The 103,293-nt window shown below is 62.4% G+C and carries 95 protein-coding genes, 3 tRNA genes and 2 pseudogenes (1 of these 100 cut by a window edge); 47 read left to right on the top strand and 53 right to left on the bottom strand.

Translation table 11 applies throughout. The features are described 5' to 3' along the window. Window positions 1-292: hypothetical protein (locus tag IVB12_RS36500; protein WP_247307573.1), on the bottom strand; the 292-nt coding region annotated here is incomplete at its 3' end. An 11-nt stretch (window positions 293-303) separates the two neighbouring features. Here IVB12_RS36500 and IVB12_RS36495 point away from each other — a divergent pair. Both IVB12_RS36495 and IVB12_RS36490 read left to right on the top strand, forming a co-directional pair. Further along, complete coding sequence (locus IVB12_RS36495; protein ID WP_247307570.1) at window positions 304-1,476, top strand: acetyl-CoA C-acyltransferase; 1,173 nt, start codon at window positions 304-306, stop codon at window positions 1,474-1,476. Window positions 1,477-1,894: 418 nt separating this feature from the next. Then, window positions 1,895-2,077 (top strand): annotated as a pseudogene (locus tag IVB12_RS36490) (hypothetical protein); the annotation flags it as partial. A gap of 55 nt (window positions 2,078-2,132) precedes the next feature. Here the strand turns inward: IVB12_RS36490 and IVB12_RS36485 are convergent. Next, a complete protein-coding gene (locus tag IVB12_RS36485) occupies window positions 2,133-5,498 on the bottom strand; it encodes a PAS domain S-box protein (RefSeq protein WP_247307567.1) in 3,366 nt (1,121 codons plus the stop codon). A 686-nt stretch (window positions 5,499-6,184) separates the two neighbouring features. Between IVB12_RS36485 and IVB12_RS36480 the strand changes: the two genes are divergently transcribed. From IVB12_RS36480 to IVB12_RS36465, 4 genes are all read left to right on the top strand, one after another. Then, window positions 6,185-6,619: a phasin gene (locus IVB12_RS36480; RefSeq protein WP_247307564.1), complete on the top strand. Its 435-nt coding sequence runs from the start codon at window positions 6,185-6,187 to the stop codon at window positions 6,617-6,619. A gap of 304 nt (window positions 6,620-6,923) precedes the next feature. Beyond that, a tRNA-His gene (locus IVB12_RS36475) sits at window positions 6,924-7,000 on the top strand. A gap of 181 nt (window positions 7,001-7,181) precedes the next feature. After that, the gene (locus IVB12_RS36470; RefSeq protein WP_247307560.1) at window positions 7,182-8,864 is read left to right on the top strand and encodes a DUF262 domain-containing protein; all 1,683 of its coding nucleotides are present in this window, start codon (window positions 7,182-7,184) and stop codon (window positions 8,862-8,864) included. 340 nt (window positions 8,865-9,204) lie between these two features. Then, on the top strand, window positions 9,205-9,588 hold the full coding sequence (locus IVB12_RS36465; RefSeq protein ID WP_247307558.1) for a hypothetical protein: 384 nt from the start codon (window positions 9,205-9,207) through the stop codon (window positions 9,586-9,588). Window positions 9,589-10,301: 713 nt separating this feature from the next. On the opposite strand, the gene IVB12_RS36460 is transcribed toward IVB12_RS36465, so the two are convergent. Genes IVB12_RS36460 through IVB12_RS36450 form a run of 3 tightly spaced genes read right to left on the bottom strand, consistent with a single transcriptional unit; the run spans window position 10,302 to window position 13,084 of the window. Next, window positions 10,302-11,138: a hypothetical protein gene (locus IVB12_RS36460; RefSeq protein ID WP_247307556.1), complete on the bottom strand. Its 837-nt coding sequence runs from the start codon at window positions 11,136-11,138 to the stop codon at window positions 10,302-10,304. Window positions 11,139-11,189: 51 nt separating this feature from the next. Further along, complete coding sequence (locus IVB12_RS36455; protein WP_247307554.1) at window positions 11,190-11,522, bottom strand: hypothetical protein; 333 nt, start codon at window positions 11,520-11,522, stop codon at window positions 11,190-11,192. Continuing rightward, on the bottom strand, window positions 11,519-13,084 hold the full coding sequence (locus IVB12_RS36450; RefSeq protein ID WP_247307552.1) for a hypothetical protein: 1,566 nt from the start codon (window positions 13,082-13,084) through the stop codon (window positions 11,519-11,521). The genes IVB12_RS36455 and IVB12_RS36450 overlap by 4 nt, the downstream gene beginning before the upstream one ends. Before the next feature lie 59 nt (window positions 13,085-13,143). On the opposite strand from IVB12_RS36450, the gene IVB12_RS36445 reads away from it, so the two are divergent. Next, complete coding sequence (locus tag IVB12_RS36445) at window positions 13,144-13,443, top strand: hypothetical protein (RefSeq protein ID WP_247307550.1); 300 nt, start codon at window positions 13,144-13,146, stop codon at window positions 13,441-13,443. A 382-nt stretch (window positions 13,444-13,825) separates the two neighbouring features. On the opposite strand, the gene IVB12_RS36440 is transcribed toward IVB12_RS36445, so the two are convergent. Next, window positions 13,826-14,194 carry a hypothetical protein gene (locus tag IVB12_RS36440; RefSeq protein ID WP_247307548.1) on the bottom strand — a complete coding sequence of 123 codons (369 nt, stop codon included), beginning with the start codon at window positions 14,192-14,194 and terminating at the stop codon, window positions 13,826-13,828. A gap of 344 nt (window positions 14,195-14,538) precedes the next feature. Here IVB12_RS36440 and IVB12_RS36435 point away from each other — a divergent pair, with 344 nt between their 5' ends. Then, the gene (locus IVB12_RS36435) at window positions 14,539-15,204 is read left to right on the top strand and encodes an HD domain-containing protein (protein WP_247307608.1); all 666 of its coding nucleotides are present in this window, start codon (window positions 14,539-14,541) and stop codon (window positions 15,202-15,204) included. 618 nt (window positions 15,205-15,822) lie between these two features. Here the strand turns inward: IVB12_RS36435 and IVB12_RS36430 are convergent. From IVB12_RS36430 to IVB12_RS36410, 5 genes are all read right to left on the bottom strand, one after another. Next, the gene (locus IVB12_RS36430; protein WP_247307547.1) at window positions 15,823-16,233 is read right to left on the bottom strand and encodes a hypothetical protein; all 411 of its coding nucleotides are present in this window, start codon (window positions 16,231-16,233) and stop codon (window positions 15,823-15,825) included. Window positions 16,234-16,507: 274 nt separating this feature from the next. Beyond that, window positions 16,508-17,335 (bottom strand): hypothetical protein, encoded by an 828-nt coding sequence (locus IVB12_RS36425; protein ID WP_247307545.1) that lies wholly within the window; start codon window positions 17,333-17,335, stop codon window positions 16,508-16,510. Further along, window positions 17,332-17,574, bottom strand: a complete 243-nt coding sequence (locus tag IVB12_RS36420; protein ID WP_247307543.1) for a helix-turn-helix domain-containing protein — start codon at window positions 17,572-17,574, stop codon at window positions 17,332-17,334. Before IVB12_RS36420 ends, IVB12_RS36425 begins: the two co-directional genes overlap by 4 nt. Window positions 17,575-17,942: 368 nt before the next feature. Then, window positions 17,943-19,253 (bottom strand): integrase family protein, encoded by a 1,311-nt coding sequence (locus IVB12_RS36415; protein ID WP_247307541.1) that lies wholly within the window; start codon window positions 19,251-19,253, stop codon window positions 17,943-17,945. Window positions 19,254-19,619: 366 nt separating this feature from the next. Continuing rightward, the gene (locus IVB12_RS36410; RefSeq protein ID WP_247307539.1) at window positions 19,620-19,931 is read right to left on the bottom strand and encodes a hypothetical protein; all 312 of its coding nucleotides are present in this window, start codon (window positions 19,929-19,931) and stop codon (window positions 19,620-19,622) included. A gap of 263 nt (window positions 19,932-20,194) precedes the next feature. Here IVB12_RS36410 and IVB12_RS36405 point away from each other — a divergent pair, with 263 nt between their 5' ends. The 4 genes from IVB12_RS36405 to IVB12_RS36390 all read left to right on the top strand — a co-directional run bounded on the left by IVB12_RS36405 (window position 20,195) and on the right by IVB12_RS36390 (window position 22,554). Next, entirely contained in the window at window positions 20,195-20,653 is a 459-nt protein-coding gene (locus IVB12_RS36405) for a hypothetical protein (protein ID WP_247307537.1), read from the top strand. Window positions 20,654-21,148: 495 nt separating this feature from the next. Then, the gene (locus tag IVB12_RS36400) at window positions 21,149-21,337 is read left to right on the top strand and encodes a helix-turn-helix domain-containing protein (RefSeq protein ID WP_247307534.1); all 189 of its coding nucleotides are present in this window, start codon (window positions 21,149-21,151) and stop codon (window positions 21,335-21,337) included. Between the two features lies 1 nt (window position 21,338). After that, window positions 21,339-21,512, top strand: a complete 174-nt coding sequence (locus tag IVB12_RS36395; protein ID WP_247307530.1) for a helix-turn-helix domain-containing protein — start codon at window positions 21,339-21,341, stop codon at window positions 21,510-21,512. A gap of 4 nt (window positions 21,513-21,516) precedes the next feature. Further along, window positions 21,517-22,554: a CHAT domain-containing protein gene (locus IVB12_RS36390; protein ID WP_247307527.1), complete on the top strand. Its 1,038-nt coding sequence runs from the start codon at window positions 21,517-21,519 to the stop codon at window positions 22,552-22,554. Here the strand turns inward: IVB12_RS36390 and IVB12_RS36385 are convergent. Further along, complete coding sequence (locus IVB12_RS36385; protein WP_247307526.1) at window positions 22,551-22,925, bottom strand: hypothetical protein; 375 nt, start codon at window positions 22,923-22,925, stop codon at window positions 22,551-22,553. The two genes, IVB12_RS36390 and IVB12_RS36385, sit on opposite strands and share 4 nt — an antisense overlap. Before the next feature lie 721 nt (window positions 22,926-23,646). Between IVB12_RS36385 and IVB12_RS36380 the strand changes: the two genes are divergently transcribed. Next, a complete protein-coding gene (locus tag IVB12_RS36380) occupies window positions 23,647-23,841 on the top strand; it encodes a hypothetical protein (RefSeq protein WP_247307524.1) in 195 nt (64 codons plus the stop codon). A 354-nt stretch (window positions 23,842-24,195) separates the two neighbouring features. Here IVB12_RS36380 and IVB12_RS36375 read toward each other — a convergent pair whose 3' ends face one another. From IVB12_RS36375 to IVB12_RS36340, 8 genes are all read right to left on the bottom strand, one after another. Further along, the gene (locus IVB12_RS36375; protein WP_247307521.1) at window positions 24,196-25,035 is read right to left on the bottom strand and encodes a hypothetical protein; all 840 of its coding nucleotides are present in this window, start codon (window positions 25,033-25,035) and stop codon (window positions 24,196-24,198) included. Window positions 25,036-25,386: 351 nt separating this feature from the next. Continuing rightward, window positions 25,387-26,757: a hypothetical protein gene (locus tag IVB12_RS36370; RefSeq protein WP_249817435.1), complete on the bottom strand. Its 1,371-nt coding sequence runs from the start codon at window positions 26,755-26,757 to the stop codon at window positions 25,387-25,389. A 179-nt stretch (window positions 26,758-26,936) separates the two neighbouring features. Beyond that, window positions 26,937-27,389, bottom strand: coding sequence for a hypothetical protein (locus IVB12_RS36365; RefSeq protein WP_247307519.1), 453 nt, complete (start codon window positions 27,387-27,389; stop codon window positions 26,937-26,939). A gap of 232 nt (window positions 27,390-27,621) precedes the next feature. Beyond that, window positions 27,622-28,485, bottom strand: a complete 864-nt coding sequence (locus tag IVB12_RS36360; protein WP_247307517.1) for a hypothetical protein — start codon at window positions 28,483-28,485, stop codon at window positions 27,622-27,624. Window positions 28,486-28,504: 19 nt separating this feature from the next. Further along, window positions 28,505-29,635: a hypothetical protein gene (locus tag IVB12_RS36355; RefSeq protein WP_247307516.1), complete on the bottom strand. Its 1,131-nt coding sequence runs from the start codon at window positions 29,633-29,635 to the stop codon at window positions 28,505-28,507. A 37-nt stretch (window positions 29,636-29,672) separates the two neighbouring features. After that, window positions 29,673-29,816: a hypothetical protein gene (locus IVB12_RS36350; protein ID WP_247307514.1), complete on the bottom strand. Its 144-nt coding sequence runs from the start codon at window positions 29,814-29,816 to the stop codon at window positions 29,673-29,675. A gap of 459 nt (window positions 29,817-30,275) precedes the next feature. Next, the gene (locus IVB12_RS36345) at window positions 30,276-31,553 is read right to left on the bottom strand and encodes a site-specific integrase (RefSeq protein ID WP_247307512.1); all 1,278 of its coding nucleotides are present in this window, start codon (window positions 31,551-31,553) and stop codon (window positions 30,276-30,278) included. Window positions 31,554-32,170: 617 nt separating this feature from the next. Then, the gene (locus tag IVB12_RS36340) at window positions 32,171-32,320 is read right to left on the bottom strand and encodes a hypothetical protein (protein WP_247307510.1); all 150 of its coding nucleotides are present in this window, start codon (window positions 32,318-32,320) and stop codon (window positions 32,171-32,173) included. A 216-nt stretch (window positions 32,321-32,536) separates the two neighbouring features. Here IVB12_RS36340 and IVB12_RS36335 point away from each other — a divergent pair, with 216 nt between their 5' ends. Then, the gene (locus IVB12_RS36335) at window positions 32,537-33,439 is read left to right on the top strand and encodes a hypothetical protein (RefSeq protein WP_247307508.1); all 903 of its coding nucleotides are present in this window, start codon (window positions 32,537-32,539) and stop codon (window positions 33,437-33,439) included. Window positions 33,440-33,498: 59 nt separating this feature from the next. Next, window positions 33,499-34,740 carry a pentapeptide repeat-containing protein gene (locus tag IVB12_RS36330; RefSeq protein WP_247307506.1) on the top strand — a complete coding sequence of 414 codons (1,242 nt, stop codon included), beginning with the start codon at window positions 33,499-33,501 and terminating at the stop codon, window positions 34,738-34,740. A gap of 208 nt (window positions 34,741-34,948) precedes the next feature. Here IVB12_RS36330 and IVB12_RS36325 read toward each other — a convergent pair whose 3' ends face one another. From IVB12_RS36325 to IVB12_RS36315, 3 genes are all read right to left on the bottom strand, one after another. Beyond that, window positions 34,949-35,146 carry a hypothetical protein gene (locus tag IVB12_RS36325; protein WP_247307504.1) on the bottom strand — a complete coding sequence of 66 codons (198 nt, stop codon included), beginning with the start codon at window positions 35,144-35,146 and terminating at the stop codon, window positions 34,949-34,951. A gap of 257 nt (window positions 35,147-35,403) precedes the next feature. Then, window positions 35,404-36,327 carry a CoA ester lyase gene (locus IVB12_RS36320; RefSeq protein ID WP_247307501.1) on the bottom strand — a complete coding sequence of 308 codons (924 nt, stop codon included), beginning with the start codon at window positions 36,325-36,327 and terminating at the stop codon, window positions 35,404-35,406. Window positions 36,328-36,329: 2 nt separating this feature from the next. Beyond that, a complete protein-coding gene (locus IVB12_RS36315) occupies window positions 36,330-37,496 on the bottom strand; it encodes a CaiB/BaiF CoA-transferase family protein (RefSeq protein WP_247307498.1) in 1,167 nt (388 codons plus the stop codon). 368 nt (window positions 37,497-37,864) lie between these two features. Here IVB12_RS36315 and IVB12_RS36310 point away from each other — a divergent pair, with 368 nt between their 5' ends. After that, window positions 37,865-38,227, top strand: coding sequence for a hypothetical protein (locus IVB12_RS36310; RefSeq protein WP_247307495.1), 363 nt, complete (start codon window positions 37,865-37,867; stop codon window positions 38,225-38,227). A 371-nt stretch (window positions 38,228-38,598) separates the two neighbouring features. After that, window positions 38,599-39,276, top strand: a complete 678-nt coding sequence (locus IVB12_RS36305; RefSeq protein WP_247277487.1) for a ParA family protein — start codon at window positions 38,599-38,601, stop codon at window positions 39,274-39,276. A gap of 158 nt (window positions 39,277-39,434) precedes the next feature. Here the strand turns inward: IVB12_RS36305 and IVB12_RS36300 are convergent, their stop codons facing one another. From IVB12_RS36300 to trxB, 5 genes are all read right to left on the bottom strand, one after another. Continuing rightward, a complete protein-coding gene (locus IVB12_RS36300; protein ID WP_247307603.1) occupies window positions 39,435-39,617 on the bottom strand; it encodes a hypothetical protein in 183 nt (60 codons plus the stop codon). A gap of 92 nt (window positions 39,618-39,709) precedes the next feature. Continuing rightward, window positions 39,710-39,859: a hypothetical protein gene (locus IVB12_RS36295; protein WP_164934661.1), complete on the bottom strand. Its 150-nt coding sequence runs from the start codon at window positions 39,857-39,859 to the stop codon at window positions 39,710-39,712. 151 nt (window positions 39,860-40,010) lie between these two features. Further along, the gene (locus tag IVB12_RS36290) at window positions 40,011-40,919 is read right to left on the bottom strand and encodes a 4-hydroxy-tetrahydrodipicolinate synthase (protein WP_247307492.1); all 909 of its coding nucleotides are present in this window, start codon (window positions 40,917-40,919) and stop codon (window positions 40,011-40,013) included. Window positions 40,920-41,365: 446 nt separating this feature from the next. Then, window positions 41,366-42,289: a LysR family transcriptional regulator gene (locus IVB12_RS36285; protein WP_247277484.1), complete on the bottom strand. Its 924-nt coding sequence runs from the start codon at window positions 42,287-42,289 to the stop codon at window positions 41,366-41,368. A 4-nt stretch (window positions 42,290-42,293) separates the two neighbouring features. Further along, a complete protein-coding gene (gene trxB, locus IVB12_RS36280; protein ID WP_247307488.1) occupies window positions 42,294-43,259 on the bottom strand; it encodes a thioredoxin-disulfide reductase in 966 nt (321 codons plus the stop codon). A 265-nt stretch (window positions 43,260-43,524) separates the two neighbouring features. On the opposite strand from trxB, the gene IVB12_RS36275 reads away from it, so the two are divergent. Next, window positions 43,525-44,004 carry an Lrp/AsnC family transcriptional regulator gene (locus IVB12_RS36275; RefSeq protein WP_026312113.1) on the top strand — a complete coding sequence of 160 codons (480 nt, stop codon included), beginning with the start codon at window positions 43,525-43,527 and terminating at the stop codon, window positions 44,002-44,004. A gap of 146 nt (window positions 44,005-44,150) precedes the next feature. Here the strand turns inward: IVB12_RS36275 and greA are convergent, their stop codons facing one another. From greA to IVB12_RS36260, 3 genes are all read right to left on the bottom strand, one after another. Next, window positions 44,151-44,624, bottom strand: coding sequence for a transcription elongation factor GreA (gene greA / locus IVB12_RS36270; RefSeq protein WP_247277482.1), 474 nt, complete (start codon window positions 44,622-44,624; stop codon window positions 44,151-44,153). A 220-nt stretch (window positions 44,625-44,844) separates the two neighbouring features. Then, entirely contained in the window at window positions 44,845-48,309 is a 3,465-nt protein-coding gene (gene carB / locus IVB12_RS36265; RefSeq protein ID WP_247307485.1) for a carbamoyl-phosphate synthase large subunit, read from the bottom strand. A gap of 141 nt (window positions 48,310-48,450) precedes the next feature. Next, the gene (locus IVB12_RS36260) at window positions 48,451-49,620 is read right to left on the bottom strand and encodes an MFS transporter (RefSeq protein WP_247307474.1); all 1,170 of its coding nucleotides are present in this window, start codon (window positions 49,618-49,620) and stop codon (window positions 48,451-48,453) included. A 109-nt stretch (window positions 49,621-49,729) separates the two neighbouring features. Here IVB12_RS36260 and IVB12_RS36255 point away from each other — a divergent pair, with 109 nt between their 5' ends. Next, window positions 49,730-50,107: a helix-turn-helix transcriptional regulator gene (locus IVB12_RS36255; RefSeq protein WP_247307471.1), complete on the top strand. Its 378-nt coding sequence runs from the start codon at window positions 49,730-49,732 to the stop codon at window positions 50,105-50,107. A 124-nt stretch (window positions 50,108-50,231) separates the two neighbouring features. Here IVB12_RS36255 and IVB12_RS36250 read toward each other — a convergent pair. Further along, window positions 50,232-50,307, bottom strand: a tRNA-OTHER gene (locus IVB12_RS36250). 76 nt (window positions 50,308-50,383) lie between these two features. Beyond that, window positions 50,384-51,085, bottom strand: coding sequence for a class I SAM-dependent methyltransferase (locus IVB12_RS36245; RefSeq protein ID WP_247307470.1), 702 nt, complete (start codon window positions 51,083-51,085; stop codon window positions 50,384-50,386). 114 nt (window positions 51,086-51,199) lie between these two features. Here IVB12_RS36245 and IVB12_RS36240 point away from each other — a divergent pair, with 114 nt between their 5' ends. Next, a complete protein-coding gene (locus tag IVB12_RS36240) occupies window positions 51,200-51,724 on the top strand; it encodes a DNA starvation/stationary phase protection protein (RefSeq protein ID WP_247307467.1) in 525 nt (174 codons plus the stop codon). A 145-nt stretch (window positions 51,725-51,869) separates the two neighbouring features. Here IVB12_RS36240 and IVB12_RS36235 read toward each other — a convergent pair whose 3' ends face one another. Both IVB12_RS36235 and carA read right to left on the bottom strand, forming a co-directional pair. Continuing rightward, complete coding sequence (locus IVB12_RS36235; protein WP_247307464.1) at window positions 51,870-52,394, bottom strand: cupin domain-containing protein; 525 nt, start codon at window positions 52,392-52,394, stop codon at window positions 51,870-51,872. Between the two features lie 169 nt (window positions 52,395-52,563). Continuing rightward, window positions 52,564-53,754, bottom strand: a complete 1,191-nt coding sequence (carA, locus tag IVB12_RS36230; RefSeq protein ID WP_247277475.1) for a glutamine-hydrolyzing carbamoyl-phosphate synthase small subunit — start codon at window positions 53,752-53,754, stop codon at window positions 52,564-52,566. A 228-nt stretch (window positions 53,755-53,982) separates the two neighbouring features. Between carA and IVB12_RS36225 the strand changes: the two genes are divergently transcribed. The 3 genes from IVB12_RS36225 to IVB12_RS36215 all read left to right on the top strand — a co-directional run bounded on the left by IVB12_RS36225 (window position 53,983) and on the right by IVB12_RS36215 (window position 57,491). Further along, entirely contained in the window at window positions 53,983-54,438 is a 456-nt protein-coding gene (locus tag IVB12_RS36225; protein WP_247307451.1) for a GatB/YqeY domain-containing protein, read from the top strand. Between the two features lie 90 nt (window positions 54,439-54,528). Continuing rightward, entirely contained in the window at window positions 54,529-55,668 is a 1,140-nt protein-coding gene (locus tag IVB12_RS36220) for an epoxide hydrolase family protein (protein ID WP_247307448.1), read from the top strand. 212 nt (window positions 55,669-55,880) lie between these two features. Then, window positions 55,881-57,491, top strand: a complete 1,611-nt coding sequence (locus tag IVB12_RS36215) for an acyl-CoA synthetase (protein WP_247307445.1) — start codon at window positions 55,881-55,883, stop codon at window positions 57,489-57,491. A 173-nt stretch (window positions 57,492-57,664) separates the two neighbouring features. On the opposite strand, the gene IVB12_RS36210 is transcribed toward IVB12_RS36215, so the two are convergent. From IVB12_RS36210 to IVB12_RS36200, 3 genes are read right to left on the bottom strand one after another with little or no spacing between them, the layout of a single operon-like run. After that, a complete protein-coding gene (locus IVB12_RS36210) occupies window positions 57,665-58,177 on the bottom strand; it encodes an SRPBCC family protein (protein ID WP_247307442.1) in 513 nt (170 codons plus the stop codon). Beyond that, on the bottom strand, window positions 58,174-58,644 hold the full coding sequence (locus tag IVB12_RS36205; protein ID WP_247277471.1) for an SRPBCC family protein: 471 nt from the start codon (window positions 58,642-58,644) through the stop codon (window positions 58,174-58,176). The genes IVB12_RS36210 and IVB12_RS36205 overlap by 4 nt, the downstream gene beginning before the upstream one ends. After that, complete coding sequence (locus IVB12_RS36200; protein WP_247307438.1) at window positions 58,637-58,951, bottom strand: metalloregulator ArsR/SmtB family transcription factor; 315 nt, start codon at window positions 58,949-58,951, stop codon at window positions 58,637-58,639. The genes IVB12_RS36205 and IVB12_RS36200 overlap by 8 nt, the downstream gene beginning before the upstream one ends. Window positions 58,952-59,139: 188 nt before the next feature. Here IVB12_RS36200 and IVB12_RS36195 point away from each other — a divergent pair, with 188 nt between their 5' ends. Beyond that, entirely contained in the window at window positions 59,140-59,760 is a 621-nt protein-coding gene (locus tag IVB12_RS36195; RefSeq protein WP_247307435.1) for a LysE family translocator, read from the top strand. A gap of 3 nt (window positions 59,761-59,763) precedes the next feature. Here IVB12_RS36195 and IVB12_RS36190 read toward each other — a convergent pair whose 3' ends face one another. Continuing rightward, window positions 59,764-60,567 (bottom strand): N-formylglutamate amidohydrolase, encoded by an 804-nt coding sequence (locus IVB12_RS36190; protein ID WP_247307432.1) that lies wholly within the window; start codon window positions 60,565-60,567, stop codon window positions 59,764-59,766. A 197-nt stretch (window positions 60,568-60,764) separates the two neighbouring features. Here IVB12_RS36190 and IVB12_RS36185 point away from each other — a divergent pair, with 197 nt between their 5' ends. Next, window positions 60,765-61,163, top strand: a complete 399-nt coding sequence (locus tag IVB12_RS36185; RefSeq protein WP_247307601.1) for a gamma-glutamylcyclotransferase family protein — start codon at window positions 60,765-60,767, stop codon at window positions 61,161-61,163. Here IVB12_RS36185 and IVB12_RS36180 read toward each other — a convergent pair. After that, entirely contained in the window at window positions 61,160-61,723 is a 564-nt protein-coding gene (locus IVB12_RS36180; protein ID WP_247307430.1) for a chlorite dismutase family protein, read from the bottom strand. The genes IVB12_RS36185 and IVB12_RS36180 overlap by 4 nt on opposite strands. A 261-nt stretch (window positions 61,724-61,984) precedes the next feature. On the opposite strand from IVB12_RS36180, the gene dnaG reads away from it, so the two are divergent. Next, entirely contained in the window at window positions 61,985-63,997 is a 2,013-nt protein-coding gene (gene dnaG, locus IVB12_RS36175; RefSeq protein WP_247307426.1) for a DNA primase, read from the top strand. Window positions 63,998-64,373: 376 nt separating this feature from the next. Next, window positions 64,374-66,506, top strand: coding sequence for an RNA polymerase sigma factor RpoD (rpoD, locus tag IVB12_RS36170; protein ID WP_247307423.1), 2,133 nt, complete (start codon window positions 64,374-64,376; stop codon window positions 66,504-66,506). A gap of 166 nt (window positions 66,507-66,672) precedes the next feature. On the opposite strand, the gene IVB12_RS36165 is transcribed toward rpoD, so the two are convergent. Continuing rightward, window positions 66,673-66,909 carry a hypothetical protein gene (locus IVB12_RS36165; protein ID WP_247277465.1) on the bottom strand — a complete coding sequence of 79 codons (237 nt, stop codon included), beginning with the start codon at window positions 66,907-66,909 and terminating at the stop codon, window positions 66,673-66,675. A gap of 732 nt (window positions 66,910-67,641) precedes the next feature. Here IVB12_RS36165 and IVB12_RS36160 point away from each other — a divergent pair. Continuing rightward, window positions 67,642-68,448, top strand: coding sequence for a lytic murein transglycosylase (locus IVB12_RS36160; RefSeq protein ID WP_247307420.1), 807 nt, complete (start codon window positions 67,642-67,644; stop codon window positions 68,446-68,448). Window positions 68,449-68,506: 58 nt separating this feature from the next. Here the strand turns inward: IVB12_RS36160 and IVB12_RS36155 are convergent. Further along, window positions 68,507-68,638: pseudogene (locus IVB12_RS36155) on the bottom strand (acetoin dehydrogenase); the annotation flags it as partial. A 154-nt stretch (window positions 68,639-68,792) separates the two neighbouring features. Here IVB12_RS36155 and IVB12_RS36150 point away from each other — a divergent pair. The 4 genes from IVB12_RS36150 to IVB12_RS36135 all read left to right on the top strand — a co-directional run bounded on the left by IVB12_RS36150 (window position 68,793) and on the right by IVB12_RS36135 (window position 72,284). Next, the gene (locus IVB12_RS36150; protein WP_247307417.1) at window positions 68,793-69,158 is read left to right on the top strand and encodes a response regulator; all 366 of its coding nucleotides are present in this window, start codon (window positions 68,793-68,795) and stop codon (window positions 69,156-69,158) included. 55 nt (window positions 69,159-69,213) lie between these two features. Continuing rightward, window positions 69,214-69,825, top strand: coding sequence for a LysE family translocator (locus IVB12_RS36145; protein WP_247307415.1), 612 nt, complete (start codon window positions 69,214-69,216; stop codon window positions 69,823-69,825). A 589-nt stretch (window positions 69,826-70,414) separates the two neighbouring features. After that, on the top strand, window positions 70,415-71,623 hold the full coding sequence (locus IVB12_RS36140) for a GGDEF domain-containing protein (protein ID WP_247307595.1): 1,209 nt from the start codon (window positions 70,415-70,417) through the stop codon (window positions 71,621-71,623). Window positions 71,624-71,663: 40 nt separating this feature from the next. Beyond that, window positions 71,664-72,284: a peptidoglycan recognition family protein gene (locus tag IVB12_RS36135; RefSeq protein WP_247307413.1), complete on the top strand. Its 621-nt coding sequence runs from the start codon at window positions 71,664-71,666 to the stop codon at window positions 72,282-72,284. Between the two features lie 200 nt (window positions 72,285-72,484). Here IVB12_RS36135 and rpoH read toward each other — a convergent pair whose 3' ends face one another. Together rpoH and IVB12_RS36125 are read right to left on the bottom strand one after the other, a co-directional pair. Further along, window positions 72,485-73,384, bottom strand: a complete 900-nt coding sequence (gene rpoH, locus IVB12_RS36130) for an RNA polymerase sigma factor RpoH (protein WP_157328162.1) — start codon at window positions 73,382-73,384, stop codon at window positions 72,485-72,487. 220 nt (window positions 73,385-73,604) lie between these two features. Further along, on the bottom strand, window positions 73,605-74,612 hold the full coding sequence (locus IVB12_RS36125) for an RluA family pseudouridine synthase (protein WP_247307410.1): 1,008 nt from the start codon (window positions 74,610-74,612) through the stop codon (window positions 73,605-73,607). Here IVB12_RS36125 and IVB12_RS36120 point away from each other — a divergent pair. Continuing rightward, window positions 74,611-74,952, top strand: coding sequence for a hypothetical protein (locus IVB12_RS36120; RefSeq protein ID WP_247307406.1), 342 nt, complete (start codon window positions 74,611-74,613; stop codon window positions 74,950-74,952). The two genes, IVB12_RS36125 and IVB12_RS36120, sit on opposite strands and share 2 nt — an antisense overlap. Window positions 74,953-75,008: 56 nt before the next feature. Continuing rightward, window positions 75,009-75,083: transfer RNA gene (locus IVB12_RS36115), tRNA-Glu, on the top strand. Between the two features lie 101 nt (window positions 75,084-75,184). On the opposite strand, the gene IVB12_RS36110 is transcribed toward IVB12_RS36115, so the two are convergent. Continuing rightward, window positions 75,185-76,210: an alpha/beta fold hydrolase gene (locus IVB12_RS36110; protein ID WP_247307403.1), complete on the bottom strand. Its 1,026-nt coding sequence runs from the start codon at window positions 76,208-76,210 to the stop codon at window positions 75,185-75,187. Between the two features lie 1,022 nt (window positions 76,211-77,232). On the opposite strand from IVB12_RS36110, the gene IVB12_RS36105 reads away from it, so the two are divergent. Then, window positions 77,233-78,723, top strand: a complete 1,491-nt coding sequence (locus IVB12_RS36105; protein ID WP_247307400.1) for an amidohydrolase family protein — start codon at window positions 77,233-77,235, stop codon at window positions 78,721-78,723. A 3-nt stretch (window positions 78,724-78,726) separates the two neighbouring features. Further along, window positions 78,727-79,653 (top strand): GTP-binding protein, encoded by a 927-nt coding sequence (locus IVB12_RS36100; protein ID WP_247307397.1) that lies wholly within the window; start codon window positions 78,727-78,729, stop codon window positions 79,651-79,653. Between the two features lie 19 nt (window positions 79,654-79,672). On the opposite strand, the gene IVB12_RS36095 is transcribed toward IVB12_RS36100, so the two are convergent. Further along, complete coding sequence (locus tag IVB12_RS36095; RefSeq protein ID WP_247307394.1) at window positions 79,673-80,050, bottom strand: tautomerase family protein; 378 nt, start codon at window positions 80,048-80,050, stop codon at window positions 79,673-79,675. 163 nt (window positions 80,051-80,213) lie between these two features. Between IVB12_RS36095 and IVB12_RS36090 the strand changes: the two genes are divergently transcribed. Beyond that, window positions 80,214-80,813, top strand: coding sequence for a TetR/AcrR family transcriptional regulator (locus IVB12_RS36090; RefSeq protein WP_247307391.1), 600 nt, complete (start codon window positions 80,214-80,216; stop codon window positions 80,811-80,813). Window positions 80,814-80,967: 154 nt separating this feature from the next. Here the strand turns inward: IVB12_RS36090 and IVB12_RS36085 are convergent, their stop codons facing one another. Then, window positions 80,968-81,468, bottom strand: a complete 501-nt coding sequence (locus IVB12_RS36085; protein ID WP_247307387.1) for a hypothetical protein — start codon at window positions 81,466-81,468, stop codon at window positions 80,968-80,970. A 294-nt stretch (window positions 81,469-81,762) separates the two neighbouring features. On the opposite strand from IVB12_RS36085, the gene IVB12_RS36080 reads away from it, so the two are divergent. The 3 genes from IVB12_RS36080 (at window position 81,763) to IVB12_RS36070 (ending at window position 88,921) form a co-directional block, all read left to right on the top strand. Continuing rightward, complete coding sequence (locus tag IVB12_RS36080; protein WP_247307383.1) at window positions 81,763-83,445, top strand: cache domain-containing protein; 1,683 nt, start codon at window positions 81,763-81,765, stop codon at window positions 83,443-83,445. 194 nt (window positions 83,446-83,639) lie between these two features. Further along, window positions 83,640-86,945 (top strand): carboxyl transferase domain-containing protein, encoded by a 3,306-nt coding sequence (locus IVB12_RS36075; protein ID WP_247307381.1) that lies wholly within the window; start codon window positions 83,640-83,642, stop codon window positions 86,943-86,945. A 107-nt stretch (window positions 86,946-87,052) separates the two neighbouring features. Then, complete coding sequence (locus IVB12_RS36070; protein WP_247307379.1) at window positions 87,053-88,921, top strand: sigma-54-dependent Fis family transcriptional regulator; 1,869 nt, start codon at window positions 87,053-87,055, stop codon at window positions 88,919-88,921. 60 nt (window positions 88,922-88,981) lie between these two features. Here IVB12_RS36070 and IVB12_RS36065 read toward each other — a convergent pair whose 3' ends face one another. Continuing rightward, a complete protein-coding gene (locus IVB12_RS36065) occupies window positions 88,982-89,536 on the bottom strand; it encodes a flavin reductase family protein (protein WP_247307377.1) in 555 nt (184 codons plus the stop codon). 56 nt (window positions 89,537-89,592) lie between these two features. Then, window positions 89,593-90,690, bottom strand: coding sequence for an LLM class flavin-dependent oxidoreductase (locus IVB12_RS36060; protein ID WP_247307375.1), 1,098 nt, complete (start codon window positions 90,688-90,690; stop codon window positions 89,593-89,595). A gap of 213 nt (window positions 90,691-90,903) precedes the next feature. Here IVB12_RS36060 and IVB12_RS36055 point away from each other — a divergent pair, with 213 nt between their 5' ends. The 3 genes from IVB12_RS36055 (at window position 90,904) to poxB (ending at window position 94,281) form a co-directional block, all read left to right on the top strand. Then, window positions 90,904-91,818 (top strand): 2-dehydro-3-deoxygalactonokinase, encoded by a 915-nt coding sequence (locus IVB12_RS36055; RefSeq protein ID WP_247307373.1) that lies wholly within the window; start codon window positions 90,904-90,906, stop codon window positions 91,816-91,818. A 13-nt stretch (window positions 91,819-91,831) separates the two neighbouring features. Continuing rightward, window positions 91,832-92,464: a 2-dehydro-3-deoxy-6-phosphogalactonate aldolase gene (locus tag IVB12_RS36050; protein ID WP_247307371.1), complete on the top strand. Its 633-nt coding sequence runs from the start codon at window positions 91,832-91,834 to the stop codon at window positions 92,462-92,464. An 80-nt stretch (window positions 92,465-92,544) separates the two neighbouring features. After that, window positions 92,545-94,281 carry a ubiquinone-dependent pyruvate dehydrogenase gene (gene poxB / locus IVB12_RS36045; RefSeq protein ID WP_247307366.1) on the top strand — a complete coding sequence of 579 codons (1,737 nt, stop codon included), beginning with the start codon at window positions 92,545-92,547 and terminating at the stop codon, window positions 94,279-94,281. On the opposite strand, the gene IVB12_RS36040 is transcribed toward poxB, so the two are convergent. Next, on the bottom strand, window positions 94,278-94,643 hold the full coding sequence (locus tag IVB12_RS36040) for a hypothetical protein (protein WP_247307363.1): 366 nt from the start codon (window positions 94,641-94,643) through the stop codon (window positions 94,278-94,280). The genes poxB and IVB12_RS36040 overlap by 4 nt on opposite strands. A 66-nt stretch (window positions 94,644-94,709) precedes the next feature. Next, window positions 94,710-95,618 (bottom strand): PaaI family thioesterase, encoded by a 909-nt coding sequence (locus IVB12_RS36035; RefSeq protein WP_247307360.1) that lies wholly within the window; start codon window positions 95,616-95,618, stop codon window positions 94,710-94,712. Between the two features lie 148 nt (window positions 95,619-95,766). Here IVB12_RS36035 and IVB12_RS36030 point away from each other — a divergent pair, with 148 nt between their 5' ends. Continuing rightward, window positions 95,767-96,084, top strand: a complete 318-nt coding sequence (locus IVB12_RS36030) for a hypothetical protein (protein WP_247307357.1) — start codon at window positions 95,767-95,769, stop codon at window positions 96,082-96,084. 182 nt (window positions 96,085-96,266) lie between these two features. After that, the gene (locus tag IVB12_RS36025; protein WP_247307355.1) at window positions 96,267-97,481 is read left to right on the top strand and encodes an LON peptidase substrate-binding domain-containing protein; all 1,215 of its coding nucleotides are present in this window, start codon (window positions 96,267-96,269) and stop codon (window positions 97,479-97,481) included. A gap of 47 nt (window positions 97,482-97,528) precedes the next feature. Here the strand turns inward: IVB12_RS36025 and IVB12_RS36020 are convergent, their stop codons facing one another. Both IVB12_RS36020 and IVB12_RS36015 read right to left on the bottom strand, forming a co-directional pair. Next, window positions 97,529-98,998, bottom strand: coding sequence for an amidase (locus IVB12_RS36020; RefSeq protein WP_247307591.1), 1,470 nt, complete (start codon window positions 98,996-98,998; stop codon window positions 97,529-97,531). Window positions 98,999-99,125: 127 nt separating this feature from the next. Then, window positions 99,126-100,238 carry a ring-opening amidohydrolase gene (locus IVB12_RS36015; RefSeq protein ID WP_247307353.1) on the bottom strand — a complete coding sequence of 371 codons (1,113 nt, stop codon included), beginning with the start codon at window positions 100,236-100,238 and terminating at the stop codon, window positions 99,126-99,128. A 386-nt stretch (window positions 100,239-100,624) separates the two neighbouring features. Between IVB12_RS36015 and IVB12_RS36010 the strand changes: the two genes are divergently transcribed. After that, complete coding sequence (locus IVB12_RS36010) at window positions 100,625-102,961, top strand: Tex family protein (RefSeq protein WP_247307351.1); 2,337 nt, start codon at window positions 100,625-100,627, stop codon at window positions 102,959-102,961. Between the two features lie 299 nt (window positions 102,962-103,260). Then, a protein-coding gene (locus tag IVB12_RS36005) for a hypothetical protein (protein ID WP_247307349.1) crosses the window boundary here: on the top strand, window positions 103,261-103,293 show its beginning. The gene runs 474 nt beyond the window's last position; the window shows 33 of its 507 coding nt (coding positions 1-33); the start codon lies at window positions 103,261-103,263; its stop codon lies beyond the right edge, outside the window.

Raw genomic sequence — 103,293 nt, 5'->3', positions numbered from 1 at the left:
AGGCCCAAAGACAATGCGAGACGGCTGGGACCGCCTCGCCGCAATCCTCGAAGGTTATCTGCTTGCAATCCAAAGCATAAAACCGGGAATCCCATAGCCCCGCTGGGGAGAGGTGACTCACACCAGCCATTTGAGTCTGATGAGTCTGATCCTTCGTCGCGCCGCCGACATATTCCGACCCGCGGAACAACGCCGCCTCCGTCACCGGAGGCGGCGTTTTTATTTCTCCCGCCTCGGCCAAACTTTGTGTACCAATGGCGGTAAGGACGCTCCGTTCAAAATCGTTCGACAAGGGAGAAACACATGCGTGAAGCCGTCATCGTTTCCTATGCGCGCACCGGCCTGGCCAAGTCCGGCCGCGGCGGGTTCAACATCACGCCGCCGATGTCGCTCGCCGCCCACGCCATCCAGCACGCGGTGAAGCGCGCCGGCGTCGAAAAGGACTATGTCGAGGACTGCTATCTCGGCAATTGCGCTCATGGCGCGCCGAACATCGGCCGTCAGGCCGCGCTGCTCGCCGGCCTGCCGAAGTCCACCGCCGGCGTGTCGGTGAACCGCTTCTGCTCCTCGGGGCTTCAGACCATCGCGATGGCTGCCAACTCGATCCGCTCCGACGGTGCCGACTGCATCGTTGCCGGCGGCGTTGAGAGCATCTCGATTCCGGGCGGCGGCTCGCCGAAGGAATCGATCGATCCGGAATTGCTCAAGGTCGCCCCTGACATCTTCATGGCGATGATCGATACCGCCGACATCGTCGCGGAACGCTACAAGCTCAGCCGCGAATATCAGGACGAGTTCTCGCTGGAATCGCAGCGCCGCATGGCCGCGGCGCAGCAGGCCGGCAAGTTCAAGGACGAGATCGTCCCGATGAAGACCAAGATGAAGGTCGTCGACAAGCAGACCAAGGCGGAGTCGATCGTCGATTACGTCGTCGATCGCGACGAGTGCAACCGGCCCGACACCACGATGGAGGGCCTTGCCAAGCTCGAGCCGGTGAAGGGCCCCGGCAAATACGTCACCGCCGGCAATGCCAGCCAGCTCTCCGATGGCGCCGCCGCCGTGGTGCTGATGGAAGCCAAGGACGCCGAGAAGCGCGGCCTCAAGCCGCTCGGACGCTTCGTCGCCTGGGCGACCGCGGGCTGCGAGCCCGACGAGATGGGCATCGGCCCCGTGTTCGCGATTCCGAAGCTCTTGAAGCGCACCGGGCTCAAGATCGACGACATCGATCTATGGGAGCTCAACGAGGCCTTCGCCAGCCAGTGCCTGTATTGCCGCGACAAGCTCGGCATCGATCCCGCCAAGTACAACGTCAACGGCGGCTCGATCGCGATCGGGCATCCCTTCGGCATGACCGGCGCGCGGCTCACCGGCCATCTGCTCCAGGAAGGGGCACGCCGCAAGGCCAAGTGGGGCGTGGTGACGATGTGCATCGGCGGCGGCCAGGGCGGCGCCGGCCTGTTCGAGATCTATCACTGAGACTTCGAGATCTATCACTGAGACCAACGCAAGCATTGTGTAGGGCACGGCGCGACAAGCGCCGTGCCCTTTCGTTTGAGCGACAGCATGGCAGACCTGGTTCCTGCAACCGAAGGCTTTATTCCGGCTGGTTTGGAAATCTTCACGGTGTCGGGCGTTTACGCGCGAAGGGGCAAGCGGAGGAGAAACGCTCATGCGAACGACAATGGCAGTCATCCTTATCGCGGCCCCGCTGATGGCGGGGCCGGCAATCGCGCAGCAGGCAACACCTAACCAGAACGTGCAGAGCGAGGCGGACAAAGGCCTCAAGACGCAGAATTCCGGCGCCTCGGGCTACGTTGGAGAGCAGGACAAGCCGGGCTCGGCCGCGACCGCGCCGGGAGATCACACGCGCACGGACAGCAGCAGCGGTGTCGCTACCGCGCCCAGCGCGCAGAACTCGGGGACGGGTATCGCTGGGGCTCCCGGCAACAAGAACGGTCCTCCCGCTCGCACCGGAACGGTTGGCTCAAATTCGCAAAACCCGACCGTCCAGCAGCAGGATACCTCGAACATCAAGGGCTTGCCGGGCAACAAGAGCGGCCCGCCGGCCAAGCGCTGAGAGCGGCGTGAAGGAGGGCCGGTCCGTTGGAACCGACCCTCCGCAGAATGCCCACTCACGCCTTCGCCAGCGCCGGCGCGAACACCACTTCGATCAGCGTGCCGGAATTGCCCGCGCTCTTGATGTTGAACTGGGCGCGGTTGGCTTCGACCAGCGCCTTGGTCAGCGATAGGCTGAGCGCGGAGCTGTCCGCGGCATCGCCAGGCGGCGGAGTGCGGAACGGCTCCATCGCGGCGGCGACTTCGCGTTCGCTGAGGCCATGGCCGGTGTCGCGGATGCGCAGCGCGATCTCGCCGCGATCGGTCAGCGCGGTCGAGACGATGACCTGGCCGCCGGCGCTCGCAAGCCGGATCGAGTTCGAGATCAGGTTCACGGTGATCTGCCGCATTGCGCGCGCATCCACCGTGACCTGCGGCAGCGCATGCGCCAGCGAGGTGCGGATGATGATGCGCTCGCGATTAGCCTGCGGCTGCATCACCACGACGCAGGCCTCGACGAGGTCGTTGAGATTGAGGTTGGCGAAATTGAGGTCGAGCTTGCCGGTCTCGATCCGCGACAGCTCCAAGAGATCGTCGATGATCGCGATGACGCGCTCGCCGGAGGCGCGGATGTCCTTCATGTATTCGCCGTAGCGCTCGTTGCCGAGCGCGCCGAAACGCTCGGAGATCATCACCTCGGCGAAGCCGATGATGGCGTTGAGCGGGGTGCGGATCTCGTGGCTGATCCGCGCCAGCATGTCGGCCTTGGCCGTCGCTGCGCCGTCGGCGAGACGGCGGGCCCGCGTCAGCTCGCTCTCGCCCTTCTTGCTCTGCGAGAGATCGCGGAACACGGCGAAGAAGTTCGGGCCGTCCGGCCGTGTGCGGCCCATGATCATCGCGAGCGGAATGACGCCGCCCTTCTTCTCGCGGCCCAGCACCTCGCGGCCGTGGTCGAGCAGGCTCGCAATGTCCTGGCTCTTCAGGCTTTCGAGATAGTCGGCGACGATCTGCTGGCTCTCAGGGGCGAACAGCGTCGCCAGATTCTGCTCGAGCAGGGCTTCACCGTCATAGCCGAACAGCGCCTCGGCGCTGCGGTTGCAGGCGTGGATGTTGCCTTCCGCATCGAACATCACGATGCCCTCGGCCGTGGTGTCCAGGATCGCGGCGAGATCCTCGGCGTCGGCATCGCCGGCCGTGGGCTCGAGCTCGGGCGCAAAGGGCAAGGATTCGGAGACAATCGTCTCGGCGATATCGGGCGCGGCGACCATTGGCGCAGCCTGCGCCAGCGCGCAGATCAGCGCATGCGCGCTCTCGCCGTCCCAGTCGATCGTGTGCAGATGCGCTTCCGTGGTCGCAAGCGGCGCTTGGCCGTTCGCGATGGCCGCGCTGATCGTCACCGGCGTGCCTGCTTGCGACGTGCTGCTGGCCGCAGACACGCCCGGCTCGACATAGAGCGCGTCCAGCCCGCCGGCATCCTCGAGCGCGCTCAGGTCTTGATAGCCCATGCGCGCGAGGAAGGCAGGGTTGGCGTAGAGCAGGCGGTCGAGGCGATAGATCAGGATGCCGGTCGGCAACAGGTCGAGCAGCGCGCGGTCGCGCGCGGGCTCGCCGCGTGCCGGCGGCGCCGGCTCGGTCAGCCATTCGGCCGCAGCCTGCGGCGCCTCGGGCCCAGGCGCGGGTGGTTCGGGCGCGATCTCGGCGGCCGGCGGCTCGGACGTGTCGGCGGCGATCGTCTCGCGGTCGCGCTCGAGCCGCTCGGATAATTGCCGGGCGAGCTCGTTGAACGCGCTGTTCTCGACCGGCGTCAGCGTCGGCGAGCGTGCATCGCCATGCGGGCGGAACGGCACGACATTCGGAGGCGGCGTTTCCACTGGCGTTTCCGGATCGGTTGGATGTGAATTCGCGTCGGGTGTGGGGTCGGGCAGTTCGGCTTCAGCCTCGGGCGCAGGCGGCGCGATCGGCGGAGGCGGCGTCGCTGCCTCGGCCTCCGGCTCCGGCTCGACGCTTTCGGCGGACAGGCCGTGCTGCGCCGGCGCTTCGGCCAGCCGCTCGAAGCGGCGGAGCGCCTCGAGCCGGTTGAGGCCGTCAAGATCGCGGCAGACGCCAAAGCCTTTGAAGCCGGCGAAATTCCGCTCCCGATCGTAGATCGGCAGGCCCGCGAGCTCGACCGGCAGATGCTCGCCGCCATCGGCGGGCCAGTTCACGGTGATGCCGGCCCAGGTGTCGTGGCTCTCGAGCGCCTCTGCGATGCGCCCGTCGGGATCGAGCGCAAATTCCGCGGCGATCTCGCGCCAGGGGCGGCCGAAGCCGGCGGCGGTGTGCGGACCGATGAGACGGATGAATTCGTCGGAGCGAAGCACAAAGCGTCCCTCGGCATCCATCTGCCAGAGGAAGCGCAGCGGATGCTGACGCGGTGCGGGCGTCTTCTCGTGGCCCGGCGGCGGCTCGACCATGCCGATAGTGATCGGCGCCGGCCGCGGCGACACAATGGCCTGGGCGCAGTTTTCAACCGGAGTTTTGGCCGCGGCCTCCGCGGTCTGCTCGGGCGCCGGTTCTTGCACGGCCTCCACGGCCGCTTCGCTCACGGCCGGTTCGGGCGCGGGCGTCGTCGTCGCGGCTATGTCGGATGTTTCGATCGGCTCAGCGAAGGCGTCGAACAATGCGATCCCGGCCTCCGCATCCAGCGATGACGGCTCGTTCGTCATTGCGGCGTCCTGCGCCGCTTCGACCGGGGTTTCGGCAGCAGCGTCCAATACGCTTTCGGGCGCAGACGCTGCGGACGCCTGTTGCGCGGCGCTGGGCTCGATCAGCGCGACAAGGCCGACATCGGCGCCCGTGCCGACCCGTTGCAGCACCATCTGGCCGATGCCGATCGGCGTCGCGGCGCGGCCGCAGGTCAGCGCTTCGCTGCGGGCCCGGTCGAGGCCCGCTTCGCCGAGATCGCGAAAGCCGAGGAGAGAACGGGCGGCCTCGCTGGCGCCGACGAACAGGCCGTCAGGCGCGAACGCGGCCATCGGCACCTTGGCGCCGTCGACGAGACGAAGCAGCCGCTCGAGCAGCGGCATGCTGCGCAGCGACGGGTCCATCGCGGCGACGAGCACGCCATGGCTGCCATCGGCGAAGTCGAGGCGGGCGCAGGCGCAGGTCATCAGCATGCCGAGCCGGGCGCCGAAGCCGCGCAGCCGTTCGAGCCGCACAGTGCCGGTCGGCGGCAGGCTGCGGGCGAGCCGGGCAACCTGGCGGCGGTGGCTGTCCGCCGGGCCGAACGTCCGCTCCGCGAGGGCTGTGGCATGGGCCGCGCCGAACAGTTTTGCGCCGACCGGATTGGCCCAGAGCACGCGCGTGCCGTCGATCGACCAGAGCCAGGCGGGCAGCGGAGAGGTCGCGTGCACGGCCAGCCGGGGATCGCCCACGCCTCGCAACTGGAAATCCGAACTCTTCATCCGACCGGCTTTAAGTCCCGCTTGTCAGCATCGCGTTAAGGCTGCCGCGAATGACAGCCTTAAGAAAGGGTTAGTATCGCCCGCGCCCGCGCGCAGGTCCACGGCTCCGGCCCTTCGCGCACGGCCCAAAGCCGCGATAACCTTAATCCAGCCGACCCCGCAAGCCGCAGCGCCGTGGCATCCAAGGGATTCGCGGGACGACCCTCATCATCCCGGTTGACGGAAGAGACTCGCTCGTTGCCACGACGAAGGTCCGTTCCCTCCCCCCTTGTGGGGGAGGGCTAGAGAGGGGGGAGCCCAGGAAAAGGTGCCACCTGTTGATGCTGCACCCAAGCCGATGCCCTCCGGAAAGCCCCCGAGTGGGACTCCCCTGCCCCTGCCCAAGGGAGGGAACGATAGAGTGGATCTCTCTGGCTAGCCAACAACGCACCCGGCTACCTCAACCACCGGCTTCCCAATCGGGAACCTCACCCGCAGCGGGATTAAATTATCGCAACGCACCCTCCTGGCACATTGCGATGCACAATGTTGACACGATGCGCTGCCATAGTCTTGGGCGCTGGGCGAGCCATCTCATTTGTTTCGCGTTTCCAGTCTTCGTACCCGCTGAATGCGAGGGCCCAAATTGGGGCCGGCGGGCGCGCCAGAAGGCTCACTCCATTTTTTCATTTAGCGTGAGGGACAACATGACAGGTGCGACTGATCCGTTTTCTGCCTCGATCATTCCGTTCGAGGTTCCCGAGCAGATGCGTGCGTTCGCCGAAAAGGGCGTGTCGCAGGCCCGCGAGAACTACGCCAAGTTCAAGGACGCCGCCGAAACCCACAACGGCACCGTGGAAGCCGTGTTCACCTCCGCCAGCAAGGGCGCGAGCGAGTACACCGCCAAGCTGGTCGAGTTCATGAAGGCCAATACCAGCGCCCAGCTGGACTTTGCCCAGCAGCTGTTCGGCCTCAAGTCGCCGGCCGAAGTGCTGGAGCTGTGGACCGGCCATACCCGCAAGCAGTTCGAGACCTTGCAATCCCAGGCCAAGGAGCTGGTCGAGCTCAGCCAGCGCGTCGCCGCCGAGACCGCCGAGCCGATCAAGGCCAGCGCCGAGAAGTTCTACAAGCCCGCCGCCTGAAGCGGACCAGACTTGAAGTGATTGAGAAACCCGGGCCGAAAGTCCCGGGTTTTCTTTGGAACGACGCTGCGGGCGATGCGGCTTGGGTTAATCGACCTGCGCCAAGAATTCGGACGACCTCTCCCCGCTGGGGAGAGGTGAACAAGGCCCAGCCGATCGATCTCATTTTCTCGCCCTGGAGAGGGGCAAATATCGGGTTTTGCGGCCTTGCCAAAAACGCCGGTTGCACCTAGTTTCCGCCCCGTCCAGCCCCCTCGGCACCGGCCCTTACCTGAGGGCGTCCCAAGGCGCGGCTCGCCAGGATGCAGTTGTAGCTCAGTTGGTTAGAGCGCCTGTCTGTGGAACAGGAGGTCGGTGGTTCGAGCCCACCCAACTGTACCAATCAAATCAACAGTTTTGCTTTGTACCGGCTCTGTTCCCCCTGCGTGGGTACCGAATTTAGGTATCGCCGATCCGACGTTGTGCTCGCTTCAATCTTGTTCGTATTTTTCGACGTCCGCTCGCAACCGCTAGCTGTGATCGGCTATCGTACCGGCGAATACATCGTTGCGAAGGGGGCAGCATGGCTGGAGGCAAAATCGGTTTTGAGTACACAGGTATCGGTGCCCTGTTACGCAGTGGGCGTCTAACTGTGCCTCCCAACCAGCGTTCGTACGCGTGGGAAGAAGATCATGTGCTCGACCTTTTTACGGATCTCTCGGGCGCAATCAAAGACGGCGACACCGATTATTTTCTGGGAACGGTCGTCCTGACGGGCGAGGGAGTGCCGGACGTCTCTGATGGTCAACAGCGTCTGGCTACCACCTCCATTCTACTCGCCACAATACGCGATTATTTTCAGACAGAGGGAAAGCCAAAGAAGGCGCGGCAAATCGATCAAGATTATCTACGCACAATCGACTTAAAGACGGATGAAACCAAACCGCGTCTTGGCCTAAATGCTGATGATCAGCAATTCTTCATCAACAACGTCCTTCTCGACGCGGAGGAAAGGACACAGGTCGCGCCACACGAGAACTTGAGGGAGTCAAATCATCGCATCCTCCGCGCATCTCAACTCGCTCAGCAGCATATCGCAAAAATAGTCGCGCCCTACAATCCCAAGGATGCAGAGGAAATTCTTGTCCGTTGGGTCACTTTTCTGGATGAGAGCGCGAAGGTAGTAGTCGTGCGGGTGACCGACAGTGCTTTGACCTATCGCATGTTCGAGACGCTTAACGATCGTGGGCTTCGGGCTTCTCAAGCAGATTTGCTGAAGAACTATTTTTTCAGCAAGACAACTAAAATTGAGGAAGCCAATGCAAGATGGTCCTCGATTGCAGGCGCCGTAGAGTCGGTGGGCAGCGACGACCTACTCGTTACATATATACGTCATTTTTGGATAACGCAGCACGGCCCTACGAAGGAAAGAGAGCTAGCTGATAGCATCCGCAAAAAAATCTCGGGCGACCAAAAGACCCGAGACTTCCTGCGCCAGCTTGACGAAGCTGCACCCGACTACGTAGCGCTATTCAACCCCGGTCACAGTAAATGGAATAAGTATAAGGGCGTCGTAAGAACATACGTGCAGAACATCGATCAAGATTTGAAGGTCGAGCAAATCCGTCCCCTTCTATTCGCCGTGTCGAGGAAATTTTCTCCTGAGGAAGCTGTCAAAGCACTCAAGATGCTGGTCAGTTGGTCGGTCCGCTTTTTGATTTCGGGAGGAAGAGGGGGTGTTCTGGACCGCAATTACTCGCTACGCGCTCACGAAATTGGAATTGGGAAAATTACCAAAGCCAAGCAATTGCTTGCAGCGATGAAGGACCTTATCCCGAACGATGCGACCTTTGAGGAAGATTTCAAGAAGGCGAGAGTGTCACAAGCGTTTTTGGCGCGCTATTACCTCCGAACTCTCGACCGCAAAATGCGTGGCGAAGATGAGCCGGAGTATATTGCAAATCCCGAGTCCGACGTGATCAACCTCGAGCATGTGATGCCGAAAACGCCCAGCCAAGCTTGGAAGATTGATCCCGAAGTCGCGGCAGCGTGCGAGCGCCGTATTGGAAACATGGTTCTTCTTCAGGCCACCAAGAATGTTGCGGCAGGAAATTCATCCTTCTCCGACAAGAAAAAAACCTATCAGCAATCCAATTTTCTCGTCACCAAGGAGGTTGCCAAAGCTTCTGCCTGGTCTCTAGAGCAGATAAACGCACGACAAAGTAAGCTTGCCAAGATAGCCGTGAAGACTTGGCCGATAGGCTGATTATGGTCCGGTGCCAAATTCGTCGCTCGTATGTTGGTGCATAGCCTATTCCTAGTTACCGGAACGCTATTCCTGCGGCGTCCTGCAAGAGACTTCCGTTCTCCAGACGCCGGCAAAATCAATTGGAGGTTTTAACTGCGGTTAACCCCGCTCAAGTAGGCTGCGCGCCGCGAAGATAGGGCTGGGGCACCGACGCTTCATCGCGTGGCGCAAGCCGCGTTACATTCAGCATCACCAACAAGGCAATCGACGATCATCTCGAAATGGTCGTGGACGAGCTGAAAAAGGCAGAGGTCCTGAGCTTGTAGGTTGACCATTCAGTCCGCAAGTGATGAGCACTATGCGAACGCGCAATAATAGACTGGAACTAGATCGGCGGATTGAGGCGTATCTGCACGAACGCGAGCGGTCTTGGAACAAAGAGCCGTTGCTGGAAGCTCCCGCGAATATCGGCGTGGTGATTGAAGGGACCTGGCAGGAATTCAAAAGGGAGCCTGGCCGTCAAGACGCTTTTCGCAACCGCAACGTTCGGACATTTCAATCGTATCACGCCGCGATGTTGATCTACGAGGAGATGAAATATTACCGGGCCGCATTCGGCGTTGCGCGTGTACCCAAGCCGTTCCGTGACAAGCTCTGGGCCGCAGTGAGCCGCCTTTATCCTGCTGCTGACGAGTCAATCGTTTGGGATCACATCCGACTGAACCGAAGACAGCGCTGGTGATTTTAACCATTCGCGCATGATCCAGATTTACGCCAATACTAACGCGGTGTAATCTCCGCTTCTATGGAGCTCCTACAAACAAAGGAGTTCACATGAACAACCGACATGAGAGATCCGTTTCTTCCGATCACAAGGAGCGCGTAACGGTTTGGACTACGCACTCCGAATTGGGAGAAGTACTTAGAGCGCTCATCATCGCCGGAGCTACCTTCGAGTGGACGCAAACCGACGATAATGACGAGTCCTATGAGATTGTGGCTACCCTGACGGAATGATGTCCGTTCAGAACGAGGCGAAGCTCAGGTCTCGCGCAAAGCGACAGGGATATAAATTGCTTAAGTCTCGGAAAAAGCTTGGCTTGAATAACGCGGGCCAATATCAGCTAATCGATGCAAAGACGAATACCGTGGTGCTCGGCTCTGACTTCGACGCTGATCTTGATGCCATTGCTCGCTTTTTGTTAAGCCAGACAGAGTAACGCCGCCCGCCCTAGAGCGGTGTGTTCTGCAAAGGCCCGCCGTCTCTCCGGGTGCCGGGAAACTTCGGATCAACGGCGGGCCTACCTGTCGCGTCAGTGAAGGTCAATTCTGACCCCAGGCTGTCGGGGTTGTTTCTACGGACACTCGCCGACTTGTCCGTCGCCGCCTGCCGACGGCAATCATCGCAGGCTGCACCATCCCCCTCCCGGAAGCAGCTGACGGGAGGGGAAATTGTCATGCGGCTGTTGCCCTGTTCCGATCGACCACAAGGCAGAGTATTGCTTTGGGATCGGCTGTCGGACGTCGATCGATCATCTGTCCTTGTTCTTCGGCCGAAGAGATCAACGCCTCCTCCTCGGTCTCCAAGTCGTGCAGCAGGTCCTTGATCTCGCGGAGCCGATTGGCTTTCTGCTCTGCCGATAGGGCAAGGGCTGGCTTGGGCATCTGCTCAATGGCTTCGTCAATTCGCTTCATCAGCCTCTCGGGATAGAGAAAGGCCATAATCGCAGCGATATCCGGCACGGGCATTGATGCCTTTTCGTCGTAAATATCAAAGCTGATCGCGACCTCATTGTCCGTTGCCGTGATGCGTGGGCGTGCCTTTTCCGCGCGCTGCATGATCCAGTCCCGCACCTTAGAGCGGACCTCCTCGATCGGCAGCCCTGCGCGTTGGACCTGAAACTTCTCAGCGACCAGTTTGCCGATGTCGCGCCGGATGCGATCAACGGCATCGACGAAGCTCTCGCCTGCCTTAGGCCGCACCTTGGTCCGCTTTGCGTCCGAGAGGATCGCGTTGGCTGGAAGCATTTCGAGGTATCGACGGATTGCCGCGTTCACATCGCAGCATGAGCGATGCCGATCGGTATGCTCCTCTCTCCTCTCGCGGAGCAACGCAATCTCCTCCCGGATAGCATCGACCCTGTCCCCCTCCGGGTTGTTCATGATGATCCGTTCGAGTTCGCCGATCCTGCGAACCGTGGATGAGATCAGCGTCTGTGCCTGCTGCTCTGCGTCCTCCAACCGAAGGATTTTGAGCTGGGCTGCTTTCGGTAGTTTCGATCCGTCAGCCATCTGGCCCCTCCTTTTTTCGGCCCACCGCGCCGAGACGCGGCAGGCTTGGTCCTAGCTCCTCCAAGCGTTTTCTAGACGCCGGTTTCTCTGTTCAATTGCGTCCTCCACGGAGGCGAGCGGAGCTTGCTTCTCCGTGTCCTGCTGATCTGGATGACGCCAAGCGTCCTCCATCCGAGAGCACCGGGCCTGATAGGCTGCGTCCAATTGCTCTTGAGCCGGGGGCGCATCGTCTTCCCCGTCACGCAAGGTGATGATGGACGGTGATGCTGGCGCGGCATCCATCAGCCGCATGCCAACGACGAGCCTATCACCGTCAGCGATTACGCCGTCGAGCCGACGAACGCGTTTGCCGTTCTTGTCGTAAAGAATGGAGTCTTTGGTCATCGTATGCCTCTCAAGGTCAAGATGTTACTGAGCATCTGAGCACTTCGGCTCTGTCCGGGATTGTTGGTATCGATCGGTCCTCCGATCCAGCTCAAGTCCGCGACATACCGATACTTGCGGACGCCCATGGACGTGAGAACGCCAGCAACTGCGTTGGCTACGTCGTCGTGACCGTTGGGGGCGTGGTCGATGCTGTCTTTGCCGGACCTTGCTGTTCGTCTCTCAAGCCCGCAGAGCTGGTTGATCAGGCGCTGGTTATCGAGGAGATCGCACTTCCGGCTCATCATCAGAGGTAAGAATTCAGCATAAATGCTGCTCTTGGGTTTCGCGGCGTAATCGAGGGTGATCCCATGCTCCAGGAATTTCTCGCGAACCCATTCGCCGGCATAACGATCCGCGAGGAGCTTACTGATGCGGTAGGATCTCAGCAGCGTCGAATATTGCTCGACGATCGTCTCCGGAGAGAACGGAGGCTTGGCCTCTCGGATGACGTCGAGAACGGATATGCCCTTTTCCACGTGACCAATGGCCAATGTGAACGAGTCCGAGCCCGATCCGCCAGCCGCATCCGCGAACGCGTGATACTTGAACTCCGCCGTATACGGCCGTTCCCGCTCGTTCGAGGTAACGGCCTCAACGGCTTCACGAGCAATGAAGGCTTCGACGTCGGAACGGAACTGAGCCCCATACTCCGCAGCAGCCGAGACAGGATCGTCCTCGTATGCTTGAGCCAGAAAAGCCGGATCAATCTCCGGGTTCATGACGTCCGTGGAAGCCTGCCAAGACAGGACGCGAGGATCGTCCTTCCCGTGATATTGCCGATGCATGTTGTACAACACGCCGCGCCTCGAATAGGGCGACGAGGCCAGCAAGAGCATACTGCTTGGGATCGTTGCCATTCCGGGCTTGATCGCGTTAATCGTTTCTGAGTCTGGATTTGCGGATGTTTCGTCCGATTGCCAGAACGCGATTTCATCGCAGAGGGCCGCAACAACGGTGCGGCCCCGGACTGCGCGATAGGAGGACGTAGTGATCTCGATTGAAATCGAGTTGGACAATTCAAGCCCAACGTTGGTGTCCCGCTCGATCATCCGCGCGAGCATAGGGACCTTCTTGATGAAGCCCTTCACGTAGCGGAGGATAACGCGGGCCTGCTCTTTATCTGCTGCGAGAACCTGGACGACGCCAAGCTCCCCTTCGTCGAGATACTGACGATAATCGTGGAAGCAGGCCAACCAAACTGCGATCAATGCGAGGATGCGGGACTTGCCTCCACGACGCCCGATCACTAGCACAAGCTCCCGCATCTGCTGCGTCGGAACATCCTTCCGCCCCGTGCAAGCCCGATAGATCGCAAGCTGTTCCTGCGACATCGGCAAGCCAAATGCAGCACATATCCATGCTGTCCAGGCTAGCCACGATGTTGGATTGCGGAAGAAGGGCTTGAAGAGCTTGGGGTCAGCTATCGCGTCTAAGAGTGTGAGACGAGTTGATCTTGGTTGAGGCTTGAGGCGCGGTGCGGGTCTGGCATCCAGACGTTCCCGCACCAACCTCTGCTTCATTCAAGCCGTTCCCTGTGTGGACGCGGGTCCCCGCGTTCAGCATATGCAAGAGGATCGTCGTGCTCGTCGTCATCCCGATCAGGAGACGCGTTGAACAAGCCGATCTTTTTCATCAGGCGAGATTGGGTGTTGCTGAGCCGTTGGTATTCGAGACGTTCATCCAACGTCGTCGAGCCCGTCTTGACGTACTCGGCTTCCGCGTCCTCGAGCACACATTGGAGGAATGCGATGCGTCGGATGTGGTTGCGCGTCGTCTCGGAGATGGACTCGGCTCCTCCGCAATCCTCGGCATATCGATTGACGAGATCGACGAAGCGACGGCCTCGCGGGCTATCGGCAGAAATGCGCTCGGCAAATAATCGTCGGCCCGATGTGACGGCCGATCGATTGCGCCTCGATCTCTGCTTCAACGTCCCGTGCAAAGTATTTGTCCCGTGCTCGCGAATACATTCGCTCAATTTCCTGCACGATTGATACCCATCGGGCTACCTATTGCAATGCTGTCGGTAGCAACGTTGAATTTGTTGCAAAAATCACCGGGAAATTCAGCATTCAAAGCCAGATTGACGCCCTGTTTCGATAACAGGCGTTTGGCAAATCAGGGCGATCGATACGGAGGACAACAAAAGATCACGCAAGATGAGCGTGCGGGGGCCATCAAAATTGAAGTGGTCCGAGCATGTATTGCAGCGTTGCTGATGCGTAGGGCATAAGAGCAACGAAAGACAAGATGGCTCGATTTCACCTCGAGTGATCGCGTCGATATTGCTTCAGCCGTCGCTCGTCCAACAGACCTTCTTCTAGCAGGAGCTTGATCGTCGCGCGCATGTCCGATCGCACTCCCGCGATCGCAAGTCCGCTTGCGCGATAGCCCTTGCGTTCTAGCGCGTTCGAGACGTCCTTGAATGTCTCCGTGCGGAGCGTGAGCAATCGAATAGCTTTCTTCATCTCCGATCCGGACACGTCTCGGAATTCCGGTGCTCGTTTCGAGGTGGCTGCTTTCCTCTGGGAGCTGTCGGGCTTGGGCTCGGTCTGGTGCGCAGCGCGTTCCAGCCGTTCACGTCGCTTACGGCCCGGGCCTGCAAATGTGTATTCGTTGTTGTCGTTCATTGGAGTTCCCTCGGCGTTGATGTTGCGAGGGCATCGAACGATAAGCATTCTTGTCGGGCTTGGATAGATCAGGCACGGCTCTTGATGTCGAGCGGCATCCTGCTTGAGCAGCGATCCTGCTGCATTAGCGGGTCCCGGGGCCGCTATTTTGCCAGCAGCGCTGTTCCCCCAGTCCCGTGTCCGGCTGCCCTGGGACCCAAAAGGATGTCGGCTCTGGTGAGCATTGCCGACATGGACGAGACGTCTCGGGAAGGCAGGGATGGGCCAAGAGCCGACATTCACTCTCTGCGTTTCGATGTCCAAATGCTAAGAAGGCAGAAATTCTGCTGCGGATTTGCAAAGTGATGCTGCACATTCATTTCCCTCACCCCAAGCTCGCCCAGGCTATCCTTCCCTATGCCTTTGACGCCCGGGACGGTGCGCACGACGAGGCTCATCTGTTGCGCGTGTGGCGCAATGTCGCTCAGATTGCTCGATACGAGGGTGGGGACACAGAAATCTTGGTCGCGGCGACCATTCTTCACGATTGCGTTTGGATCGATAAGGCGTCGCCGGAGCGCGGCAGAGCGTCACGCCTCGCGGCAGAGCAAGCCGATAAGATCTTGTCTGTCCTCAGATGGCCGGACGACCGAAGAAGCCAAGTTTGCCATTCCATTGAAGCGCATAGCTTCTCGGCTGGTATCGCTCCGATTAGCCTTGAAGCAAAAATACTACAGGATGCTGACCGGCTGGATGCGATTGGTTGGATAGGCATTGCGCGTTGCATCTATCTTGCTGGAACGCGCAGGGCGGCAATTTATGATCCTGAAGACCCAACGGCCGTTCGACGGAAGCTCGATGACAGTTCCTACGCGCTCGACCACTTCCAAACTAAACTTTTCGGTCTTGCGGATAACTTCTGCACAGCGACGGGACGCGAGCTGGCGGCCCAACGTTCAACCCGACTTCACGAGTTTTATGACGGCCTCTTAGGCGAAGTGGGCTGCGGGGTCCGCAAGAACTCAGATTGAGCAAATCTGGTCGGCTCTATCCTGATGAGCGGACCTCCGACAGACGCGGTTCAACTTCGCAGATGGGCCAGAAGCGGACATGCTGGTGGTCAAATTCCACTAAGAAGGAGCGCAGGCGAGGCTGCGACGAGCGCTCCAACGACTAACCCCACGAAGCCCAGTCCAATGGCACCTATCCATCCATGATAATGCCACCCGTAAGCAGTGCCTATTGACGTGCCCAAGACGATCATGGAGACGGCCCAAATCACTTGGACGACGGTTTTGAGAGTTTTGAGCATTTTGCTTCGAAGGCTTACGACATGACAGAGGGTCAAGTGCTCGTCGGCTAGGTAACTAAATAGAAGGTGGTCGCCAGTGCTGTGGCGAGAACCGTCAAGCGAGTAACCGCTTTCATCATTTTCGTCATGGACGACCTTTCGATGATGAAGTTTAGCCCGCTAACGACCACAACCATGAATGCCACGAGCAACCACATAACGTCTCACCCTCTGGTAGAGTACGCCGCAATCTGTATCGGATCAAGCGTCCCAATCATTCGTTACACTTGCCCTAGCCGGGACAGCACCCAACGTAGGTCTGCTCAGGGTCAAAAGGCGGCATGGGCCGAGATCGCCATTATGTCCGCCGTTTGGTGAGAAGCTGGCTTGGGGTGAGCATCCTGCCGCGAATGGCTCTGACGGCACGCAGGACGTCACTGTGTCGGAAGGGATTATGCTGCCAGTTCGTTAGCTGGTATCCGCTTCGGATCAGCCATGCGATCTTCTGCTTTTCCAAGACGAGGGCCTGAGCCCTGTCGAGGGGCTTCCTGGTGCTGGAAAATTCGATCCGGGCTTTCTTGTCCAGCTCGGCCATGACGCGAACACTAAGGCTCTTCGTTCTCAGCTTCGCTGGGGTAAGTGAGCGGACATAGCGGAGACGATCCGAGGCGCGCCGATCGCGGCCTATCCCAACGTAGAATGGATATCCATCCGCGCGGAAGATGTAGACGAAGAACTCGCGCTTTTTCGGGTTTGCCGGTGCGGGCATATCTCGCGTCCTGCTGATCTCGCGGGTTGGCATGCGCCATGTTAAGAGGACATGTTAAGAGGACATGTTAAGAGGACATGTTAAGAGGACATGTTAAGAGGACATGTTAAGAGGACATGTTAAGAGGACATGTTAAGAGGACATGTTAAGAGGACATGTTAAGAGGACATGTTAAGAGGACATGTTAAGAGGACATGTTAAGAGGACATGTTAAGAGGACATGTTAAGAGGACATGTTAAGAGGACATGTTAAGAGGACATGTTTACGCATTTCTTATCCGATAATGTTGATTTCGTTAGACAAGTCCTTCTTGGCTATACCGCGTCGTATGGCATTCCACGTGAGCGTGCTTTCCAAGAGCACAAGATCGTTGTTTGTGATGAGCAGAAGGCGCGGGGCATAATCATGGACGCGTTGCACGAAATCGAATTGCCCGTGACGCTTCATGTCCCTGATGCGGGCTGTGGCCTGCCGCGGGTCGGCTTCCTCTTCCAGTACGTTGCGGAATATGCGGCGCTCAGACTGTCGTCGATCGAACTCGACGAACCGGATGTTGCGCAGAATGACGAGCGTTGGATTTAGACCGATCAGACCGTGATGATCGATCCCGCATTTTGCGCGCTTTCTTAGACGCAGATCCATTTTCGCAACGTTCGGCCCTTTGGGCTCAAGCTTGGATGGGAAATCGTCGTAGAGAGCTACGTTGCGTGGCGCTTCGTACGGGCAATAGATTGATCCTTCTCCACCTGTCAGATTGTCGAACGTCTCAATGGGCATGGCTTTGCGATGCTTCAACAGGAGGTGCTCCTTGATGAAGATCAGGTTCTCTGATGCAGGCCCGATTGCGTCCGACGATATGTCGTAGCGCGTGAGATTTCCGCGCAGACGATCGCATAGGCTCGCCATCTTTTCGAGGAGGTCAGGCTGAGGGCATTGGAACGCGACGAGCATGCCCATCGCGTTCCTGTTTACGTACGGCGTGTCCCCGTAGATTTTGCGAATTGATGCCCAGTCGGCAGGCGGTAGCCTCTTCATGGGGAAGAAGTAGGCGACCGTGTCAAGATAATGCCGAAATCTGACGGGCGTGATGCCCGTCGTCATTTCGCGGCGCGCTTCGCGTATTTGTCGACCAGGGCTTCTAGATCGGCATACCGGAAATAAAGCTTGCCGGATCGTTGCCGTTTAGTACTGGCGTTGAGAAAGACAGGCTGGAGTTCTCCGGCCTGCATCAATCGCCGGAGATGCGAGACGGAAATCCCTCCCAGCATCTCGCGGGCTTGATCGCGAGAGACAAGCAATGAGCGAGGAGACGGGGATACGTTAGTCGTCGTGACAGACATTCGAGTGATCCATATCGCTATGGACATCGCTTCTCAGCGAAGTCCTTTTGCGATGTGGATCAGAACCGGGCTTGTCTGATCGGACGATGGAGCGCGCCCACGACGAGGCCGCCATGCATTCCCCGGGTGTACATCTGGCCCCGGTTACGCCGCGGTACCCTAACCAACAAGGGCTCGGCCTTGAAGGACGCCGCACGCATATGATGACAAGACGCTCAGGCCTCGTCAATCCAATGGATTCCAGTGACGTCCGGCGAACGTTTGCAATCACAGGGCGATTTTCAGCGGTATCCGTGGCTTTTGGGCATTCCCCGCGTCTTGCGGTGGGGAGAGCGCGCGGACCGCAGGCAGCCGCTTCGCGCGAGCGTCTATGGACGTTTGCCACGGGCGAGGGGGATCACATTCGACGCGATAGGATCGGCGGGAGGAGCCCCCTGATCCGGAGGCAAGCCAACGATCTCAGCGATGTGCTGCGAGAGACGAAGCAAGGCGTCGGCGCGCTTTTCTTTGAATTTCGAGCGGACATAAATGCCCTTCACACCAGGCAATGCGTGGCCGATCGTGACTTCGCCCGTGGTCTCCTCAATGCCAATATCTTCCATGCGAGTTCTGGCCGTGCGCCTTAGGTCGTGCAAAGTCCATCGCGGAAGCTGCCGGGGTAATAGCTCCAACAATTCTTCTTTACGCTGGCCGAAGCTGTTGAACGGCTTGTGCTCGCCGTCGTGGCAGACGCCGAAGACATACGGATTACCCTCGATGCGGGGCAGGCCATTGAGAATTTGAAGGGCGAGGGGAGGAAGCTTCAGGATTTGTCCTGTGCCCTTCGCGCCCTCTTCCTCTCTGACGTACCAGGTGCCATCGATGATTTCGCTCCATCGGGCCGTTGCGAGGCATTGGCGCCGTTGGGCCGTTAAGACGAGGAGCCGGACGAGGCCGCCATAAAGCCCACCCATCTGCTCTGCGGCTCGCCAGACCAGCCTGAGTTCGTCGTCATCGAGCACGCGGTCCCGGCCTCCGCCCTTTTTCCTTTTGCCTCGCCTTTTCGATTGATAGCGGATTGGGCTCTCGTAATCGTCGATGAGGCCTTCGTCTTCGACCCAGAATAGAAGCGTCCGGATTAGGCCAAAAACAATGTCGGCCTGACGATGGCCATTTTCCTTACGCATGGTGACGCGCAACTGGGCCGCGTCGCTCTGCTTGAGGTCGAGGAACAGCTTTTTTCCCAGGGTAGGGACGACGTAGCGGCGATAGATGCGGCTTGTCTCGCGGGCCGTCCGGAAGCCGGACACGACTTCCGATATGTATTTTTCAATGACTTGCTCGAGCGTTGCAGTCAGCCACCAAGCCTGGTCCTGCCCGAGGCCTCTGGTCGATCGCTTGCCTTTCAGTCCCGTTTGAGGATCGAATGCTTTCGCGGCCTTACGCGCTGCATCGACGTTGAACTTGTCGGGGTCCCATCGGCCTATGCTGCTGTAGCGAGTCTTGCCGGTCTCATCCTTGAAGCGAACCCGGAAAGTCCGAGCCCCGCCGTAGCTGATGCGGAGGACGAGGTCGGAGCAGCCCACGTCGAAGATATCGACTTGGGGGAGATCTGGCTTGTGGCGGGCGATCCAACTGTCGCTTAGCCGCTGTCTCCGGCTTTCCTTTGGCCGTCGGCCATTTGTCGTTTCTTCACTCATCACGCTAGCCTGCGTCCCTTGGGTATCCGCTGGGTATCGATCGTGCGCTTGCGATCACATCCCTAATGGACGCAGACGATATCCGCTGAGAGTCGAAAAATCGACCTAAGCATTTGTTTCAGCTAAGAATTTTCGAGTTGACGAAATCGATGGCGCTCAATGATCGCCGATGAATTCAGCGGGAGTACGACTGTGGAACAGGAGGTCGGTGGTTCGAGCCCACCCAACTGTACCAATGTCATCAAGCTCTTAGCTGAACCTCGTAGATCGCTGAATTGCGTTTAGCGGAGGCTATAGCGGAGGTCGCGCGGCGAGTGAACCGCACCGTCGGGTGCGACGGTGCGGTAAGGCGTGCGGATGACCTGCCTAGCGTTCGTAGACGCTCTGGAACGCCGGGTAGTGCTCTTCATGGCGCTCGTAAAACCAGTCTACGATGATATCGGCCACTACTTCAGCGCGCTCGGGTTGCGTGTTTAGTCGTTCCAGAAAATCGTCAAGGCATACGCCCGCATCATCGCCGCCAACAATGAAAGAATGCCACAGCAATTGAGTGCTGACGCAATCAGGATGGGGACTTCCGTTCGCGGTCCTGATGCGGTCAATCGTTGTTCCAAGGCTCTCTTTTAGTTCAATTTTGGCGAGCGCACTGTTCTCGGATTTGGCTGCTTTTTTGGCCATTCGTTGATCCTCTCCTATCGAAGCATGAGAGCCGCCTATTCGACCCTCTAAACTGCCCATACTGATGAGAAACGATTGCGCGACCCGTTGTTCAACGTTAAGTAGCAGTAAACCGATGATTGAACGATCAATCCTTTGATCTAGCTTGCGAAAATAAATTTGAAGCCGCCACAATTCGCGTTATCGAAATTCCTCTACTCCTTTTACTCCTTGACGGAGTAATCGGAGCATGAGAGGATCCCTGCGACCTTGAGGGAAGAGGTATGACACAGTTCAGCCAAATCGCGATCGATTTTGAAATTCACAAAATGATCGAAGCTGAGCGCCGTGGCTTCGATGAGGAGCCCTACGTTGCGCTTCGGCGCCTGTTAGGACTGCCGGAGCCCAAGGCAAAAATTGAGCGGGTCCGAGCAGAAGACGGAGCGCCATGGTCTGAGGATGGGATAATCATCCCTCACGGTTCGCAGGCCAGGATGGAATATCAGCGGGGCGCGCAAGTATTTGAAGGCGCATTTCTGAATGGCCAGTTGGTCGTCAACGGGAAATCCTATGACACCCTCTCTGCGGCTGCGACGGACCTTGCCAGAACCAAGGGCGGCAAGAGAACGTCGCTGAATGGGTGGTCCTATTGGAAGGTGAAAATCAGGGGCGAGGGACCTTGGCGTCTCATGCTCGATCTGAGGCGTGCTAAACAAGAAGAGGATCTAGCCAAGCTCGCGTGACCTGAGGCGTTTGCCCGCGTGTTGAAGCGCCAGACGAGCGGCAACAAACTAATGCACTAATTTCTTTTCTAAAAAAACATTCGAGGTTTCAGCGTTTTACAGAACGTCATTAGTCAAAAAAGGTTAGTTATCGACAGGTTTGGTATAGCTGCGGCCTTGTAAAGCGGTCCTTTTCGCCCAAAATTAAGCGCGCCCCGAGCGAGGTGCTAAGCCTCAGAGGCGGCGCACCGCTCGTTCAAAGGACTGTACTGTGGTCGATGAGATTGCCGAGAAGTTGGATGTGTTGATCAAGCTCCAAGCTGCCGCTCTGACGGCTCAGATGGAGTCTTCAAAGGACAAGATCGTGTTCCTGTCTCGGGCTGGACTTCGCCCCACGCTAATTGCGGAGATAGTTGGCACAACCCCGAATCATGTGAACGTCACATTGTCGACTGCCCGAAAAGCCGCGGGACGTAGAGCAAAGAGTCGCGGCGCAGACTAATAGGAGAAAAATAAGTGACTGACGAAACTCTCAAGGCTTCAGTTCAAAAGACGCAATGGGTGCGCAAACTACTGATGCTTCAGGTCCTCGCGACTGGCTACAAGCAGAAGCATGTCGCATCTGCGCTTGGCGTAAGCGAGGCGACTGTCAGTCGCATGATGCCGAAGGGCATGCCCGCAGTGAAGGCTGAGCGCGGAGTTTGATGTGACTGAAGAGCAAGCTGACGTGATCATCAAAGAACTAGAGATGCTTCGAAAGCTGCGCATCATGGAGCTTTTCGAAAAAGGATATTCGCAAGCGCAACTGGCTCAGGTGTTAGGCGTGAGCCAGCCTACGATCAGTCGAATGGTGCCGAGAGTTTCACCGAGGAAGAGTTGACTTAATGGTCACCCGGCATTCGATCATAAACCTGGCTGGCGATCACGAAGAGACGGTAGAGCGCCTCTCGAAGCATTTAGGCAGGAATAAATTGCGGAGAAAACTGTTTAACGTAATCTATGGGCCAGGGAGCCTTCCAAGATCGAAAAAGCAGATCATGAAGGCCGCAAATGTCCGGGGGCAGGATGCTCAGCAGGCTCAAAATCAAATTGATCACCTGGCTACACATCACTTGATCATCCGAGAAGATAACGATGGATCAGTGAAGGACGGAAGCAGAAATTTATACCGGAAAGACCCAAACGTTCGTGCCATTCGCAAAGAGTTGGTAAAGTTCGCCGACAATCCGAAGGCGAGAGCCAAGCTGCCAACCAAGCGCAGGCCTGCAACCAACGTGGTGGTGCGATCCATAAAGACCATCAATCGCCGAGATCTAAAAAAGAAAGCCCACCTCAACATTCTCTATCTGACCGCTGATCCCGACAAGGCTCATGCGTTACGCGTCGATGCGGAAGTTCGTCGGGTACAGGACGCAATTCGCGGCTCGCAGTTCAGAGACAATATCACCGTGCAATACCGCCCAGCGGCGAATGTCACAACATTGCTGGACGGTCTAAATGACTTCCAACCTCAGATGATCCATTTTTCTGGACACGGTAGCCCGCGGGGGCTTGCAATGGACAATGCGAAAGTGGGCAAGCAAGCCGATGAAGCAGTTTCGTTCAGTTTGCTCGCGAAGGCTCTCGCAGCAACCGATCATCCGCCGCGTCTCGTTTTGTTAAATTCTTGCCATAGCTCTGGAGCACGTAAGCCGTTGCTCAAGCTCGGCCTTATTGTTATCTCTATGAAGACCTCCATATCTGATCTGGGCGCTGTCGCATTTGCTCCGAGCTTTTATGCTGCCCTTGCTGCAGGCCAGTCCGTGCAGGCCGCCTTCAGGCAGGGCGCAGTCGCAGTTGAGCACGTGTCGTTAAGCGAGGCTGACACGCCCGAACTGTTCTATCCGCCAGGTACGAGACCCGCAGATATCAAGCTGGCTTAGGTTGACCAGTTCGGCCAGCAGCCATCCTCTTCGTGCCGGCCGGTCCGGTTGGTGCAGGTCTGGTCCAGCAAGCGCCGGCCGACATTCTTCCAGCTCGCATCAGCCCCGAAGTAGCGAATGGCTTCGGCCTTCTGCATCTCGACGATGCGAGAGCAGCGCGAGCATTCGACGCGCAGCATATGGCGCTGGATATCAGCGAGACGGCATTGATGGATCGGCTGCTTCGGTTTGCCGGCCGCGCGCGGGTCGTCCAGCAGCGATTGCCAGAGCGCATCGGGGATCGGGTCGGAGGGGGCTGGATCGGGCGCCGACGCCCTCCGCTGCTGCTCGGCGATGCCAGCCAGTCTGTCGACCTGCTTCCGCGAGGGCATGCGCCACTCCGCCATTCTTCGATTTCCCATGGGCGACTAGAACATAACGGGAACAAAGAGTCGAGTCCTCGCAGCCGCGAAGCTGTTTCAGAGAGGGAAGCAGAACCTGCCGCTGCGTGACTAATTCTGCGGCTTTTTGGCCCCGAAACCGACGTCGGTGCGCCATCCAGTCACGGTACCGGTTAATTTTGGTTATTGTATTAATTTTAAATCGCGGTAAAATATTTAATATTGCAGCTCAAGCGGCAACCTAGGAGAGGAGCGGATCCATGAAGGTCACCTGGGGCGTTCTTTCCGCAGCGGCTTTTGCTTTGACTCTGGCGATGACGACCGCACCACCTGCCTCGGCTTGTAACGGCAAGGGGAATTGTTCCGACGCGCCCGGCCAAACGAGGGGAGCCCCCGGACCGATTGCCGGTGCAGGCCTTCCTATTCTCGCAATTGGATACGGCGTGTATTGGCTGGTACGACGGCGGCGGGCCCGGTAGGTCCGCGCGATCGCTCTCATCGATGCAGCCTGACTAGCAACCAAAAGGCCGGTGCTAAGTTGACGCTGCCAGATCACGCCTCGACAACGTGACGCCGACACAAGAGCCTCAGCTCGGTGCTAGCCCGAAGCTGAGGCTTTTCGTCCCTTGTGTGCATTTTTGCACAAAGCAGCGGAACAAGATCGGAGTTCGTGACTCTTCCCCGGGGGCCTCTCGATTGGGGATAAAAAGACTTGTCGCGCTACTACTCCTTCGCCCGAGAGGCGGCAGCAACGCTGCTGCGGCTGGCAAAAACAACAAAGGACCCGCAGGTTGCGTCTGGCTTGATCCAGCGCGCAGCCGATCTGAAGGACCGCACGGGCGAGCTTCCCCCTGTTGACATCGAGGCAACGGCAGAAGAACCGAGAAAGCCTCTGACAAAGAACTAGGGCCGCCTATGGGCGGCCTCATTATCTTTGGCATCCTTGCGCCTGGTCGCGGTTTTGATGGTGATGATGCTCGTGATGCTCATGACCACGGACGCCTCCACCTCCGGAAGTGCGAGGCTAAAGCCCATATCGGGGTAAGGCCATCGCTAGAAGAGAAGCGAGCCGCCGCCGGACGCCGGACAAGTGGAGCGGCGGCTCGCTCTGCTTGCCGCGCCCGGAAAGGAGAAGGGGCCGCAAGCTGTGTGCTGTTGTTGGATGGCACGACCTGCACACTGCGCGCCCCGGCTGGAATGAAAGATCTAAGGACCAGCCGGCATGCCCTCCCGAGACGACGGCAATCGGGAGGGATGTTCGCTAAGCTGCTCTGACGCGCACCGGCTTTGGCTTCCTGGCGCCCGCTATGGCGATGCCAAGTACCGCGCGCGGGTCTGCATCCAACCTGCGAGCGATGCCCGTCCCTTGCTCCTCGGCGAGTTCTATCAGCGCTTCCTCGTCGCGCTCACGGGCCAGCAGCTCTGCCTCTAGCTCCAGCAGCTTAGCCGCGCGCTCATCTGACGACATTGCGAGTGCAGGATGAGGTATCCTGTCGATCTCTTCGTGCAGCCGCTTCTCAAAGGCGATCGGGTCCAACCAAGCGAGCGCAGCGCCGATGTCCAGCTTTGCCGTCCACGCTCCGTCGACCTGTGCATTGAATTGCACTTGCAAAGGCTGGTCGTGGCCAAAGACGAGCTTCGGTCGGCCACGCTCGCGCTGAGTCGCGACATATGCCGATGCCTGCTCTTTCAGATCGGCTGACGGCAGCCCCGACTGCAAGACGCGCACGCGCTCCGCAGCCAGCGCTTTGATATGACCGCGCACCCTGGCCACCGCTTGGTCGATCGTCTCGCCCTTCTGCGGACTAGCTTTGGAAGTCCTAGCCATCTCATAGCTGCCATGAGCGACTGCCGTCCAATGCTTGACGGCAGCTACGAGGTTGGCGAAATGCCGATGCCGCTCTTGCAGCTCGCTCAGTCGGGTCTGGAGCCGTGAAATCTCGGCTTCGATGGAGGCGTGCTCGGTCGAGGGAGCCGTCGCCAGCGCTCTGGAAAGATCGGACGCTCGGCGGGCCACGGAGGAGACGGCGTCGTGCACCTCCATGGCGCGTGAGTCGAGCCGATCCAACTTTACGTGTGCTAAAGTTGGTAGCTCCAGCATGTCAGGCCCTCCGATAAGCGCGTTCGAGAGCCGCGCAGCGCTCGGCATATCGAACCTCGGCATCTGAGACGCCCGGCACGGGTGCTGGCAGCGTCGTCTGGGGCGGTCTGGCGGCCGCCGGCGGCTGAGCAAGCGCTGGATGGCGGAAAGCGTCCGACAGCCTGCGCTTGCGTTCGAGGTATGCGGCTTCTCTCGCATCACGGTCGGCGTCAGTGAGCGGCAACGATCCTGGCTGGTGGAGTGGGCCTGTCGGCGCGGCATCCATTACGAGGACGCGCACGCTTGCGCGGTCAGGAACGACCTTCCCAAGGGTTGAGATTGGTTTGCCGTCTTTGTCGAGTACTTGGAAGTTCATCGCAGAAGTCCTCCGCTGAACAGATACCGGGTGATCCGCCCGGCTCGGAAATCCGTGTTGTCGTCGAGATGGCCGGTGCCGACCCAGGCCATTGACGAGTCATAGGCGTACTTGCGCACGCCGACGCTTGTGAGCGCGCCGGCTACGGCATTAGCAATGTCATCGTGAGCGCCGAGACCGTGATCGATGCTGTCCTTGCCGGAGCGCGCGACGCGGCGCTCTAGGCCGACGAGCTGCTGCAAGAGCTTCGGATGGTCGAGCAGATCGACCTTCCGCGAATTCACGAGCGGCAGGAAATCGCGGTAGAGATCAGACTTCGGCTTGGCCGCGCTTTCGTAGGTGATGCCATGGGCACGGAAGGGCTCTTTGACCCACTCCCCGGCATAACGATCCCCGAGCACCTTTGTGACGCCATAGGATTTGAGCAGCGCGGCGAATTCGGAGACGACTTGCTCCGGAGAGAAGGGCGGCTTGCGCTCGCGCAGTGCATCGAGCGTCGCGATGCCGTTCTGCTTGGAAGCGATGGCGAGGGTCATAGAGTCGGCCGTGCCGCCTGATGGGTCGCAGAAGGCCGAGTATTTAACCCTTTCGATCCGGCCGCGCTCATAGACATTCTTCGAGATGCACGCTTCGACCGCTTCGCGGGTGATGAAGGCTTCGATATCAGCGCGGAATTGAGCTAGATATTCAGCGCGAGCCGATGTCGCGTCGCGCTGCATCTCGGCGTCGATGAAGCTTTGCGGCACGCTTGGGTTCATCCGGCGAGTCGCCGCTTGCCAAACTAGGACCGGATCACGCTCGCGGCCAAAATGCGCCCGATGCGCCTCATAGAGCACGCCGCGCCGCGCATAGGGCGAGCTGGCACACAGCAACATGCTATTCGGGATGGTGCTCATCCCCGGACGCAGCGCATTCAGAACCTCATAATCGGGTTCGGTGCTATCCTCGGCGCGCCAGAAGGCGACTTCGTCCAAGAGAGCGGCGACGAGGGTATAGCCGCGCACCGAGCGGAAAGAGCAAGTCGCCACTTCGATTGAGACCGAATTGGCGAGATCGAAACCTTCCGCCGTCTCTCGGGTGATGAGCTGCGCCAGCATCGGCACGCCTTTGAGCAGCGCGGCAATGTAACGAAGGATGACGCGGCTCTGCTTTCGGTCGGCAGCGATGACGAGGATCGTGCCGCGCTCGCCGGGGGCCAGATAAGGTCGATAGTCGAAGAAAGCAGCTAGGAAGACGGCGACGAGCGCGAGAATGAAGCTCTTGCCGGCGCGGCGGCCGCAGACAAGCCATGCCTCTCTGGCGATATCACTCGGCGCATCATTGCGGGACGTACATTCGCGATAGATGCCGAGCTGGTCCGCATCCATCGGCAGGGCGAAGAGGGCGCAGAGGAAAGCGAGCCATGGCTGCCAGCTCTGCCAGTCGTCCTCGAACCATGACGCGAAGAGCTGTGGGTCATGGATGCAGTCGATAATGGAGCCGTCGCGCTTTGATCGGAGACGAGGTATGGGCTTCCTTAGTTCAGCGGAAGCCCGATACCTCTGGATCATGCAGCCCTCACTCGATCGCTGCCATTGAGTCGATGCGGATCGTCGTCATCGATGATGCGGCTGCGCAGATACTCGCGAGGGCTGACCGGCGTGAGGTCGCGCGGCTTCCGCTTGATGCCGAGTTCTTTGAGCAGCCGGCGCAATGAATTCGAGAGTGTCTGGTAAAGCATCAGGTCATCATTCGATGACTTGCCCTCCGCCAGAGCGAACTTCATCTCCAGTTGCTCCAGCGCCGTCATGTGGGTGGACGCAGTCCGCACAAGCGCCATCTCGCTCGTGCTGAGACGATCGGCGCCGCCAAGATCAGCCGAAAGCAAATCGACAAGATCACGAAATCTTCGATAGTAGAGAGTGCGCTGGTCTACTTCCTTCGGAAATAGACTTTTGCCATTCGTGACACGCGATCGGGCTTTAGTCTTTCGCTGAGTGAGTTGCTTGCTTGCAGCCATCTGCATTCCAGATGCTTCGAGATTTTGCGCAAGCTGGGTCTATATCTCCGCTAATTGCAACCCCGTGCTGGAATGCTGCCTTTTTAAGGAGGTCTGCTGCTGTCGACCTTCTGGTCGCAAATCAGAAAATGCCGCTCACCCGCTCATCCGAGCAAAAATATTCGGCTGAGGCGTTTGTCTCTCCGGGGGAGCGCATGGCTTGCGAATACACTGCTTTAATTGAGCATTGCGCTCAAACTGCGCGTGCACGCACCGCCGCCTCGAGCTTATTGATGAAGTCCATAATCAGGTCTGCGGTTGCCTGAACATAATTCTTTGTGAATACGTTCAGCTCGTTTCCATCCTTGTCGAAGCCATTTCTGTGTACGCAATCGTGCCGCAGTCTGATGTCCTTCAATAGTCTGGCTTTGTCGGAGATGAGAGCTAGGATCTTGATCTGGAGCGCGCAGCTATAGAGAAAATCCACCTTTAACAGATTGTGGTAGAGAATAGAGCGAAGGTATCGTTCGATCGTTAGAGCGACGATGTCTGGTTCTGCCGCAATCTCGCCAATCGTAAATTTCTGCTCATTCAGGTCCTTGTCGTCCGACATGAGCCGCGCTTTCGCATCGGCGTCATCGAGTACGGCGTTCAGCAGCGTGTCGGCGAGATAGGCTTCCATGGCCGTGATCTGGTGTGAAAAAATCATCCTGTTGAGCAGCGCGTGACCCTCGTCGCTTCCTTTCTCAACCAGCAAGGCTGATGTCTCATTATAGGAAGCCATGAACACGCTGTACGGATCGTCAGGAACAGCGTAGTCGCTCCAATCGTCCACATCAGGTTCGTGTCTAAGCCCATACTCGAAGTCGTTTATAACTTTGTGTCCTTGAGCGTCGGTCTCGCGGTTATTCTCAATCCCGACCGGGTATTCCCATAGCGACCAGCGAAGCCTCCCCAATGCCTGGTGCTCTATGACGGCTTGGTATTCCGTTTCGGGGCCCATTTGCCTTTCATCGCTGCTCACAGCGTCCCAGTCTAGCTCGTCACTTTCGATCTCGTAGATTTCACCAGTGCTCTTGTGCTGGATTCGGGCGGTGCCCTTGCATTCGACGATCATTTCCTAACCCGCGTTCGCGTTATTGGTGTTGCCTTCGGCCTGCACTACTATAGGGGTACATGATGCTGTAGTCCATCTTGTGGTCCACGCTTTCGGGCAGCTGCATGATAAGAACCGAAGATGGATGCTCAGCCGCAGATGGATGATGAGACTGCTGATCACGCGTTAGCCAGGTGAACGCGTCCTTAGGACCAGACACAGCTCCCCATGTGAGGTGATCTTTGATGGCGAACCGGCTATTCAGTGGCTCCAAGAGCTTGATGAGGTGGGGCTGCCGATCTTTGAAGAGCTGCACCCGTCGCTGATAATTGCGCTTATAGAAGCCGCGAACGCGGCCTGGGTTGGCGCTGCTATTGATGTCATCGGCAATGTGCTGCTGGAAGTCGAGGATCCGGATGTGCTTGTCGAATAGCGCTCTGGGGTTCAGCCGAATTAGCTGCGAAGGTCGGTGGAGGTTTTGGGCCTTAGCCGCATCGGAGGTTTGGAAGCGCAGCTCCAAATGCACAGCCGGCTTGCCAGCATCAATCTTGCTCGGCAGGTCATGGTACTCTGCGAGATTGCGGTCGGGTCTGATTTGACCAAGGTGCCACTCGGTCCAATAGAGAGTGCTCTCGAATTCGAACATGGCCTGCGGGCGGCGCCAGCGCAGGATGGCGCACTCGCGGATGACCTTGGCCATCAGCTCGATTGACATGTCGAATGGGAAGATATCGAAGGCGATATCGAAGCGGCTGAGGCTGCCGCCATATTTGTCGAGTGCGGTAAGCAGTTCTGGCGTCGGCTGATGTAGGTGGAGGCGGACGCCCCATCTATTGCCTTCAGCGTCGCTGATGTCCTTGAACCAAACTGGCCGGCCCAGAATTGCTCTCGCCTCAGCAAGCAGGCCTTTGGGCCGGCGAGGGTAGGTGAGTTCGAGCGTGTCGAGGTAGGCCTCGACTTTCGCGATAAGCGGCTCGTCCAGCGCTTCAGCGGCCGAAGCTGCTAGATCGGCGGGCCGGATCAGCTTTACCGATGCGGACGAGCTTCTAATCGTGTCGAGCGGCGGGGTAGCGCCTTGACGGCGGATAGACTTAATCTTGGTCATGGCATCGCTTTCATGGAGCGGTGTTCGAATGCCGGCGAGGCGCGCCGGCGCGATGGTGGGGCGCATCCTTGTGGTCGGGGTGCGCCCCTTCTGCTTTCGGGAGTCAGGTCTCGACGAGAGCCATGACATCTGCCCGCCGATAGAACGCCTTGCAGGTCTTGCCGGGCTTTAGCTTCACGGGTGGCAACTTGCCGGCTTTCTCGAGCCGGATGACGGTCGGGTATGAGATGCCACCGAGCATCCGCATGACCTGCTTGCGCGAAAAGAGAAGTCGGTCGTCAGGGATTGCATCAGCCCGCACACGAGCGGTTGTTGATCTGGTCGAATTTCCTGCAGACATAGGCACAGTCCTTCTGCGCGCCGAACAGAGTTCGTCGCTTGCTAGAGGATCTGGCCTGCTGGGCTCAGCTCAGCGGCTTCGATCGGCCGTGTCACTTCGATCTTGAGCACAAGCTGCAGAAGCTTGCGGGCTCGACGGCGCCGCCTTGGACTCTCTGGTCTCAGCTCTGCTTTATTCTCTCAACTCAGCTAAGCTTTCAGGGCTAGGCCGGGAAGTGACATTGCCTCCATCATTGGCTGCGCGGATTTTATCTGAAGAAATCAAAGATGAGCAATAGGGCTGGCCGGGCATTAGAAGCTCCGTCATTCGCGAAAATTTCTCCGCTGCTTGCCTGGCGCAATTCCAAAGACGCGATGACGGAGCTGCTTATTGAGCGGAGGCTGCTTCCGCGCTCCGCGCCTTGCGCCGCGCTAGCGTAACCACATTTGCCGGCGCCGGCTCGACGAGTTGCTGGAGATATCCCGCAACACGCGCAAGCGCCTCGGCCTTCTGCTCGAAATAGAGAGACAAATTGTAAACGCCCTCGACGCCCTCAATCGCGTGACCGAGCACTTGCTCTGCAATTCGATCGTCAATGCGCAAATCGGTCATCAGCGTGCGCGCGGTCCGCCGAAGGTCATGAAGAGTCCAACGCGGCATTGTCGCCGGGAGCAGCTTCCGAATTTCTTCCGCACCCTGGCTGAAAGAATTGAGCGGCTTGTCGCCGTACCGGCCAGCGAAGACATACGAGCACTCCGCGACCTTGGGGGTGCCCTCAAGTACCGCCATGGCGAGACGCGGCAGGCGGAGCTTGCCGGCGTTACCTTTCTCTCGCTCTTCGCTGGGGATCGTCCAAACGTCTTCCTCGATATCGGCCCACCGCATGGTGACGACCTTATCGCGGCGCTGGGCTGTCAGGAGAAGGAGCTTGACGAGGCTGCCATAGGGGCCGAGCTGGCCGGCGGCCTTCCAGACGAGCTTGATCTCATCCGGGGTGAGTATCCGCTTGCGGCGGTTCTTAGGGGTAGCCTTCTGCTTCCGGGCTTTGATCGGACAGACATAGTCATCATCGTCGCCCTCGGCCTCGAACCAGCGCATGACCCCGCGCACGATCCCGAAGACCGTATCGGCCATCCGGGCGCCGTGGTTCTCGGCTATGTCCGAGCGGAGCGTAATGACCTCGGATCGCTTGATGCCCTTGAAGGGCTTCTCTCCGAGTTCCGGGTACACATATTTCGTGAGACAGCGCTCTATCTCCGGCTTGGATCGGAAGCCTGCTGCATGGCGCTCAAGGTAGGCTTTGGCCACGACCTTAAATGTAGCGCGGGCCAGACCGTGACATTTTGGACTCAGGAAGGCACATGGCTTTGTGAAGAACTTTCGCGCCGCGTCGCGGGCGCCTGAGAGGGTCAGGTCTCGCGGCCACGCCTCTCCGCTCTCGGGATCGGGGAACGCGTCGGCACCATCCGGATGGTAACGGCCGAGCTTGAAGGTCTTGGTCCGGTGATCGACGTAATAGATGGCGACAAAGGTCTTCGCGCCGCCGTAACTCACGCGGAGCATCAGCCCTGGCAGCACGGCATCGAGATATTCGATCTGCTTTCCAGCTGTCGGCTTCAGGCGATTGCAGGCCTCTTCGGTGAGGCGTTTCTTCGGCATCTCCATCCTCGATTTAGCGGAGGCTCAGCGGAGGCAAATCGGGTGATTAGCCGCGATCAGCCGCGATCAAAGATGGATAGCATGTGGAGGCTAAGTCATTGAACCGCAAACTATAATTAATGCCAAGATGAGTGAGGATGAGTAGCCCTGAGCAAAGATCGGATGTGGCTGTGGAACAGGAGGTCGGTGGTTCGAGCCCACCCAACTGTACCAAGCAAAATAAGATCTTACACTGCTTTTGGTCTTTTCTTCCCATATCTGTAGCTACCACCTAGCTAACGTAATGAGCGCTTACTCGGGTAGTTCGATATCCGGCCAGCGCTGCATGAGATTCGAACGGTACCGCTGGAAATTGTCAATTCTGCCGAGAGTGAGGAACATGCGCAGCATGCGTCTGAGAACGAGAACGAGCAGGAAAAGGCCTGACACCAAGAGCCAGATTGCTGCGGGCTTTTCCTGTCCCGGTGAGCCTAGCGGGCCAACCGCTCTTCCAGTGGCAAATCCTAAGAAACCCGCCATGAGGCCTATGAAAGTGTAGAGGCTAATGAAGCCCCAGTGGTTGATTGCATAAATGTATTTATCTCGCTTGCCCGATTTAAAGTCCCTCACGAGCGCGTAACTAGCTAGTGCCTTGCCTTGTTGCGCTCAATGAAGCCTGACTTAAGTTTGCCAAAAGCGGTGCCGATCGTTGGCATCGCGAATGTAGAAAGTATGTTTGTGACGAACCCTAAAATCGTCCCAGCAACTAAGAGCCAAATGTCTTTCGCTTCCATGTGCGCTTCCCCACTCTCAAGTCGCGATGATGGGGATACTAGCCTCCGAATTGTGCGAGCAACGCAAGCTTGCTGAGATGATCCCCAGATTCGGGGTGCCCAAATTCGGGAATTTTCTACGTCGTGCCGGCGCTAGGCCCCGCTCGCGTCGTTCACGATTCCGGCCGAAAGCCACCTACGATTACAATGTGCCGGGGAAAACTGATTCGGGGCAGTATGGTGCAGACGAAAGCCAAAAGGCCGCGTCGCCTCAAGCGCGAGGCACTTGTTTTTGCGCACCTTGAGCGGGTTTCAAAGAACCTCTTAATCGATCACCCCGACATTGTGCGGGAACTGATCGGCCGGAACGCAGGGGTTTACGCCCTCTATCGCAAAAACAAGCTCTATTACGTCGGTCTCGCCAGCGCCCTGCGCAACCGACTGACCGCACACGGAAAGAACCGACACGGAAATTCCTGGGACCACTTCTCGGTTTACCTGACAATTCGCGATCAGCACCTCAGAGAGATTGAAGCGCTGTTGCTGCGAATTACGCGCCCTCCCGGCGCAAAACAATCAGGCAAGCTAGCGCAATCACGCGATCTAAAGCGCCAGATAAAGCGATCGATACGTTCGAAACAAGCTAAGCAAATGTCGTCGCTCTTTGATTGGGGGCCTATCCGAGATGACGATGAGATACCCGCGAAAGTACGCGGAGAGACTGAGTTAGTACGGCTCCTTCCAACGGGAGCCACACTACGCGCGGACTACAAGGGGAAGATATTCAAGGCCCGCGCACGCCGAGATGGCACCGTCCGCTACAGAGGCAAAACCTACAGCTCTCTGAGCTTAGCCGGCAGAGCCGTCGTACGGCGAGCCATTAACGGCTGGTGGTTCTGGAAAATCGAACGCGGCAAAGGCAATTGGGAGCGGCTCACTAAATCAGGCGCGCCGGTACTCCGATCTATAAGTGAGTTGTGGCGTCGATCCGTCCGTCATGCGACAAAAGAAAAAAAGCAATGTTCATCGATTGAGTGTCACTGTAACTGGCTGCTTCACGAGAACGAGGCAGGCGAATTTTTCCTGACGAAGCTCGGCCGCCAAGAGGTCGAGAAGTGCAACCTTCATAAGGTCGGCTAGCTGATCAGGCTGGTGCTCGGTTTGATTACGACGATGCCTGTAACAATCACGGCAGAAAAATGATCGAAAAGAGTGCTGCGCTCTATCTCGGATGTTTGCGCCGTCGAGGACATGAACTCAGCTCCTTTTTGCAACGCTCGTGGATCGTCCTCACCTTTTTCGCACTGGTGGTGCTTTTCTTCTTTGTCAGCACTGCCACGGACCCAAACTTCTGGGCCGAGCGTACCTTTGACTCCCATGGGTCGATCAAAGAGGTCAAGTTCGACGGCATGAAGATCGCGCAACAAGTCGCGCTCTTCTTGCTTGCCCTCATCGGACTGGCCCTTGCGATCTGGAGATCGATAACGTCACATCGTCAAGCGACGGCATCTCTTGAGCAAGCAAAGACCGCGATTAAACAGGCCGAGATTGCAAGCAAGCAGGCTGAGACTGCCAGCAAGCAAGCCGAGATCGCGGAGAACAATCAGAGGTTCGATAGGTACGCGCGCGCTGCACAGCTGCTAGACAACGAAAAATCAGCCGTCCGCCAAGCCGGCATATACCTCCTTCGCGAGCTTGCTATAGGTGACGAAAAGTACCGGTCTCTCTGCGCAGAGCTGTTGGCTAGTTTCATCCGATCTCACAATACAGATGCGCTTGATGCACTTGTTCCACTTAAGGACATTGAGGCGATGCAGAAACTTGCCGACAAGGCTACGCCAGCAGAAATTGTTGATGCCTTTAAGAGCATCTGCAGGACCCGGCCAGGTGGAATAGATACAGTCAATCTCCAAGGTATTGTGCTCTCCCAATTCCGGCTAGATCACCGCGATCAGCTCGTCAACTTGAACCTAAATCATTCCTATTTAAATCAGCCTCAAATTTATGGGTTGGAGGTACGCTCTTGCGAGCTAGCCAGAGCTACATTTCGGTTCGGCACGTTTCATCAGGTTAACTTTGAGGGGAACGATCTTTACGAGACCAATTTCCATAACATGGACTTTGAGGACGTTCGCTTCAGGGATACGCGATTTTGGAATTGCAGCTTTAACAACTGCACGTTCAAAGATTGCGATATGAGCGGAGCTGCGTTTGTTGATGACTTGGGCGATTTGGCTATGCCTTTTGATGTTGACGCGCTCAAGGACTCGTGGGCGTGGCAAAACAATCTGCCTCGACTAAGTGGGAAATTTGCAGGGGCCGTCTATGACCCTGGCCCTGGTAACAAGTATCGCAATGAGTTTGCTCGAGCACGGGAAAAGCGAAGAGTGTCCGGCAACATCTTCGCTTTTACTCCTGACGAAAGCTGGAAGATTCTCTAGGTAGATGGGTAGATGGTGCCCGAATGCTGTTGCATCAGAGTTGTCGCCCATTCTCAGCGTTAATTGCGGCCGCCGCCGGACGCGAGACAAAGGAGCGGCGGCTCGCAATGCCTACCGCGCCCGGAAATGAGAAGGGCCGCAGGCTGTCGGGGTTTTTCATGAAGATCGGACACTCACCGACTTGTCCGCCCCAGATCGAGGGTATTCGCTAAGCCGCACTGATCCGCTCCGGCTTCTTGGCACCCGCTACGACGATGCCGAGTACGGCGCGCCGGTCCGCGTCCAGCCTGCGAAAGGCTGCGCCTTGCTCTTCGCTGATTTCGATCAGCGCTTCCTCGTCGCGCTCGCGAGCCAGTAGCTCCGCTTCCAGCTCCAGCAGCTTGGCCGCGCGTTCATCTGATGACATCGTGAGCGCTGGGTGCGGTATTCTGCCGATCTCTTCGTGCAGCCGCTTCTCGAAAGCGATAGGGTCGAGCCAAGCGAGCGCAGCGCCAAAATCGAGCTTTGCAGTCCAAGCCCCTCCACCGACGTGTCGAACTGGGCTTGGAAGGGCCGCCCATGATCAAAGGTGCGCTTCGGCCGGCGCCGCTCGCGCTGAGCCGCAACATAAGCTGATGCCTGCTTCTTGAGATCGACGACGATCAATGCGGTGGCCATGCGCCCCTATGACCCCAGCCCGATGATCCTCCGCGCCATGCGCACATTGGCATAGTCGATCATCTTGCCGTCGAGCGTCACCGCGCCCTGGCCTTGCGCCTCGGCGCTCTCCATGGCCTCGACGATCCGCCGTGCCTGCGTCAGTTCCTCGTCCGATGGCATGAACGCACGCAACGTCGGTTCGATCTGGTCGGGATGGATGATTTGTTTGCCGTCAAAGCCCATGGCGGCGGCCTTCTGCGCGCTGCTTTCGGTGAGCCTGGCATCGCGAAAGGCGCCGCACGGGCCGTCGATGGCGCGCAGGCCGAAGGCACGTGCCGCCACCAAGAGGCGCATCATGGGATAGGCGAACAGATCGAGCGGCGCGGACGCGTAGCCGCTTTGCGCCGAGCCGACGTGGCGGTAGCCGTCTGGCGAAATTCCGATGTCGGAGGTGCGGGCCCCGAGCGAGGCCGCGAAGTCGCCGACACCGAGATGAAGCGCGGCGATGCTGTCGTGGCAGGCGGCGAGCGCGTCGACATTGACGAGACCCAGCGCCGTCTCGATCAGCAATTCGAGCGCCACCGGCGCGGGGCGATCCGGCGCAGCCCCGCGCAGCTGGTCGGCAATGGCAACGATGTCGCTGGCGCGCTCCGCCTTCGGCACGATCACCGCATCCAGCCGCGGATGCGCCGCCAGCGCGCGGATCTCCTCTCCGATGAACGAGCTGTCGACGGCGTTGAGCCTGATCGCGATGCGTTTGTTGCCCCAGTCGAGCGATGACAGCGACCGGACAGCTTCCTCCAGCGCAACATCCTTCTCGGATGGCGGCACCGCGTCCTCGAGGTCCATGAACACCGCATCGGCAGCCGAGGCGGCGGCTTTGGCGACAAGGCGGGAGCGATGCGCGGGAACGGCCAGATAGGCCCGCGTCGGCCGCAGTGAGACCATCGTCACGTCTCCCTGGCGAGGCCGAGTTCACCGAGGATGGAATCGTTGTGCTCGCCGACATCAGGCACCGGATCCATCCGCGGCGACAGGCCGGCAATGGTGAGCGCCGGCAGGAAGCTCATCACCGGTCCGCTGGGCGAGCCGACCGTCTGCACCCGCGAGCGCGCGTGGAGTTGCTCATGCTGCAGGAAGGCATCGACCGAGTTCAGATGGGCGTTGGCGATCGAGGCTTCGTCGAGCAGCCGCAGCACCTCTTCGCTGGTCATCGATGCAAAGCGCTGCTCGATATGCGCCTGCAGATCGTCTCGGTTCTGCATGCGCAGCGGATTGGTGCGGAAGCGCAGGTCGTCGGCGAAGCCGGCATCGCCGAGGACGATGCGGCACAGCGACCGCCATTCGCGATCGTTCTGGATGCCGAAGAAGATGGTGTTGCCGTCTCCCACCCGGAACGGGCCGTACGGCGCGATCGTCGCGTGCCGCGCGCCGGTTCGCGGCAGCGGCCGGCCCGTACTGTGCGTGTAGAAGGCGGGATAGCTCATCCAGTCCGTGATGGAATCGAACAACGAAGCCTGGAAGGCGGTGCCCTTGCCGGTCCGCTCACGGCGATACAGCGCCATCAGCACGCCATTGAGGATGTGCATGCCGGTGGCGATATCGACCACGGAAAGCCCGACCTTTGCCGGCTCCGCCTCGGTGCCGTTGACGGCGAGCACGCCGGCCTCGCACTGGACCAGCAGATCGTAGGCCTTCTTGTTGCTGTAGGGGCCTCCGGTCCCATAGCCTGAAACGTCGCAGGCGATGATCCGCGGGAATTTGCGCAAGAGAGATGCGGCGTCGAGGCCCAGCCGCTCCGCCGCGCCGGGCGCGAGGTTTTGGATGAAGACGTCGGCCCGCGGCAGCAGGGCGTCGAGCACCTTGCGGCCATCGGGACTCTTGATGTCGATCGCGAGGCTTTCCTTCGAACGATTGGTCCAGACGAACTGGCTCGACATGCCGTTCATCACATGATCGTAGTCCCGGCAGAAATCGCCGTCGCCCGGCCGCTCGATCTTGATGACCCGCGCACCCCAATCCGCCAGATGCCGGCTGGCAAGCGGCGCCGCAATCGCCTGCTCGAGCGAGACCACCGTCACGCCCGACAGCGGCAGCTCCGTCTCATTCCCATCCATGCGATCGCTCCACTCCCGTGCGCTCTTGATCAGCGCAGGAGACAAGCCGATCCATCCCACGCGCATTCTTTGATGATGACATGATGCCCCTGTTTTGCCCGACGAGTCAAATTCGAATTCGTGAAATCCTAATACTGGAAATGCTGAGGGATTGCCGTGACTTGCCTACTGTGCATGGGGTTGTTTTCGCGGTTTTTGTTTGGGGCCTGCTGAACCAGCACGCTGTAGGCCGCTTTCGCCCGTGGGAACTGCAGGCCCTCACCGCCTGTTGCCGAGACCGCACACGTTGCGCCTTTCGCATCCCCCTCCGGTTGCCAATCAACCGCCGTTCACCCACTATCTCACCTGTTCGACATGTGGGGGGATCGATGCCGGCGTTTCGCTCGAAGAAGTCCTTTGCAAAACCCTTGGCCGTTGCCAGCCTCGGCATTGCCCTGGCCGTCCTGGCCCTGCCGCGCGCCGGCTTCGCCTACACCCAGGAAGAGCAGCAGGCCTGCTCGCCCGACGCGATGCGGCTGTGCGGCGAGTTCGTGCCGAACGTCGATGCCATCACCGCCTGCATGATCGCGAAGAAGTCGCAGCTCTCGCCGCAATGCCGGGTGTTCTTCCGGCCAGGACCCGAGCCGGGCGAGGTCCGTGCCGGCAAGCCGACCAACATCGCGCCCAAGGCCGCGAGGAAGAGCACCAAGCCGGCGCCGAAAGCCAAGAAGAAGAAATCCGAGCAGGGCTGAGCGCGACAGCGCGCTTTCTTCCCTGAAGTTCGGCAGCCGCGTTTCCTCCCCTGGACTCGTTTTGTTCGCGCGACCGGCGCGCCGGCTTGCGGCAATTCCAAGCGCACACGACAAAAGAAGAGTCGCGAATCAGTTTGCGCGGCAAGGTTGCGTTCCGCTTTGTCCCGCTTCGCTGCTCAAAAAGCGCATGATCGCTCGCGCAGGCCGCATTTCATTGCGATTGTATCGGGCGTCGCACCAGGCAGTGTGACTCAAAAGCCAACACGCCTTGTTATTTCGTGGCGGCAACGCAACTCCCGATAAATTTTTCTTTCACGAATCAGCGCGCTGATTCATTTTCGAGCCACGGGGTCAATCTGGAGGCCGAAGGTATGAACGTTATTGTTTTTGCATCACGTAAAGGCGGTTCGGGCAAGAGTACCCTCGCTGCCCATCTCGCCGCGCAGATCAAGGCGAGCAAGCAGGTCATGCTGGTGGACGCCGATCCGCAAGGCTCGCTCACGCTCTGGCACAAGCTGCGCGGCACCAACGAGCCGTCGATCAAGGCGGCCGTGAACTCCGTCAGCGGCATCGTCTCCGCGGCCAGGCGCGACGGTTATGAATGGGTGTTGATCGACACGCCGCCGAACCTGTCGGCCGTCGTCGACGACGCGATCAGGAACGCGACGATGGTGATCATTCCGGCGCGTCCCGGCGTGTTCGACGTCAACGCGGTGCAGGAAACCATCCAGATGTGCCGCGCCGCGCGCAAGCCCTATGCGGTCGTGCTCAACGGTGCGCCGGCGCGCCGCGACGAGACCGAAAGCCCGATCGTCACCATCGCCCGCGAGGCGCTGGCGAAATTCCGCGCCCCGGTGTGGGGCGGCCAGATCACCAACCGTTCGGATCTCCTGATGGCGCTCAGCCACGGCGAAGGCGCGCGCGAGTATCAGGCCGAGAGCCGCGCGGCTCAGGAAATTGCAAGACTGTGGGCGGCGATCGAGCGTTCAGTGAAGGCTATTCGCGGCACGGCGTCGGCTTCCGGCGCAATGCACAAGCAGGCGGCATAATTTCATTATTCATTTCCCCCGACGAAAAAACGCGCGGACGAGCCGCGCGTTTTGCGTTTCTGCCGTCACCTGTCTTTCCGCGATGGCGCGCAAGCGCCAGACCCGGAATCTCGCGAGTCCGGATTCGCCCTTCGGTCGATCCGGAATGACGAGCTGAGCTACGCCACCATCAGCATGTAGAACACGATCACCGGCGACAGGGTGAGGATCACCGACCAGATGCCGACGGCCCAGAGAATGTCCTCCGTGGTAAAGCTCTGCTGTCCGGCGTCGTAATGCGACGCCATTTCATTCTGACTATTCACAAACGCCCCCGCGATTTCTTCGCTTATGGGCGCCAGTGATACGCGGGATGTTTTAAAATTCCGGGTCGCAGCTGGCCGTGCATTTTGAACACAGGTGCTACCACGGGTTAACCATCCGCGTGGCGCTGTCAGCCCGCCAGCCAAACGCGAAACAGCAGCACCGGCATCAGGCCGAGCATCACCGCCCAGAACCCGAACGACGACACCACCAGAATTCCCTGCAAGAGATCGGCCGGCGCGAATTGGCTCGCGGCCGTCGGCCGGGTGCGATGTCCCATGGTCATTCCCCCGTTTGAAAGTCTTGGCGGAAACGATAGGCGCGATTGCGTAAACGAGGCGTGGATGCACCATGCGGCAGACGCGAAGGCGGTTGGCGCGCGGTTAACCATGCAGGCGTTCTTACCCTCCTCCGAAGGCGGAGGGTAAGCGCTAGGCCGCGGCTTTCATCCGTCGCTCGATCTCGCGATCGATCGTGGCGGCGAGCTCGCTGCTCACTTCCACCATCGGCAGGCGCACTTCGGGGCTGTCGATGAGGCCGCTGCGCCACAGCCAGTACTTCGCCGGCGCAGGGCTCGGTTCGGCGAACAGCAGCCGTGTGAGCTCGGCGACCTCCTGCCAGCGCGCCATCGCGGCATCGTGATTGCCGCGCTTGAGTTCCGCATACACCGCCGCAAATGTCGCGGTCTCGACATGGGCTGACAGCACGATGCCGCCGTCGGCGCCGTCGGTGAGCGCCTCGAAATAATTTGCGTCCTCGCCGGTGAGCACGCGAAAATCCTTCGGCCTGTCGCGCAGCAGCGCGATCGATTGTTCGCGGCTCGCGCCGCAATCCTTCAGGCCGACGATGTTCTTGTGTTCGGCAAGCCGCAGCATGGTCTGGTTGGTGACGTTGACCGCGCAGCGGTAGGGAATGTTGTAGAGCGCAATCGGCCAGGCGGCGTGATCGGCGAGCGACTCGAAATGCGCCAGCAGCCCGCGCCGCGACGGCCGCACATAGTATGGACTCGCGATCAGATAACCGTCGATCGGCCAGTCCGTGGTCTCGTCGAGGCGATCCTTCAGCCGCGAGGTGTCCGCGCCCGACAGCCCGAGGCAGATCGGCAAGGTGCGGCGGCCCGCCGCCACCTCGTCGCGGACGACGGCGACGAGGCGCTCGAGTTCAGTGTCGCGCAGCGTCATGCCTTCACCCGAAGTCGCCCCCAGGATGAGGCCGTCGATGGCCTGTGCGCCGTAGTGCCGCGTCAGCCGCCGCAGTGACGTCTCGTCGAGACGGCCGTCGCGAAACGGCGTCACCAGCGGCAGCCACAGCCCGTGCAATTGGTCTCGTAGTTCGGTCATGTTTCCATCTCCTTCTCGGGAAAAAGGCCTGAGACGGAGGGCACATGAAAAAACCCCGTCCAGGCGGCGGGGTTTCGGGATTTGCTGCGATGACGAAGCCGGTATTAGCGCGCGCAAAAATCCGAGGTCCCCGCATGGGGACCTTTTTTCGAGATGACTGCGCACGACTTCGTGATCATCCGCAAATGATGCGGGGTATGCCCAAGCCTGTCAATACACGCGGAAGGCGAAAGGCAATTTTGACGAAAAAAAGCCGGACCCGAAGGCCCGGCTTAGGTATTGGCCACGTGAGGCCGACACAATCACCTTCCAAGAGGGATTACTGAACTCCCGCGCCACTGGAGGAGGGGGACAAATGCGCAACGCGAAGGCTCAGCGTGCAAACAGTATGGGCTTGACGAGCGCCGTCCAGCAACAGCCGAGGCCGCATGTCAGTCATGCGGAAATCAGGACGGCCAGCGCTGCGCCTTGCTGACCACGAAGTCGCGGAACACTTGCACGCGTGCAACCGTCTTCAACTCCTCGGGATAGACGAAATAGGTGTCGAGCTGGATCGAATCCGATTCACCGAACAGCTGCACCAGTTTGTTCTGTTCCTCGACGAGGTAGTCGGGCAGGGCGGCGATGCCGAGGCCCTGCTGACAGGCGCGCACGAGGCCGAGGATGTTGTTGACCTTGAAGTAGGCTTCGCGCGGACCCGAGCCGTTGCGACCGGCTTCGATCAGCCAATTGCGGTTCTGAAGATGCGGGGCGAAGTTGCCGTCCGACAACGTGATGATGCGGTGGGAGTCGAGCTCCTCCAGCGTGCGCGGCGTGCCGAAGCGCTTGATGTATTCCGGCGAGCAATAGGCGTGGAAGCCCATCGCGAACAGCTTGCGCTGGATCAGATCTGGCTGGGTCGGCTTGCGGGTGCGGATCGCGACGTCCGCCTCGCGCATCGACAGGTCGAGCTCCTCGTCGGTGACGATCAAGGAGATCCGGATCTCCGGATAGAGCGCGGTGAACTCGCCGAGCCGCGGGATCAGCCAGTTGATGCCGACGCCAGGCGTGGTGGTGATCTTGAGGTCGCCGCTCGGCCGCTCGCGGCTGTCGGTCAGCTTGGCGCGCGCCGCCTGCAGCTGCATGAACACGTCATGCGCGGTGCGGAACAGCAGGTCGCCCTGCTCGGTCAGGATCAGGCCGCGGGCGTGGCGGTGGAACAGCGAGACCGAGAGCTCCTGCTCCAGCGCCGAGACCTGGCGCGATACCGCCGATTGCGACAGGCCGAGCTGCTCGCCCGCATGCGTGAAGCTGCCCGCTTCCGCCGCCGCGTGAAACACCTTCAGCTTGTCCCAGTCCATATCCGTAAATCCGTCGCGTGTTCGGGGCATGATTCTATTCCGCTGCCGCGCGCTCGCTGGCGCGAAGGGCCAAGAAACGTTCGGCTTCGAGTGCGGCCATGCAGCCGAGGCCGGCGGCCGTCACGGCCTGGCGATAAGTCTCGTCGGCCACATCGCCGGCGGCGAATAGGCCGGGCACCGAGGTCGCGGTCGAGTTCGGGGCAACCTCGACGTAGCCCGACGGCTTGAGCTTGACCTGGCCCTTGACGAGCTCGGTCGCCGGGGCGTGGCCGATGGCGATGAAGATGCCGTCGGTCTTCACGTTCGTGAGCGCGCCGGTCTTGACGTTCTTGAGGCGCACATGGGTGACCTTGTTCGGGTTCTCGGTGCCGCAGATCTCGTCGACGGCTGAGTCCCAGATCACCTTGATTTTGGGGTGCTTGAACAGACGCTCCTGCAGGATGCGCTCGGCGCGGAAGTGATCGCGACGATGCACGATGGTGACCTGGGAGGCATGGTTGGTGAGGTACAGGGCTTCCTCGACCGCGGTATTGCCGCCGCCGACCACCACGACCTCCTTGTTGCGGTAGAAGAAGCCATCGCACGTGGCACAGGCCGACACGCCGCCGCCCTGGAATTTTGCTTCGGACGGCAGCCCGAGCCAGCGCGCCTGCGCGCCTGTGGCGAGGATGACGGTGTCGGCAAGATAGACGTCACCGCTGTCACAGGTGAGGCGGAACGGCCGCTGCGCAGTTTCCAGCTTGGTGACTAGGTCGGAGACGATCTTGGTGCCGACATGGACCGCCTGCTTCTCCATCTGCTCCATCAGCCAGGGGCCCTGGATCACGTCGGCGAAGCCTGGATAGTTCTCGACGTCGGTGGTGATGGTGAGCTGACCGCCCGGCTGGATGCCCTGGATCAGGATCGGCTCGAGCATCGCACGCGCGGCGTAGATCGCCGCCGTGTAACCGGCGGGGCCGGAGCCGATGATGACGACCTTGGCATGAACAGGAGCGGACATTTCGGTGGACGCCTTTCACGGGGGATTTGCAGCGCGGGCGCGGAACGTGCCGGGAGGCCTCGCGGAGGCGCTGAAATATCAGAGCTAATCTAAGCCTTCTGGTGAGCTATGCAAGAATTGCATTCCCTATCGGCGGATTTTTCCAACAAGGAACAAAAGTCGATTGCGCTGCACGCGCAATAAAATTGCGCTGGGCGTGTGGACTGGGTATGAGGATTGCGACAAGCCACCCAATACCGCCGCCGAGGCCAGGAGTTCCAATCACGTGTCGCGGAGCCTAGACGAGATCGACCTGAAAATTCTCACCGAGATTCAGGCCGACGGTCGAATCACGAATGTCGAGCTGGCAAAACGCGTCGGCATCTCGCCGCCACCCTGCCTGCGCCGCGTCCGGGCGCTGGAGGAGGAGGGCTATATCCATGGCTATCGAGGCCTGCTGGACGCCCGCAAGCTCGGCTTCGACGTCACCGTATTTGCCGCCGTGCACCTGTCCAGCCAGGCCGAAGCGGATTTGCGCGCCTTCGAGGAATTCGTCCGCGCCGAGCCCTTGGTGCGGGAATGCTGGATGCTGTCGGGCGAGGTCGATTTCATCCTGAAATGCGTCGCCCCCGACATGGCGACGTTCCAGGATTTCGTCACGCACCTGACCGCTGCGCCCCATGTGCGCAACGTGCGGACGTCGCTGGTGCTGCACAATTCGAAATATGAGGCGGCGGTGCCGCTCGAGGTGAAGGGGCGACGGTAGCTGGGGTGATCGCATGCCCCGGATGAAGCGCAGCGCATCTTCAGCGATGCGCTGCAGCGCCGGGAGATGACCGAGGGCCACAAACGAGAAGGCCGCCGCGCATTGCGCGGCCTTTTCGCAATGGCGTCACGGGCAGCGGCAAATCTCTACCGCCACTCCACCTTGGTGATCTCATATGCCTTGGCGCCGCCCGGCGTGTTGACCTCGACGGAGGCGCCCTTCTTCTTGCCGATCAGGGCGCGGGCGAGCGGCGAGGTGATGGAGATGCGGCCCTTCTTGGCGTCGGCCTCGACCTCGCCGACGATCTGCCACACCGTCTTCTTGTCGGTGTCCTCGTCGACCAGCGTCACGGTGGCGCCGAACTTGATGGTGTCGCCGGAGAGCTTCGAGATGTCGATGATGTCGGCGCGCGCGAGCTTGTCCTCGAGCTCGGCGATGCGGCCCTCATTGTGGGACTGCTCTTCCTTCGCGGCATGATATTCCGCGTTCTCCGACAGGTCTCCGTGCGAGCGCGCCTCCGCGATATGCTCGATGATCCGCGGACGGTCTACAGACTGGCGCTGCTTCAATTCTTCCCCGAGCGCGACAAAGCCGGCCTGGGTCATCGGAACCTTTTCCATCTCTTCTCTCGTCCTCCAGCTGCGCGCCCATAAAGGGTGGGCGCGGCAACCTTGATGCGTCGGTGTTCCCGGGGCTGAACATGCGCCCACCGGGATATTATTTCGGGTCTGGCGCCGGAACAGAACACTCACATGGCCGGACAGTTCCTCCCGCCATTGTGGCTTCCTTGCCAATCACTTAGCGGAAGGCTGAGCCCTCAAGGCCCAGCCCCGCTAGCAATCAGGTTTCCGAAAAGTAGCTCTGCAGGGTCCGAACCTCAAGGTCCCCGCCCAGATAGGCGCGGATGCCCTGCGCGGCCGCCACGGCCCCGGAAAGAGTGGTGTAATACGGCACTTTATGCAAGAGGGCCGCGCGCCGCAGCGAGCGGCTGTCGGCGAGCGCCTGCGGGCCTTCGGTGGTGTTGAAGACGAGCTGGACGTCGCCATTGGTGATGGCATCGACGATATGCGGCCGGCCCTCCAGCACCTTGTTCACCTTCTCGGTCGGGATGCCCTGATCGGTCAGGAAGCGCTGGGTGCCCGAGGTCGCCAGCACCTTGAAGCCGAGCGAATGCAGTTCGCGCACAGCCTCGGCGATGCGTGTCTTGTCGCTCTCGCGCACCGAGACGAACACCGTGCCCTTGCGCGGCACCCGCGTGCCGCCGCCGAGCTGGCTCTTGGCGAACGCCACCGCAAACGAGCGGTCGATGCCCATGACCTCGCCCGTCGAGCGCATCTCCGGGCCGAGCACCGTGTCGACGCCGGGGAAGCGCGCGAACGGGAACACCGATTCCTTGACGCCAACGTGCTTGAGCTCCGCCTTCTTTAGCTTGAAATCGGCGAGCTTCTCGCCGGCCATGATGCGCGCGGCGATCTTCGCGACCGGCGTGCCGATCACCTTGGCGACGAACGGCACCGTGCGCGAGGCGCGCGGATTGACTTCGAGCACGTAGATCTCGCCGTCCTTGATGGCGTATTGCACGTTCATCAGGCCGACCACGTCGAGGCCGAGCGCGAGTTCGCGGGTCTGCCGCTCCAGCTCCTCGATCATCCCGGCATCGAGCGAATGCGGCGGCAGCGAGCAGGCGCTATCGCCGGAATGGATGCCGGCTTCCTCGATGTGCTCCATGATGCCGACGATGAAAGTGTCCTTGCCGTCACAGAGGCAGTCGACGTCGATTTCGGTCGCGTCCGAGAGATAGCGGTCGAACAGCAGCGGGTTCTTGCCGAGCACGGTGTTGATCTGCCCGGTCTTGTCGTTGGGATAGCGCGCCTTGACGTCGGCGGGCACCAGCTCCGGCAGCGTGCCGAGCAGATAGTCGTTGAGCTGGTTCTCCTCGCGGATGATCTGCATGGCGCGGCCGCCGAGCACATAGGACGGACGCACCACCAGCGGCAGGCCGAGATCGGCGGAGACGAGCCTCGCCTGCTCGACCGAATAGGCGATACCGTTCTTCGGCTGCTTGAGCCGCAGCTTGTCGAGCACGCGCTTGAAGCGGTCGCGATCCTCGGCAAGATCGATGGCATCGGGCGAGGTGCCGAGGATCGGCACTTCGGCCGCTTCCAGCGCGCGCGCCAGCTTCAGCGGGGTCTGGCCGCCAAACTGCACGATCACGCCGTGCAGCGTGCCCTTGCTGCGCTCCTTGGCGATGATCTCCAGCACGTCCTCGGCGGTGAGCGGCTCGAAATAGAGCCGGTCGGCAGTGTCGTAATCGGTCGATACGGTCTCCGGATTGCAGTTGACCATGATGGATTCGTAGCCGGCATCGTGCAGCGCGAAGCAGGCGTGACAGCAGCAATAGTCGAACTCGATGCCCTGGCCGATGCGGTTCGGTCCGCCGCCGAGGATGATGACCTTCTTCTTGTCGGACGGAGTGCTCTCGTCCGCAGGCGCACCCGCAAACGGCGCCTCATAGGTCGAATACATATAGGCGGTGGGAGAGGCGAACTCGGCCGCACAGGTGTCGATGCGCTTGTAGACGGGACGAACGCCGAGCGCGTGGCGCTTCGCCGTCACCTCGGCTTCCGTCGTCCCGGCGAGCACTGCGAGGCGCGCATCGGAGAAGCCCATGGACTTGAGCGTGCGCATGCCGAAGGCATTGCCCGGCAGGCCGTTCTTGCGAACCTTCTCCTCCATGTCGACGATGCCGCGCATCTCGCCGAGGAACCACGGATCGATCTTGCAGGAGTTGAAGATGTCCTCGTTGGACCAGCCGAGCCGCATGGCCTGGGCGACCTGGAGCAGCCGGTTCGGCGTCGGCGTGCCGAGCGCGGCGCGGATCGCATTCTTGTCGTCGTCGCGGCCGAGACCCTCGATCTCGATCTCATCGAGGCCGGTCAATCCGGTTTCGAGCCCGCGCAAGGCCTTCTGAAGACTTTCCTGGAAGGTGCGGCCGATCGCCATGACTTCGCCGACCGACTTCATCGAGGTCGTCAGCGTGGTCGAGGCACCCGGAAATTTCTCGAAGGCGAAGCGCGGCACCTTGGTGACGACGTAGTCGATCGTCGGCTCGAACGAGGCCGGCGTGGCGCCGCCGGTGATGTCATTGGCGATCTCGTCGAGGGTGTAGCCGACCGCGAGCTTGGCAGCGACCTTCGCGATCGGAAAGCCGGTGGCCTTCGAGGCCAGTGCGGATGAGCGCGACACGCGCGGATTCATCTCGATGACGACCATGCGGCCGTCTTCGGGATTGACGCCGAACTGCACGTTGGAGCCGCCGGTCTCGACCCCGATCTCGCGCAGCACCGCCAGCGAGGCGTCGCGCATGATCTGGTATTCCTTGTCGGTCAGCGTCAGGGCGGGCGCCACGGTGATGGAATCGCCGGTATGCACGCCCATCGGATCGAGGTTCTCGATCGAGCAGACGATGATGCAATTGTCCTTCTTGTCGCGCACCACCTCCATCTCGTACTCTTTCCAGCCGAGCACGGATTCTTCGATCAGCACTTCGTTGGTGGGCGATGCATCAAGGCCGCGCTCGATGATGTCGAGGAACTCTTCCTTATTGTAGGCGATGCCGCCGCCGGTGCCGCCCATCGTGAAGGAGGGCCGGATGATTGCGGGCAGGCCGATCTCGGAGAGCGCCATCATCGCCTGGCCCAGCGCATATTCCTGATAGCGCTTGCGGCGGTCGCTTTCGCCAAGCGTCCATTGCCGGTCGAGCTCTTCGAGCGCCGCGCCCGACAGCTTCTCGCGTTCGGCATGGTATTTGTCGCGGAACGACTTCTTCAGCTCGGACGCGTTGGCGAGCCGCGACTTCGGCGTCTGCAGACCGATCTTCTCCATGGCGTTGCGGAACAACTGGCGGTCCTCGGCCTTGTCGATCGCATCCGCGGTCGCGCCGATCATCTCGACGTCGAACTTTTCCAGCGTGCCCTGCCGGCGCAGCGATAGCGCGCAGTTCAGCGCTGTCTGGCCGCCCATGGTCGGCAGCAGCGCGAAGCCGCCGGGAACGACGTAGCGCTCCTTCTCGATGATCTTGGCGACGATCTCGGGCGTGATCGGCTCGATATAGGTCGCATCGGCCAATTCCGGGTCGGTCATGATGGTGGCCGGGTTGGAATTGACGAGGACGATGCGATAGCCCTCTTCCTTCAGCGTCTTCACCGCCTGCGTGCCGGAATAGTCGAATTCGCAGGCCTGGCCGATCACGATGGGACCGGCGCCGATGATCAGGATGGTGGTGATGTCTGTACGTTTGGGCATCAACTCTCGCCGGACTGGGATTTGGGCAAAAAAAAGGGCGCGCTACCGCGCGTCCCTGTGGCCGAGAGCGCGGTGGTCTCCCTCGCGCGCGGGTGGGTCTTAGACCAGTTTTCGGGGCGGCGAAACCCCGAAAAACGCCCATCAACCGGCAATTTTGACCGGTTTTGGCCGCGCCTGCCAGCCGCGGCCGAGGTGCACCAGAAGCGAGGCCGCAACGCTCATACCGCCGATCCAGCCGAGGTCATTGGGCGAGAGAGTGGCCAGCACCGCGCCGCCCAAGGCGCCCCCGATGGCGAAGCCGAGATACATTGCCGAGGCGTTGAGCGAGAGCGCGATCATCGAGGCCTGCGGCTCGATCCGGATGATGCTGGCGATCTGGGCTGGATAGAACGCCCAGCCCGAGACGCCCCAGAGGAAGATCGCGCCCAGCACCGCATAATGCGCCTGTCCGGGCATCAGCTTCAGCACCAGCGAATGCAGGATCAGCGCACTCGCCATGCCGGCGAGCCCGAGCGCGGCGGTGGCGAGCGTGCCGAGCCGGTCGGCCAGGACGCCGCCGAGCATGTTGCCGATCGCGGCGGCGCCGCCGAACACCAGCAGTGCCAGACTGATCTGCGAGGCGTCAAAGCCGAGGCTGCGCAGGGGAACGGCGAAATAGGTGAACACGGTGAAGCCGCCAAGCGCCCATAAAATTGTGATCACAAGCGCGATCAAGACATTGCTGTGACGCGCCACCGCCAGCCGCTCGCTCAGCGAGGCAGTGTTGCGCGGCAGGCCTTTGGGAAGCCCAAGCAGAAGGCCGGCGAGTGCCAGCGTGCCGATCAGGGCGACCATGGCAAAGGTGGCGCGCCAGCCGAGCAGGCTGCCGACGAGATTGCCAAGGGGGACGCCGATGACGGTTGCGACCGTAAGGCCCGAGGTGACGAGGGCCACCGCACGTCCGCGCCGTTCGGGCGAGGCGACCGCCACGGACACCGCCAGCGCGGTCGGCATGCACAGTCCCGAGCCCAGCGCCATCAGCATGCGCGAGGCCAGCAGCAGGGTGTAGCTGGATGCCACCATTGCGGCGAGGTTGCCGGCGACGAAGGTCGTCAGCGCCAGAGCCAGCACGGTGCGGCGGTCGATATTGTTGAGCGCCACCGCCAGGATTGGCGAGCCCACGGCATAGGTGAGGGCGTAAGCCGTGACCAGCTGCCCGGCGGCCGAGACCGAAATCGAGAGCTCAGTGGCGATCGCGGGTAAAAGTCCTGCAATGACAAAGCCTTCAGTGCCGATCGCGAAAGCCGCCAAGGCCAGCCAGAACACGCTCATGAGAGAGATCCTTATGTTCAACGTTTATTGAACTATCGGTTGGGCCGGTCGAGGTGTCAATTGGTTCAAGAACTATTGAACATTGCGGCCTTGTCGCTATGATGGACCCATGAGCCGCATGCCGCTTCACCCGACCCGCGAGCAGATCGAGCTGCCGATGGTCCTGGATTGCCTAAGCGATCCGATCCGATTGGCGATCGTCTACCAGCTCGCGCAGCAAGAACGTGTCAGCAGCGAGCTCTGCTGTGGCGATTTCAGCGGCCTCGGCGGCAAGTCCAACCTCGCCTATCACTTTGCCAAGCTGCGCGAATGCGGCCTGATGCAGACCCGCGTGGCCGGCACCAACCGTTTCATGCGGCTGCGCCGGGAGGATCTGGATGCGCGCTTCCCGGGCCTGCTCGATGCCGTGATCAAGTCGGCGGCTAAAGATGCGGATCGGCTTCAATTGCTGCCGGAGTGCGAAGTGGTCAGCGCGGATCGCAAGTGAGCGGATTGCGCGATTGGAGCGCCAGCCTGTCTTCTCTTCCGCTGCGCTCCAGCTACGCCGGACACGCTTCGCCCCTACGCGTCGTGCGTGGCCGCGCCACGCGTAGCCCCGCAGGGGCGAAGCGTGGAGACCCGGCCTGGATTTGAACCAGGATGAAGAGCGTTGCACCGCCCTCGCGTAGACGCTTCCGCCACCGGGCCGCATCGATCATTACCGATCGGAGGCGCGGCAGGCCACCTCGGCTGGTCGTTATGCTTAACGGATCAGAGATGATGCTTAACGGATCAGAGATGGCCGCACGATGAAGGTCATGCGCCAGCGATTATGGCCGATATTGGTGTGCGCGCGCTGGACCACGAACCCGGCCGCCGTCAGCTTCGCGGTGATCTCCGCCTCGCTGTAGCGCTGGAGCCCGATGCGCGAGCGCAGCTGGCGATAGTCCGAGAGCGCGGTGCTGATCAGCCCGATCAGCGCGTCCTTCAGGAAGCCGTGCCGCCGGCCGAAGCTGAGCAGCGCCATCACGTCCCTGACCATGCCGACATTGGGCTGGAGGATGTCCCCGAGCACCAGCTTGCCGGAGGGTTTTAGGATCCGGCGGATGTTGAGGAGAGCGCCATCCAGCTCGTCCGGCGTCATGTATTGCGCGACCGAGTTCATCACGACGAGATCGATCGACTGGTCCTGCATCTTGCGGACGTCATCGAGCGAACGGACGCGGATCTTGGTGTTCGGAGCGAACCGCGCGATCAGCCGGCCGCGCACTCCCGGCGCGGGCTCCGCGAGGATCAGCTTGCCACAGGCGGCGGCCACCTGGTTCGCCGACAGCGCCTCGCCGCAGGCATAGTCCAGCACCACGGCGTCGGACGAGGGGATATAGCCGATGATGTCCCGCGCAATGATCTGGAAGTGCAAGTCGCGATGCAGCTTGCTGACATAGATCGTATGCGTGGAGTCGTAATAATCGATCCAATCGTCCATGCTATTCGAAGGTCCCGGCCAAACGGTTCCGCCAACGGAACCGGCGCTGCCCGCCTTGCGTTAGGGGTGCGACGGCGCGCCGTCAATGTCCGCGTCCTAACAGGAAGGTCTCCCGTGAGCAAAACCAACAACAAGGTCTCGCCCGATCTCGACACCCCCACCGATCTGCCGCCCGATGGGGTCAAGAAGGTCTCGGAGGCGCTCAACGTGCTTCTGGCCGACGCATTCGCGCTGTATCTGAAAACCAAGAATTTCCACTGGCACATCAGCGGCCGGCATTTCCGCGATTATCATTTGCTGCTCGACGAGCAGTCCGACCAGATCTTCGCCACCACCGACCAGCTCGCCGAGCGCGTCCGCAAGATCGGCGGCACCACGCTGAGGTCGATCGGCCAGGTCGCAAAACTCCAGACCATCAAGGACAACAACGAGGACTACGTTCCGCCGCGCGAGATGCTGCGCGAGCTGATGCAGGACAACAAGCATGTCGCGGCGGCGATGCGTAAGGCGCACGAGGTCTGCGACGAAGCCGGCGATGTCGCCAGCGCCAGCATCCTCGAAAACTTCATCGACGAGACCGAGCGCCGCACCTGGTTCCTGTTCGAAGCCACAAGGCAGGAGGGCAGCAACGCGGCATAGGGCGAGCTTGTAGGGCTTGCTTGTAGGGTGGGTTAGCCTTGCGGTTGCGCGAAGCGCAGTCGCTGGGCGTAACCCACCGCTCTTGCATCCGCGATGACAGAGATGGTGGGTTACGCCTTCGGCTAACCCGCCCTACGCGCTCGATTCACGAGTGCCACAACCTCATCAGCGCGCCTTCCTTGCCCGTCACCGGATCGGCCGGTGGCATCGCGACTTGCGGAATCGTCTTCAGCGCCTTGGCGTGATTTTCAGCCGTCGCCCGCGTGATCTCCATCTTGGCGCCTGGCGGATAAGCGCCGATCACGCAGAAATCGTCGCTCGCCTTGATGCATTGGTGGCCGGTACCGGCCGGCAGGATCGCGACGTCGCCCGCCTTGATCTGAAGCTCCTGGCCATGGTCGCCGCCGAAGCGGACGCGAGCGCTGCCGCGCGCAACGCCGAGCACCTCATGCACGGTCGAATGATAGTGCAGATAATCGTAGATGCCGTTGCGCCACGTGCCGCCCCAGCCGTTCGCTTCGAACAGCTCTTCGATAGTCTCTTCCGGCTGCTCCGGATCGAGCTTCACCGCGCCCTGGTAAACCAGGAACGGGAGGATGTTGTTTGGCACGAGCCCGTCATCTTCGAACACGATGGCGAGCGGCTCGGCCTTGTCGCGGACGACGGACATGGCGGGCTCCTGCTACACGAGAGTGCCCGGACAACATTTCACCCTGTGCAGGCGTTCCTCGATAGGTCTCGTGTCCCGGACGCGATGCGTCGCTGAGCCCGGACACGAAACGCCGTGTCTATAGGCCCCGGTTCAGCAGCGGATCACGCCGCAAAGGCGATAGCGCGCCTTACGCGCTCTTCTTCTGCCGCATCAGATCGGCAAAGCGCTGGAACAGATAGTGCGAGTCACGCGGGCCGGGCGAAGCCTCCGGGTGGTACTGCACCGAAAACACCGGCTTGCCGTCGAGCTGGATGCCGCAATTTGAGCCGTCGAACAGCGAGATGTGGGTCTGCGTCGCACCCTTCGGCAAAGTCGTCTCGTCCACGGCAAAGCCGTGGTTCATCGAGGTGATCTCGACCTTGCCGGTGGTCTCGTCCTTGACGGGATGGTTGGCGCCGTGATGGCCCTGGTGCATCTTCTTGGTCTTGGCGCCGACGGCGAGACCGAGCATCTGGTGACCGAGGCAAATGCCGAAGGTCGGCGTGCCCGACTTGATCACGTCCCGGATCACAGGAACGGCATATTTGCCGGTTGCGGCCGGATCGCCCGGGCCGTTCGACAGAAAGACGCCGTCCGGCTTCATCGCAAGGATATCCTCAGATGAAGTCGTTGCCGGCACCACCGTCACCTTGCAGCCGACACCGGCGAGCAGGCGCAAGATGTTGCGCTTGATGCCGTAATCGATCGCCACCACGTTGAACTCCGGCTTGTCCTGGCGGCCGAAACCCTTGTCCCACAGCCAGGGAGTCTCGTCCCAGGTGAAGCGCTGGCCGGAGGTGACCATCGGCACGAGGTCCATGCCTTCGAGGCCCGGCCACTCGCGCGCCTCTTCCTTGAGACCGTGCAGATCGAACTCGCCCTTCTTGGAATGCGCGATCACGGCGTTGGGCATGCCGTTGGAGCGGATCAGCGCGGTCAGCGCGCGGGTGTCGATGCCGGAGAGGCCGATGATGCCGCGGGCCCTCAGCCACTGGTCGAGGTGCTTGGTGGCGCGGTAGTTCGAGGGATCGGTGATCGCGGTGCGCAAGATCACGCCGCGCGCCCCGGGCGTTGCCGCCATGTTCACCGTCTCGATATCTTCCTCGTTGGTCCCGACATTGCCGATATGCGGGAAGGTGAAGGTGATGAGCTGGCCGGCATAGGAGGGATCGGTCAAAATCTCCTCATAGCCGGTCATCGCGGTGTTGAAGCAGACCTCGCCGACGGCGTGGCCTTCGGCGCCGAGACCGAAGCCTTCAAGCACCGTGCCGTCGGCAAGCACGAGGAGCGCGGTCGGTTTGTGGTCCGGCCAGGCGGGATCGTTGTCATGTTGTGTCATGAGCGCGTTTCATAGTCTGCGCGGGCGCCGCCGTCAAAGCGGGACAGGCCGGATTCACATGCGTTTTTGCATATTTGACGGGCGGCTTCGGGCACTTAAGGCGGAACTGGCAACTTTGCGCCATTTCGAGCCCCGGCAAGGAAACAATGCACCGGAGGGCCGGTCCGGTATGGCCTCTTGCCCGCGAACGGCTTAGATCAGGCGCGACAGATTGAGAGGACCCGACCAATGCTGCGCGACGACATCAACAATGCGGTCAAGGAGGCCATGAAGGCCAAGGACGAGCGCAAGCTGTCCACGCTGCGCATGGTCAATTCGACCATCAAGAATGCCGACATCGATGCTCGTGGCAGCGGCAAGCCGCCGCTGTCGGACGCCGACATCCTTGCGGTGCTGCAGAAGATGATCAAGCAGCGCCAGGAGGCCGTTGAGCTTTACGACAAGGGCGGCCGCGCCGAGCTCGCCGCCCAGGAGCGCGAGGAGATCGCGGTGATCTCGGCGTATTTGCCGAAGCAGATGTCGGACGACGAGGTGAAGAAAGCGATCTCGGATGCGATCACTGAAACCGGCGCGGCCGGCATGAAAGACATGGGCAAGGTGATCGCAGCGTTGCGGGCGAAGTACGCGGGACAGATGGATTTCGGTAAAGCCAGCGGCTTGGTGAAGGCCGCATTGTCGGGCTAGGCTTTTCCCTCTCCCTTCTGGACGAGGGTGGCTCGCTTTGATGCCGCATCAGTTCGGTCTATTCTCTCAAAACGAAAATGGGGAGGCATGATGACCGGCGCCATCAAACCGTTCCGCATCGCCATCAGCGACGACGTCCTCGCCGACCTCAAGTCGCGCCTCGCCCGCACCCGCTGGCCGGAGGCGGAGCTGGTCGATGATTGGAGCCAGGGCGCGCCGCTGCAATGGATCCGGGAGATCTGCAGCTATTGGGCTGATGGCTACGACTGGCGCGCCCGCGAAGCAAAGCTGAACCGCTTCGAGCAGTTCACCACCGAGATCGACGGACTCGACATCCATTTCCTGCATGTGCGCTCGACGCAGCCGTCCGCGCTGCCGCTGATCATCACCCATGGCTGGCCCGGCTCGATCGTCGAATTCCAGAAAGTGATCGCGCCGCTGGTCGATCCTGCCGGGCATGGCGGCAATCCGGCTGATGCGTTTCATGTCGTCTGTCCCTCGCTGCCGGGCTTCGGCTTCTCGGCCAAGCCGAAGACCACGGGCTGGGGCGTCGACCGCATCGCGGCGACCTGGGCGAAGCTGATGGACCGGCTGGGCTACGCGCGATACGGCGCGCAGGGCGGCGACTGGGGCTCGGCGGTGACGAGCTCGCTCGGCGCGCAGGACGCCGAGCATTGCGCTGGCATCCACATCACATTGTCCTTCAACTCGCCGCCACGCATCGAGGGCCAGCCGACGGCGGAAGAGAAGCGCGCGCTCGCCGGGCTCAAGCATTATGTCGATCTCGATTCCGGCTATTCCAAGCAGCAGTCGACGCGGCCGCAGACGCTCGGCTATGGCCTGACGGATTCGCCGAGCGGGCAGGCGGCCTGGATACTGGAAAAATTCTGGGCCTGGACCGATTGCAACGGCCATCCCGAGAACATCTTCACCAAGGACGAGCTGCTTGACAACGTCATGCTGTACTGGGCGACGGAGACTGCGACGTCCTCTGCGCGGCTCTATTGGGAAAGTTTCGGCAAGCGCCGCGCCACGCCTGTCGTCAAGCTGCCGACGGGCGTCGCGGTGTTTCCCAAGGAGATCATCACGCCGGTGCGACGCTGGATGGAGCCCAACTTCCTCAACATCACGCATTGGAGCGAGATGGAGAAGGGCGGCCATTTCGCCGCCTTCGAGCAGCCCGAGCTGTTCGTGCGCGATGTCCGGACGTTTTTTGCGACGGTGCGGTAAGTCTCACCGTCATGCCGGGGCGCCCCGGCTTGTCCGCCGAAGCTTGATGAGCGAGGGCGGAAGGGCGAGCCCGGAATCTATCGCGCCACGGGAAATGCCGCATGATGGATTCCGGGTTCGAAGCTGGTGTCGGCCCGCAATGACCGCGTGGGGCTTGTCCCGAGCATCCACGGCTCTAGACTGGGCGACAACTCCCCTGGAAACGTGCTGCCATGCTGACCGAAGCCGCAACTTACGACGAGCTCTATCGCAATTTCCGCTGGGACATTCCGGCGCGATTCAACATCGCGGAGGCGTGCTGCGATCGCCACGCCGACGGCAGCGGCCGGCTCGCGCTGATCTATGTCGACGAGAACGGCCTGACCACGCGCACGTCCTTTGACGAGATCGCCGAGATGTCGCGCCGCTTCGCCAACGTGCTGAAGGCGGATGGGCTGTCGCGCGGTGACCGCGTCGCGGTGTTCCTGTCGCAGTCATTGGAGCTGCCGATCGTACACATGGCTGCGTTCCGCACGGGCCTGATCTCGATTCCGCTATTCGCGCTGTTCGGCGAGGACGCGCTGGAATTCCGCCTGTCGAATTCCGAGGCCAAGGCCATCGTGACTGACGAAGGAGGCTGGGAGAAGCTGGCGAGGATCCGCGATCGCCTGCCGGAGCTGACGAACGTCTATGTCGTCGGCGAGCGCGTTCCGGCAGGCGCGAAATCGTTCTGGGATTCGGTGAAAGCGGCCTCACCCGACTTCATGCGGGTCGACACCTCCGCCGATGATCCCGCACTGATCATCTATACCTCTGGCACGACCGGCAATCCCAAAGGCGCCCTGCATGCGCACCGCGTCGTGCTCGGCCATCTGCCGAATGTGGAGATGTGCCACAACTTCCTGCCGCGCGCCGGCGATCTTATGTGGACGCCGGCGGACTGGGCCTGGATCGGCGGCCTCGTCAACGGCCTCTTGGCGTTCTGGTATCACGGCATTCCCCTGGTCGGTCATCGCGCGCGCAAATTCGAGCCGCAGGCAGCGATGCAGATGATGGCCGATCTCGGCGTGCGCAATGTCTTCCTGCCGCCGACGGCACTGAAGCTGATGCGACAGGCCGGCGTGAAGCACCCCGGCGTCAAGCTGCGCAGCATTTTTACCGGCGGTGAATCTCTGGGTGGCGAATTGCTCGGCTGGGTGCGCGAGACCTTCGGCATCGATGCGCACGAAGTGTTCGGCCAGACCGAGTGCAACCTGGTGATCGGCAGCAATTCCAACCTGTTTCCGATCCGCCCCGGCGCGATGGGCAAGGCAACGCCAGGCTTCGACGTCCGCATCGTCAACGACAAGGGCGAGGAATTGGCGCGCGGTCAGCGCGGCATCATCGGTGTGCGCCAGCCATGTCCCGTCACCATGCTCGAATATTGGCGCAATCCGGAGGCGACGGCGAAGAAATATGCCGGCGAATTCCTGCTCACCGGCGACCTCGGCGTGCAGGATGAGGACGGCTATTTCTGGTATGTCAGCCGCGAGGACGACGTCATCACCACCGCCGGCTATCGCGTCGGCCCGTCCGAGATCGAGCATACGCTGATGAAGCATCCGTCGGTGGCGATGGCCGCGGTGGTCGGCATTCCCGATCCGATCCGAACCGAATCGATCAAGGCTTGGATCGTGTTGCGCCCCGGCTTCACCCGCAGCGACGCACTCGCGCGCGAGATCCAGGAGTTCGTCAAGGTGCAGCTTGCCGCCCACGAATATCCCCGCTTCGTCGCCTTCGCGGAGACGCTGCCGATGACCGCCACCGGCAAGGTGCTGCGGCGCGAGCTGCGGGCGAAAGGTTAGCCTCTGACAATGGCAAAGACGCCTCAAGCCCCCGGGGCCCATAACCGTACGAGATGTTGTGGGCGCGAAGCCGTAACCACGAGTCTTCGCCAAAACTTCACTCTTCGCTATGGCGCCCGGATCGGCGCCCGCTGAGGCGCGCTTGTCTGGGACGAACACGGAAACCGTCGCACCTACGGCGTCTTGATGCCCATCGCCTTCAGCGCATCGAGCATCCGCTGTGGCGGGCCCGGCTTGACGACCAGCGGCTTGCCGGTCTCGAGCAGGCTCTTGAGGCTGGACAGGATCGCCGGCCAGCCGGAGCGCCCGCCTGCGAGTATGTCGTCGCTGAGCGGGCGGTCGTGGCCTTCGCTCATGGTGAGCCGGACCGCATCGCCGGCCTGTGCGATCTCGTAGGTGACGAGGGTCGGGCCGAGCTTCTCGATCAGATCGGGCCAGTTCACGTTGAACGTGACCGCGAGCTTGCGCGGCGGATCGTAGGCGAGAACCTCGCCGCTGATGTGCACGGCGCCGTCGGGCGTGCGCACGATGAAGGTGCCGCCGAGCCGTGGCTCGACCTCGACGGCATTGCCGAAGAAATACTGTCGGCTGAACTCCGCCGAGGTCAGCGCCTCCCACACCTTCTCGGGCGTGGAGGCGATGTAGATGGTGTAGACGGTCAGCGGCGTGAACTGCTCGAGCTTCATTTTGCGTCGAATCCCTTGTTGAGCGCCGTGCGCGGGATGGCGAGTACTTTGCCTCTCTCCAGCAGGCTCTTGAGCCCGGACAGGATCGCCGGCCAGCCATTGGAGACGGCGCCGAGATACTTGCCGCCCTCGACAAACCCGTCATGCAGCACGGTCAAACGCACCAGCGAGCCGAACGGTTCGATGGTGAAGACGACGCGCGATATCGGCTCGCCGCGCAGCTCCTCGTATTTCTGGTGCTTGAAACTGTAGGACAATCGCCGCGGCGGATCGGCTTCGAGGATTTCGCCGGAATCGGTGATCTCGCCGTCGAGCGTGAGGGCGAAGGAAGAGCCTACCTTCCAGTCGGATCTGACCTCGGCGCCGAACCAGTATTGCCGCGTAAACGCGCTGTTGGTTAGCGCCTCCCAAGCTTTTTCCGGCGTGGTCTCGATGTAGGTGACGTAGACGAATTCCGGCTTACTCATCGCGTTTCTCCAGCTGACGTTTCAACTCGCTGAGTGCGGCGAGCTTGCCGCGCTCGAATTTCCTGATCCAGCGTTCGCCGATCTGATGGATCGGCACGGGGTTGAGATAGTGCAGCTTCTCGCGGCCATGCCTGATGGTGGTGACGAGATTGGCCTCCTCCAGAATGCCAAGGTGCTTGGTCACCGCCTGACGCGTCATGGCAAGGCCTTCGCAGAGCTCGTTCAGCGTCTGGCCGTTCCGGGCGTGAAGCCTGTCCAGCAGCGACCGTCGTGACGCATCGGCGAGCGCTTTGAAGACCTCATCCATGGTTATGATGATAGGCAACCAAATGGTTGCATGTCAAGCGGGCTCGAGAAATCATGTTGGTCGCGTGCAGTCTCTCCGCGTGCGGGACGAGGCGAAGAGCTTCCCGCAAGCGGGAACACGAGATCTGCGAGCTTCCGTTCCCGCCTCCGCCATGCATTAATGCGTACAAACCGCAGCGAGTCCTCCCCATGATGTCCATGCAAGCCTATCTCGCCTTCGTCGCCGCCTGCATCGCGCTGGCGTTGCTGCCGGGGCCGATCGTCACCCTCGTCATTGCCAACGGCCTGCGGCACGGCACCCGCGCGGCGCTCACCAACGTTGCCGGCGCGCAAGCGGGTCTTGCCATCGTGATCGGCATCGTCGCGGTCGGTCTGACCTCGCTGATGGCGACCATGGGGTACTGGTTCGACTGGGTGCGCTTTGCCGGCGCCGCCTATTTGGTGTGGCTCGGCATCAAGTTGATCTGGACGCCGGTCGACGGCGTCGACGTCGACGCGCCGCCTCCGCCGCCGCGCGGCGGCTTCTTCCTGCAAGGATTCCTGGTGCTGCTGTCGAACCCGAAAGTGCTGGTGTTCTTCGGCGCCTTCATTCCGCAGTTCATGGACATGAACCAGCCGCACTTTCCGCAAGTCGCGCTGCTTGGTGCCACCTTCATGGTCACGGCGGTCATGACCGACGCGCTCTACGCCATCGCCGCCGGCCGCGCCCGAAAATTCTTCTCGGCCCGCCGCACGCGGATGATGTCGCGCATTTCCGGCGGCTTCATGATCGGCGGCGGCATCTGGCTGGCGCTGACCAGGGCGAAGTGAGGCTCACACCAACATCTGAGTCTTCAGCTCAACCTCGATCTCGGCAAGGATCCGCGCCAGCCGTTCCGCCCATTGCTGCTGGCCGGACTGGTCGGCGATCAGATCCTGGCGGATCTCGATGCCGGTGTTGACGAGGCCGCGCGCCTCGCCGTGCACGGGGATGGTGTAGTCGGTGAGGTCGTTCACCGCATAGGGCTCGTTGTCGCCGACGACGAGATCGCTTTCAGCGCGGAGATGTTTCAAGAGGAGCTGCGGCAGCACGGTGTCGCGGTTATAGAGGGCGCCGACGTGCCAGGGCCGCGCGACGCCGGCATAGACCGGCGTAAAGCTGTGCAGCGACACCAGTACTGTCGGCCGCTTGTCGCGCAGGCGGCGGTTGATCGCGGCGTCGATGCGATGATGATAGGGCGCGAAGATCTCGCGCCGCCGCGCCTCGCGCTCCCATTCCGAAATGCCCTCGTTGCGCGGAATCGCGGTGGCTTCGGAGATCACGGGAATCGAGCTCACAGCCGCGGGCGGGCGGTTGCAGTCGATCACGAGCCGCGAATAGCGCTGCGCGATCAGATGCACGTCGAGCATTTTTGCGAGCCGCTCGGCGACGCCGGCGATGCCGATGTCCCAAGCGATGTGCCTGACAAGCTCGTTTTCCGCGACGCCAAGATTGCCGAGCGTGCGCGGCAGCACCCGCCCGTAGTGATCCGCGGTGAGCAGGAAGGGTGATTGGCCTGCCGCATTCACCTCATGCACTGGCGCAATGTCGCCCTCGCCGAGGAGTTGATCGGTCGCGTCGGCCGTATCTAAAGCCATCCTGATTGCCTATGGAAAAGCTGTCGCCCTGAAGTTCGAAGAAAATCGGTATAGATTGGTTCGCTTCAAATCACCATGCTTGACCGAGGATGCCGCTGAGAGCGTCATTGCCTGCACATCGTCCTACTGGCTTTCGCCAGGACGACAGCGAATATGCGACGTTGTCGTTCCGCGCCATTGCCAGCTATACACACCGGATGACCTGCGATCGTCTCTTCGTCTACGGCACCCTGATGCGCGGCTTCGATCATCCGATGGCGCGGCTGCTCGCGGCACATGCGGATTTCCTTGGCGATGCGACCTGCCGCGGTCGGCTGGTCCTGGTGAAGCATTATCCGGGGCTATTGCTGTCGGACGCCCCGTCCGACATCGTCCATGGCGAGCTGTTTCACTTACGCGCGGGCGACGAGCTGCTGCGCGAGCTCGACATGTACGAGGCCTGCGGCGAAGGCTTTCCGGAGCCGACCGAATATCTGCGGCAGCTGATCGACGTGTCGCTGCCGGACGGCACCAGCAGCAAGGCCTGGACCTATGTCTACAACTGGCCCGTCACCGATCTTCCGCGCATCGAGTCCGGCCGTTTCCTGGAGCATTAGGCCGACAGCACCTCCTTCACCATGCGGATGTCAACCTCGCGCTCGACATAGGTCCACTCCTCGGTCTGCCGCAGCATCGCCACCAGCTCTTCGAACAACGCGGCATCAACCGGTGCGAATTCGAACCAGGTCAGAAAGTCGAAAGGCCCGCCGAGGTCGCGGCAATGATAGAGCTGGCGCGCGATGGCGGGCAGGTAGCGCAGGCTGCTCGCGATGTGGTGCGATCTGTCCTCGAAGATCTTGCGGCGCTCTTCCTGCGTCAGCTCCCACCAGGCCTGCGACTTGCGGATCGGGATCAGCGCTGCGCTGGTCGCCTCTAACCGGCCGAGGCCGGCCTGCACGGCGACGAGCTGCTGCTTCTCAGGCCGCTCGGTGTAACGCAAGCTGCTCGCGACGCCGACCAGCCGCCACGCGTTGCGCGAGGGCACCAGCGGCAACGAGACGGCCTCACTGTCGGTCACCGACAGTGCCGGCACGAAGGGCAGGGGCTCGCCCCGCACGGGCGAGATCGACGTCACGCGCCAGCCCCCGCTCTGGCCGCCTCGAAAGGTCCTGAACATGGGGGTATGGAAGCGTGGAACCGGGCGCGGTTCAAGGCCTCTCTCCAAGTCATTTGCGGGGCGTTCGAAGCGCGAGCCCGGAAATCCATTTCCGCCAGCGGTCCGGTGGCGCGATGGATTCCAGGGTCGCGCTCTGCGCGCCCCGGAATGACGCGGGCTGTGAACAGCGCGTATAATCCCGACAAACCTGACTTTTGTGCAGGCGGCACCTATATGCCTGATCTTGGCCCGGCTCATCTCGCTCGGGCAAGACTGGATCTCATGCGCTTCACGCCCCAATTCCTCGACGAGCTTCGTGCCCGGCTTTCGGTCTCCGAAGTCGTCGGCAAGCGCGTCAAGCTGAAGAAGGCGGGGCGGGAGTGGAAGGGGTTGTCGCCGTTCCAGCAGGAGAAGACGCCGTCCTTCTACGTCAACGACCAGAAGGGCTTTTACCACGACTTCTCCTCCGGCAAGCACGGCGACATCATCAGCTTCGTGATGGAGACGGACGGCGTGCCGTTCGCCGAGGCCGTCGAGCGGCTCGCGGGCATGGCGGGCCTGCCGCTGCCGGCCGTGACGCCGGATGCGGCCCGGCATGAGCAGCGGCGCAAATCGCTGCATGACGTCATGGATCTTGCGGCAAAATTCTTCGCCGAGACGCTGGCCTCGCGCTTAGGTGCCAAAGCGCGCGGCTATCTGGCCGACCGCGCCATTTCGCCGGCGACGCAACTGCAGTTCCGCCTCGGCTATGCGCCGCCCGACCGCTTCGCGCTGAAGGAGCATCTCGGCAAGCTCGGCGTGTCCGTTGACGACATGGTCGAGACCGGACTGCTCGTCGCCGGCGACGATATTCCGGTGCCGTACGACCGCTTCCGCGACCGCGTGATGTTTCCGATCACGGATTTGCGCGGCCGCGTCATCGCCTTCGGTGGGCGCGCGCTGGAGAAGGACGTTCCGGCCAAATATCTGAACTCGCCGGAGACGCCGCTCTTCCACAAGGGCGACAATCTCTACAACCACCAGACCGCGCGCAAAGCCACCCATGACGGCGGCGCCCTGATCGTGGTCGAAGGCTATGTTGACGTCATCGCCATGGTCGCCGCGGGCTTCGCAGGCACCGTCGCGCCGCTCGGCACCGCGCTCACCGAAAGCCAGCTCGGGCTGCTGTGGAAGATGGCGGACGAGCCGATCCTCTGCTTCGACGGCGACCGCGCCGGCCAGAAGGCGGCTTACCGCGCCGCGGACCTTGCCTTGCCGTTCCTCGCGCCGGGCAAGAGCCTGCGCTTTGCGCTGCTGCCGGAGGGGCAGGACCCCGACGATCTCGTTCGCTCGGGTGGCCGCGGCGCGATCGAGGACGTGATCGCGGCGGCGCGACCGCTCGCGGAGATGATCTGGTCGCGCGAGCTCGAAGGCGGCAATTTTGCCACGCCCGAGCGCCGCGCCGCTCTGGAGGCGCGCATCAAGGAGCTCTCCAACGGCATCCGCGACGAGGTGGTGCGGCGCTATTACCGCGACGACTTTGCCAATCGGCTCCAGCGCGCCTTTGCCCCCGAAGGCGGGCGCGGCGGCTTTGGCGGCCGGGGCAGTTTCCGCCAAGGTGGCGGCGGTCGGCCATTCCAGCCCAGGGCTGGGGGAGGCGCGAATCGATTCGGTGGCCATGGATTTGGCGGCGCCCGCCGCGGCCCGCCCGGTCCCGTCCCGCTGCCGTCCGGTCCATACCAGGCGGCGAGCCCCCAGCTGGCGGCAAGCCCGATCATGCGCGGCCAGCGCAGTGCCATCTCCCGCCGGGAGGCCTTGATCCTGCAATGCCTGATCAACCACCCCTGGCTGCTCCATGAGCACTTGGAGGAGGTGGCCGCCCTGGAGCTGGCCCATCCCGAGGCCCATAAGCTCAGGGCCGGCATCATCGCCGCCTTCGCCAACGATCATCACCACTCACCGGACCCGGGCGAGCAGGCCGAGAAGATGCGGGGCGACCTTGAGAAGGGCGGGTTTTCGCAAGTTCTTCAAAGGGTTGAGAACGGCATCACCACCGTGGCGGTGTGGGGCGCCCGGGAGGGCGCGGCGCGGGATGACGTTCTTGCCACTTGGCATCAGCTGGTTGCCTTGCATCGGCAATGGCATTCACTACTTAGAGAGCTGAAAGACGCTGAGCTGGCCCTGGGGGAGGACCCCAGCGAGGCCAATTTGGCGTGGCTGCGTGACGTCAAGGCTCGGATAGGCGAAGTCGACGGTACCGAGGCTCTGATCGAGGGTTTTGGCGAACTGTCGGGTCGGCTCCAGAAGAGCATGTAATGAAAGAATCATGCGGACGGCCGGGGTCGGAACCGCTAAAAGACTCGCCAAATCCTTGGTTTGGCGGCAGAAACAGGGTTAATCGAGGCTTAACGGTCTTGTAGCACTTTGGCCCGAAGGCGGCCGCAGGCAGAACAGATGCGTCAGGAATGAATCCGCGCAACCGCTGTTGGCACTACACCTGCATCCGCTGCGACAAAGAGGCTCACGAAGCGTTAGGCAAATCCGGCGAGAGAAAGTTGGGGGTGGCGAGAAGTTTGTGCGCCGCCCTTTCCGTGTCGAGAGCTGCCGAAGCGAGAGCGTCGAGCAACAGGTTCATGTGAATTCAGGCAGGCGGGGCGCGCCGTCTGCATTGAAGCGCGTTGAGGAGCAATGGATGGCCACCAAGGCAAAGACGCTGCAGGCGAAGGACAAGGAAAAGGACGACAAGGCAGCGGATGCGCCGGAGAAGGACTCCCAGGACGCGCCCTCGCCCTTGCTCGACCTGTCCGACGCCGCCGTGAAGAAGATGATCAAGCAGGCCAAGAAGCGCGGCTTCGTCACCTTTGATCAGCTCAACGAGGTCCTGCCGTCCGACCAGACCTCGCCCGAACAGATCGAGGACATCATGTCGATGCTCTCGGACATGGGCATCAACGTCACCGAAGCCGACGACACCGAAGGCGAGGAAGACAAGGACGAGGGCGAGGACGAGACCGACAACGAGCTCGTCGAGGTCACCCAGAAGGCCGTCACCGAGGTCAAGAAGAGCGAGCCGGGCGAGCGCACCGACGATCCGGTGCGCATGTATCTGCGCGAGATGGGCACGGTCGAGCTGCTGTCCCGCGAAGGCGAAATCGCCATCGCAAAGCGCATCGAGGCCGGCCGCGAGGCGATGATCGCGGGTCTGTGCGAAAGCCCGCTGACATTCCAGGCCATCATCATCTGGCGGGACGAGCTCAACGAAGGCAAGATCTTCCTCCGCGACATCATCGATCTCGAAGCGACCTATGCCGGCCCCGACGCCAAGGGCGGCATGAACACCGCGATGATCGCCGGCCCGAACGGCGAAGCGTCGGCCGAGGGTGGCGAAGCCACCGCGTCCGCCGCTGCCCCCGCGCATGTCGCGCCGCCCGCCGCGCCGCCGTCGCCCACCCCGTTCCGCGCCGCGCCTGCGCCCGGTGCCACTGAGGCCGGCGAGGACAAGGATCCAGCCGAGTCCGCCGCCGAGTCCGACATGGACGACGACGAGTTCGAGAACCAGATGTCGCTCGCGGCAATCGAGGCCGAGCTCAAGCCGAAGGTGGTCGAGATCTTCGACAAGATCGCCGACAGCTATAAGAAGCTGCGCAAGCTTCAGGAGCAGGATATCCAGAACCAGCTCCAGAACGAGTCGCTCTCGCCGCACCAGGAGCGCAAGTACAAGAAGCTGAAGGACGAGATCATCGTCGAGGTGAAGTCGCTCCGCCTCAACCAGGCCCGTATCGACTCGCTGGTCGAGCAGCTCTACGACATCAACAAGCGCCTCGTCTCCTACGAGGGCCGCCTGATGCGTCTTGCCGACAGCCACGGCGTCGCGCGCGAGGACTTTTTACGCAACTACACCGGCTCGGAGCTCGATCCGCGTTGGCTCAACCGCGTCTCGAAACTCTCGGCCAAGGGCTGGAAGAATTTCGTTCATCACGAGAAGGACCGCATCAAGGACCTTCGTCACGAAGTGCATCAGCTCGCCGCCCTCACCGGCCTCGAGATCGTCGAGTTCCGCAAGATCGTGCACTCCGTGCAGAAGGGCGAGCGCGAGGCACGCCAGGCCAAGAAGGAGATGGTGGAAGCCAATCTCCGTCTGGTGATCTCGATCGCCAAGAAGTACACCAACCGCGGCCTGCAATTCCTCGACCTGATCCAGGAAGGCAACATCGGCCTGATGAAGGCGGTCGACAAGTTCGAGTATCGCCGCGGCTACAAGTTCTCGACCTACGCCACGTGGTGGATCCGGCAGGCGATCACCCGCTCGATCGCCGACCAGGCGCGCACCATCCGCATCCCCGTGCACATGATCGAGACGATCAACAAGATCGTGCGCACCTCGCGCCAGATGCTCAACGAGATCGGACGCGAGCCGACGCCGGAAGAACTCGCCGAGAAGCTCGGCATGCCGCTCGAAAAGGTCCGCAAGGTCCTCAAGATCGCCAAGGAGCCGCTGTCGTTGGAGACGCCGGTCGGTGACGAAGAGGATTCGCACCTCGGCGATTTCATCGAGGACAAGAATGCGATCCTCCCCATCGATGCCGCGATCCAGTCCAACCTGCGCGAGACCACCACGCGCGTGCTGGCATCTCTGACGCCGCGCGAAGAGCGCGTCCTGCGCATGCGCTTCGGCATCGGCATGAACACCGACCACACGCTGGAAGAAGTCGGCCAGCAGTTCAGCGTGACGCGCGAACGCATTCGTCAGATCGAGGCGAAGGCGCTGCGCAAGCTGAAGCATCCGTCGCGGTCGAGGAAGCTGCGGAGCTTCTTGGATAATTAATTCTGATCGTCATGCCCCAGCCTGACCCGGGCATCTATCCGAACGAAACGGCGGGCGCAAGCCCGCCGTTTTTGTTCGTGCCTGTCTGCCAGCAGCGTTCAGCCAAGAAGCGTCATCTGCTTCTGTCAGCTGCTTGTCTGCAAGATGGGGCGCTGGCGATGTTTGCCTATTTCTTCTTCACCCCGACCCGCTCAATCCGCTTGATCTCGAGCGGTGGCCGACCGCTCTTTTCGGCGATCTCGCGGTCCTGCTCCATGATGAAGCCGCGCGCGGGCTCGTCGCCGTCGAGGCCGCCGAGCAGCTCGGTGGGCACGCGGCGGTTGGAGCGCTGGGTATCGTCCTCATAGACGACGTTGAAGAAGGCGAACTCGCCTTTGGGATTGGTTCCGGGTTTCTTGGCCATGGCGGCTTGTCGTCGATCAGGGCGCCGCAGTCAAATGACTTCGGCGGTTATCGACGTTGGCGATGCATTGAAGGCGAGGGTGCCCGCCGCGGCTGCCGGATCAGATGTCGTTGCCTCGGAGTGCCAGGCGTGATGTGAACTCCCAATCAACGGCGGGCCGCGAAGCCCGCCGTTGATCTTTAGTCTTCAGTTATCTTTGGTCTTCGGTGTCGCCCGGGGCTGGCGGGGTGACAACCTAAAATAGAAGACTATCGAAGGCGCCATGCGATGGCAAGGCAAATCGTGGCGGCGTTGAGGTCGCAGCGGGCGGATCAGATATGCGTTGGCCGCGGCATGCCGACTTGATGCGCGTCGCAACAATCGTTTGGATCACCAAATCACTTTGTTCATTGTTCGGGCCGTCGCAATGCAGCGCGACTGGCTCGCAGCGAGGCGCGCCAGGCTGTATGTCTTCCCGCCTGCCTGCAATGTGTGATCGCGAGCGCCGAATCGAGGTCCACTATCGCGATAAATCATGCGGTCACCGGGCCGCTGCGCGCGTCTCGTTAAACGCCGCCCGGAAGACGAGAGGAGAGTGTCGGAATCGTCCATCTCGCGTCGCTTGGATACGATGTCGAGGCGGATCAAGCTCGCGCGCCTTCACGGCGAGGCTTTGCTGCTTTGACGCGAATTCGGTTCCCGGGCATGATCGCGCGCTGCTTTCCGCGCTCATTCTTCAGAGGATTAGAGGGTATGTTGAGACACGCTTTGGCCACCGCCTCCATCGTCTGTCTGGCCGGTGGGTCGGCGCAGGCCGCGCGCTGCGGCGGCGACTTCAACGCTTTCGTCGCCAGCATGGCCGCGGAGGCGCAAGCCTCCGGCGTCTCGGCGAGCGTGACCAATGCGGCGCTCAGCGGTGTGACCCAGGATGGCGCCGTGCTTGCCTTCGATCGGCGCCAGCGCCACACCTTCAATAAGAGCTTCGAACAGTACGTCTCGACCCGCGTCGGCCCCGGCCGCATCAATGGCGGGCGGGCGCTGCTCCAGCGCCATGCCGCGCTGCTCTCGCGGATCGAGCAGAAGTTCGGCGTGCCCCGCTACATCCTGGTCGCGATCTGGGGGCTGGAGAGCGATTTCGGCAAGGGCGATACCGGCAAGCTGCCGGTGATCCGCACGCTGGCGACCCTGGCGCATGACTGCCGCCGTACCGATCTGTTCCAGGGCGAACTGCTCGCCGCGCTCAAGATCGTGCAGCGCGGCGACCTGCCGCTGCGCGATCTCATCGGCGCCTATGCCGGCGAGATCGGCCAGACCCAGTTCCTGCCGTCGTCCTACATCAAATACGGCGTCGATTTCGACGGCGACGGCCACGTCGACCTCCGCCACAGCGTCCCCGACGTGCTCGCCTCGACTGCGAACCTGCTCCACACCAGCGGCTTCAAGATGGGCCAGCCCTACGGTGAAGGCACGCCGAATTTCGAGGCAATGCGCGAGTGGAACAGGGCGGTGGTCTATCGCAAGACGATCGGGTATTTCGCGGATCGGCTGATGGGGCAGTGAGGGGGCGCACGGCTAACGCTCGCAAGTGACGGGGGGCGTCGCGCTGCTGTCGCGCCGCGCCCGGGCGGAAGCGCTGGAGCAGATCCATGAAGCGGGCGTCGTTGCCGATCAGGATGCGGGGCTCGTTCCTCTCGATGCCTCGGCTCATGCGCAGGGCGGCATCCTTCGGCGTGGTCTTCGCCGCGTTCTCGGGTCATGGCGGCGGCGCCGCGAATCGCAGACATGGATCTCCCCGTCAGTCCGGAAAGCGGGAACTATGATTTACATTTTTTCAGAATGGAACTGAACCACGGCCGATTTGGGCTTTTAACATACGATACGAAGCAAGCATTGGGAGCCGCTCCATGGGACAGGCACAGCCATTTCGTGCAACAGCGCTGATTGTCGAAGACGACCACATGCAGCGGGAGATGCTTTGCGTTCTCCTCGAGGAAAGTGGGTACGAGTGCGAGAGTGCGGAGGCGGCCGAACGCGTGCTGGAGAAGAATGCGGGCGCACTCTGCCTGATGCTGACGGACGTTCAGCTCGCTGGCCGCATGAACGGGGTCGAACTCGCTCATCTCGCCAAGGGCCATAATCCGAAGCTCGACGTCGTCGTCACCTCCGGGCGGCCCCTGATGCAGCCGCTGCCTGACGGTGCCAAGTTCTGGGCCAAGCCGTGGGCGCCGCTCGACGTGTTGCGCGAGGCCGAGATCGCGCAGCTGTCCTGAGGGCGGTCGCCGACCATCGCTTTTCCGACGTAAGGCGCGGTGATAAGGTCCAATCATGACCTGGTCGTTCCTGCTCACCTCGCTCATGGTGGTCGCCTCGCCCGGCACAGGCGTGCTCTACACGCTGGCGGCGGCGCTCACCCGCGGCTCGCGCGCCAGCATCGCCGCGGCCTTCGGCTGCACGCTGGGGATTGTGCCGCACATGATGGCGGCGATGCTCGGCCTTGCCGCGGTGCTCCACACCAGCGCGCTTGCCTTCGCCGCGCTGAAATGGTGTGGCGTCGCCTATCTGCTCTACATGTCCTGGCAGGCGCTGCGCGAGCGAGGTGCGCTCGCGGTCGAGGGCAAAATCAAGGAGCGGTCGAGCGGCCGCGTCATCGTCACCGGCTTCCTGATCAACATCCTCAATCCCAAACTGTCGATCTTCTTCCTCGCCTTCCTGCCGCAGTTCATCGCGCTCGACGAGGCCCATGTGCTGGCGCGGATGCTGGAATTGAGCGGCGCCTTCATGGCGATGACCTTTGCGGTGTTCGTCGTCTATGGCCTCTGCGCCGCCTCGGTGCGCGAGCGCGTCATCTCCCGGCCCCGCGTCATGGCCTGGCTGCGCCGCAGCTTCGCCGCCGGCTTTGCCGCACTCGGCGCCAAGCTGGCGTTCGCGGAGCGGTAGTCTTTCTTTCTCCCAATAAAAAAGCGGGCCTTGCGCCCGCCACCTTCAAACTCTCGATCTTGCCCGACGCCCGGGCGGAGCGAGGCTCCACCCGGGCAAAGAAAAAGAAGCTGCGTTACTTCTTCTTCGCCTTCTTGGCCTTCTTCGCCTTCTTCTTCGCCGCCTTCTTCGCTTTCTTAGCCATAGTATCCTCTTAGGGTTTAATGGTGGGAACGCGACACGAGGGATGCTCGGCGGAGGGCCAGCCTCGCAACATCCTCGACGACAAACTCAGCAGATTCGCGCTCCTCTGCCCCGTGCCGTCACATCTGTGTCATCGTGTTATCCACAGCTCAGATGCATTTTCAGGTGATTTTGCTGCGCGAATCCGCATCGCCGCGTCGGCGCACCGTCGCTTGCGACAGGCTTAACGATCCGACAACAGCCAGGCGCCGTTCATGAATCCAAAACCAAAGGCGCGTTTTCAAGAGTCGCAGTGAGACTCCATTAAGCGCAACTCGCGCATTGTCGCCGGAAGAAAACGGGGATGGGTGATGGACGGACGGCTGCCAGGGACGGGGGGCGCGACGCTGCGCGTGCCGCACGCGCCATGCTGAACGTACCGACATTGTGGACGGTCTTCGTCGTCAACTTCCTGGCGCTCGGTGTGATCTGGGCCTACGTGACGCGCTCCTATCCGAAATTCGCAGCCGCGCGATTCTGGATGGCCTCGTCCTTCGTCGGCGCCGCCGGCGCGATGACGGCCCTGATCCGTCTGTTCGTCGCCTCGCCCCTGCCGCTTCTGCTCGGCGCAGCCGGCGTCATTGCCGCGAGCTGCCTCGCCGCCATGGGCATTCAGCGCTTCTATGACCGGCCGGTCTCGTGGCGTCTCATGACCGCAACGGGAGGCTTGAGCCTCACCGGCGTCATGGTCTTTACAGTCAGCTTCGAGCACATGCAGCTGCGCATGCTCAGCTACACGCTCGGCCAGGCCTTGCCGCTGGTGCTGGCGCTGCGCCTCCTGCTGTCGCCGGAGGGGCGTGTCAGCCCCGGCGCGCGGCTGTCCGGCATCGTCATCCTCGGCATCATCGCGATCCTGTTCGCCCGTATGGTGGGCAATCTGCTCGGCCACGATCTCTCGGCGCGGGCCGGCGGCCAGACCCATGCCGTCATGGTGCTGGGGCTGCTGTTCCTGTCGATGACGCTGAATTTCGGTTTCCTGCTGCTGGCAATGGACAGCTTGCGCAACGAGGTTGCCGACCTCGCGCTGCTCGACGATCTCACCGGCGTCGCCAACAGGCGGCATCTGCTGCAGCGCCTGACCGAGGAATGCGCCCGCTCGGAGCGCGGCGGCGCGCCGTTCTCGCTGCTGGTGATCGATCTCGACGGCTTCAAGACCATCAACGACACGCATGGCCATGCCGCGGGCGACGCCTGCCTGAAGCACTTCACGCTGATGGCGCAGACGCGCCTAAGGCCCGGCGACATGCTGGCTCGTACCGGCGGCGACGAGTTCTGCATCGTGCTGCCGTCGTCGTCGCTGCGCGAGGCTGCCGCGATCGCTCGCCGCGTGCTCGAGGTCTGCCGTCAGGACGCCGCGGCCTGCACCGGCCGCGACATTCCGATCGCGATCTCGATTGGGGTTGCACAGTGGGACCGCGGCGTCGGTCAATTCCCGGACCGCCTGATCGCGCATGCCGACCACGCCCTCTACGCTGCCAAGAAGAACGGCAAGAACGATCTTGCCGTCTACGATCCGGCCCCGCCGCTCTCGCCCGAGCCGATCGGTCCCGGTGAGGCCGCGCACCACTTCGCGTAAGGGCGTGCTACATCAGGGGTCGCATTGGACCCGCATCACGATGTCCCGCCTGCTCGCGGTCGTTCTTGCCGCCCTGTACCTGACCGTCCCCGCCGCCGCTGAGAATGCCGAGCTGGAAAAACTCGCGCGCGCCTCCGGCACGCCCGAGATTCCCGGCCTGAAGATCGTGTGGCTTGCGCCATGGCGCGACGTCGACAGCGCAAACCGTTGGCGCAACATCATCGTGCACCAGACCGAGGGGCCCGCCGGTTCGGCGCGGGGCGGCGCGCTGGCGCAGGCGAAGAACCCGACCCGGCGCGGGGTCACGGTGTGGGTCGAGACCGACGGCACGGTCTATTGGGCGGTGGCGGAGAATTTGGTGCCGACCCATGGCGACGGCGCCAACCGCAACGACAACAAATACATCGATAACAGGTCGACCTATCGCCAGATCGTGCGCGACAATTCGATCGGCGTCGAGTTCGCCGGCAATTATCCTGACGTTGCGGCCGGGCCGACCGAGGCACAGGTCGCAGCCTGGAAGATCCTGGTTACGGTGCTGCGCACGCGCTACGGCATCCCGGCCGATCGCGTCTACGCGCACAATTGGATCGACTACAAGGACGCCCGCTATTGCGAAGGCTGCTGGCTCGCGACGCTGGCGAGGGTTTGGGGGGAGTGAGCGCCCGATCGTGCATCAATCCCGCTCGCTGCGGCACTTCCGCCGGCCCGTCTGCCGCCAGCACGCGCGGCGCATGACAGCGCGCGTGATGCTGCACTTCGCACCGCTCAACAAGGCACCGCCCCAAACAAAAAAGCCGGCGTTGCCGCCGGCTTTTGTCTCTCTTCGACCCGCCAATTCCTGGCGCCGACAAAGCCCGCTTAATGCGCGGCTTCCAGCGCAGCCTGTTCCTGTCTTGCGATCGTGCCCTTGACCGCGGACTGCACCTTCTCGAAGGCGCGGACCTCGATCTGGCGGACGCGCTCGCGCGACACGCCGAACTCGGCGGCAAGGTCTTCCAGCGTCATCGGCTCATCGGCGAGGCGGCGGGCCTCGAAGATGCGGCGTTCGCGCGGGTTGAGCACGCCCATGGCGCCGTTCAGCGCGTCACGGCGGTGATCATACTCCTCGTGCTCCGCCATCATGGCTTCCTGGTTGGGCGTATTGTCGACCAGCCAGTCCTGCCATTCGCCGGCTTCGCCGTCGTCGCGGATCGGCGCGTTGAGCGAGGCGTCGCCGCCGAGACGGCGGTTCATGTCGATCACGTCCTGATCCGTCACGCCCAGCCGCTTGGCAATGGTCGCGACCTGGTCGGGGCGGAGATCGCCTTCGTCCAGCGCGTTGATCTTGCTCTTCGCCTTGCGCAGGTTGAAGAACAGCTTCTTCTGGTTCGCGGTGGTGCCCATCTTCACGAGTGACCAGGAACGCAGGATGTACTCTTGAATCGACGCCTTGATCCACCACATCGCGTAGGTGGCGAGACGGAACCCCTTCTCGGGTTCGAATCGCTTCACCGCCTGCATCAGGCCGACATTGCCTTCCGAGACGACCTCGGAGATCGGCAGGCCGTAGCCGCGATAGCCCATGGCAATCTTGGCCACGAGGCGGAGATGGCTGGTGACGAGTTGGTGCGCCGCGTCGCGATCGTCATGCTCGCGCCAACGCTTGGCGAGCATGTATTCCTGCTGGGGTTCCAGCATCGGAAACTTGCGGATCTCGGCGAGGTAGCGAGAAAGGCCGGATTCTCCATTGAGGACCGGCAAAGCAGCGGTACGGGCCATAGTGCGCCCTCCAAAAGGTTCAGGCCCCCGATAGCGGCGGGCCAGGCAGACGACCGCTGTGTTAAAGCCGGCCGTAGCTGCGATGTTCCGCGTTGGGTCAATTTCAACGCAGGCGCAATATAGCCTATCGGGGCTCGAAAAGGGAAGGATTGCTGACGTCACGTCCCCGTGTGGCAGCTATAACTTTTTGTAATGTAAAGGCTTTCTGAAGGGGCCTGCGTCATAGCGCCGCTTTGAGGCAGCTTTGAAGGAGAAGCAAATCCTCCGGCAGGGGTGCCTCCCAGTGCAGTAATTCTCCGGTTCTTGGGTGCTCAAATACTAGCAGGTAAGCGTGTAAGGCCTGTCGCCCCAGCGCCGTCAAGGCCGCCTGCGACTCAGGCCCGAGCTGGTTCGCCTTGGTCTTGAAATGCGGACCATAGACCGCGTCGCCCAGCAGGGGATGGCCGATATGGGCGAGGTGGACGCGGATCTGGTGGGTGCGTCCGGTCTCGAGCTCGCAGGCGAGCAGGGCAGCGACGGGTTTGCCATCGCGGCCGGCAAAGCTCTCCAGGATTTCCCAATGCGTCACTGCCTCGCGGCCGCCCTGGCGCACCGCCATCTTTTCGCGTGCATGCGGATGGCGGTCGATCGGCGCGTCCACCGTGCCGCGATGCCGGTTCGGCACGCCCCAGGCGAAGGCCATGTAGCCGCGCCGCATCTCGCCGGTGCGGCCGTGGTCGGCGAATTGCGCGGACAGCGAGGCATGGGCGAGGTCGTTCTTGGCGACCACCATCAGCCCTGTCGTGTCCTTGTCGAGCCGGTGCACGATGCCGGGCCTGCGCACCCCGCCGATGCCGGATAGGGAGGCGCCGCAATGGGCGATCAGTGCGTTCACCAGCGTGCCGGTCTCGTGCCCGGCCGCGGGGTGCACGACCAGGCCCTTCGGCTTGTTGATGACGATGATGTCGTCGTCCTCGAACACGATATCGAGGGCGATATCCTCGCCTTTCGGCTCCGCCGGCGCCGCCTCCGGCACGTCGATTGTGATCGTATCGCCGGGACTGACGTGATAAGCGGGGTCGCGGACCGCGGAGGCCTTCAGGTGTACTGCGCCCGCCAGGATCAGGGCTTTCAGCCTCGATCGCGACAGTTCGGTAAGGTGCGCCGCCAGCACGCGGTCGAGCCGGGCCGAGCCCTCGTCGCCGGCGACGACAACCTCCAACCTTTGCGCAGAGCCCGAGCTTTCCATGACGACCGAAACCGCTGTTCCCGAACCGACCCCCGAGCAGGCCGCGCTGTTCGCGCGGGTGCGGCGGATGATGCTGATCGCGGGGTTGACCACGGCGCTGGCGATCTGCGCCGTCCTGATCGCGGTGGGCTACCGTCTTTTCAAGTCGGAGGGAAGGGCGGTCGAGGTGGCCGGCGACGTCATCGCTACCCTGCCGAAAGGCGCCAGGATCGTCTCGACCGGCGTGGCGGGCGATCGCCTCGTGGTCACACTGGACATCGGCGGCGTCACCGAGCTCCGCACCTTCGATGCCCACACCTTGAAACCGGCCGGAATGTTGAAATTTGCCAATGAGCCCTAAAACGGCTGCTGGGTCCTTGCGGCGGACAAATTTCGAGGTTATTGGCTAACCCTCACGCTCCCTTCGTCTAGCGGTTAGGACGCGGCCCTCTCAAGGCTGAAACAGGGGTTCGATTCCCCTAGGGAGCGCCATTTGCCTACGAGCTGGGCACTCCAAAATCGGCCGTTTTTACGGCTCGAAGCCGCAACGAGCGCTTGAGCAAGCTCTTCATGTGGCTTGGCACGGCGCGCCCTTACGCGGTCGTGCCGTCGATCGAGCGGCGGATCACCCGCTGCACTTCCGCATTCGATAGAAACAGGTCGTGGTTGACGATGCCCCAGCCTTCCTGGGAGGCATCGATCACGCGCACACCAAGCCGCGCGATGGCGGCCTTTTCGGCGGCGCCGACCCTCGTCATTCCACCTGCGATTTGTCCCGACAGCGCCAATGCGCGATCGTTCGTCGCAGCAATCACGGTGATCTTGCCGGCGAGCGGGCCGATGCGCTGGATCGCCGACGAGAATACGTCCATGTCGATATCAGGCGCGGCAAACACGACCGAGCCGATCTTGCTCGCAACGGTGTCGCCGTAGCGGGCATAGAGCTGACGCAGGCTTTCGAGCGTCAGCATGGTTCCCATGCTGTGCGCAACGATGTGCACTCGACCGGCGCTTGGAGCCGACACCAGCGCAGAGAGCACGCGTTCGAAATCGTCGCGAGACCACATCGCGCTGTCGCGGTCATAGGCATAGTCGAACAATCCTGCCTTGGAGGGCCAGGAGAACACCATGGTCCGGCCGCGGAACTTGATCCCATCGGAGAGATGGGCGCCGTCCAGCACCGCCGTCTCGAATGTCTGCTTGAAGCCGTGCACATAGATCAGCACGTCTCCTCCGCCGGCCTGCGCAACGAGATCGGCAAGGTCGGCCGACACCGGCTCGACCCGATCCACGCGCCAATCGCCAAGTCCAACAGAGGCAAGAGAAAGACGGCTTTCGTCCGGCGCCACCAGCTTCGCCCGCGCGACCGTCATGCTGGTCGCGCGCTCCGGCCCGAACCAGGGTTTCGTGCGACCGCCGCTCACGGGCTTGCGCGTGGTGGTAACAAGCAATGTGGGGTCGATAGAAAGGGACGAGGCGTCGAAGCGCGCGCCGGTCGCACCCAAGCCGGCGCATCCGCCGAGCGCGAGGGCACTCCCTGCCGACACAAATCCGCCGAGCAGAGCGCGGCGGGAAACAGCATGATGCGAGTCGCGTTGCAGGAGACGTCGGATGATCACAGGAACCTTTGGGAACTTTGCCCACCGTAACGCCGCCCCGGCTAGCTCCCTGAATGACAATGGAGGCGAGAAGACGGCGGAGCCGCTTCGCGATTGGCTGTATGATCATGGCGTTCGCGTCCGCCGCCGCAGGACGTGCGAGCCGTCCCGTGAAGTTCTGGAACCGGCTGGCGTCGTTTCAATGATGACCGGCCGACACCCTTGCGGCATAGCAACCTAGCGCCGGTCGTAAAAATTGCCGGGCCGTCGCGCGGTATCGGCGGCGGCTCGGATGGGACCCACTGACGTCGGGCAAAACAGCGAAATTGGCGTCAAGCCTTCCTTGCAAAAATATTCCACTTTACCGAAATTCGGATTTGTCGTATGTGTCGCCCATTCCAGCCCACCAAAGGGGCGGTCGTACGTCGTCACGAACGCGGGCTGGAGTTGCGGTGGACGCGGGCGGCGTTAAAGGCGGGCTTGTGCGTGCAGGGCGAGATGAACCTCGTGAGCATGGCACGTCCTGCGAAGACGGACGGCGCCCATGTCCGGCGAGGCCTTTTGGCGGAGCCGGATGGCTCGCGTACGGCGAAACCGTGTGGTCCTGGCCGTCGTTGCTACGGTCAAGCTCTTGCGGATGCGGCATTGGCGTCAACCGGCGCGGTGTCCGTGACTTCTGCGAGGGCGAGGGAGGCCAGAACGAATTCGGCTCCCGGGAGAGCGCGGCATAGGCCGTCAAACCATCGCGCAGGGAAGGCCTGGTTTCGGCTGCCCTGTGTCTCCCCTGTGCATTGCGTGTGCATTCGTTCAGCGCAGGGGTCTTATGGGTGCCAGCCGGCGCCCGGTCTTCCCTGCGCCCTTTCCTCCGAGAGGGTTGAAGAGGAGAGCACAGCTCGGGCACAACATGCCGCGGGGCTGCAAGCGCGCGTCCGTGATCTCCTGTCAACGACCTTCCGTGGAAGCATGATGCGTCGGCCTCGGTGGAGGTGGTCGTTGCCCGCGGAATCTGCCTTGATGCGATATCAGCGCGGAGGAGTTTCGACATGAGCGGCTTGGTGATCTCTGGCGGTCGGGTGGTGGATCCCGCCAGCGGAATGGACGCCATCGGCGACGTTGCGGTGGTGGACGGCAGGATCGCCGCGGTCGGCGCCTCGCTCGGCAGCGCCGAGCGGGTGATCGACGCGACCGGCCTCGTGGTCGCGCCCGGCTTCATCGATCTGCACGCGCATGGCCAGTCGGTCCCGGCCGACCGCATGCAGGCCTTCGACGGCGTGACGACGACGCTCGATCTCGAGGCGGGCGTGCTGCCGGTCGCATCCTGGTATGAACGCCAGGCCAGGAAGGGGCGCGTGCTGAATTACGGCGCCGCCGCTAACTGGGCATTTGCGCGCATCGGCGCGATGACGGGCTCTAATGCGGAGAGTTCGCTGGAGGCTTTCGGCAATGCCATGCGCGACCGCCGCTGGATCGACAACGTCGCGACCGATGCGGAGGTCGCCGGCATCCTCGATCGCCTTTCGCGCGGCCTCAACGAGGGCGGCATCGGCATCGGCATCTTGAACGCTTATGCGCCCGGCGCCGGGGTGCAGGAGCTCACTGCGGTCTGCCAGCTCGCGGCTGCAAAGGACGTGCCGACCTTCACCCACGTCGCCTTTATGTCGCGCATCGATCCTGAGAGCGCGGCGGAAGCCTATATCCGCCTGATCGGCTATGCCGGCGCCACCGGCGCGCACATGCACATCTGCCATTTTAATTCATCGAGCAAGACCGACATCGAGCGCTGCCGCGTGCTGGTCGAGAAGGCGCAGGTGCAGGGCCTGCCGATCACGGTTGAGGCCTATCCTTACGGCACCGGCTCGACCGTGCTCGCCGCCGCCTTCTTCAGCGATCCCGAGTTCGTCGAGCGCAACGGCACCGGCTATGATTCGGTACAGCGGGTGACTGATGGCCATCGCTTTCGCGACCGCGAGGAGTTGCTCAAGGCGCAGGCCGAAGAGCCGTCCTCGCTGGTGCTCTGGCACATCCTCGACACCGAGAACAATGCGCATCACCGCGACCTGCTCGACCTCTCGGTGCTGTATCCCGGCGGCGCAATCGCCTCCGACGCGATGCCGTGGACGCTGCCTGACGGCTCGACCTACACCGGCGATGCCTGGCCCCTGCCGGATGATGCCACCTCGCATCCACGCTCGGCCGGCTGCTTCACGAAATTCATCCGCGAATGGGTGCGTGAGCGCAAGACGGTGTCGCTGCTCGAAGGCGTGCGCAAATGCGCGCTGATCCCCGCGGAGATATTGTCGCAGAGCACGCCGGCGATGCGCGCCAAGGGCCGGCTCGATAGGGGCGCGGATGCCGACATCGTCGTGTTCGACTACGAGAAGCTCTCGGACCGCGCGACCTTCACGGCGATGAACCGCCCCTCCGAGGGCGTGCGGCATCTGATCGTCAGCGGCGAGCCGCTGATCAGTGATGGCGTGCTGGACGTGGCGGCGCGGCCTGGCCGCCCCGTGCGCCGGCCCGCCATCGGGAGCTGATTCATGCCGGTCCCCATCCTCCTGGTGACGGGCTTTCTGGGGGCGGGCAAGACCACGGTCGTCAACCATCTGCTGGCGCATGCGGACGGGCGACGCATCGCCGCCGTTATCAACGATTTCGGCGCGATCAACATCGATGCGGAGTTGATCGCCGGTGCGAGCGACGGCGTGGTCAGCCTCGCCAACGGCTGCATCTGCTGCTCGCTCGAAGGAGATCTCTTGCGCACGCTGTCGACGTTGCTGCGGCGCGATCCTAAGCCCGAATATATCGTCATCGAGACCAGCGGCGTCGCCGATCCCGCCGACATTGTGCGCAATCTGATGGATCCGGTGATCCTGCGCGAGGCGCCGCTGGAGACGGTGCTCTGCGTGCTGGATGCGACGGCGCCGCCGGCCGCCCTGGAGGATGCGCTCCAGCGGTCGCAGTTGCGCGTTGCCGATATCGTGGCGCTGAGCAAGCTGGATCTGGCGGATGCCGGCGCAGGGCTGCGCATGCGCGAGGCCATCCGGGCACAGCGCGTCCCTGCCGCGGTGGTCGATGCGAACCATGGCGAGATTCCTGCCGCGCTGCTGTTCCCCGCGAACGTAGATCGCGCGCCTGCGCTGCGCGAGCCAGGGCCGAAACGTCCCGCCGAGGAGCGCTTCGAGACGCTGAGCTGGACCTCGGAGCAGCCCATCTCGCTGCCGCGTTTGCAGCAGGCCATCAGCCGCCTTGCGCCAAAGCTGGCGCGCGCCAAAGGTCTGTTCGAGACCATCGAGCAGCCCGGCCGCCTGATGGTGTTTCAATTCGCCGCCGGCCGCGCCACGCTGGCGCCGGGTGAAGCGCCGGCACCAGGCGCGCCGCGAGCACGGATCGTTTTCATCGCCGAGCTCGGGGTGCTCACGAAGGCGGAGCTGGATGGAATCATGGAGGCGTGCGTTGCAGGCTGAAGCTGCAGCTCGTACCACATCAGGCGAATTGCGCGATGCCGTTTCCGACCGACCAATTCTCCTTGGGCGCATCGAGCACGTTCACGAACACGTCCGCGGGCCGGATGCCCGGGCTTTCTCCGAGCAGGTCCGCGATGCGGCGATACAGCGCCGTCTTCTGCTCTGCGGTGCGCGAGGCGAACACCGTGATCTGGATCAGCACGGCGTCATCGCTGCGCTGGACGCCGTAGGCGTTGCCGCAGCGGAAATTCGCGGGCGCGAGCTCGCTGATGGTCATGAATTGGTCGCCCTCGGGCACGTTCAGCGTCTCGCGCATCGCGCGGTAGAGGCCGTCGAGGATCGCCTGCCGATAGGCTTCCGGCTTGCCGGCGCGCATCGAGATGTGGAGCAGAGGCATGGGGATTCCCTTTTTGGTTTCGGCGCGACCGCCTGCTAGCGGGCCGCGCATAGACGAAGCTGGCGATCAATTTGTTTTTGACGTAGTGTCAAAAAATCACGTTCTTGACACCTTGTCAAATACTATCGGCCAAGTCAGGACCGGCAGTGAAAGAGGATCGCCATTGAGACCGCGCGAGTTCGACCACGACGACGTCCTGCGCATCGCGTTCGAGCAGTTCTGGCGCAAGGGTGTGCGCGGCACATCGCTGTCGGACATCGCGCGTGATGCCGGCGTCCAGCGCGGCAGCCTCTACAATGCGTTCGGCAGCAAGGAGGCGCTGTTCTTGCAAGCCTATGAACGCTACGCAGGCGATTATCTCCTCGTCCTGCAAAAGGCGCTCGGCGCGGGCTCATTGCGCAAACGCCTCGCCGCGTTCTTCGACTTGACCATCAGCAACTTCCGCTCGGGCTCTCCCCCGCGGGGATGTCCGACCACGCGTGGCTTGATGGAGCTCGGCGCGGCCGAAGGCGAAGGGCTGGATGAGGAGGCGCGTCAGGCTTTTGCAAGCCTCGTCTCGCGCATCACTGCTCTGGTCCAGGATACGCTGTCAGCGGGCGCCGAACGTGGCGAGTTCAGCGGCAACCCCGCCGCCGCAGCCCTGCACATCGTTACGGTGACGCGCGGTCTCGCCGTGCTCGAACGTGCATTCGGCGACGAGCCGCAATTGCGCAAGATCGCCGCCCACACAATCGACCTCGTGCTGGGTAAGAAGTGTGGCTAGGTGGATATGCGACAAACGACGATCCCAGCGGTGGTCGCGCCGGGATCGTCTGGAGGTTTTATGGAAGGCGTCGAGCTCCGCCTCTCCATGGCGACGTTGATAGCGCAAGGCCGCTCCGGATGCGACTAGAAGCCGTCAAAATGTCAGCACAACGTCAGTGCAGCGTCGGACTGCCCACAAACCAGCTTTTCATAGCCATCGTCCGATCATGCGCGAATGAGCGGACGTGCCGGTCGGGCAGGATGAGACCTGCCATGCGGAAGATCGTTGCAAGCCCGCGCACCGGCGCCAGCGCCCAATCGGCTCCCTCCGGCGGCAGCCAGCACTCGAACTGCTCGCGCGCGACGTCGATGCGCTCCTGCTGGGTCGCGGCAATCGCCCGCAGGATTCCGTGCTCACTATCGGACATGCGCGGGCAGGTGGGGCAATGCACTTCGATCGCCGTATGCGCCATGCACGCAAAGATCTCGATGATGGATTCCAGTGAGGGCACCGCATCGCCGACGCGAAAATGGTCGTACACCTGCTTGATCTCGGCCGCAGTCGGGACGGCGCTTCCGCTGCGTGCTTTCGCCCGAAATCCCCAGATGAAGAGCCGCTCCGCCGCGCTCAGCGCGGGAAGGTTGAGGGACCCGGTATATGTCGATTGATGCATTGAGACTCCGGCCTTCGGCTGTGCTCACGCCATGGCTGGCGTTGATCATCTGCGCCGATGGTTCTGCCAGAGCCCTCTGCAAGTCAACGTTCGCAGGGGCGATATCGAGGTCTTCTAGATTTGAGAAGCTTCAATCTCGGATGCAGCCAGCTTTGCAGGCCCGCGAAGCCGGGCGGTGCACCTGCACTCGTCCCTACGCAATTTTGCGGGGACTTGGGAAACCAATGCTTAAAGCTTTGCTAAGGAGCGCAGGATAAACTGGCATATCTGCCCTTCCAATTCCTGCGAGCACCGATGATTTTCTCCCGCATCAGTTTCAAGCTGGTCCTGATTGTCGGCATCAGCCTCCTCGGCATGGTCGCGCTGGTGCCGCTCGCGCTATCCACCCTGCGCGCGCAGATGATCGCCGACCGCCAGGCCAAGACGCAGCACATGGTGGATGTCGGCTACGGCATCCTGGCGCATTACCAGAAGCTCGAGAGCGAAGGAAAACTCTCGCGCGAGCAGGCCCAGGCCGGGGCAATGGCTGAAATCAAGAGCCTGCGCTACGACAAGGTCGAGTATTTCTGGATCAACGACATGGCCCCCAAGATGGTCATGCACCCGATCAAGCCCGAGCTCGACGGCAAGGACCTCTCCGGGATGAAGGATCCCGCGGGCAACGCCCTGTTCATGGGCTTCGTCGACGTCGTCAACAAGCAGGGCGCGGGCTTCTACGGCTATCTCTGGCCGAAGCCCGGGTTCGACCAGCCGGTCGGGAAAATCTCCTATGTGAAGGGCTTTGCGCCCTGGGGCTGGATCATCGGGACCGGCATCTATCTCGACGATGTCGACGCCGTCTTCCGCCAGAATGCGATGACCTTCGGCTATTTATGTCTCGCCGTGCTGGTCCTGGTCCTCGGCGCCTCCTTCCTGATCGGGCGAAGCGTCACCCGGCCGCTGGCCAGGATCACCGGGCTGACCGAGCGGCTCGCCGCCGGCGATAGCTCATTCGATGTGCCCTACACCGATCGCCGCGACGAGGTTGGCGGGCTCGCCAAGGCGCTCGCCATATTCAAGGACAATGCGTCGGCGGTCAGCCGGATGCATGCCGAGCAGGAAGAGTTGAAGCAGAAGGCCGACGACGAGAAGCGCAGGGCGATGGCCGATCTTGCCGGCAAGTTCGAGGCAAGCGTTCAGGCCGTCGTGCGCGATGTCTTCAACGAGGCGCGCGCGATGCAGCAGGCTGCGCAGGGCATGTCGGAGACCGCGAACAAGGCGACCGACCGCGCGAGCTTCGTCGCCACCGCCTGCCAGCAGGCCTCGAGCAACGTGCAGACGGTGGCCTCGGCCGCCGGCGAACTGTCGTCCTCGATCGCCGAAATCAGCCAGCGCGTCGCGCAGGCCGCCAGCGTGGCCGACAAGGCCGCCGCCGATGGTCAGCGCACCAACGACACCGTGCAGGGACTGGCCGCTGCCGCGCACAAGATCGGCGAGGTCATCGACCTCATCAATCAGATCGCCTCGCAGACCAATCTGCTCGCGCTCAACGCCACCATCGAGGCAGCGCGGGCCGGCGAAGCCGGCAAGGGCTTTGCGGTGGTCGCGAGCGAAGTGAAATCGCTGGCGAGCCAGACCGCGAAGGCGACCGACGAGATCGGAGCGCAGATCACCGCGATCCAGGCCGAGACCAACCAGGTGGTCGGCAACATCGAGAGCATTCGCAAAACCATCATGGAAGTCAACGAGATCTCCTCGTCGATCGCAGCCGCGGTCGAGGAGCAGGGCGCTGCGACCCAGGCGATCGCCCACAGCGTGCAGGAGGCGGCCGCCGGTACCGACCAGGTCTCGCAAAACATCGCCGGCGTCACCGATGCCACGGCGGCGACAGGCCAAGCCGCCGGTCTCGTGCTGCAATCGAGCGGCCGACTGACGCAGAAGCTGCAATCGCTGGAGAACGAGGTCAGCGTCTTCGTTGCGGGCGTGCGGGCGGCCTGATCGTCGCCGATCCGTCTGCCGTGACGTGGACTATTGGCCTCGTCACGGCGCATGCGACTAGATCGAAATTCCGGCCTGCGGGAGCGGTCATTGCGGCCGTCCTTCTCGCTCTTGACGGCTGCGGTTAAAGTGAAGAAGCAGGATCTTCGAACCTGCCGACCCGCGCCTGGCCTCGCGGGCAAGGAGACCGTTGCATGTCGTTCAAGAAGCTCCTGATCGCCAACCGCGGCGAGATCGCCATCCGCATCGCGCGCGCCGCGGCCGATGCCGGCATTATGACGGTTGCGATCCACCCCGCTGACGATGCGCTGTCGCTGCATGTGCGTGTTGCCGACGAAGCGATCGAGATCGCCGGCCGTGGTGCGCGGGCCTATCTCGACATCGACGCGGTGGTGACGGCGGCGAAAGCGGCCGGTTGCGATGCCGTGCATCCCGGCTACGGCTTCCTCAGTGAGAACGCGGCATTCGCAACAGCCTGCGCTGACGCGGGCGTCGCTTTCGTCGGGCCGAAGCCGGCAGCGCTCGAGCTGTTCGGCGACAAGGTTGCGGCACGGCAATTGGCGAAGCGCTGCGGTGTGCCGATCATCGCGGGCACCAGCGGGCCGTCGTCACTGGAGGAGATCACAGCCTTCTTCGCCTCGCTCGGCGGCGACGCGGCGATCGTGATTAAGGCGATGGCCGGCGGTGGCGGTCGCGGCATGCGCGTCGTGGACAACGCCGCCGATCTCGCGGAAGCCTATGCGCGCTGCCAGTCCGAAGCCAAGGCGGCGTTCGGCTTCGACGGCGTCTATGCCGAGCGGCTGATCCGGCAGGCGCGCCATATCGAGGTGCAGATCATCGGCGACCGCTTCGGCGCGATCTCTCACCTGTGGGAGCGCGAATGCACCATCCAGCGCCGGCATCAGAAGCTGATAGAGGTCGCGCCGAGTCCCTCGCTGAGCGATGGCTTGCGCGGCCGCATCATCGAGGCGGCGAAGCAGCTCGCCGCGGCCGCCTCTTACGACAATCTCGGCACGTTCGAGTTCCTGGTCGATGGCAGCGCCGACGACAGCTTTGCCTTCATCGAGGCCAATCCGCGGCTCCAGGTCGAGCACACCGTGACGGAAGAGGTGCTCGGCCTCGACCTCGTCCGCGCTCAGCTCGCGGTCACCGCAGGTGCGACGCTCGCCTCGATCGGCTTTGCGCAAGTGGATATTCCGAAGCCGCGCGGCTATGCCATGCAGCTTCGCATCAACATGGAGACGCTGGACGAAACGGGGGCGACGCACCCGACCGGCGGCGTGCTCGCCGTGTTCGAGCCGCCGTCAGGGCCCGGCGTTCGCGTCGATAGCTTTGGCTATGCCGGCTATAAGACCAGCGCGGCGTTCGACTCGCTGCTGGCGAAGGTCATCGTGCATACGCCGGTCGATGCCTGGCACGACGTGGTCGCGAAGGCCTCGCGTGCCTTGCGCGAGTTCCGAATTGACGGCGTCGTCGCCAACATCGCCTTTCTTCAGGCCGTGCTTGCGCATCCCGATTTCAGGACCAACCGCATCGCGACCGATTTCATCGACCGCAATATCGGCAAGCTCGCGGACGCATCGGACGGTGCTGCAAAGCCGCTGTACTTTGCTGCGGCCGAGCGAAGCAGCGCTCACGGCGCCGAGGCGAACGTCGCGCAAGTCGTGCCTGAAGGGGCGGTGATGGTCGCGGCCCCCTTGCAGGGAACCATCGTCACTATCCAGGTGAAGGAAGGCGAGATCGTCCGCCCCGGCCAGCAGCTCGCCGTGATCGAATCCATGAAGATGGAGCACCTCGTCATGGCCGAGCAAGGCGGCCGGGTCATGAAGCTCGTTGTCGCCGACGGCGTCACGCTGATGCATGGCGAGCCGATTCTTTTTCTGGAACCGCTCGACGTTGCGGCGGATAGCACGGCGGCGGAAGCCGACATCGATCTCGATCACATCCGTCCCGACCTCGCGGAGCTGATCGCGCGTCAGGCCAATACGCTCGACGAGAACCGCCCTGCCGCGGTCGAACGCCGCCGCAACACCAACCAGCGCACCGCGCGCGAGAACGTTGCCCAGCTCGTCGACCCCGGCTCGTTCATGGAGTATGGCAGCCTGGCGATTGCGGCCCAGCGCCGCCGGCGCAAGCTCGACGATCTCATCAAGAACACGCCGGCCGACGGCCTCGTCATGGGCGTTGCCACCGTCAACGCCGAAAAGTTCGGCCCGGAAGGCGGGCGCTGCATCGTCGTGGCTTATGACTACACCGTGCTCGCGGGTACGCAGGGCCACATGAACCACAAGAAGATCGACCGCATGCTGACGCTGGCGGAGGATTGGCGCGTGCCGCTGGTGTTCTACGCCGAAGGCGGCGGGGGCCGGCCCGGCGACACTGACCGGCTCGGCATGACCGGCCTCGACGGGCCGTCCTTCGTGCAGTTCGCAAGGTTGTCCGGCCTCGTGCCCGTAGTCGGTGTCGTCTCCGGCTATTGCTTCGCCGGCAATGCTGCGATGCTCGGCTGCTGCGACGTCATCATCGCGACCAAGAACGCCTCGATCGGCATGGGCGGCCCGGCAATGATCGAGGGCGGCGGGCTCGGCGTCTATCATCCGGCCGAGGTCGGGCCGGTCTCGTTCCAGGCGCCGAACGGCGTCATCGACATCCTCGTCGAAGACGAAGAGCAGGCAACGCGCGTTGCGCAGAAATACCTGTCCTATTTCCAGGGCGCGGTGTCGAATTGGGAAGCCGCCGACCAGCGCCTGCTCCGCCGCGCCATCCCCGAAAACCGTCTTCGCGTCTACGACATCCGCCGCGTGACCGAGCTCGTCGCGGACAAGGACTCCATGCTGGAGCTGCGCCGCGACTACGGCGTCGGCATGATCACCGCGCTGATCCGCATCGAAGGCAAGCCGTTCGGCCTGATTGCCAACAATCCGCGCCATCTCGGCGGCGCGATCGATGCCGATGCCGGCGACAAGGCCGCGCGTTTCCTCCAGCTCTGCGACGCTTTCGATCTGCCCGTCGTCTCGCTCTGCGACACACCCGGCTTCATGGTCGGCCCGGAAGCGGAGAAGACCGCAATCGTGCGCCACGTCTCGCGCATGTTCGTGACCGGAGCCAGCCTCACAGTGCCTTTATTCGGCATCGTGCTGCGCAAGGGCTACGGGCTCGGCGCGCAGTCGATGATCGGCGGCGGCTTCCACGCCTCGTTCTTCACCGCGGCTTGGCCGACCGGCGAGTTTGGCGGCATGGGGCTGGAGGGCTATGTCCGTCTCGGCTTCCGCAAGGAGATGGAGGCGATCGCCGATCCCGAAGAGCGCGAGACCTACTACCGCAACAAGGTCGCCGAGCTCTATGCCAACGGCAAGGCAGTTTCGATTGCCTCCGTGTTCGAGATCGACAATGTCATCGACCCCGCCGAGACGCGGCGCTGGATCATGGCGGGCCTGCGCTCAGTGCCAAAGCCGCCCGCGCGGACGGGCAAGAAGCGGCCGTGCATCGATACGTGGTGAGCGCGGTGCAGCAATTTTGACTGCGCCGCGTGCGTTCCCGGTTCCCGATTGACATCCCCGCCCGCGGTGCCAGACTTTGCGCAAAATACAGGGTGGAGACGTCCGCGATGGCCAGCCTTTCGGCCTCGAACCATGTCGCCCGTGTCTTGTCCGTCGCCAATCAGGCTACTGACCGCTTGGCGGACGTCGATGCCTCTTCGCGGATTGCCAATTCCTGGCGGCGCTGCCTGGTCAATCACAAGCTCGATCCCGCCCGCCGCGGGCCGCCGCAGACGCTGACCGAAGCCGAGATCCGTCACGTTGCCGAGCCGATGGAGGAGACGATCAGGCTCGCAACGCCCGAGCTCGACGATCTCGCCACGGTGCTGCGCGAGGCTGGCTATTGCGTCAATCTCGCGGACGCGAGCGCGACCATGCTGTTAAGCCGGTTGCCGGGCGAGGCCGACGCCGACATCTTCCTGCGCTGGAAGGTCTACACCGGCTCCAACTTTTCGGAGGCCTTCGAAGGCACCAACGGACTCGGCACCTGCCTTGCGGAGCAGAAATCGATCCTGGTGCATCGGGACGAGCATTTTCGCGAACAGTGGAGCATTTTCTCCTGCGCGGTGACGCCCTTGTTCGACCAAGCGGGTCGCATTGCTGGCGCCGTCAACATCACGTCGTGTCGTGATGACCTCAGCCGCGCCTCGCATCAGCTTGCGCTCGCGGTGACGATGGCTGCGGCGCGGCGAATGGAGGACGCGATCTTCCGCGGTCATTTCCGCGACGCCTGGGTTGCGACCGTGCCTGGAGACGGCGGCCGCGGCCTGCTCGCCTATGACGATGATCGGCGCATCGTCGGCGCCTGCCGTTCTGCGCGTGCGCTGCTGGGCCTAACCGACGGCATGATCGCGTCCGGCATCGATCTATCACGCTATGTCAGGTTCGTTCGTCACGCAGCGCGCGGCGCGGACGAGATCGTCGAGTTGCGCCGCGCCGACGGCAGTCCGTTAGGCCGGGGCCGTGTCGCGCCCCCGTTGCGCGCGAGGGCGCGTCGGCCGGCCCCGCGCGGCGACGGCTCCGTCGATCGATTCGACGCGTTGCACCGGCTCGCCGGTAGCGACCCCGGACTGATCAGAAGCGTAAAACGGCTCAGGCGCATCAGTGACCACAATCTGCCGGTGCTGCTGCATGGCGAGACCGGCGTCGGCAAGGACGTGTTCGCGCGCGCCATTCATGCGGCCAGCAACCGCGCGCGCAACAATTATGTCGCGCTGAACTGCGCGGCGATGCCGGAGAGCCTGATCGACGCCGAGCTGTTCGGCTACGAGGCCGGCGCCTTCACCGGTGCGCGGCGCGACGGCTCGAAAGGCCTGATCGTGCAGGCCGATGGCGGCACGCTGTTCCTGGACGAGATCGGCGACATGCCGATCGCGCTCCAAACCCGCTTGCTGCGCGTGCTGGAAAACCGCGAGGTCTGGCCGCTCGGCGCGCTCAAGCCTGTCGCCGTCGACATCCGCCTGATCAGCGCCACCCATCGCGATCTCGGCCGCATGGCCGAGGAGGGCGCCTTCCGCGCCGACCTCTATTTCCGCCTGCGCGGCATGGAGGTGCGATTGCCGGCGTTGCGCGAGCGCGCCGACCGCGACGACGTCATCCGCCATATTGCACGCGAGGAGGCGCCGAACTGCCGACTCTCGGATGAAGCCTGGTCGCAGCTCGTGGCCTATCCGTTCCCCGGCAATATGCGCCAACTCCGCCACGTGCTGCGGCTTGCCGGCTGCACCGCGGAGGACGGTGTCATCACCGATGCCGATCTCGATTTGCCGCGGTTCGGAAAGGCGGAGCCGGATCTCGAAGCGGCCGAGCGCGCCACGATCGTCGAGGCGCTGCGCAGGCAGGGTGGTCGCGTCACCGAGGCAGCACGCGCGCTGAAGCTCAGCCGCGCGACGCTTTATCGCAAGATCAAGCTGCTGAAGATCGAGACGACGCAGTAGCGTCGAAAAAACGAGTCGCTCCCGCAAGCGGGGCGAGAGAGCACGCCGCCTCTGCCGCCGTCACGAAAAATCCGTCCAGCTCAGATGCCGTGCATCGAGGTCGCCGATCGTCACGCCCTCGCGGATCTCCTGCGGCCTGTGAAAATTACCGCGCAGATAGACCAGCGGCTTGGCGCCATCCGCATGCGACACGCCGCGCACCTCGCCGATGAAGATCGAATGCGTCTTCGTCTCGAACTCCTGCGCCAGCACGCAGTCGAACGCCGCGACCGCGTCCGTCAGCACCGGCGCGCCGGTCTTGCCTCGCGTCCATTGTCCGAAAGCGAAGCGGTCGTCGCCGTTGACGCCTTTCTGGCCGCTGAAAGTCAGCGCCAGCAGGGCGTGATCCTCGTGCAGGAAGTTGATTGCAAATGCGCCTTCCTCGCGAATGCGCCCGTGTGCGCTGGCGCTACGGTTGACGCAGACGATCAGCGACGGCGGATTGTCGGAGAGCGAGCAGGCCGAGGTCACGGTCAGTCCGGTGCGCTTGCCGTGCTGGGCGCCGACCGTCACCAGCGCAACCGCGCCGGCGCATTGGCGCATCGCCTGCTTGAAATCCTTGGCGTCGACCGTCACGCGGAAATCTCCGAGATTGGGTGGGTGCGGCACGATCGCGCCGCACCCATACCGGGTCAAGCCGCCTTGCGCGCGGAGCCGAGATGCGTCAGGCGCGGCATCACCTCGTTCTTCAGCAGCGACAGCGAACGGTGCCAGGCTTCGGCCTTGTGCTTGTAGTCGAAGCCGAACACCAAGAGGACGCCGAAGCCGCCGACCTCGTCGTAGATCTTCTCGATCTTCTCGGCGACGGTCGCCGGCGAGCCGACGATCCAGTTCCGCTTGGCGCAATATTCGACGGTGACGTCGCTGTCGGGCACGTCAGGCGCGTGCTTGAGGTAGTCCTTGAAGCCGAAATGGCCGAGCAGCGGCAGGAAGTATTCGCTCATCATCCGGCCCATCATGTCGCCGGTCGAGAGCTTCCAGGCTTCCTCGTCGGTATCGGCAACGAACACCTCTCGCACCAGCCGCCAGTCCTGTCGGTTCGGTTTGCGTCCGGTCTTGGCGGCGCCGATCTCGACCGAATCCCAATGGCTCGAGACATAGGCCGGGTTGAGGTTGAGGCTCATCGGAATGAATCCGCGCTCGCCTGCCAGTTTTAGCGTGTCGGAATTCTTGGAAAGCCCGGCGACGCCGATCGGCGGATGCGGCGCCTGGAACGGCTTGATGTGAGGCTTGAGGAAGTCGAACATCGTGTCAGGCTTGGTCACCGTCCAGAACTTGCCCTTGTGGGTGAAGGGCGCCGGCTCGGTCCACAGCTTCAGGATGATTTCCAACGCCTCGCGGGTCATGTCGCGGTTCTGTCCGCTCATGCCGTCGACGTTGAACATCGCCCAGTCGCTCGGCAGGCCGCTCGCCGCGACGCCGAAATTGAGACGGCCCTCGGAGAGATGATCGAGCATCGCGACGCGGTTGGCGAGCTCGGCCGGGTGATGGTAGGGCAGCAGGAAGCCGCCCGGGCCGATGCGAAGCTTCTTGGTCTGCATCAGCGCCTGTGCGATTAGAAGATCCGGCGTCGGGTTGGGTTCCCAGGGAGCGGTGTGGTGCTCGCCGACCCAGGCCTCCTGATAGCCGAGCTCGTCGAGCCAGCGCATGACCTGCAGGTCCCAGTCGTTCCCTTCCTTCAGGCCGCACTCCGGCGGATGCGAAGGCATCGTGAAATAGCCGATCTCCATGGGTTTCCTCATCTGATGTTGACGCGTCTTGTTGCGCGTTGGCGGAGCTGAGTGGCGAAGCTTCAGCAAGCGGTGTGCCAGCGCGGTGGGGCCTCAAATCAGTGAGAAAGGGCTGGTTTGCCCTCGCAATAGCCGGTATCTCGGCACAGACTTGCAACATGTCGTCTCATGTCGCGAGACGACGTCTTAGCCGCAAGACGAGGACAGTTTCGAATGACCGAACCCGCCTACGTCGCGGTGGACTGGGGCACCAGCAGCTTTCGGCTCTGGCTGATCGATCGTGCCGGTCAGGTGCTGGCGGAACGCCGCAGCGGCGAGGGCATGCTGGCTGCGGCCAAGACCGGCTTCCCTGCCGTGCTGCAATCGCATCTTGCGACGCTCGAAGCGCCGGCTCATCTGCCGGTTCTCGTCTGCGGCATGGCCGGTGCCAAGACGGGCTGGGTCGAGGCCGGCTATGTCGACACGCCGGCGCCACTTGCCGCCATCCTGAAGCAGGCTGCGCTTGTGCCCGGCGAGCTGCGCGACATCCGCATCCTGCCGGGCATCGCGCAGCGCGATGCAAACAAGCCGGACGTGATGCGCGGCGAGGAGACGCAGTTGCTCGGCGCGCTCGGCCTCGATGCCGCCGGCGAGGCGCTGGTCTGCATGCCCGGCACGCATTCGAAATGGGTCCGCGTGAAGGGTGGCATTGTCGAGCACTTCTCGACCTTCATGACCGGCGAGCTCTTCAGTGTCGTCTCGCGCGAGACGATCCTGTCGCTCGCGGTCGCCGGCGCCGATGACGTTGAGGACGTCGCAAGCTTCAAGGCGGCGGTGGTTGCTGCATTCAAGGCACCGGCCTTCGCCGCCAATCTTCTGTTCACCGCGCGCTCGCGGCAGCTCTTGTTCGGCGGCACGCCGGCCGCGGCCCGCGAAACGGTATCGGGTACCCTCATTAGCGTCGAGCTCGCAGCGGGCCTTTCCGGGGCCGTCCCGAAAGCTGGCGTCAAGCTGATTGCCTCCGGCCGGCTCGCGATGCTGTACCGGCTCGCCTTCGAGGCGTTGGCAGTCACCATGCAGCCGATTGACGCCGATGAAGCGGTTCGCCGCGGTCTTTCGATGGCGGCCGCCGCGATCTGGATGAAATGAGAGGAATCTTGAAATGAGCGTTGCCTTTCCGCCGATGAAGCGTCCGCTGGTCGCGATCTTGCGCGGCGTCAAGCCGGAGGAGACCGAGGCGATCGTCGGCGTGCTGATCGAGGCCGGCGTGACCGCAATCGAGATCCCGCTGAACTCGCCAGATCCGTTCCGCTCGATTGCCACCGCTGTGAAGCTCGCGCCCGCCGGCGTGTTGATTGGCGCCGGCACTGTGCTGACGGCCGCAGACGTCGATCGTCTCAACGAAGTCGGCGGCAAGCTGATGGTCTCGCCGAATGTCGATACCGGGGTGCTGGCGCGCGCGCATCAGCACGGCATGGTGACGATGCCCGGCGTGTTCTCGCCGACCGAGGCGCTTCTGGCGGCGCGCTCCGGCGCCTCGAGCCTGAAGTTCTTTCCGGCGAGCGTGCTCGGCGCATCCGGCATCGCCGCGATCCGCGCCGTGCTGCCGGCCGGCGTGATGATTGCCGCTGTCGGTGGTGTCTCCGACCAGAATTTTGCCGAATATATCAAGGGCGGCGTGACGGCGTTCGGGCTCGGCTCAAGCCTCTACAAGCCCGGCATGACGGCGACGGACGTTGCCGCTCGCGCAAAGTTGACGATCGCGGCGTACGATCGGGCGATTGCGCAAGCCTGAGCCGCCAATAAACAAGCCGTGATGCCGTCACGGTCCTGCGTTATCCTATCTTGCTGCACCAGCGAGTTCAGGAGACCGACATGGCAATCAACAACGTAGCCGATCTGTTCGTGGCGACGCTCGAACAGGCCGGCGTCAAGCGCATCTATGGCATCGTCGGCGATAGCCTGAACGGCCTCACCGAGGCGCTGCGCCGCCGCGGCACCATCGACTGGATCCATGTCCGGCACGAAGAGGTCGCGGCGTTTGCCGCCGCCGGCGAAGCCGAGATGACGGGAAGCCTTGCGGTGTGCGCCGGCTCCTGCGGCCCCGGCAATCTGCATCTGATCAACGGCCTGTTCGACGCGCATCGCAGTCGCGTTCCGGTGCTGGCAATCGCGGCGCAGATCCCCTCGGCCGAGGTCGGCGGCGGCTATTTCCAGGAAACGCATCCGCAAAACCTGTTCCGCGAATGCAGCCATTATGGCGAGCTGGTCTCCGATCCCAGCCAGCTTCCTTACGTGCTGGAGAATGCGATCCGTGCGGCGGTCGGCCTGCGCGGTGTCGCCGTCGTCGCCATGCCCGGCGATGTCGCTTTCCGCAGTCCGCCGAAGCGCGCGCTGTCGACGACGCGCGGGCTTACGCCGGCAGCGCCGAAGGTCGTGCCACAGACGGGTGAGTTGCAAGCGCTCGCGGATCTCTTGAACGGTGCCGAACGCGTCACCTTGTTCTGCGGCCGTGGCTGCGCCGGCGCGCATGCGCCGCTGATGCAGCTTGCCGAAACGCTCAAGAGCCCGATTGTGCACGCGCTCGGTGGTAAGGAGCATGTCGAATACGACAATCCCTACGACGTCGGAATGACCGGCTTCATCGGGTTTTCCTCGGGCTACGCGGCCATGCACGCCTGCGACGCGCTCGTTATGCTCGGCACCGACTTCCCCTACAAGCAGTTCTTCCCGACCGACTGCCAGGTCGCGCAGATCGACATCCGCCCCGAAAATCTCGGCCGGCGCTGCAAGATCGATCTCGGCCTCGTCGGCGACGTCAAGCTGACCATCGAGGCGCTGCTGCCGCTATTGAAGACCAAGACGCAGCGCAGGCATCTCGACGATGCCATCGCGCACTACAAGAAGGCGCGCGAGGGTCTCGACCAACTCGCCAGGGGCACGCCGGGAGCCAAGCCGATCCATCCGCAATATCTGGCAAAAGTCATCAGCGACCATGCGTCCGACGATGCCGTGTTCACCGCCGATGTCGGCACGCCCACGGTGTGGGCCGCGCGCTATCTCGACATGAACGGCCGGCGTCGGCTGATCGGCTCCTTCGTGCACGGCTCGATGGCCAACGCCATGCCGCAGGCGATCGGCGCGCAGGCCGCCCAGCCCGGCCGCCAGGTGATCTCACTGTCGGGCGACGGCGGCTTCACCATGCTGATGGGCGATCTGATCACGCTGACGCAGATGAAGCTGCCGGTGAAAGTGGTCGTCTTCAACAACGGCGTGCTCGGCTTCGTCGCGCTGGAGATGAAGGCCGCGGGCTTCGTCGACACCAATGTCGATCTGGAGAATCCTGATTTCGCAGCGATGGCGCGCGCGATGGGTATCTTTGCCCAACGCGTCGAAGACCCCGGCGAGCTGCCCGGCGCGATGAAGGAGATGCTGGCTTATAACGGGCCGGCGCTGCTCGACGTAGTCACCGCCAAGCAGGAGCTGTCGATGCCGCCGACCATCACGCCCGAGCAGCTCAAGGGCTTCAGCCTCTGGGTGCTGCGCGCCGTGATGAACGGTCGTGGCGACGAGGTGCTGGACCTTGCCAAGACGAATCTGCTGCCGCGTTAACTGCGCTTGGCTGACGGCACCGGTAGCCGCTCGTGACGGTGCTGGAAGCGCTGCCAGTGCAGCACGGTGCCGATCAGCAGCGCCGGCACGAAGCCGAGCACGATCAGGAAATGCGGCAGCGCCTTCGGCGAGATGAAGGCAATGGCAACGTCCGAGATCAGCCAGAGCGCGGCGAACATCACCGCGAAATCCGTCCGTGGGCAGCGCAGATAATAGAACACGGCAGTGACGACGATGGCAGGCCCGATCGCAATGGCGATCATCACCGCCGTCAGCTCCTTCGGCGTCAGCGCGTCGAGCACCATCGATGCCAGCAGCCAGAGTGCGGCGAACATGGCGACGATGTCGAGCGGATGCCGCAACTCAATATCTCCCGCGGGAACGCGATATCGTTGTGTCCTGCGCCCCGCCCGTCAAGTGAAATACGCCTATTCCTCGTCACTTCCGGGCGTTGGCCGCAACATGAAATGACCGAAGGCCGTGGCGATCGGCTTGTCCGGATAGTCCTGCCAGGCCCGCGCCTCGAAGGCGACGATGCGCCGTCCCTGCTTCACAATCGATACGTCGGCGAAGGTGTCGAGCGCCCGGCCCGAGCGCAGATAGTTGACGGTGAGGCCGATCGGTTTGGGTGGCGCCGCAATGCCGAGCTCGCGCGCCACGCCGACGATCGCGGTGGTTTCGAGAAAAGCGCCGGTCATGCCGCCATGAATCGCGGGCAGGATCGGATTGCCGACGATCTTCGGCGAGAACGGCATCGTCAGCGTGGCGTCTCCGTTAACGCGAATGCCGAGGCAGCGCGCGAACGGGCTGTTCGCGAACGGACCATCTGAATCCTCGGGCGTCTCGAGCGTCGGAATGCTGCGCGAATCCATTCTGCGGTCGGCGAGCATGTTGGTGCGGTTGGCGCCGATCATGAAGCAGGCGGTCGCGGTCGCCACCGGATCGTCTTCGGACTCCTGGTAAGCGGTGGAGCGGACGAAGGCGATCGAGCGTGTGGTGCGGTAGCAGACCGAATGCGCCTTGATATCGAGGCCCGGCGTTGCCGGCTTCTGATAGTCGATCCGCAGGTCGAGGGTCGCGATCGCGCGCGTGCCGTCGAGCGCGAGCTGCACCGCCATGCCGCAGCTCTCGTCCAGCATCGCGGTGACGACGCCGCCATGCAGAACGCCGGTCTCGGTGTCGCCGACGAAGACGGGACGGTAAGGCAGGCTGGACCAGGCCTCGCCGGGCGCGAAGCGGTCGAGCTGGAGCCCGCTGATATGGCCGTAATCGGAGCGCCGGCCCTTGATGGCCTCGGCGAGTTCCTCGAAGGGAAGCGCGGTCGATGAGCTAGGCATAGCGACGTTCTAGACCAGTGCCGCGCACCGCGCAAAACCCGCATGTAACCTTCGCACGCTCCCGCAAGGCCGGTTTGGTCTCGACAGAGGCGGCCGAAGCGACGATGGTGGGTGCTTCGTTCGTTCGACCTATCCGCAAGGAGCGCTCATGACCGACCCCGAAACACCCTCGACCGCCCAGGGGCCCGTCACCATTTCGACCTCCAGCTCGGAGCGGGCCCCGATCATCTATTTCGACGGCGCCTCCTGCTTCGGCCATCATAACGGCGCGATCCAGATCGAGCTTGCCGCGAATCTCCTGATGCCGGTCGGCGCCGCAGTCAGGGTCGACGTGGTCCAGACCGCGCACCTGCGTTGCAGCGTGGCCGCGGCGCTTGCCCTGCGCGAAGCGCTCGACAAGGCGCTGGCGATGTACAAGCAGGGCCAGCAGCAGCCGCAGGAGGAGATTCCGGCGGTGAAGAATTGAGATCGCGATTGACATCAATTTGTCTTTGCGCCACCTTTCGCGCAGGTTGATACAACCTGCCGGTTGCGCCCTCCGTGGAACGGTGAATGTATCGAGCCCTGATCGGCCCCCTTTGCCCGAGCGACCGGGTCAGCAACGCAACCACCTGACACACCTGGATCGCTCACGCAGAGGACGAACCCATGCGCGATTTTCGCGATGCCAAGGCTATGGCGCAGACCCTGCGCGAATCCCTGACCACCAAGACCGTCACCATCAGTCACAGCGAGAGCCTCGAACTGGTGTCGAGGATGCTGGGCGTCGCCGACTGGAACACGTTGTCGGCGGTGCTTCAGGCCGAGCGCCGTGACACGGTTGCGCCGGCTGCGAAGCTCACGGCGACAACGGCGTTCTATCCGGCCATTCCGTTGCGCGATCTCGTTCCGTTTCCGAACGAGACCTACCCGCTGTTCGTGGGACGCGAGAGAACGATCCAGGCCTTGAATCAGGCGTTCGAAGGTGGGCGGGAGGTTGTGGTGGCGATCCAGCGTGAGGCGGCGGTCGACGAGCCGGGCCTTGCGGATGTCTACGAGATCGGCATCCTAGCTCAGTTGCTTGAGCTTGAAGCACTCCGCGACGGCACGCTCAGGGTGTTGACCCGAGGACTTAGGCGTGTCGCGCTACGCGGCTTTGCCGTTGAATCGGTCGCGTATCAGGCCGAAGTCACTGCCATCAGCGAGGGAGCGACTCGCGACGCGCGGGATCTGATCCGAAGGATCTATCAGCGCTTCCAGGATTACACGGCGGTTCACGGAATTCTCGTGCCGGACATCTGGCTGTTCTTTGATTCAACCCGTGATCCCGGACAGATCGCCGATACCGTCGCCACGCGGATGAAGCTGCCTGTCAGCGAGAAATACGAGCTGTTGGCGACGCTCGATCCCATGACGCGGCTTGAGCGCATCGAAGCGCTGCTTGACCAGTCGCAACGTCCGGTTTCGGCAAATTACGCGGCCACGAAGCGGCTGGCGTTCGATCTCGCTGACCGGCGTCGCCATCAATACGCGACGCTTGAGCATTTGCTGCTCGCCCTGATCGAAGATGCGAACGCGTCCGCCGTGATGCTCGCCTGCTACGCCGATCTTGGCAAGCTGAGGCAGAGCCTCGTGCAATATCTCGACAACGAGCTCAAACACACCGTGATCGAGGCCGGAAGCGCCGAGCCCACCGCCGCGTTCAAGCGCGTCGACCGGCGTGCCGCATTCCACGCTCAGGAGGTGGGCCATGCGGCGGTCACTCGCGCCAATGCGCTTGTTGCCTTGTTCGCCGAAACACGAAGTCCCGCGGCACGTCTGCTCGCGGAGCATGGCGTCTCGCGCGCGCGCGCCGACAAAGCGATCGCGCGAGGTGTTGGCTAAGAGTGCTCCAACATCGGCGATCGCATCTCAATGCGATCGCCGATCCTTCAGCCCACATGCACCTTCGGCTTCTTGCCGCCGTTCCACTTGCCGTCGAGCGCGCGCTCGATCTGGGCGGCGAGTTGCAGCAAGAGCCCGTCATTGGCCTGCTTGGCGATGGCCTGGATGCCGAGCGGCAGGCCGTGCTCGTGGGTCGCCATTGGCAGCGAGATCGCCGGGATGCCGCAGAGATTGGCGAGCGGCGTGAAGGCGAAATTGCGCCAGAGATTGCCGAACCAGTCGAGCACGTCGGGATTGTCGGAGATCGTGAGATATTCCTTGGTGCCGACCTTCGGCGTCGGCAGCGCGGTGACCGGCGTCAGGATCACGTCCCACTGCTCGAAGAAAGCGCCGAAGCCGCGGGAGGTCGTGTTGAAGACGCCTTGCATCTTCGCGCGCTCGGCGAAGCTTGTGTGTCGGCCGGCTTCCCAGATGCGGATGTTCATGGGCTCGATCAGATCTTCCGGCGGCTTCTCCAGCCCGCGCGCGGCGAGCATGTTGGAGATCACCACCGCAAAGTTCGAGATGTAGCAGGTGGTCTGCGCCGCGAACGCAGCGCGGAAATCGAGTTCGGGCAGCGCATAATCGACGTGATGGCCGAGCCCTTCGAGGAAGCGGCCGGTCTTCTCCAGCTCGGTGGCGATGTGCGACGTTGCAGTGTAATCGCCCCAGGTGTGCGATAGCGCGATGCGGAGCTTGCCGGGATCGCGCTTGATCATCTCGGAATAGGGCTGCGCCGTGGTCCAGAACGGCATGAACTCGCCGGGGGCAGGTCCCCTTGCATGATCGACAAAGGCGGCAGTGTCGCGCACGCTGCGCGACTGGCAGCCCTGGATCGAGACGAGGCCGGTGAGATCGGACATGTGCGGTGCGAGCGAGAACACGCCACGCGACACTTTGAGCCCGATATTGCCGTTGACGCCGGCGGGAATGCGGATCGAGCCGCCGCCGTCGGTTGCATGCGCGATCGGCACCACGCCGGCCGCGACCATCGCGGCGCTGCCGGCCGACGATCCGCAAGTGGTGTAGTCGGTATTCCAGGGATTGCGCGTGACATAGACGGCGGGATTGTCGGCCGAGCTGCAGACGCCGAATTCCGGCGTCGTGGTACGTCCGATCAGGTTGAGGCCAGCCTGGCGGAATTTGCCGGTCAGGAAGGTGTCGGCGGCTGCGCGATTGCCGCGCATCAGGAGCGAACCCATCTCCTGGAGGCGGCCCTTCATGGTCGGTCCCAAATCCTTCATCAGGAAAGGCAGGCCTGCGAACGGGCCGGAGAGGTTGGCGCCGTCCTTGGCGGGATCGGCGATCAGGTCCTCGAACAGCTCGACCACGCCCGACAGCGCCGGATTGACCTTGGCGACGCCCGCCGCGGCCTGCCGCGCCAGTTCCTTCGCCGTCAGCTCGCCGTTGCGGACGCGCGCGGCCAGCGCCACGCCGTCGTGCTGCGCCCATTCATTCCAGCTCATCGGCAAAGTCATGTCGGCAAAATCCTCTTGATGCGGCGCCATCTTTCCTTTCGCAAGGACCTTCGTGAATCAACTGAGCCGGCGCGGGGGGCAGGGTTGCATGGGGCGGAGAGGTGGAGGCGCAGAGCTGCCGATCGTCTCAATCCGACAGTCGCGCGATCACTGCAACCGGCCCGCCGCCCGGCGGTCCCTGATGCTCGGCCCCGCCGGAGACGTAGATGGCGCCGGTGCCGGCGAGTCCCGCAATCAGGCCGCCAACCGCAGCGCGGGCGTGGCGGGTGGCGCTGATGTCGGTGTCTTCCAGCATGGTGTGGCGAAAGCCGCGCACGCTGCCGTTCGGCGAAGCCTCGGCTTTGGCGAAGATGTTGACCAGCTCGCGACCCGTCTTTGCCTGCGGCGCCACGCCGAGCCCGACGCTGTTCAGCGCCGACACCACCGCCGGGGCATCGATCGCGTCGGTCATTACGGCATGCCCGATCTCGAACGCGCTTGCTGAAGACAAGGAGTTGCCGAGCACGATGACGACGTTGTGCATCAACTCGATTCCGGCCGAAGTGGAGGCAACGGACGAGAACAGATCATCGCGCCGCAGCACGTCCTCGTCGCGGACGTCAGGCGCGATCTCGCCGAGCGCGACCGCGACACCGAGCGCGGAGGCGCCGCGCGAATAGGCCATCGAGCCATAGGCGCTGGCCGTCGCCGTCTTGTTGCCGCGAGCGTTGGCCGCTTCGACGCGATCGCTGGTGAGCAGTGGACACTTGATCTGCACGAAATGAACGTCGGCAGAGTCAGTGATGCCGGCATCCGCCATCGCCGCCTTGACGGCTTTCGCCGTCTCGGTAATCTGTGCCGAGTGGCCGAGCTCCTCGGGGAGGAAATCACGGGTGTGTGCCATGCCGATGCTCAGGCGCTTGCCGGACATGCCCGCCGGCCGCCCCTCGACGTCGCGCCGCGTAAACACCGTGATATGTGGGCTGAGCACGCCTTCGGTGCCGCCCGACATCACGAACGCGATGCGCTGCTCGACCTGCTCTGGAGGCAGGCCGAGCCGCGGCGCAAGCGCCGCGCACAACGCGGCCACAGCATATTCCCGCGTGAAATCGTTGACGCCGCCATTGCCCTCGGTCTTGCCGAGGATTGCGAGGATCTCGCTTGGATCGATCGCGCCTGAGCTGATCATACTGATGAGGCCGGACACGTCGCCGGGGCCCTTGGTGGCGATCCTGATGGCGTCGACCGATGTCGTCTGCATTGCACTTCTCTTTGGGGGTTCGGTGGTCCGGCAGACAAAACAGTCGTCCAAGCCGGGCGCCTGTCAATCCCCGTCGTCGTCCTGGCGAAAGCCAGGACCCATTACCCCCAGGGAGCAATTTGGCGAAGATTCGTCGTTCGGTATTGCTTCCGGCCGTGATCGACAGACTCGCCGTGGGTCCTGGTCTCCGGCAGGACGACAGCGGAATTTGTGCGCCGTCTTCGCCATCTCCACGAATGTGGCGAGATCGCATCGGTTCAACAAAAAATCCTCTGTCGACGGCCGTCCGCTGCACCTTGATGAATCAACCCCGGTTGGTTCATAAGCGGCGTCCCGTGGCCGGTGCTTCGCCGCCGTGTCGCGTGCTAGGATAGAGGAATTCTCGCGTGGCAAATATCAACCAGAAAATTGCGCAGGAGCTTGGGGTTCGTGCCGAGCAGGTCGAGGCAGCGGTGACGCTGCTCGACGGCGGCGCCACGGTTCCCTTCATCGCCCGCTACCGCAAGGAAGCGACCGGTGCGCTCGACGACGCGCAATTGCGCACCCTGGAGGAGCGCCTGGTTTACCTGCGTGAACTTGAAGACCGCCGCAAGGCCATCCTCGAATCGGTCCGCGAGCAGGGTAAGCTCGACGCGGCTCTCGAAGCCAGCATTCTTGCCGCCGACAGCAAGGCGCGTCTCGAAGACATCTATCTGCCGTTCAAGCCGAAGCGCCGCACCAAGGCCGAGATCGCCAAGGAAGCCGGCCTCGAGCCGCTCGCCGATCAGCTGATGGCAGAGCCTGGCAATGATCCCAAGGTCGTGGCCGAGGCCTTTGTCAACGCCGAGAAGGGCGTTGCCGATGCCGCTGCCGCGCTCGACGGCGCCCGCGCCATCCTGGTCGAACGTTTCGACGAGGACGCCGATCTGATCGGCGCTCTGCGCGAGGAGATGTGGACCAATGCGCGCATGGCCTCCAAGGTGCGCAACGGCAAGAAGACTGAGGGGGAGAAGTTCGCCGATTATTTCGATTTCTCCGAGCCGCTGACGAAGCTGCCGTCGCACCGCATCCTGGCGATGTTCCGCGGCGAAAAGGAAGAGATCCTCGACCTCCAGATCCAGGCCGAGGCCGAGGCGCCGCCGCCGGGCGTGCCGAGCGCCTATGAGCTGAAGATCATGAAGCGGTTCGGCATCGCCGACCTCAAGCGCCCCGGCGACCGCTGGCTGATCGACACCGTCCGCTGGGCTTGGCGCACCAAGATCCAGGTGCATCTCAACATCGACCTGCGCATGCGGTTGTGGAATTCGGCCGAGACCGAGGCCGTTCGCGTGTTCGCCTCGAACCTGCGCGACCTCCTGCTCGCCGCGCCCGCCGGCACCCGCGTCACCATGGGGCTCGATCCCGGCTACCGCACCGGCGTCAAGGTCGCGGTGGTCGATGCGACCGGCAAGGTGGTCGACACCACCGCAATCTATCCGCACGAGCCGCAGCGGCAATGGAACGAGTCGCTGGCGACCCTCGGCAGGCTCGCGCTGAAGCATCGCGTCGAGCTGATCGCGATCGGCAACGGCACCGCCTCGCGCGAGACCGACAAGCTCGCGGCCGACCTCGTCAAAGGCCTGCCCGAACTGAAGATGACCAAAATCGTGGTGTCCGAAGCGGGCGCGTCGGTCTATTCGGCCTCCGCCTTCGCCTCGGAAGAGCTGCCGGGCCTCGACGTCACGCTGCGGGGCGCGGTCTCGATCGCGCGGCGGCTCCAGGACCCGCTCGCCGAGCTGGTCAAGATCGAGCCCAAGGCGATCGGTGTCGGGCAGTATCAACACGACCTCGGCCAGGCCAAGCTCGCCAAATCGCTCGATGCCGTGGTCGAAGATTGCGTGAACGCCGTCGGCGTCGACGTCAACACTGCCTCCGCACCGCTGCTGGCCCGCGTGTCGGGCGTCGGCACAGGCCTTGCGCAGAGCATCGTGGCGCACCGTGACGCCAACGGCCCGTTCAAATCGCGCAAGGCGCTCAAGGACGTGCCGCGGCTCGGGCCGAAGGCATTCGAGCAGTGTGCGGGCTTTCTGCGCATCGTCGGCGGCGAGGATCCGCTCGACGCCTCTGGCGTGCATCCGGAAGCTTATCCGGTGGTGCGCCGGATTCTCGCGGCGACCAAGAGCGACATCAAGGCGCTGATCGGCAGCAGCGAGATCGTGCGCACGCTGAAGCCGAAGGATTTCGTCGACGAGACTTTCGGTCTGCCGACCGTCACCGACATTCTGCGCGAGCTCGAAAAGCCCGGCCGCGACCCGCGCCCGGCGTTCAAGGCCGCGGTGTTCAAGGAAGGCGTCGAGGAGATCAAGGATCTCAAGAAGGGCATGATCCTCGAGGGCACCGTGACCAACGTCGCCGCCTTCGGAGCCTTCGTCGACATCGGCGTGCACCAGGATGGCCTCGTGCACATCTCGGCGATGTCCAAGACCTACATCAAGGATCCGCGCGAGGTGGTGAAGCCCGGCGACATCGTCAAAGTGAAGGTGCTGGACTTCGAGGTCGCGCGCAAGCGCATCTCGCTGACGCTGCGGCTGGATGACGAGGTCGGCGCCAAGAAGGACGCGCCCGGCATGCAGCGCGACAACAATTCGCGCAACAGCGCGCGCATGACCTCGTCGGCGCCGCGCAAGCAGGAATCCTCCGGCGGCGGCGCGCTTGCGGAGGCGTTGCGGCGTGCAGCCGAGAAGAACGGCGGCAAGCGGGTGTGAGTCTCAACTTCTCCTCGCCCTTTTGCGGGGAGAGGTGATCTGCTCCACGGATAGCGAGTTCTATCGCCTCGTCATTGCGAGGATAGTAGCGAGGCAATCCAGACTGCCTCCACTGGACAGTCTGGATTTGCTTCGTCGCAAGAGCTGCTTGCAATTGACGAGGAGAGAGCGGTGGGCCGCCTCCCTAACACGCGCGTCAGAATCTGGCGCATTTGTAAGTTGAAGGAGACGGCGCGTTCTCCTCTTCTGAACCTCCGAGTGCGGCTGTGTGACCACCGCACTGTAAGGAGGATTTTCCGATGAAACACAGGCTTCTCACAGGCCTCGCCGCA

Source organism: Bradyrhizobium sp. 179 (assembly GCF_023073535.1).
GTDB lineage: Bacteria > Pseudomonadota > Alphaproteobacteria > Rhizobiales > Xanthobacteraceae > Bradyrhizobium.
Note: the sequence above shows the minus strand (reverse complement) of the source record. Positions and strands in the feature narration are given on the sequence as shown.

Excerpts from the sequence above, each read along its gene's own strand:
- trxB (WP_247307488.1), bottom strand. The coding sequence starts at position 43,259 with ATGTCCGCTCCTGTTCATGCCAAGGTCGTCATCATCGGCTCCGGCCCC.
- IVB12_RS36460 (WP_247307556.1), bottom strand. The coding sequence starts at position 11,138 with ATGGCTGACGGATCGAAACTACCGAAAGCAGCCCAGCTCAAAATCCTT.
- IVB12_RS36285 (WP_247277484.1), bottom strand. The coding sequence starts at position 42,289 with ATGCCCCGAACACGCGACGGATTTACGGATATGGACTGGGACAAGCTG.
- IVB12_RS36105 (WP_247307400.1), top strand. The coding sequence starts at position 77,233 with ATGAGCGGCTTGGTGATCTCTGGCGGTCGGGTGGTGGATCCCGCCAGC.
- IVB12_RS36260 (WP_247307474.1), bottom strand. The coding sequence starts at position 49,620 with ATGAGCGTGTTCTGGCTGGCCTTGGCGGCTTTCGCGATCGGCACTGAA.
- IVB12_RS36145 (WP_247307415.1), top strand. The coding sequence starts at position 69,214 with ATGACCTGGTCGTTCCTGCTCACCTCGCTCATGGTGGTCGCCTCGCCC.
- IVB12_RS36430 (WP_247307547.1), bottom strand. The coding sequence starts at position 16,233 with ATGCCCGCACCGGCAAACCCGAAAAAGCGCGAGTTCTTCGTCTACATC.
- IVB12_RS36210 (WP_247307442.1), bottom strand. The coding sequence starts at position 58,177 with ATGAAGCTCGAGCAGTTCACGCCGCTGACCGTCTACACCATCTACATC.
- IVB12_RS36425 (WP_247307545.1), bottom strand. The coding sequence starts at position 17,335 with ATGACGACGGGCATCACGCCCGTCAGATTTCGGCATTATCTTGACACG.
- IVB12_RS36450 (WP_247307552.1), bottom strand. The coding sequence starts at position 13,084 with ATGAAGCAGAGGTTGGTGCGGGAACGTCTGGATGCCAGACCCGCACCG.
- IVB12_RS36245 (WP_247307470.1), bottom strand. The coding sequence starts at position 51,085 with ATGGACGATTGGATCGATTATTACGACTCCACGCATACGATCTATGTC.
- IVB12_RS36360 (WP_247307517.1), bottom strand. The coding sequence starts at position 28,485 with ATGATCGTCGAATGCAAGGGCACCGCCCGAATCCAGCACAAGAGCACT.
- IVB12_RS36235 (WP_247307464.1), bottom strand. The coding sequence starts at position 52,394 with ATGTCCGTCGTCCGCGACAAGGCCGAGCCGCTCGCCATCGTGTTCGAA.
- rpoH (WP_157328162.1), bottom strand. The coding sequence starts at position 73,384 with ATGGCCCGTACCGCTGCTTTGCCGGTCCTCAATGGAGAATCCGGCCTT.
- IVB12_RS36350 (WP_247307514.1), bottom strand. The coding sequence starts at position 29,816 with ATGCGGATGCTCGGTGGCATCTCATACCCGACCGTCATCCGGCTCGAG.
- IVB12_RS36310 (WP_247307495.1), top strand. The coding sequence starts at position 37,865 with ATGCCGGCGTTTCGCTCGAAGAAGTCCTTTGCAAAACCCTTGGCCGTT.
- carA (WP_247277475.1), bottom strand. The coding sequence starts at position 53,754 with ATGACACAACATGACAACGATCCCGCCTGGCCGGACCACAAACCGACC.
- IVB12_RS36325 (WP_247307504.1), bottom strand. The coding sequence starts at position 35,146 with ATGTCATCAGATGAACGCGCGGCCAAGCTGCTGGAGCTGGAAGCGGAG.
- IVB12_RS36100 (WP_247307397.1), top strand. The coding sequence starts at position 78,727 with ATGCCGGTCCCCATCCTCCTGGTGACGGGCTTTCTGGGGGCGGGCAAG.
- IVB12_RS36120 (WP_247307406.1), top strand. The coding sequence starts at position 74,611 with ATGACGACCGAAACCGCTGTTCCCGAACCGACCCCCGAGCAGGCCGCG.
- IVB12_RS36135 (WP_247307413.1), top strand. The coding sequence starts at position 71,664 with ATGTCCCGCCTGCTCGCGGTCGTTCTTGCCGCCCTGTACCTGACCGTC.
- IVB12_RS36030 (WP_247307357.1), top strand. The coding sequence starts at position 95,767 with ATGACCGACCCCGAAACACCCTCGACCGCCCAGGGGCCCGTCACCATT.
- IVB12_RS36315 (WP_247307498.1), bottom strand. The coding sequence starts at position 37,496 with ATGGATGGGAATGAGACGGAGCTGCCGCTGTCGGGCGTGACGGTGGTC.
- IVB12_RS36410 (WP_247307539.1), bottom strand. The coding sequence starts at position 19,931 with ATGGCCAAAAAAGCAGCCAAATCCGAGAACAGTGCGCTCGCCAAAATT.
- IVB12_RS36220 (WP_247307448.1), top strand. The coding sequence starts at position 54,529 with ATGACCGGCGCCATCAAACCGTTCCGCATCGCCATCAGCGACGACGTC.
- IVB12_RS36200 (WP_247307438.1), bottom strand. The coding sequence starts at position 58,951 with ATGGATGAGGTCTTCAAAGCGCTCGCCGATGCGTCACGACGGTCGCTG.
- IVB12_RS36485 (WP_247307567.1), bottom strand. The coding sequence starts at position 5,498 with ATGAAGAGTTCGGATTTCCAGTTGCGAGGCGTGGGCGATCCCCGGCTG.
- poxB (WP_247307366.1), top strand. The coding sequence starts at position 92,545 with ATGGCAATCAACAACGTAGCCGATCTGTTCGTGGCGACGCTCGAACAG.
- IVB12_RS36465 (WP_247307558.1), top strand. The coding sequence starts at position 9,205 with ATGCGAACGCGCAATAATAGACTGGAACTAGATCGGCGGATTGAGGCG.
- IVB12_RS36225 (WP_247307451.1), top strand. The coding sequence starts at position 53,983 with ATGCTGCGCGACGACATCAACAATGCGGTCAAGGAGGCCATGAAGGCC.
- IVB12_RS36140 (WP_247307595.1), top strand. The coding sequence starts at position 70,415 with ATGCTGAACGTACCGACATTGTGGACGGTCTTCGTCGTCAACTTCCTG.
- IVB12_RS36405 (WP_247307537.1), top strand. The coding sequence starts at position 20,195 with ATGACACAGTTCAGCCAAATCGCGATCGATTTTGAAATTCACAAAATG.
- IVB12_RS36255 (WP_247307471.1), top strand. The coding sequence starts at position 49,730 with ATGAGCCGCATGCCGCTTCACCCGACCCGCGAGCAGATCGAGCTGCCG.
- IVB12_RS36335 (WP_247307508.1), top strand. The coding sequence starts at position 32,537 with ATGGTGCAGACGAAAGCCAAAAGGCCGCGTCGCCTCAAGCGCGAGGCA.
- IVB12_RS36050 (WP_247307371.1), top strand. The coding sequence starts at position 91,832 with ATGAGCGTTGCCTTTCCGCCGATGAAGCGTCCGCTGGTCGCGATCTTG.
- IVB12_RS36125 (WP_247307410.1), bottom strand. The coding sequence starts at position 74,612 with ATGGAAAGCTCGGGCTCTGCGCAAAGGTTGGAGGTTGTCGTCGCCGGC.
- IVB12_RS36075 (WP_247307381.1), top strand. The coding sequence starts at position 83,640 with ATGTCGTTCAAGAAGCTCCTGATCGCCAACCGCGGCGAGATCGCCATC.
- IVB12_RS36150 (WP_247307417.1), top strand. The coding sequence starts at position 68,793 with ATGGGACAGGCACAGCCATTTCGTGCAACAGCGCTGATTGTCGAAGAC.
- IVB12_RS36370 (WP_249817435.1), bottom strand. The coding sequence starts at position 26,757 with ATGGATGCGGACCAGCTCGGCATCTATCGCGAATGTACGTCCCGCAAT.
- IVB12_RS36060 (WP_247307375.1), bottom strand. The coding sequence starts at position 90,690 with ATGGAGATCGGCTATTTCACGATGCCTTCGCATCCGCCGGAGTGCGGC.
- IVB12_RS36080 (WP_247307383.1), top strand. The coding sequence starts at position 81,763 with ATGATTTTCTCCCGCATCAGTTTCAAGCTGGTCCTGATTGTCGGCATC.
- IVB12_RS36020 (WP_247307591.1), bottom strand. The coding sequence starts at position 98,998 with ATGACTTTGCCGATGAGCTGGAATGAATGGGCGCAGCACGACGGCGTG.
- IVB12_RS36185 (WP_247307601.1), top strand. The coding sequence starts at position 60,765 with ATGACCTGCGATCGTCTCTTCGTCTACGGCACCCTGATGCGCGGCTTC.
- IVB12_RS36345 (WP_247307512.1), bottom strand. The coding sequence starts at position 31,553 with ATGGAGATGCCGAAGAAACGCCTCACCGAAGAGGCCTGCAATCGCCTG.
- IVB12_RS36365 (WP_247307519.1), bottom strand. The coding sequence starts at position 27,389 with ATGGCTGCAAGCAAGCAACTCACTCAGCGAAAGACTAAAGCCCGATCG.
- IVB12_RS36330 (WP_247307506.1), top strand. The coding sequence starts at position 33,499 with ATGATCGAAAAGAGTGCTGCGCTCTATCTCGGATGTTTGCGCCGTCGA.
- IVB12_RS36290 (WP_247307492.1), bottom strand. The coding sequence starts at position 40,919 with ATGACCGAACTACGAGACCAATTGCACGGGCTGTGGCTGCCGCTGGTG.
- IVB12_RS36085 (WP_247307387.1), bottom strand. The coding sequence starts at position 81,468 with ATGCATCAATCGACATATACCGGGTCCCTCAACCTTCCCGCGCTGAGC.
- IVB12_RS36295 (WP_164934661.1), bottom strand. The coding sequence starts at position 39,859 with ATGGGACATCGCACCCGGCCGACGGCCGCGAGCCAATTCGCGCCGGCC.
- dnaG (WP_247307426.1), top strand. The coding sequence starts at position 61,985 with ATGCGCTTCACGCCCCAATTCCTCGACGAGCTTCGTGCCCGGCTTTCG.
- IVB12_RS36305 (WP_247277487.1), top strand. The coding sequence starts at position 38,599 with ATGAACGTTATTGTTTTTGCATCACGTAAAGGCGGTTCGGGCAAGAGT.
- IVB12_RS36070 (WP_247307379.1), top strand. The coding sequence starts at position 87,053 with ATGGCCAGCCTTTCGGCCTCGAACCATGTCGCCCGTGTCTTGTCCGTC.
- IVB12_RS36440 (WP_247307548.1), bottom strand. The coding sequence starts at position 14,194 with ATGAACGACAACAACGAATACACATTTGCAGGCCCGGGCCGTAAGCGA.
- IVB12_RS36165 (WP_247277465.1), bottom strand. The coding sequence starts at position 66,909 with ATGGCCAAGAAACCCGGAACCAATCCCAAAGGCGAGTTCGCCTTCTTC.
- IVB12_RS36190 (WP_247307432.1), bottom strand. The coding sequence starts at position 60,567 with ATGGCTTTAGATACGGCCGACGCGACCGATCAACTCCTCGGCGAGGGC.
- IVB12_RS36095 (WP_247307394.1), bottom strand. The coding sequence starts at position 80,050 with ATGCCTCTGCTCCACATCTCGATGCGCGCCGGCAAGCCGGAAGCCTAT.
- IVB12_RS36390 (WP_247307527.1), top strand. The coding sequence starts at position 21,517 with ATGGTCACCCGGCATTCGATCATAAACCTGGCTGGCGATCACGAAGAG.
- IVB12_RS36375 (WP_247307521.1), bottom strand. The coding sequence starts at position 25,035 with ATGCTGGAGCTACCAACTTTAGCACACGTAAAGTTGGATCGGCTCGAC.
- IVB12_RS36035 (WP_247307360.1), bottom strand. The coding sequence starts at position 95,618 with ATGCCTAGCTCATCGACCGCGCTTCCCTTCGAGGAACTCGCCGAGGCC.
- IVB12_RS36015 (WP_247307353.1), bottom strand. The coding sequence starts at position 100,238 with ATGCAGACGACATCGGTCGACGCCATCAGGATCGCCACCAAGGGCCCC.
- IVB12_RS36320 (WP_247307501.1), bottom strand. The coding sequence starts at position 36,327 with ATGGTCTCACTGCGGCCGACGCGGGCCTATCTGGCCGTTCCCGCGCAT.
- IVB12_RS36420 (WP_247307543.1), bottom strand. The coding sequence starts at position 17,574 with ATGTCTGTCACGACGACTAACGTATCCCCGTCTCCTCGCTCATTGCTT.
- IVB12_RS36470 (WP_247307560.1), top strand. The coding sequence starts at position 7,182 with ATGGCTGGAGGCAAAATCGGTTTTGAGTACACAGGTATCGGTGCCCTG.
- carB (WP_247307485.1), bottom strand. The coding sequence starts at position 48,309 with ATGCCCAAACGTACAGACATCACCACCATCCTGATCATCGGCGCCGGT.
- IVB12_RS36195 (WP_247307435.1), top strand. The coding sequence starts at position 59,140 with ATGATGTCCATGCAAGCCTATCTCGCCTTCGTCGCCGCCTGCATCGCG.
- IVB12_RS36385 (WP_247307526.1), bottom strand. The coding sequence starts at position 22,925 with ATGCCCTCGCGGAAGCAGGTCGACAGACTGGCTGGCATCGCCGAGCAG.
- IVB12_RS36205 (WP_247277471.1), bottom strand. The coding sequence starts at position 58,644 with ATGAGTAAGCCGGAATTCGTCTACGTCACCTACATCGAGACCACGCCG.
- IVB12_RS36180 (WP_247307430.1), bottom strand. The coding sequence starts at position 61,723 with ATGTTCAGGACCTTTCGAGGCGGCCAGAGCGGGGGCTGGCGCGTGACG.
- IVB12_RS36480 (WP_247307564.1), top strand. The coding sequence starts at position 6,185 with ATGACAGGTGCGACTGATCCGTTTTCTGCCTCGATCATTCCGTTCGAG.
- IVB12_RS36055 (WP_247307373.1), top strand. The coding sequence starts at position 90,904 with ATGACCGAACCCGCCTACGTCGCGGTGGACTGGGGCACCAGCAGCTTT.
- IVB12_RS36215 (WP_247307445.1), top strand. The coding sequence starts at position 55,881 with ATGCTGACCGAAGCCGCAACTTACGACGAGCTCTATCGCAATTTCCGC.
- IVB12_RS36340 (WP_247307510.1), bottom strand. The coding sequence starts at position 32,320 with ATGGAAGCGAAAGACATTTGGCTCTTAGTTGCTGGGACGATTTTAGGG.
- rpoD (WP_247307423.1), top strand. The coding sequence starts at position 64,374 with ATGGCCACCAAGGCAAAGACGCTGCAGGCGAAGGACAAGGAAAAGGAC.
- IVB12_RS36355 (WP_247307516.1), bottom strand. The coding sequence starts at position 29,635 with ATGCGCCCCACCATCGCGCCGGCGCGCCTCGCCGGCATTCGAACACCG.
- IVB12_RS36495 (WP_247307570.1), top strand. The coding sequence starts at position 304 with ATGCGTGAAGCCGTCATCGTTTCCTATGCGCGCACCGGCCTGGCCAAG.
- IVB12_RS36160 (WP_247307420.1), top strand. The coding sequence starts at position 67,642 with ATGTTGAGACACGCTTTGGCCACCGCCTCCATCGTCTGTCTGGCCGGT.
- IVB12_RS36025 (WP_247307355.1), top strand. The coding sequence starts at position 96,267 with ATGCGCGATTTTCGCGATGCCAAGGCTATGGCGCAGACCCTGCGCGAA.
- IVB12_RS36415 (WP_247307541.1), bottom strand. The coding sequence starts at position 19,253 with ATGAGTGAAGAAACGACAAATGGCCGACGGCCAAAGGAAAGCCGGAGA.
- greA (WP_247277482.1), bottom strand. The coding sequence starts at position 44,624 with ATGGAAAAGGTTCCGATGACCCAGGCCGGCTTTGTCGCGCTCGGGGAA.
- IVB12_RS36455 (WP_247307554.1), bottom strand. The coding sequence starts at position 11,522 with ATGACCAAAGACTCCATTCTTTACGACAAGAACGGCAAACGCGTTCGT.
- IVB12_RS36435 (WP_247307608.1), top strand. The coding sequence starts at position 14,539 with ATGCTGCACATTCATTTCCCTCACCCCAAGCTCGCCCAGGCTATCCTT.